Source organism: Lactiplantibacillus songbeiensis (genome assembly GCF_005405125.1).
Taxonomy (GTDB): Bacteria; Bacillota; Bacilli; order Lactobacillales; family Lactobacillaceae; genus Lactiplantibacillus; species Lactiplantibacillus songbeiensis.
Genome location: NZ_BJDL01000006.1, coordinates 57,672 through 157,496, shown reverse-complemented (window position 1 = coordinate 157,496; position 99,825 = coordinate 57,672). Strand labels below are relative to the sequence as shown.

Sequence of the window (99,825 nt, the reverse complement as noted above, 5' to 3'; positions counted from 1 at the left end):
TTCATGGCCTTTTTGACTAGTCTGAATAAAGAACTGGTCTAGTAGAGCAGGTGTTGCACTTCAATTTTAAATCGAGGCTCTATATTCATTTCAATTAATCATTTGACAAGAGCACGAACATATAAATAGCTTGACCATGTTGCGCCCCACCTAAACCGATCCGGGTATGCTTGGCACTCATCAGATATGGGATGGCACCAATGTCGCGATTACGGTCAGTCCGCCGCATCCAAGAGTTAACCGATCCTTGACCCCATTGCGTCCCGTTTTCATAATGAATTATAGGGTTAGACTTTGGTGCCAAATAGTCATCAACAATCCAACCAGCATGGGGTGTGCCTTCCACATTTGCTTTGAAGCTATGCCCATCTTTAAGCATCCGGTCACTATTTCGTTGTGCAATTTGATCTAACTTTTTCGTTTCCGTTAATGGCTTTAATCCCCGAGCAGCCCGGTCATGATTAATATCACTAACTGCTCTCTTCCGATAAGCTGCGACACTATATTTGCCATAGCCCCATTGGTTACGGACGTTGGATGCCGCAACATAACCTTTTACTTTGCCATTCTTAGCCGTTAAATAATTGACCGTGGCCGTTTTACCATTAGCCTTGCGAACGGTTACTTTCTTGCTGGCGTAAAACTTAGTGTATAAGTACTTCGTCAAATGAGTTTTTTTATGCGTTAAGGTCGCCTTTGAATACATCCAACCACCTTGGACATGAACCTTATGTTTAGCCTTATAGGTCGTGGTCTTCACAACTTTAGCAGTTTTAGCCTTGGCGAACGCCGTGGTCGTCCTATTAGCTGTGGTCACTGCAATCCCCATCGTTGTCACACTTAAAACGGTTAACGCTGATACAATTACTTTGCTTACTTTCATCGGTAACGCCTCCAATTTTTATCGCTCAAACTCACTTATAAGGATGAAACATCATTTTATCGCCAGAAGCCTTAAAATTCTTACCGATCTTATGAAAACTCGACTTCTGATTTTTCTCGCCACCTTTGCCGCCAACCCAGTGAGCATTGTACCGAAGGATATACCGATGATGACCGAGAGACCGATAATAAACGTGCGAGCCCGTAACAACCGGCATGCCTGAACTCCAGTACCAGACGGACTTCGGGCCAATCTTGTACTGCGACATTAAATCAGCACCAAAATGCTTCGTTTGATACTTCCCCCGAAGCGCTTTAGGGGTCCCTTTGTGCCACTTAACCTTTTTAGCCGTCTTATGTTTGGCCGCTTGACTAGGTAGCGCAGTCATGTTCAAGTTGCCACCAATTAGGGCCGTCATTCCTAATACCATTAAACTTAATTTAGTCAGTCGTTTCATTAAAGCTAAACTCCTTTTGCCTGTTTACTTATTTGCGGGTGTTAAACGCCGTAAAGACATTCGCCACCGCTGAAATATTAGCCGCCGAATTAGTCGATTTGGCCACTGCCAGATTTTCTTGTTGCATCGACAATTGGTCATTTTGAAAGTCTTGCGTTTCAGCGACATTAAAAGCTTCTTGTAACGTGGTTGCCCGATTCTCACTAATCAAGTGCATCAAACGGTCAATCGTCCAATAACTATAAAACTTTTGTGGAAAGTCTTGCATTCCTTGAACATAGGCTGGCACCGCCATGGCCGCATTAATTTGTTGATTAGCTTGCTCAATCAGGTCACTCGCTTGACGCTTCTGTCCATGTTGCACATACGCTAAATAAATAGTCCCGGCAATGCCACCCCAGAAGACCACTGCACTGAGTATTGGACTGATCGCAACAACCACAATTGGTAAAATAAAAATCCCAACAATCGCCCAAATCAAACGGTGTTTAGCTTGTTTACGTAACTGCTCATAATTAGTCTCTGCGACATACCGGGCATGCCGAGCATCTTGAACATCCGCGGTTAACGCCCGCTTAGTTCCCAAAAATTTCAAAATATCTTCTTTACTCATTACTGTAACGCCATCCTTTTTATGATAATTTTTATCGACTGAAATGTTTGTTACTTACAACAACTACTTGCAGGGCCTAAAATGATAAACAAGCTTACTAATAAATTTTCTAAAGTAGTTAGTCTCGTCAGTCCTTGACAACTTGACATGCCGATTCGTTTCATCAGCAATTCGTGTGACACTGTCGTGGTCCCCGTTGCTAGCTGGCTTGTATGTAACCTGCTGAATGCCTGTTGACGAACGAGTCATCACTACATCCGGCATTGATCTGATTAACCCCAATTAATCCTGCTCCAGCTAACAAAGTGTCGATAGTACCGCCACACTTTGTTTCGTTAGACTACTTATCTAATTTATAGACCAACCCTTTACTGAATCCAGCCATCCCACTGGCAGATTCGATCTTAAAAGTCTGATGATCCTTAGCTAGTTTGGCTGAAAGATCAGTCTTGCCAAGCTTAAAAGTTAACTGGTCACCATCAATCTTGTACGTCCCCGTATTCGTCTTTTCACCATCTGAATATTCCACTACTTTATTATCCCGTGTAAATTTCAATGTATCTTTAGATGTCGCAACTAAGACTGTAACAGTCGTTGAATAACTACCAGTCAATTTCTTAGGTCGTAACAGCAAGACACCAACAATCACCACAACGATGAGTCCCACAATTCCGATAATCCAAGCTGGTTTAAGCTTTGTTCCTTTCAATGGCATCATTTTCCCTCCTTTCAACTTATCCTTAGTCTCGAAAATACTAATTAAATCAATACCCCATACCCCTAATATTATCAAATTACTATAAAAGTATCAATATTGCATGTACTTAGTACAATAATTTTCCGTATATCGTTTTGTTACCCTGTACGGAGGGTGAAATCATATGAATCTAGATTTTTTTGGCGAACGCCTTAAAGCCATGCGCAAGGCCAAGCGTCTTACACAGTTAGACCTCTCGAAACGCTTAGAGGTCAGCAAAGGAACCGTCTCTGCTTACGAGCAAGGCTTGTCCTACCCAGCTTTAGCAACCCTAGTGGAAATCTGCACAATTTTAGACACCTCTGCAGATTATTTACTGGGACTTTCTGATGACCTCTCATTTAAAATGGGAGGCTTAACCGATGCGCAAACGGACAGTGTTTTACAATTTGTTGCCCTAATTGAACGTGCTAATGATATCGTCAACGACCGATAATGGCATCATGACGGTGAATTAGTACTCATGCTTAGACCACTACCAATCGTGTCACCTAAAGGATCTGATGTCAGTGTAAAAACACATCAGGTCTTTTTTGCGGTCACCATCTCACTTAGGCGCTCCCAATTTAACGCTTATTTAACATTTGATTTATACTATCAACCATCAATCAAGCTGGATTATTAATTTCTGATAGGCACATTCATTAAACTTATTCAATCAGTTTTAGACCAACTAAAAAAAGCCTGGAAATAACTTCCAGACTTTCCATCATCCTATTTAGACATCAGTTTCATCGCAGCGTTATAAGCCCGATCATGATCACTAATCTTCTGTGCTAATTGCACTTCCAACTTAGTCAATGTCTTTTTATTAACTTTACCCGTAGCGGGCAACTTGGCTTTCTTTTGATAATGTTTTAGTGCTTGGGTCGTTGAGGCCCCAAAGTACCCATTCGCACTACCTTTGAAGTCACCCATGGCCTTAAGATATTGTTGCAACGTCTTGATATTATCGTTGACCTTACCGGCTTGTAAGTCACTGACTTTACTCAAGACTGTCAAGCTGGCGTAACTTGGTTCATTGGCTTTGATAGTTGGGGTCAAGCCCTTCTTGTTGATCCACGTCCCATTTGGCGTTAACCATTTGGCAACGGTGATCTTCATTTCGGTCTTATCACTAAAGGTTGAGACGGTTTGCACGGTCCCTTTACCATAAGATTGTGACCCAACTAGCTTTACGCCAGCGGATTGATGTAAGGCGGCAGAAAAGATTTCAGCAGCAGACGCACTCCCACCATCAATTAAGACAGTCGTTGGCTTGGTTTCCTTGTAGCCGCCATCATACTTCTTACCAGCGACATACTTCTCAGCTTGGCTGTCGCGTGCTTGCACTTGCATAATGGTCTTGCCATTCTTCAAGAACATCGAGGCCATCTTCAAAGCCGCGGTCATCAAACCACCTGGATTACCACGCATGTCAATGACAAGCTTCTTGGCACCTTTTTTATCCAAGGCTTTTAAAGCGGTCTTAAATTCTTTAGCAGTATTCGTTGAAAAGGTTGAGACGGTAATATAACCAATCTTCTTTTTCCCGCCAACTAACTTGTAATCAACCGTTGTGACTGGAATCTTGGCCCGCTTTAAGCTAACGGTAAAGGTTTTGCCAGCACGTTCAACGGTTAATTTCACCGTTGTGCCGACTTTCCCACGCATTAAGTTAACGGCCTGCGTCAAAGTCTTGCCAGCAATCGACTTACCATTGACTTTTTTGATAATGTCTTTTGGTTTCAAGCCGACTTTTTTCGCTGGGGTTCCCGCAATTGGTGAAATGATCTGGATATAACTCCCAGACTTTTGAACTTGCGCACCAATCCCCGAGAAAGAACTGTCGATTGTATCATTTAAACTTTCGGTTTCGCTCTTATCCATATATTCGGAGAACTTATCACCAAGGGAATTGACCATCCCATTAATCGCACCATTCGCCAGCTTATTTTCATTGACTGGTTGATAATAGTTCTGACTAATTGTGGCGTACACCGATTGAATCTTCTTCATGGCAGTGCTGGTTTGTTGCATATTAGCCAGTTGCTGGTTTACCGAGCGACCGATAACCCAATAAGTACCACCAATCCCGATACCTAATGCCACCACGATTGAAATAATGTACGTCCATAGTCCCACGCGTCGTTTCGGGCGCTTGGCTTTCGACTTTAAATGCGGATTAACCGGCTGTTCTGGCGCGGTTTCCTTTGTTTCTTTGGCCATCCCAAAAATCCTCTTTCCTGACTAAATTAGCCTAAGCTTCACTTGCTAAATAGGCCTGCCAAGCGTCATCAAATATGGTCATTGATGGTAAATAGCCGGCATTTAATTCTAAATATTGTGAGACTTCATGGAAATCTTGACTCTGCTTAGGAAACGACTGATCAAAAAACGCGTTATTGGCAAATTCAGCCACAGATTCAGTGCTGTCAGGATTTCTTTGGGTCATCAAATACTGATAAAACGTTTTGTGCATGGTGCCACCTCACCCTTAATTGCGCTTAGGAATATGCATCTCAAAATTGAATTGATTGCCAGCTAAGTCCAGCTTATCCACGCTATAGCGAACATCATGCTTGCCGACTAATTTATTCAAATATAAATCAATCGTCTTGTTCTTGGCGCTCAATTTGACCCACTTAGGAATCTTGTAATTATTATTAATGTAATTAATGACGAAACTAATCGGAATTGACATCGTCCCAACCGACAGCTTGGTCGCTTTCAACGAGATATTCCCATTACTAATCACACTCGGCTGCATCGTGATCACAAATGACACGCTTTGACCAAGCACCTTGGTCGTCCCCAGCAGGTAAGCCGCATCGGACCGAACCACAAAGCGATACTTCAATTCCTGACCCTTTTGAAAATCAGTCAGGTAGTAAGAAGCTAAGGCATTTAACTGCTGGCGATTCATTTTAATCGGCACGCTGGCAGCATCATTACCACTCGCCGTGTTGACGGTTTGAGTCTCACTCGGCGACCGCAGAATTTGCGTCCCCATGTAAGCCCCCAAGCCGAGAATGAGGGCAATCAAGATGATGGCGACCCATTTCCATAAATTAACTGGACCACTTGGCTGTTTTGGTTGCGTGTCCTTGGTTTTTCGTTGTGCTTCACGCATTTAGACGTCCCCCTTTACTTTTTCAATAACCATGCCGGATGCGCCATCATCGTCTGATACAACTTGCTCGTAAAGACATGGTAGCCCCGCTTATTCGGATGGAAATTATCACTATTAGAGATCAAATTATTGTCCTTTGACTCAGCCGCTACGGCCGCATTAATCTGCGTTGCATTCGTCAGATTCGTTAAGGACGTGCTGTTAGACGCTTTTTTCAACTTGGCAATCTCAGCCGCCGTCTTGTACTGACCGTGCGACATCACGGTATTAATACTCATGAAGTAAGCCTTTTGATAATGACCAAGCGTCGTCTGCGTCTGTTCATTCCACTGCTGGACATAAGCCGTAATCGCCGTCACATTCGGAAAGTTGACGTAGATCGGATTATAGATACTAAAGACAAATAACGAGGCCTTTGGATTCAACTGCCGTAACCGATTAAACAATTTGGTTAACTTTGCAGCATACGTTGTTTGCGCCTTCGCCACCGTACTATTATTCTTAGCCGTGTTATTGGAAGTAATGGACCCTTCCAACGTTTGTAAGAGGTCATTGCCGCCAACGGTGACCGTTAACACATCGGCCGCCGCAATTTTATGTTGTAACGCTGACGACTTATTAATACGGGCCAAGATTTGGTCACTACGATCACCAGATTTACCGGCGTTCGTCGCGGTAACAGTTAGATGCTGCTTGTTAGTTAGAGTCTGCTTAATCTGACCAACATAGCCGCCTTCCTTTTTGTCACCAATACCTTCAGTTAACGAATCGCCGACTGCGACTAACTGCAAGCGCTTTTTATGCGCGGCTTTAGTCGGCTTTTTGGAATTAGCCGTTTGGGTTGTTGACGTCGTTGTCGAACTAGGATGTAAGACATGATTCAATCCCCAAAAAGCACCACCCGCAACCACCGCCACAATGAGCACTACTTTCAGTGCTTCCCAGAGTTTATGCATATGCGTTCAGCACCCTTTCTTTTTAAACTTGTCCTGTCGATTCAATCGCAATAAGAAAAAGGGGCGGTCGCAACCGCGCCCTGCCCCTCAACTTTAAGCTTGTGCTTGCGTATGATATTCAACCGCAAACGCCCCAGGACCACCGTGCGTTGCAATGATTGGCACCGTTGGCTGGACACTTACTTTCAAGCTTGGTAATGCTGCTTGTAAGCGTTGCTTGTAGCCTTCGACCCGTTCGGTTGCACCCACGTGTGAAATGGCCACTTCGACCACATTCGGCGTTTGGATAATATCTTCAATCACCTTATCAAAGAATTTATTAATCGCTTTGACACCGCGACCTTTCATCTTCACATCTAAAGACCCATCGTCAACTTCCAAGGCAATCTTGACGTTCAATAACGTACTGATAGCGCCAGTCAACCGACTGATGCGGCCACCAGCAACCAAGTTATTTAAGGTCATGACACCCATAAATAACTTAGTATGTGCTTGCGTCGCATGTACTTGGTCGATCACGGCTTGCTTATCAGCACCCGCTTGCGCTAGTTTCGCTGCTGCAACGACTTGAAAGGCCATTGCCCGATCAGTTGTCCGGGCATCAATCACAGTCACATCAGTCTTCGTAATCGAAGCTGCCTGTTCTGCCGTATGCACCGTACCAGAAATAGCTTCGAGCATATTAATGCAGACCACACTAGCCCCATCGGCACCGAGCTTATCAAAAGTTTCGATAAACGTTCCCAATGCTGGTTGACTCGTCTTTGGTAATGATTTCGCAGTTCCCATCTTCTCGATGAATTCTTCCCGCGTAATCGTTTCATCTTCAATATAAATTGTGCCATCGATCATGACGGACAACGGAATCACGGTAATATCGTATTTTTGAACCTCGGCGTCCGTTAAATTTGCCGAAGAATCGGTCACAATCTTGATTTTCGTCATACTTTGCCACGCTTTCTTAGTCTTGTAAGAATTAGCCAATTCTCACAATAAAATTAATGCTCTTAGTATAGCAGAAAAACCGCCTAGTTTCACGATTTGCCGTTGATTTTCCGCCGACTAAAATCATCAAACTGATATTCTAAGGTATTTTTCGCATCACGCACGCCATTTTCATGCTGCGTCAGTTGCCACTGATCATAATCGATTGGCGGCATCCAAGTATCCCCGGTAAAATCACCGGTAATCAGCGTCCGATATAAGTAATCTGCTCGTGGTAAGACAGCTTCAAAAACGGTCGCCCCACCAATCACGAAGATCACCTCATCAGGATGTGCCGCCTGTAAGGTCCAGAGTGCCTCCAGACTAGATAATTGTTGGACCCCGGCTGGTAAGTCTAGGGTTTGCCGTGATAAGACCACATTTTGCCGGTGTGGCAGTGGTCTTGGAAAACCGGCAAACGTCTTGCGCCCCATCACAATCGTGTGATTTAAGGTCAGCCGTTTGAACCGTTTTAAATCCGCTGACAAGTGCCACGGCAACTGGCCATTAGCGCCAATTAAGCCATGCTGATCCTGAGCCCAGATTAAAGCAATCATGATCCAACCTCCTAAATCGCGACTGGCGCTTTGATCGCCGGCGCCGGATTATAGCCGGTCAACTTAATATCACTCATTTGCGTATCGAATAGATCCGCTGGTCGATCACTTAAAACTAGTTGTGGCGCGGCTTTGGGCTGGCGCGTCAACTGTTCTTTAATTTGATCGACATGATTCGTATAGATATGCGCATCGCCCAAAGTATGCACGAATTCACCAACTTGTAAGCCAGTTGCCTTCGCCACTAGATGAGTCAATAAGGCATAGCTAGCAATATTAAACGGTACGCCTAAAAAGACATCGCCTGAGCGTTGATACAACTGGCAACTCAGCTTACCATCCGCCACATAAAACTGAAATAACGTGTGGCACGGGGGTAACGCCATACTCGGGACATCTTCTGGATTCCAAGCTGAAACAATCAACCGCCGTGAATCGGGATGCTGCTTAATCATGGCAACTACGTTAGCAATCTGGTCAATCGCTTGGCCGTTACGCGTCTGCCAATGCCGCCATTGCGCCCCATAGACATCCCCCAAATTACCAAACTTAGCCGCAAACTCATCATCAGTTAAGATCCGATCATCAAACGTCTGCATCTGGGTTTGATAGACTGGCTTAAAGTCCGGATCATCCAACCGCCGATGCTCAAAGTTCGTCATATCAGGACCGGTATAGGCGTCACTAGTGACCCAGTTTTTAAAGGCCCATTCATCCCAGATATGATTATGGTGTTGCAAGAGGTATTGAATATTCGTATCGCCATGCAAAAACCACAATAATTCACTCTTGATTAGGCCAAAGGGAACTTTTTTAGTCGTCAATAATGGGAAGCCTTGGCTCAAGTCAAACCGCATCTGGTAGCCAAAAAGACTATACGTCCCGGTCCCAGTCCGATCATCTTTGTAAGTCCCGTGATCTAAAATATCGCGCGCTAATTGTAAATAAGCATCTTCTAACATGCGTGTCATCCTTTCAGGCCTCCGCAAATTGGCTTAAGTAATCCCAACGGTTCATTTTTTCATCAATCGACGTTTCCGTCGCAGTTAGGTCTTTTTGTAGATCGGCTAACTTACCATAATCACTAGCATTGTCAGCCATGGCTTGTTCTACTTCAGTCTTATGAGCATCGAGTTTTTCGATGACACCTTCAATTTTGTCATATTCTAACTGTTCCGCGTAAGTCAGCTTCACTTTTTCTTTAGGATCAGCTGGCTTAGTGGGCTCAGCTTTCGGCGTGGCCTTGGCTTTCGACACAGTTGGTTTCTCCGCAGCTTTTTGATCCTTCAAATAACTCGAGAATCGCCCAGCATACCGTTCAATCTGGCCCTTACCATCAAAGATCAAGAGTTTCGTCCCAACTTTATCTAGGAAGTAGCGATCATGTGAGACCGTAATAACCGTCCCAGCAAAATCAGCCAAATAACTTTCCAAAACAGTTAACGTCCCGATATCTAAATCATTCGTCGGTTCATCTAATAATAAGACGTTCGGCTGTTGCATTAAGAGTTTTAATAAATACAACCGCCGTTTTTCGCCACCTGATAGCTTTCGAATTAAAGTCCCATGCATCGAACGGGGAAAGAGGAATTCTTCTAATAACTCTGTAACCGAAACGTGTTCACCCTGTTTATTGACGACATTTTCACCAACTTCTTGTAAATAATTGATGATTCGCTTATCGCCAGGAATCGGTTCGGTCTGTTGCGTATAGTAAGCCATTTTGACAGTTTCGCCGATGGTCACGGTACCGCTGTCAAGCGGGAGCCGTTCAGCAATCACGTTTAACAGACTTGACTTACCAGCACCATTTAGCCCGGTAATTCCAATTCGATCATGGGCCTGAATGAGCATTGAAAAGTCGTTTAGAATCGGTTGACCATCAAAGCTCAAACTTGCATTTTTTAATTCAATAACTTTCTTGCCCAAGCGTTGCTGCCCCAGTGAAATATCCACATCATGATCAACTTGCAAGGTATTTAAATTATCTTTTAAATCATTAAACCGATTAATCCGGCCTTGCTGTTTCGTACTCCGCGCTGGCGCCCCAGCCCGCATCCAGGCCAATTCTTTTTTATATAACTGTTGCTGCTTATGTTCAGCCGTGACATCGCGGGCAACCCGTTCGGCTTTAGCTTGCACATAATCCTGATAGTTTCCCGTATATTTATACAGTTCCCCAAACGACAGCTCAAACATTTGATTGGCTACTTGGTCTAAGAAATACCGATCATGGGTAACCACAATCAAGGCGCCTTTATAAGCTGCCAAATACGTTTCCAACCATTCGATGGAATCAAAGTCCAAATGGTTGGTCGGTTCATCCAATAATAATAAATCAGGCGATTGAATTAAGACTTGCGCCAACCCAACCCGCTTGCGTTGACCACCAGATAACGTCTTCACCGTTTGCGTCAAGTCGGTTAAATGCAGTTGCGTCAAAATCGTTTTGACATCACTTTCTGCATTCCAGGCATCTTCTTGATTCATCCGCGTTTCCGCTGCCATATAAGCTTTTTCCGTTGCTGGATCTTCTGGTCGATCAGCATAGTCCGCTAATGTTTGTTCATAATGCCGAATAGTTTTAAAAACTTGCTGGCTTCCGGCCAAAACCGCGTCTAACACCGTTAAGTCTTCATTCAAGTCCGGCTGTTGGGTCAAATACCCGATTTCATAATTTTTAGGTTTCACGAGTTGACCGGCTTCAGGCGCGGTCACCCCCGCGAGGACATCCAATAAATTCGTCTTCCCGGAACCATTGACGCCGATTACGCCAATCCGATCATGTTCATTCACGATAAACGAAATATCTTTGAATAACGTTTTCTCACCATAAGTCCGGGTCAGATTTTCTGCTCTTAATGTTTGCATACCTTACTATCCACCCCTTAACTTCAATTACATTCTATCTTAGCTAGAAATGCGTAAAAACACAACTAGCAAACTTTGCTTCAGCTCGCCAATATTAGCTCGGCCAACGTTAAATCGACCATATGCTTGGTTCAAGCTAAACTTGCCGCCTGCCGGTTAGTAACTAAAATGCCAACATGCCATGACACATTTTGAAGCCCAAACTTCGGCTCATAAACCTGGCCACCACGTCCCAGCCGATTCTGGCCCAACCCAAGTGACGATTTAAGCCAACTAGTACTAACCGTATTAACAACATTTACGTTAGTGCCAACAGTAAAAACCACCCACCGGCTTTAATCCGTTGAGTGGTTTCTCTTTAAGTTTCATTTAATTTTAGGCGCCGTAAACATCTAAGACCGTCCGACCAGTTTCAACCACTAAATGGAGTTTACCATCTTTATCGATTGAACTGGTTTGATAGATATTATCAATCCCGTCCACGTCTTTAGGCTTGAATGGCAAGTAAACTTGTTCGCTACCCCGTTCGTCACCAAACAAAATATCGAGCTTTTCAATATCTTGATAATGAGTAACCCGTTCAAACATCCCACTAGTCACAGATGACAAGTAAGTTGTATCTGGATCGACGGCATCCGCATCTGGTTCAAATTCCGCTTTAAACGAGTGACAGGGATGAATCACCGTCATCTTGCCACCCTTGATGCGACCATAACTAGTCGTTACCCGGCCAATCCAAAGGTCTGAAATGTCTTGATGGTTCACAACCCAAGTATCGCCATTCCGAAAATAAAACTTTAATGCTTCTAGTGCTCTTTCCATTTGCGATCACCTCATTGAATTAGTTTCAAGTTAATCGTAACAGATTTATAGAAAATATCAATCGTTTTTTGTATCCGCTATCATGCTCGCAAAATCAAGCAAGTCGGCTGATTCGTTCTTCACTTTTCCCGTCACGACTGCGTGCAACAGTTGCGCCAAAATCTGTCCCATTTGTGGGCCCGGCGTCGTTAGCTGATGCCGTAATAAGTCGCCGCCATTAATCGCCAACTCGTGCTTATCTTGAATCGGCAACGCCGCATAAGCCGCCGTCAATGCGACTTGGGGTTGACCGAAGCCTAGCAAGTTAGCCACTGTATTGGCCGTTTCTAAAGCCGCTGCGCCCGCAGAAAACAATTCACTAGCCGTTAGCTGGCCACGTTGTTTGAGCGCGCTCACGACCAACCAGGCGGCGCTCACGTGGTCGATCAAATCATTACTGGTCTTCCAAGCTTTTAACAAGCGGCGAATCGCGGCCTGATCAGGTAAGTCCATTAACCAAGCAAGCAACGTCCAGGTACTTTCAATCGTGGGTAACTGCCAAGCTGGTAAGTCGATTAATCGTTGTAGCATCGCTTGTTGATCAGCCATTTGCGGCATATACTGATACAACTTTGTATCCAACAGTGCTTGCAAGCCACGTTGGGGTTGTTGCCCCATTAACAGCTTTTCCCATTCAACCCGCGTCCGTTCAACGGCGATTTTGGTTAGTAAAGCGACATTGTCAGTGATAGCTTGTTGGGTCTGCGGCTCAATCGTAAAGTCTAATTGACTAGCAAAGCGCACGGCCCGCATCATCCGCAATGCATCTTCATGGAACCGATCTTCCGCAACGCCAACGGCCCGCAAAACACCAGCCTTTAAATCGGCCAAGCCATCAAATAAATCAATCACTTCACCGTTTGCCCGCATCGCTAAGGCATTAACAGTAAAGTCGCGTCGCTTTAAGTCTTCTTTTAATGACCGAACAAACGTGACCTTATCAGGCCGGCGATAATCTTGATAGCCGGATTCCGTCCGAAACGTTGTTGTTTCATAGCCCGTCCCGTGATCTAAAATCATCACAGTACCATGTTCAATCCCGGTATCAACCGTTCGTTTAAACAACCCTTTGACTTCCGCTGGAAACGCACTCGTCGCGATATCAACATCGTGCAACGGTTTGCCTAAGATCGTATCTCGCACGCCACCACCAACAAAGTACGCCTCGTAACCGGCCGCCTCAATCGTCTCAATGATTGGTTTTGCCTGCTGAAAAGCCGTTGGTAATTGTGTCAAAATCATAGTAAGTTTTCCAACCCAATCATCAATTCATGATATTGGTTAATCTTACCAACAGCCACTTTAACCCCGGTCATAAATGAAATCCGATCAAATGAATCTTGACGAATCGTTAAGCCTTCACCAGGGCCGCCAAACATGACTTCTTCATGTGCAACCAAGCCTGGTAACCGCACCGCATGAATCCGCATGCCTTCATATTCCGCACCACGAGCTCCCGGTAAGGTTTCCGTTGCATCGGGATTACCTTGTTGCTTAGGCTTGCGAACTTCCGCAATCTTCCTAGCAGTGCTGATCGCCGTCCCACTAGGTGAATCGATCTTATCATCATGGTGCATTTCAATGATTTCAGCATCTGGGAAGTATTTCGCTGCTTGTTGAGCGAATTGCATCAACAAAACCGCACTGATCCCAAAGTTAGGCGCAATCAAGCCACCGACTTGCTTAGCTTTCGCTAATTTTTGTAAATCAGCGACTTGTTCATCGGTCATCCCGGTTGTCCCAATCACTGGCGAAATGCCATTGTTGAGGGCGAACTTGGCATTTTCATAGACCGCCGTTGGAATCGTAAAGTCGATCCAAACCGTTGCATCGGTCTTAATCGCGGTTAAGTCATGAAAGGCGGGCACATCTTGACCACTAAACCGGGCATCTTCCCCTAAGTTTTGATCCTTAGAGCGCGCATCATAAACCCCTACCAAATCAAAATCAGCGTTATCGATGACCATTTGAGCGGCCGTACTGCCCATCCGACCTTTGTAGCCGGCTACAATTACTTTTACGTTTGCCAAAATACAATTCCTCCTTAAAGTTAAAACCACTTATCCTTTTCATTTTAGCAGACAACGAGCTAATGGTGCAGGGGTGAAGCGCTAAAAACGGCAAAAAATTGGGCTTAGCTAAATTAGCCAAGCCCAATTTTTTAAATTAACGCCTCAATTTCATGCAAGACCCCATCATGATTGTTATCCAATCGAGTCTGATAAGTCGCCATGGCTTTAACGGGCGCAATCGCATTGCGCATCGCAAAGCTATATTCTGCTTCACGCAACATCTCTAAGTCATTGCCATTATCCCCAAAAGCCGCCGTTTGACTGAAAGGAACTTGCCACCGTTGCTGCAAATAAGCCAAACCTTGAGCCTTATTCACATTAGGGTTAATGACATCTAAACCATTACCCCCACTCACAGTTGCCCGCAAACGACCTTTAAAGCGCTGATTAATGATGGCTGCTTGTTGATTGATGTCCTGGTGGGCCCAACTGAAGGTCGCCTTATAAATATGATCATCGACAGCCGTTAAATCATCCACTACGGCGATGTTGCTTAAGAAGTATCGCATCAAGTCGCTATCATCAATCGGCCGGATATAAGCTGCTTGTTTGCCAGATAACGACATGCTGGCCCCAGCTAAAGCAGGCTCCGTGCCAACAAATGCCAATAATTCAGCTAAAACTTGCGGCGTTAAAACACTTTCATGCAAGACATGTCCGTGATTATCAATCACTAAGCCGCCATTTTCGGCTACATACGTTAATTCGCCTTCAATGCCATTAAAAACATCGATACAGTGTTGGAGCTGATTCCCACTGGCAACCACGAAATGTTGCCCATTGGCATTGATTTGATCAAGTTGGGCCTGGAAACGCGCATGGTCAAAGTCATGATCATCGCGTAAAAAAGTCCCATCTAAGTCCGACGCAATTAAAGCTACTTTCAAATAAATTCCCCCTAAATCACTCATTACATCAGGAGGTCAATTACCCGTAACCCGTGCTGAGCCTTGATTTTTTAGCCATGACTAATTGCACTCACAGCCGCTTAACTTTATTTTACCAAAGTTGTAAGCATTTTCAACATCAATAGCCCTGGTCTTCAAAATCCTCAAGCATCGCCACCATTGCCCCATCATCAGGTTCAATCGCCAGGTAATTTCGTAAGGCTGCAACTGTCTCATCAACCATCCCAGCTTCACGGAAGAAGTAAATCGCGGGCTTCAAGAAGTCTTCATTATGTTCAAAGAACGGGTAAGCAGCCAAGTAATTATCGCGGGCGGCCTTGAAGTGGTCCAAATGTGCATTTGAGACTGCCAAATTCCAGTAAAATTGGGGATCAAATTCATTACTCTGCAAGTATTGATCCAATAAGGCCACGTTATCTTGATAGCGTTCTTGTTGGACTAACAAGTTGGATAATTCTAAGACCGTCGTCAAGTTTTCCGGATCGATACTCAAGCCTTCCCGTAAATACTTTTCGGCTAAATCTTGATCATCTAGCTTCAACGCAATCCGTGCCGTTTGTAAATAAAGCTGTTCATTATATTGATCCACGGCTAAGCCTTCTTGTAAGGTCATTAAGGCTTTATCCAACTGATTCAGCTTTTCTTGGGCTTCAGCTAAGTACGGGTAAATGGAAGCATACTGCGAATCTTGTTCTCGTAATTTATTAAGCACGTCAATCGCCTTACGCGGTTCGTCCAATTGGAGGTACGTAAAGCCCAGTTCGAACTGGCTATCAGGCGTGAGCTTAGCCGGCTTGATCTGTTCCAAATACCCGACCGCTTGCTCGAAATGACCCGATTCAGCATAAGATACCCCGAGCCGTTCCACCAAGTTAACTTTAGAAATCTCTAGTTGCCCTTGCTTGATCAAATCCAAATAAAACCGAATCGCTTTGCTATAGTTACGAATCAAAAAGTAAAATTCCGCTAAAGCAAACTCAACGATTGGTTCGTCCGGATCAATCCGGTACGCTTCAACCAACTTTTGCTCACTAACTTCGAATAATTCTTGCGTTTGATACAAATCAGCCTCGACCAATAAAGCCTGGACATAGGCCGGTGAATCCGGCTTAACTTGGTGCAAGTAGTCCAATGCCAAATCGGTATCGTCTTCATCAATGGCAATATCGGCTAAACTAGTCCGTAAACTATCTTCATCCGGGTACTTCGCTAATAATTTTTTATAAATCCGGGTCGCTTGTTTTAAAAAGCCGAGGCCGTATAATTCCTCAGCTAAACTATAAAGTGTGTCATCATCATCTTTGCGTAACGCCCACGCATAGTGTTTGTTCGCCGTTTCTAGCTGACCATTTGATAAGGCAGCGAGCATTTTTTCTGAATAAGTCATGGCACCCATCCTTTGTTGTGAATTGATTGGGGACTTGGGTTCAAGGCCCCGTTTTGATTGCTCTAGTTGCTGAAACGTGTTCGCACGACCTGCCCACTCCGCTTGCTACGCTAACCCACCCGACCGGAAGTTCACCGGTCAACTGAGTTAGCTAGGCAATGCTCATGGGCAACCCGGTCGTGCTCACACTCTGACAGCTCGACTAACTATCATAACGCAAACCAACACAAAAAAGCCAGCATAACGGTTGTTATGCTGGCTTAAAAGTTTACACTTTAAGGAAATTATTTAACTGCGTCCTTTAAAGCTTTCCCTGGCTTAAATGCAGGTACTTTGCTTGCAGGAATTTGGATTTCTTGACCAGTTTGTGGGTTGCGGCCCTTACGAGCGGCACGTTCACGTACTTCGAAGTTACCAAATCCAATCAGTTGAACTTTTTCGCCCTTTGCAAGGGTTTCTTGGATTGATGCAAAAACTGCATCGACTGCAGCAGTTGCGTCTTTCTTAGTTAAGTTAGTTGCCGCAGCAACGTTGTTAACTAATTCAGCTTTGTTTGCCATGTTTGATTCACCTCCCCTTTACAGAGTGAAGATGTATGTATTTAAGTACGTACATCCAGATGATCATTTTTGAGTGGTCCAAAAATGAGAGAAACGATGACAAGCATCATTTCTTGTTCAAAGATAGCATAGGAATGCTGTAATAGCAAGCTTTTTTGAGGTTTTTGCTCAAAATTTGAAATTTGAGTAATAATCGTTTACAACTTTAAATCCTTATGCTAAAATGCCGATTTCGCGCGGTTTTGCCTACTTACGCCGCCGTTCAATCATATGAATTGGCGTTCCAGTAAAATCAAAGGCATTTCGAATCTGATTTTCAAGGAAACGTTCATATGAGAAATGCATCATATCCGGGTCATTAACGAAAACCACAAAAGTCGGTGGCTGAATCGCCACTTGGGTTGCATAGTAGACCCGCAACCGCTTCCCGTTATCACTTGGTGTTGGATTCATCGCAATGGCATCCATAATGACATCATTTAAGACGGACGATTGAATCCGCCGTGAATGATTCAAGCTGACCTTTTGGATCAAGGCTGGCAATTGTCCCAAGCGTTGGCTCGTTTTAGCTGAAACGAAGATAATTGGGGCATAAGCTAGGTAGACGAACTCATCACGAACGTAAGCTTCGAACTCTTGCATCGTATGATTGTCTTTCTTAACCAAGTCCCACTTATTGACCACGATAATAATCGCTTTGCCGGCTTCATGGGCATAGCCTGCCACTCGCTTATCCTGTTCACGTACGCCTTCGTCCGCATTAATGACAAACAACGCCACATCACTATTATCAATCGCCTTTAACGCCCGCATCACACTGTAACGTTCCGTGTTTTCGTAGACTTTACCCTTTTTACGGATACCAGCCGTATCAACCATCACGAAGCGATTACCTGCTTCATCGGTAAACTTCGTGTCAATCGCGTCACGGGTCGTCCCAGCGACATCTGACACAATGACCCGATCTTCACCTAATAAGGCATTCACGATCGATGACTTCCCAACATTGGGGCGGCCAATCAAGCTAAAGCGAATCGTCCCTGGTTCATCTTCACCCGTTGAATCGGGAAAGTTCTTCACCACGGCATCCAATAAATCACCCAAGCCTAAGCCATGGGCCCCTGAAATCGGGTATGGATCGCCAAAACCTAAGGAATAGAAGTCATAAACTTCACTCCGCATTTCTGGATTATCCACTTTATTAACTGCTAAAACAACCGGCTTATCTGACCGATATAAAATCTGCGCCACGTGTTCATCGGCATCGGTCACGCCTTCTTTAACACTGACAAGATAAATGATCACATCGGCTTCATCAATGGCGATTTCCGCCTGTTCCGTAATTTGTTTAATAAATGGGGCATCATCAATATCGATCCCACCAGTATCAATCATACTGAACTTTTGACCAAGCCATTCACTATTCGCATAAATCCGATCGCGAGTTACCCCAGGGGTATCTTCGACGATGGAAATCCGATCACCGGCAATCCGATTAAAAATCGTGGATTTACCGACGTTTGGCCGCCCAACAATGGCGACAACTGGTTTTGGCATTAAAATTCCTCCCTTGCACTAAAAATCATAAAAAAATATCCTTCAAGACAAGCTTGAAGGGTATTTTTTAACTTAACGACAATTATTTTTCATCATTGTTGTTTTCGGCATTCTTCAATTCGTCACCGATCAAATCACCTAATGTGAAACCAGTTGATTCTTCTGGGGCATTAGCCGTTGAACGTTCGCTTGCGGAACGGTTTGAACGGTTGTTGCGACGGTTATTGTTACCGCCACGATTGTTGTTACCGCGGTTTTCATTTTCGCCTTCAGATGCTTGTGGCTTTTCTTCCAAAGCCTTGATTGATAATGCCAAGCGTTTTTCGTCTGGACGAACATCTAAGACCTTAACCTTGATTTCTTGACCAACACTCAAAACATCGTTAGGTGTTGCAATGTGTTGATGTGAGATTTGAGAAATATGAACTAAACCTTCAACACCAGGGAACACTTCAACGAAGGCCCCAAAGCTAGTCAAACGTTTAACTTTCCCATCAAGAACAGCGCCTTGAGGGGCTTTTTCTTCAATCCCGTCCCAAGGTTCTGGTAAGGTTGCTTTGATTGATAATGAAACCCGTTCGCGATCAACGTCAACAGATAAGATCTTAACCTTAACTTCTTGACCAACCTTCAAGACATCAGCAGGCTTTTCAACACGTTCGAATGAAATTTCGGAAACGTGAACTAACCCATCAATACCACCAAGATCAACAAAGGCACCAAAGTTCGTCAAACGCGCAACTTTACCAGTGACAACTTCGCCAGCTTGTAAGGTTTGTAAGGCTTCGGCACGTTGTGCTTCGCGTTGCTTTTCAACAACGGCACGATGTGACAAGATCAAACGGTTTTCGCTAGGTTCGATTTCAATAATCTTAAGTTCAAGTTCTTGACCCTTGTAAGCGTTCAAGTCTTCAACGTAATGATCATCAATCATAGAGGCTGGGATAAAGCCACGAACACCGGCATCAACCACTAAGCCACCTTTAACTACTTGCGTTACAGGTGCTTTGATCGTATGACCTGCTTCGTATTCTTTTTCAACATCGTCCCAAACTTTGCGAGCTTCTAACCGACGATGTGACAGTAAGTAACTGCCGTTTTCTTTATCGGTACCAATCCGAGAAATAACGACCAAGTCTAAGACGTCGCCAACTTTAGCGACTTCGTTGACATCTTCAACCCGTTGTGTTGAGAGTTCCTTCAAAGGAACGACCCCTTCAACCCCGGTACCTTGGATCCCAACGATAACTTGCTTGTCATCGTCAATAGCTAAGACTTCACCCTTAACTACATCACCGATGTTCACTTCTTCGACACTATTTAAAGCGTCTAAAAGTTCGTTCTTCTCATTTTGACTGTTTTCATTTTCACTCATGCAAATTTCCTCCTGTCAACAATAACTCTAACCTATATCATAGCTGAAAACGCAATGAAAAGCTAGCTAAAAGCATTAACTAATGCAATTTAGATTGTTGAACTTTGTTTTTTTATAATATTGGCAATGGTTTCAACTACTTGATCGATCGACATCGGAGTCGTATCAACCAAGACCGCATCAGTTGCCTGCGTCAGCGGTGATACTTTACGAGTTGAATCTTTATGATCCCGTAATTCAATTTCAGCCTGCAATTGGGCTAAGGGTGTGTCGATACCCTTTTGGATATTTTCCGCATACCGGCGTTTGGCCCGTTCAGCGGCGGAAGCCACCAAGAAAATCTTAACTTCAGCATTGGGTAAGACCGTTGACCCAATATCGCGGCCATCCATCACAATCCCACCAGCCGCCGCAATCCGACGTTGCTGTTCAGTTAAAATCTCACGAACTTTTGGTAAGGCGGCAATCGTTGACACATTATTCGTGACATCTGGTTGCCGAATTGCCATGGTAATCTCCTGATCGTTGGCAAAGACCAACTGATCAGGTTCTCCCGGCTTGAAGCTAATCGTTAATGTTTGCATTAACGTGGCGACCGCGGCTTCATCCGTTAAAGATACCTGGTGCTGCATCGCCCAATAAGTTACGGCTCGATACATGGCACCAGTATCCACATAGATATAGCCAAATTGTTTAGCAACTAATTTGGCAACGGTACTCTTACCAGCTGAAGCTGGGCCATCAATGGCAACTTGTAATGCTTGTTTAGCCATTTAACAATACCCCTCACAATTTAAAAATCGTGTTTTTTAACGGACACGTAACCGTTGACCAGCCGAAATGGTCGAACCGGACGACAACCCATTAAGTTCTAATAACTTATCAACTGAAATACCAGCATTGGTTGCGACCCGATAAACCCCTTGACCAGCTTCAACCGTTACATACTTACTACCAGTGGCTGATGAACTGCTGCTTTTTTGCGAACTACTGCTACTGCTAGCCGTACTCGCGGAACTGCTGCTTTCATCAGTGGTACTAGTACTACTACTGGTTGAGTTAGCCTTGGATTTGGAACTGGCAACTGCTAAGCTACTTTTCTTTTTAGCGGCTGCTTTTTTCTTAGCGGCTGCCACCGACTGGCTTTTTTTGGCAGCGGCCTTTGAAGAGGCTTTGGCGACGGTCGAACTAGACGCTTTTTTACTGGAACTAGCGACCTGCTCCGTCTGTTGCGGATTATTGAGCGAATTTTTGCGCACCAAGAAATAGCCAATGGGCGCTAGGGCGAGCAACAAAATTAAAACCACTAAGACGGTGGTTAACGTTGAATTGCTACTATCTTGCTTACGTTTTTGAGTTCGCGACAAATTGCCCGAATCATCCCGATCGTCTTCAAAAGTTTTGTCCCAAGGTTTTTTATCTTGAGACTGCTTATCATCATTTTTTTGACTCATAGGGTGTTCCTCCTCAAAAAACTTTCATCAAATATTGTAACATAACGCCTAATCAATTTCTTTAAGAATTTTGTAAAAACAGTTGATCCAACACCGTTGACCATGGTGTAACCGTTGCCGTGACCGTCCTAGCCGTTGCTTGTAAACCTAGTGCCGTAACTGGCAGCCCGGTTCCTGCCAATTGACAACAAGTGGCCGTATGTTCTGGTGCCGGTTCATCAAAATAAGCTAACATTGCGGCTCGGCGACAAGTCGTCGTCTGAACATAAGCCATCAGCTGACTGAGCTCGGTTGCTTTAGCCCGCTGTCGCTGATTAAAGCGCGTGACCACCGCGTCGACGGCATATTGGTGCTCCCAGTAAAACTGCAGGACTTGGGCTAAATCATCGACCGGCTTTTGATGATGCTGAAACCGTTGATAATCTAACTGAATCTCATTAGCACTAGCCGCGGTTAAATCGTTTAGATTACGAACCAATTGTTCATCTCCCGGCGCATAGAGTAACACGGCTAAAGATTGCTGATCATCCCGACCGGCCCGACCAATTTCTTGGACATAATCGGCTAACGTGGTCGGTAAATGATAATGGACAACTAACCGAATATCAGCCTTATTGATTCCCATCCCAAAAGCTGACGTGGCACAGATCACATCCAATTGATCGGCCATAAACTGCTGCTGAATCTTAAAACGCGACTCACCTGATAGACCCGCATGGTACGCCGCTACCCGTAAGCCGGTGGTCTCACGCAACCAATCGGCAATCAAGTCCGTCTGTTTTTTAGAACTAAAATAAATAATTGCTGGCGTAGCAGTTGACGTCACGAGTTGTTGCAAACGTGCCCGCTTGTCAGCTTCATCATTGACTGTTTCCACGGCTAGATAAATATTGGGCCGATTAACCGAATAAACGACTTCCTTAGCTTGTGGCACCTGCATTTGCGTCAGAATATCTTGGCGAACGGCTTGAGTCGCCGTCGCGGTTAACATCAAGGTTAATGGCTGACCTAATTGTTGCTTCAGAGCCCCCAAGCCAAGATAGTCCGGGCGAAAGTCGGGACCCCAAGTCGAAATGCAATGCGCTTCATCCACCACGAACAAAGCCAGCTGAACAGCTTGTAACGCTGACAAAACTAAGGATTGCTTCAACATTTCTGGCGAAACAAATAAATAGTTCAGACTAGCTAACTGATTTAAAACCGTTTGACGGGTCTTAAAGTCTACTTGTGAGGTCAAAGCCGCCACGCGTTTTTCGCCTTGATAATTTAGCCGGGCAACCTGATCTTGCATCAGTGAAATTAATGGCGATACAACCACGACTAAGCCTGGTAAGACGTTCCCAACAAATTGATAGATTAATGATTTACCCGTCCCAGTCGGCAATACGGCTAGGACATCTTGACCAGCCAGCAGATCACTGATGACGTCATATTGCCCTGGCCGAAAGTCATCAAAGCCGTATTTTTGTTTTAGAAGTTGATAAATTTCAGTCTGCTGCACGTTGACACCTCATTATCTGATAAAGTCGGAAATAAAAGAAATCTAAGTCGGGTGCAACTGCTTGAACTTGTTCGAAGCGCCATTGTGTAAGGCTCGGCGTTTGCGCATAAGTTTCAGCTAATAACTGACGCGTTTCCGGTTGTAACAACTGTTCAAACGGAAACGATGGGGTCAGGATTGCAGCTTCTAATAGATGTTCACGCACCGTACTCATTTTCAAGCGCCGCCGCGTGGCAATCTGTGCCAAGCTCGCACCCTGCTGAAAGTCTTGATAAGTTTGCCAAGCACTGACACTAACTGGATTAGCTTTAACTAGCGGCTGCAATAAAGCAGCTAACGGTCCCGTTGGCTGTTGGCGTAACCACGCGATCCAACGACAATTTAAATCCTTGCGCATCACTAAAATCTCCACCGGCGTCCGTTGAAACAATTGGGCTAGTTGTTGATCCGTTTGACCCGGAAAGTCAAACCCAGTTAAGCTGTTGGCAAAGACATCGGCTAATGGGCTAGGCAACGTCGTCAAAAAGCCCGTTAATTCCGCCACGACTTGCGACACTAGTTGTGGTGAGTGCCAGCGTCGGAACCACAACTTAACCGTGGCTTGCATCCCTTGATCAGTGGTTACGGGATAATAACGATTCGTTTGATGGCTAAACTCTGACACCACTTGCAATGCCAGTTGATTTAAAACATTAAAACGGCGTACATCCACTTCCTGAAATTGAGCCCAAGCGACCGGCTGATATAACTGCTGTGTTAATTTTTTTTGCTGGTCAACGCCCGCGGGAGTCACTTGTAAATAACCGGGCGCTGGGATCTGTAACCAACCCGCCTGCACCAACTCATTGGCCGCGGCTTCAAACTTACTGAGCGGCACGCCATGCCAACTATCGAGCCAAGCCAGTCGATCCGCCGTCAGCCCGGCAAACAATGTCGAAACGGTCCGGCGTCCCCGACAAACATTGAACAACGCCTTGGCCCGGCGCGGTGCCGTCGTAAATAATAGTAAAACGTAGTCGGCAAACATGCTGGTCACCATCCTTTCAAAAAAATATCGTGCTTTCAGCATAGCATAAAAAAGCGTTAACGCCAGTGACGTTAACGCTCCAAATTGTCGTTTTTTTAAACGCGGCTCATCAATTGATTTTGATTGCCTAACCATTTCGCCAAGCGGTTATAGACTAACCAAAAGACATTACCGACTAACAATCCCTTAATCAGATTGAACGGTACCACGGCAATTAAAACCAAAGTATTCAAAGAAAAACTCAGCTTCATCCCCATGACCTGCATGTAGAACGGCAACACAAAAGTTAAATTAGCTAACGACTCGATCACAACTAACCCAACGGTCGCTAAGCCAATCGCAATTGGCATCCGCCACTTTTGATCACCATGGTAATACCGTAAAACTAAAGCAAACGCAATAATCAAAATGGCAGAACCCATGAAACTAGCTAGCGAGCCAATCAAGTCTGGAATCGCAAAGCCCATAGTGGCGGAATGTAAGACCAATTTAACTAACGTGATGGCAAACGCGCCACCCATTCCGTACAAGAATAGCCCAATTAAAATCGGAATATCCGAAAAATCAATCTTCATCCATGACGCAATCGGAATGATTGGGAATTCTAGTAACATGACAATATATGCACACGCGCCGAGCAAGGCAATGCCCACTAGTCGGCGTAACGTTGTTTGTTGCATAACGCACCCTCCTATGGGTCATCTTCAATGAACCGCATTGTCATAAGCATCAAAAAAGCTCGCACCGAAAACGTTTTCACGATATCAGGGCGAGTTATTTGCAAGTTTATGTCAAATAAGCTCGATCTTCTTTATACCAGACTTTAACTGTCGGCTTTGGAATTACACCAAATCACTATAGACTCATAGGTCGTGGGCTTTAACCACCGGTCGGGAATCACACCCTGCCCTGAAGATGAACCAATATAAAATTTTTTAACAACTACAGTTTAACCAATTTCAACCAATAATGCAAGCGCTATCTTTCACCTTTTAATTTACTGATTTCAATTGGCTTTAATTTACGATACTCCCCAGGCTGCAAACTTTGCAAGTCTAAGATACCGTAACGTTCCCGTTTTAGCTTGGTAACGGGATGTCCCACGGCGGCCAACATATGTTTGACTTGATGGTTATGGCCTTCATGAATCGTTAATTGGACCAACGCATTGTTTTTCTTTTGGTCACTATCTAACAAGTTAGATTTAGCTGGTGCCGTTTTGCGACCATCGATTTCGACGCCTAATCGCAATTGCTTTAAATCAGCATTCGTGGGCACGCCTTCGACCTTAGCCAAGTAAGTCTTCTTCACTTCATACTTCGGATGGGTCAACCGATTGGCCAAAGCACCATCATTCGTCATGATCAAAAGCCCTGACGTGTCATAATCTAGCCGACCGACCGGATAGATGCGTTCTGGCACATCTTTAAAGAAGTCCATCACCGTCTTACGGCCCTTTTCATCATGAACCGTAGTGACGACCCCTCGTGGCTTATAAAATAAATAATACACGGGTTTTTCTGCCAATAGTGGGACCCCGTCAACTTCAACGTGATCGGTTGGGTCAACTTTAACACCCAGAGTCGTCACTGCTTTGCCGTTTACCCGAACGTGTCCAGATGTAATCAAGACTTCTGACTTTCGCCGTGATGCAATCCCGGCTTCAGCCATCACCTTTTGTAATCGTTCTGCCATTATTATTCCTCGCTCTCTTGGTGGTCCATTCCCGCTAGTTTATCCTGAAAGGCTGTTAAAAATAAATCAGTCTCTGGCGCGGGATGTTCCGTATCGGTTAATGCTGCCAAATCAATCGCTGGTAAGTCATCTAACGACTTTAAGCCAAAGTAGTCCAAAAACAGTTCCGTCGTGCCATATAGAATGGGGCGACCAGGTTCGCTTAAACGACCGGTCTCCGTCACTAATTGACGTAATACGAGCTTTTGAATCGTCGACCCACTTTGAACCCCACGGATCTCATCGATCTCAATGCGAGTCAGTGGTTGGCGATAGGCAATGATTGCCAAAACTTCTAACGATGCTTGCGATAAACTTGTTGATAAAGGGGCTTCAAAATATTTCTTTAAAATACCCGCAACGTCTGACTTAGTCGCCAACCGGTACGTATTAGCCGTTGACAAAATCATCAACGCACTGTCCGCATCCTGTGCATATTTTGCGGCTAACTCCGTTAACAGGGTATTAATTGCTGGTTTCGCAAACCCGGTTGCATGTTCAATCTCTGCCACCGTAATTCCTTCATCGCCTGCTACAAAGAGCAAGCCTTCAATCTGTTCACTATTTGTCATCTTGTTCATCCTGTCGTAAATATAACTGAATCGGTCCCATGACGGTTGCTTGCACGAGGGTGACCCGGGCTTGTTTCGTTAATTCTAGCACGGCCATAAAGGTGGTGACCAGCATCTCGTCGCTTGCATCGGCCGTAAATAGCGCCGTAAAATCCGTCTCATGGGGATGTTGCGTTAATTGGGTCGTAATTTGCTGCATTCGGTCTTCAATATTAATTGGATCAGCCGTGACCGTGCGCGTCAATGGGCGGGCTCGGCGACGCTTAGCGACCAATTGACGAAAGGCTGCTTGCAAGTCAGCGACCGTAATGCCTGCCGTTAACGTCGGTGTCGCGACATCTGCGGGTACTAGCATTGCCCCGCGCGTAAAATGCTGATGCCGGGCTTGCTCTTTGACTCGTAGTTCCCCCGCAGCTTCTTGATAGACTTTATAAGCCAACAATTCAGCAACTAACGAATCCCGTGGATCTTCAGCGTCACTGTCGTCTTCTTCAGGATCCGGTATAGTTTGTGGCAACAAATAACGACTCTTAATCGTCATCAAAGTTGCCGCCATCACTAGGTAATCGCCGGCGATATCTAATTGCAACGCTTGCATCGAATGTAAATAGTCTAAATACTGCTGCGTAATATCGGCAATCGGAATATCATAGATATCCATCTTGTTTTGCCGAATCAAATGCAGTAATAAATCTAGCGGCCCTTCAAATTCTGAAATTTTAATTGTGATCGGTTGTTTGTTGTTTGTCACGATTGCGCTCCCATTCACCAATAATTGGGGCCATCTCTAAAGTGCCCATCACGCGTTTATCTGGAAATAATGCGGCCAATTCATCCAGCATCTGGCGTTGATTGGCCGGATTGCGTTCTTCTGGTGACAATGAATCGTGATGGACCAAGACGAAGTCGGAACCGACTTCAATCCCAATCACCCCACTAAAATCACCGTCAGGCCGGCGCCACAAAAACAACTGATGATTGCTAGTTGCTTGATACCACTGCATCTCAGTCTGTAAATGGGCGAGATCCTTAAAGTCCGGAATAAACGACAGTAAACCCATAGCCACTTTCTCATAATCTTTTCGATATTTAACGAGCATCCGCAACCTCCTGTCTAACTAAGCCCGGGGATGATACTTATTATAAACTTCCGCCAAACGTTTCTTCGTAATATGCGTATAAATCTGGGTCGTTGAAATATCGGCGTGACCCAGTAATTCTTGAACCACTCGCAGATCGGCCCCATTTTCTAAGATATGAGTTGCGAACGAATGCCGCAACGTATGCGGTGTCACATTTTTCTCAATCCCAGCTGCTTTAACTAACGCTTTTAAGTTTTTCCAAACACCTTGACGCGTTAATTGTCCACCGTGATTATTCAAGAAGATATACGGGTTGCGCCGTTTGGGAGTCGCTAATTTTGGTCGTGCGGTCTTCAAATAACGCTCGACAAAATCAATCGCCACATCACCAATCGGAATGATCCGTTCCTTATCGCCTTTACCAATCGTTTGAATCAAACCTAAATCTAGATGTAAATCAGCCATTTTCAGATTAATCGTTTCACTAACCCGCAAACCAGTCGCATACATCACTTCAAGTAACGCCCGGTCACGCAAGCCCAACGGTGTATCCAGTCGCGGTACCGCCAATAAACGTTCCACTTCATGGGCCGACAAGACTTGCGGTAAATGTTGCGCCCGCTTGGGGGTATCAATCTTTAGCATCGGATCACTATCGATCTGATGTTGTTGCGCTAAATACTGAAAAAACTTTCGTAAACTCGATACCGTATGAATAATCGTATTACGTGACTTGCCAGCTTCATCTAACACTTGTAAGTAGTTCAAAACCACATAGCGGTCGACCATTTTAAACGTGGTTAACTTTTGCGTCATCAAGTACTGGCAGAATTCAGTTAAATCCTGCTGATAACTTTTGATGCTATTCGTCACTAGTCCCCGCTCAACACGCAAAAAATGCAGGTAATCAGCAAGCTGGTCCTGCATCATTTGATTAATCCTCGGCTTGGTCATCGTCAACCTCAATCAACTTGATTTCGCCTGGTTGTTGGCTAATGATGCGTTGTTTCAATAAGTTACCAACTGCCCGTTTAAATTGCGATTTACTAATCCCAAAGTAATTGCGAATATCTTCCGGATCACTTTTATCCCAGAATGGTAACGTATGGTCAGCTTGATGTTGTAATGACGCCAATAACATCTGCGCATCGTCACCAATTTCTTCGTAACCACGTGGCTTTAATGACAAGTTCAATTCACCATCGCGTAAATGACCAATCACCCGGGCTTTGACGTGCTGGCCTAACCGTGGTTCTTGTTCCCGTTCAGATGGATGAACGAAGCCTAAATGGCCATCATCAGTAATCACGGATGTCCCGGCCATCTTTAACCGAAAGACAGTTGCCATCGTATCCGCATTTTTAACTTGATTTTGATCATATGGGGTAGCGATTTCTGCAAAATAAGTGGCATCGGCTAACGTTGCCCAAAGCCGTTGCTTGTTATCGCGCGCAAGCTTAACCAATAAGCGGTCATCCTTCTTAGGCCACAACCGGCTGATAGTTGGCAATTCATCAAGTGATACGACTAAATCCTTGTTAGGTAAGCCAACGTCAACGAACACGCCTAAATCATGCCGGGTCCGGACAACCGTTCCCCAAACGTAATGATCAAACGAGATTTCAGGAACAAATCGCGTTAATTGTTGATGATGATCTTCATTTTCATAAACAAAGCCTTCATACATCCCACCAATATGTAAGGGCTTCTCAGGTTCTTGCTTATCAACCCACAACGTTTCACCGTTGACCTGTACAAAATACGCGTCATCATTTTCATCCGTTACTTTCGCTGTAACGACAGTTCCCATAATACTTTCCATTAATTAATTGCTCCTTAATTTCATTGCAAACTTAAATGCAAAACTTGAATTAGACAATAAGTAATTCCAGCCGCAATAATCGGTCCAGCGGCAATTCCTTTGAATAGGACCACACCCATAATCGTCCCAAAGACGAGGGCCACGGTAATCTCCGGTGTGGCCGATAGCAACCCAACACCATGAAAGGACAGAATTGAGACTAAAACACCACACGCCACGGCAATCCAGCCAACTGGCGACTTAAACGCATGCCACAAGTCCCGAAAACCGATTTGGCCAGTTGCAATTGGAATCAAAATGGCCACGGTAATCACCGTGACGCCCCAATTGATCCCTTTTTGACCAATGGTAGTTAAGAGTTTACTCGTGTTAGGAATTAATTTGATCACTAACACAATTAGCGTAGCAATTTGGAGTGACTGGTTCTTACCGAGCCAGGCGACCACCAAAATTGCCAATAAAAATAGCCAACTTTCCATACGACACCTCACGTATCCTTAATTGTAACTGAAAACACGGCAGATAGCGAGAGTTGGCCGCTATTTAATCCGTTAAACGCCCCTCAGCTCGGCCATACGACCGATTTATGTATATAAAAAGCCGCCGCAAAGCGACGACTTTTCACAATCAAATTAAATTCGATTTTATAAAGCGTTTGAAGCACCGCGGTAAACGATCCCACGACGTGAGTCAACGGTGATTAATTGACCGTCAGCAATCACAGAAGTAGCATCCTTAACACCAACGATAACTGGAATCCCCATTGAGATACCAACTACGGCAGCGTGTGAAGTTAAACCACCATTTTCAACAACTAAAGCGCTAGACTTTTCAATTGCTGGTAAGTAGTCTTTGTCGGTAGTCTTAGTAACTAAGACGCCGCCTTCAACAGCCTTGTCGATAGCTTCTTGAGCAGAGGTTGCGATAACAGCCTTGCCAATGACAGTTTCGTCACCGACACCTTGACCGTCAGCTAACTTAGAACCAATTAATTGGATCTTCATGATGTTAGTTGTACCGCGTTCGCCAACTGGCACACCGGCAGTGATCAAGATCAAGTCGCCTTCCTTAGCAAAGCCAAGTTCAACGGCCTTTGAAGCAGCTAAATCAAACATATCATCAGTTGTTTCAGGCTTGTCAGCAACGATTGGTTGAACACCCCAGTTGACCATCAAACCACGTTGGGTCCGTTCGTCAAAAGTGATAGCCAAGATATCAGCATCTGGACGGTACTTCGAAATCATCTTAGCAGTGTAGCCAGATTCAGTCGCAGCAACAATCGTCTTGATACCTAAGTTCTTAGCAGCCCGGGCAATCGCAATCCCGATGGTTTCAGTCACACTAGTCTTGTCGAAACGGTTTAATTGTAATGAACCGTTTTCAGCTAAGGTGTTTTCAGCCTTTTCGTCGATCTTAGCCATCATGGCAACAGATTCAACTGGGTAAAGACCGTTAGCACTTTCACCAGAAAGCATCGTTGCGTCAGTACCATCAAAGACAGCGTTGGCAACGTCAGATGCTTCGGCACGAGTAGGACGTGGGTTTTCTTGCATTGAATCAAGCATTTGAGTAGCGGTGATAACAGGCATGCCCATTGCGTTACATTTCTTGATTAATGACTTTTGTACTAAAGGAACATTTTCGGCTGGAATTTCAACACCCATGTCACCACGAGCAACCATCAAGCCATCACAAACCTTAAGAATTTCATCGGCGTTGTCGATACCTTCTTGAGATTCGATCTTAGGGAAGATTTGAACGTGTTCCATGTGCTTTTCTTCAAGTAATTCACGGATGTCTAAGACATCTTGTGGCTTACGAACGAATGAAGCAGCAATGTAGTTGATTTCGTGATCCAAACCGAAGCGAATATCGCTTGAGTCTTTTTCAGTAATCCCAGGTAAGTTGATAGAAACACCAGGAGCGTTAGTACCCTTACGTGAGCCAAGAACACCGGCGTTTTGAACAGTGGTAACCAATTCGCGGTTAGCTTCGTCTTTTTCGTCGATCTTCATGTCTAATAAACCATCATCGAAGAGGACATGACCGCCAACATGAACATCGTCATAAAGGCCATCATAGGTAACGGCAATCTTATCTTTGGTTGATTCTAATGAATCGTCCATTGAGATACGAACCTTGTCGCCGATCTTGTATTCAGACTTACCGTCTTTTTGAACGGTCGTCCGAATTTCAGCACCCTTAGTATCAAGCATGATACCAACAGTCTTACCTGTAATCTTTTCAGCTTCATGAACCTTGTTTAAACGATCCAAATGTTCTGCATGGTCACCATGCGAGAAGTTAAAGCGGAAAATATTTGCGCCGGCTTCGATCAATTTAACAATAGTGTCAGTATCGGTGCTGGCAGGACCAAGTGTTGAAACAATCTTGGTTTTCTTCATAAGAAAAATCTCTCCCTTGAAAGTTTTTTATAAAAAGACAATAACGTCATTTTTATTAAATATAGTTATAAAACGATTTAGTTAAATGAGATTTCATCATTTAACTTCGACAATGATAATTCAGCTTCATGCTTAGAATCAAAAAGATCTAACATGTTATGCGTCACTAATTCATTGTGTTGGATACCAACTGCTAAGCCACCCTTACCACTAAGTAAGAGTTCGATAGCATAAGCACCCATCTTGCTGGCCATGACCCGGTCTTTAGCCGTTGGACGACCACCGCGTTGCATATGACCAATCGTGTTAGCCCGTGCATCAAAGTCACCATATTCAGATAACTTTTCAACAAATTCTTGGGCACTCATCACACCTTCAGCCAAAACAACAATGTTGCAACGATGACCGTTAGCACGATTGTGCTTGATCTTGTTGGCAATGGTTTCCATGTCCCAATCAAGTTCAGGAATCACGATGGCGTCGGCACCAGCCGAAACACCAGCCCACATGGCAACGTCCCCAGCGCCACGACCCATAACTTCCACAACGAAAGTCCGGTCATGACTGCGAGCCGTATCATGAATCCGATCAAGTGCTTCCACGTCAGTGTTAACTGCCGTATCAAACCCGATCGTAAAATCAGTAAATGGGATGTCATTATCAATTGTTCCGGGAAGACCAATTGTGTTGTAGCCGTGTTCAGTTAAGCGTAAAGCCCCATGATAAGAACCATCGCCACCGATAACGACCAAAGCATCGATACCGAACTTCTTCAGTTGTTCGATACCCTTTAACTGACCTTCTTCATGTGCAAATTCTGGATAACGGGCTGAGTACAGCAAAGTGCCGCCTTCATTAACCACGTCGTCTAAATCTGCAGCCACTAATTTATGAATGTCACCAGCAACTAATCCGGCAAAGCCGTAATTGATGCCGTATGCTTCTAACCCTTCGGCCATTGCTTTACGAGCAACCGCACGAACGGCCGCATTCATACCAGGAGCGTCGCCGCCACTGGTTAAAATACCAATGCGTTTCATTTTTTCACCTCAGGCAATAAATTGAGTTCGTAACTCCATAAGTGATTTTAACACTTTTCATAAAACTTGTCTGTTATTTTTTGAAATTAAATCCCCGTGAAAACGCTGTTACATCAAGGGGTTTCGCTTTTCATGACGACGTTATCGCGACCTAACAAGGTTGTAAGCGCTCCAATCAGGTCATCATTATCTCGGACCCAATACTGTGAATTTAGTTCAACTGTCTTACGAGCCGTCGCTGAATAAATCAAAACCGGATTAGGCCCCTTGAAGCGCCGCAAAATCATTAAAATTTGTTTTTGGACCGTTGCCGTTGCTTGTTCCGGCTGTAGTCGTAAAAACAAGCGGCCGGTGGGTGCTGGAAACTGATCTGCTAATTGCCATTGGTCAACGATCACTTGCAACCCGCGCTGTTGTTCGACTTTACCGCTAACTAAGACAATCGTTTCTGGCTTCAAAATTGCCTGCAAGCGATCGTAAGTTTTCGGAAAAATCGTTAAATCGATTTCTCCAGACAGATCACTCCCCGTGGCAAAGGCCATCTGTTGGCCACGTTTTGTACGAATAACGCGAATCTTCGTGATATAGACCAATAGTTTCGCTCGTTGCTCAACACTGAGCGCACTCACTAAACTCGTCTGCTGTTGCTGAGCTAACCATTTGTAAGATTCTACCGGATGCCCCGAAACATACGCACCTAAAACTTCCGATTCTTTAGCCAACCGTTCACCTAAAGGTAACTCGGGCTGTTTCTTAATCTTGGGCGCTAACGACGCAAAAAGGCTCAGACTATTACCGGCCAATTCAGCACTCGACATCAATTCTGGAACACCGGTCAACAATTCCGCTCGATTCAAGCCAAAGTGATCTAAGGCTCCGGCATAGATCAGGGCCGTCATTAGTTCCGGCTTTAACCATTTGGCATCCAACCGCTGCATCAACTGCTGCAAACTCTTAAATGGCCCATTTTCCGTGCGTTCCGCAATCACATCGCTAATGAAATCACGCCGCAATCCTTTGATGGAACTCAAGCCAAACGTAATCGCTTGACCATCCCAGTCAAAGTACGCCCCACTACGATTAATATCCGGGGGCACAATCTTAACTTGATGCTGTTTAGCCTCCGCAAGATACTGCTTTAGCTTTGTCCCATTACCCAGAATGGAGTTCATTAATGACGTGAAAAAAGCCCCCGGATAATGGACTTTCAAATAGGCCAACTCAAACGCCATTTTACTGTAAGCCACCGCATGTGAGCGGTTAAACCCATAATTGGCAAATTGTTCAATATATTGATAGACCTGCGTCGCTACCTCAGCGGAGAAATGCTGCTGTTCTGCACCCACAATAAACTTTTGGCGCATCTCATCGATGACTTGTTTTTTCTTTTTACTCATCGCTCGCCGTAATAAATCGGCTTCGCCTAAGCTAAAGCCCCCCATCACGGCCGCCACTTGCATGACTTGTTCTTGGTAGACCAAGATGCCATAAGTTGGGCCTAAAATGGGCTGTAATTCTGGCGCCGGATAGGTCACTGGCTCGCTGCCCTGTTTACGAGCGATAAAATGATCGATATTTTCCATCGGGCCGGGCCGATATAAGGCATTGACAGCCGCGACTAATTCAAAGTTATCGGGGTGTAGTTTGCGTAAAACATTCCGAATCCCAGCTGATTCAAATTGAAAGACACCCGTGGTATCGCCAGCTTGAAATAGCTTTAAAGTCGCGGGATCATTGAGATCAATCTTCGTAATAGCCAGTGGTTGTCCAGTCTGTCGTTGAACATAGTGTAACGCACTTGCCATTAGCGACAGGTTCCGTAAGCCCAAGAAATCCATTTTCAACAGACCGACCGCTTCTACAGTATCCTTCGTATATTGCGTCATCAGCATCGTTTCACTACCCGCTTGCAAGGGCACGATTTGAATCAACGGGACTTGACTTAAAACTACCCCGGCCGCATGGGTCGAGTAATGTCGTGGTAAGCCTTCAATCCGACGCGCTGTTTCGAACAATAACCGATTCTTACTAGAATCAGCCACTAAATTCTGTAACGGCCGCGACGCTTGGTAAGCCTGATCTAAGGTAATGTGTAACTGATTCGGAATGGCACCGCTCCAGTCACTCATTTCAAAAGTCGATAGCCCAAAGACCCGGCCAACATCGCGTAATGCCTGCTTAGCTGCTAGCGTCCCAAACGTAATAATTTGGGCAACACGGTCATGGCCATACTTATCATGCACATACTGCAAGACTTGTTCTCGACGATTGTCTGGAATATCCAAATCAATATCCGGCATATTGGCGCGTTTCGCATTTAAGAAACGTTCAAATAATAAGTCGTATTGTAGCGGATCAACGTCTGTAATACGAAGAACGTAGGCCACAAGTGAACCGGCAGCCGAACCACGGCCTGGCCCAGTCGTAATCTTCGCTTGATGGGCATAATTCATGACATCCCAGACAATCAGGAAGTAATCGTCAAAACCCATCTGATCAATAACTTGCAGTTCATGATCTAGCCGGTCATGGTAGGGTTGAGGATCACAATCTTTAGTCATCGCAGTTAATCGCTGCTTCAACCCTTGTTCACATAATTGACGTAGATAGCGATTCGCTGGTTGTTGCTCTGGCGTTGGGAAATGCGGTAATTGGGGTTTTTGAAAGACCAACTCAACCTGACAAACCGCCGCAATCTTCGCTGTCGCTGCAACCGCAGCCGATAAATCTAACGCCGTATATGCAGTTTCAATCGTTGGTGGGTCCCGTAAATAGTGCGCCCCAGCAACATCTTGTAGCTGTTCAGGCTGATCAATTTGTTGGCCCCCGGCGATGGCCCGCAAAACGGAAACTGAAAAATAATCCGTCGCTTGAACATAATCGACCGGGTCAAGGGCCACAATCGGTACCTGTTGTTGCGCGGCAAAGGCCACTAATGTCGACCGCAATGCGGGTGATTGATCGAGGGACACACCTAAATAAAAGCTCTCTGGATCACAGGCGGTTTGCACCTGTTGCACCCAAGTAGCTGCCACGGCTGGCTGGTCTTGCATCAGTAGTGCTACAACTTCACTATCTTTAGCCGGTGTCATGACGACCAAATGCGCTAAATGTGGCGTCACTTGTGCTAACGTCAAGGGAGCATCATTAGTCGCGGTTTGTTTCAACGTCGACAATTGCATCAAGTTTTGATAGCCCGCCCAGTCTTTGGCTAAGACGACCAAGCCAAACTCACGCTCAGCTAGTTGGCTACCACTAATTTTTAAATTAATCCCCAAAATCGGATTAAGACCCGCTTGACGACACGCGTTATAAAAGTCGACACTGCCGTACATCACATCGATATCGGTCAAAGCCAAGGCTGGATAACCTTGTTGTTGCGCCGTTTGGACTAAGGCCTGGATCGTGCTGGTACTTTGCAGCAAGCTGAAGGTACTCATCACTTGCAACGGAATATAGGACATCCTACCGCTCCTTTCACTTTATTATTAATTCTATTATAGCAAACGCCGGTTCGATTCGGCATTAAATGACATTGTGCGCAAAGAAAAAGCCACCAACTAACGGTTGTTATCGTTAGTTGGTAGCTTAGTCAGTATGCTGAATACGCTTGGTGCTAGTTGGTTTAACTTGCCACTCTGGTTGGCCCAGAATCGGCTGGAACGTGGTGGCCACGTTTGCGAGCCATAGAACGGTCTCGCAAGCCGGGCTTTATCTAAGTCGGAAAAGCACCGACTAAGATAAACGACACCACTGAGCCAATTCTGGCCCGCCCGGCGTTAATTAACGGCTATTAAAAAATTAACGATTGATTATTTTCAATCCAGTCATCTAGCCGAGTCGTTGGTTGCTAAAATACTCAGCCATGGCATTCCAGCGCTTTAGGAACCAACCGGCAGGCAACAATTTCAACTAAGCCTTCACAGCATCAGCCGATTGATTTTCAAAGACTAAATGATCATCTAGCAGATTAATCTCAACGGTCGATTGTGGCGTCACCCGACCGGCAATAATTTCTTTTGCCAAGGGCGTTTCCACATAATTGGTAATATAACGCCGCAATGGTCGCGCCCCATAGGCTGGTTCGTAGCCTTGCTTAGCAATCCATTGCTTAGCTGAGTCCGAAATTTTTAACGTAATTTCACGATCTTGTAACCGGCTAGATAACCGGGCAATTAATTTCACCACGATTTGTTCAATCGCATCCAATTGTAATGGTGTAAACATGATGATGTCATCGATTCGATTCAAGAATTCCGGTTTGAACCGGCTTTGAACCAACTGCATGACTTGATCATGCGCCTCATCGGATAATTGTCCACGGTCGTCGACGCCAGCCAACAGTTGTTGTGACCCCAAGTTAGACGTCATGATCAAAATGGTATTCTTGAAATCAACTGTCCGACCTTGACCATCCGTTAAACGGCCATCATCCAACACTTGTAATAAGATATTAAACACATCTGGATGTGCCTTTTCGATTTCATCGAATAAGACGATTGAATATGGATTACGCCGGACCGCCTCCGTTAACTGGCCGCCTTCCTCATAACCGATGTAGCCAGGCGCAGCCCCAACTAGCCGTGAAACTGAGGCTTTTTCCATATACTCACTCATGTCAATCCGGACCATATGATCATCCGCATCAAATAAGTTTTCAGCTAACGCTTTAGCGAGCTCCGTCTTGCCGACCCCGGTTGGCCCTAAGAACATAAAGGAACCTAACGGCCGATTAGGATCTTGTAATCCCGCTCGTGACCGTAAAACCGCATCGGCCACCGCATTAACAGCCGTATCTTGACCAACGACCCGTTGATGCAAGTTATCAGCTAAATGTAAAAGTTTTTCGCGTTCGCCAGCGACCAGCTTATTAACTGGAATTCCGGTCATCCGCGATACCACATTAGCCACTTGATCCGCGGTTACCGATTCTTCCACTAACCAGTCAGCATGGTGGTCATTGGCTTCCATCTGTTTAAGTTCATCAGCTAATTTAGGAATCGTGCCATGTTGTAACTTAGCGGCCGTCTCCAAGTCGTATTTACTTTCTGCCGTTTCCAAGTCATGCTTAGCTTGATCTAAAGCAGCCTTTTTGTCACTTAACGCCTGGAGACTCTTCTTTTCACTATCCCAGCGTTCAGCAAGCGTCCGTTGCTTTTCCTTCGCACTGGCTAATTCTTGTTGCAGGTCACCGAGCCGTTTGACAGAGGCTTCATCGGTTTCTTTCTTCAAGGCCGCGGCTTCAACTTCTAAGCGCATTAATTGCCGATTGACCTGATCCAGTTCCGTGGGATTTGAGTTCATTTCTACCCGAATCTCCGCCGACGCTTCATCGATCAGATCCAAGGCTTTATCAGGTAAAAAGTGATCCGTAATGTATCGATCCGATAACTTAGCCGCAGCAACTAACGCATTATCGTGAATCCGGACGCCATGATGGATTTCAAAACGTTCTTTTAACCCCCGTAAAATACTGATCGTATCGTCTACGGAAGGTTCCGCCACGAGCACCCGTTGGAACCGGCGTTCAAGCGCTTTGTCTTTTTCCAGATATTGCCGATATTCATCCAGCGTGGTGGCCCCAATCAGATGGAGTTCGCCCCGCGCTAACATTGGCTTAAGCAAATTGCCGGCATCCATACTGCCTTCAGTCTTACCCGCGCCAACAATATTATGGATTTCATCGATGAACATGATGATCTGGCCATCGCTCTTTTTAATTTCTTTCAAAACCGCTTTTAATCGTTCTTCAAATTCACCACGATATTTGGCACCGGCAATCAAGGCTCCCATATCTAGTGAAAATAACGTTTTATCTTTTAAGTTAGACGGCACATCCCCACGCACGATCCGTTGGGCTAAACCTTCAACAATCGCCGTTTTACCGACCCCTGGTTCACCGATTAAGACCGGATTATTCTTCGTCTTGCGTGATAAGATCCGAATGACATCTAAAATCTCTTCATCACGGCCGATAACGGGATCTTGGTTCCCTTGACGGGCGGCTTTGACCAAGTCAACCCCATACTTTTCCAAGGATTGATATTGATCTTCTTGATTTCGCGAGGTCACCCGTTGACCACCTCGGATCCGATCAACCGCATTTTTAACTTGGCCCGCGGTGAGCCCTTGTTGGGTCAAATAACGAGTTAATTGATCACCCGTTTGGTCCATCAAAGCTAACACAACCGTATCGGTGGCTAAAAAATCATCACCGAGTGACTTGCGTTTGGCTTCCGCGGTCTGCATTAACGTGGCTAAGCTACTGCTAAAACTTTGACCATATTGAACATTGCCGCCACTGACCGTACTGATTTCGTCTAATTCGCGATCAAGTTCCGTTTGCAACTGGTCCAAATCGGCACCAGCTTCACTAAAGATTTGCCGTGCTGGTTCCCCAGGCTGTGTCATAAATTTAAATAGATGCGGCACCCCGATTTCTTGATGATGCCGTGTTTGGGCAATTTGTTGGGCCTCAGTTAAGGCTTGTTGTAAACTTTCAGTTAATTGTTCTGGATTCATAATTTCATAACCCCCTCTAAATTAGGTTAGCAAAAAGGCAGCCATTTCAGCTGCCAATTAAGGTTTGACCTTTATTGACCATTGCATTATATAACGAATGGCCAGCTTTGCCAACTATTTAGTTTGTTGGGCATTATCAGTAATAATTTGGAGTACCACATCGACAGCCTGAGCCATCACTTGTTCAGACACATATTCAAAGCGGCCGTGCATGTTCTCGCCACCTGCGAATAAATTAGGCGTTGGTAAGCCCATGAATGAAATCTTCGAGCCATCAGTCCCACCACGAACCGGATAGATAACTGGTTTGATGCCTAATTTTTCCATCGATTGTTTAGCTAATTCAACCACGGTCATGTCCTTTTCAATAATTTCACGCATGTTATAGTACTGATCCTTCATGTTAACGTGAACCCGTTCCACATCGAATTGGGCGTTCAGATGATCCGCAACGGCTTGGAAGGTCTTTTTCCGGTCTTCGAATTTTGCCCGGTCATGGTCACGAATAATGTAGGTCATCTTGGCATTATCAACCGTGCCATCTAAGGCTAACAAATGATAGAAGCCTTCCCGACCACTCGTATGTTCCGGCACTTCTTGCGCAGGTAAACCATTTTGGAAGTCAACCGCTAACTGCAAGGCGTTGATCATAATATCCTTAGCTTCGGCGGGATGCACATTGACCCCAGTAAAGCTGACTTCAGCTTGAGCCGCATTAAACGTTTCATATTCAAGCTCACCTAATGGCCCACCGTCGACCGTGTATGCATAATCAGCACCAAAAGCGGGCACGTTAAAGTGGTCAGCCCCAGTTCCAATCTCTTCATCCGGACCAAAGCCTAGCCGAATCTTCCCATGCTTAACTTCCGGATGCGCCAACAAATATTCTGCAACACTGATGATTTCAGCGACGCCGGCCTTATCATCCGCGCCAAGTAAGGTATTCCCATCGGTCGTAATCAACGTGTGCCCGGTGTAATTCTTTAAATTAGCAAACACCTTAGGATCTAAATCATAGCCACTCGTGCCTAATTTGATCACCGAATGACCATCATAGTTTTCAACGATTTGGGGTTGAATATTTTCAGCGTTAAAGTCAGCGGTATCGATATGTGAAATAAAGCCTAACGTTTTGACAGGTTGATCCGTGTTAGCGGGCACCGTTGCAAAAACATACGCACTTTGCGCATCTTGTTCAACATCACTCAAGCCTAAATCAGTTAATTTGGTCATTAGCTGCTGCAAAAAGGCCGTCTCGCGTGGTGATGATGGAATCGTGGTCGACGTTTCGTCAGAACGACTGTTAATCTTCACAAAACTTAAAAAGTCAGAAATTAAATGTGGATAAGTTGCCATTGGTAGTTCCTCCTTAAAGTTAAATAAACGTAAACGGATCAGTATTTAATTGCGAGGCCACAATTTCCAATGGCCAATCATGGTCACTAGCCCATTGGGTAAATAACGTCGTCAATTGTGCCTTACAGATACTTTCAATATGATGACCCGGATCAACGACCGACAAGCCCGCCGCCAACATATCGTGGGCCGTATGATAATACACATCGCCAGTCACATAGACTTGTGCGCCTTGTTGCAACGCTTGATGATAAAACTTACCGCCATCGCCACCTAGCACCGCTACTCGCTGAATCAGTTGTTGCGGTTCAGCGCTGACCAGCCGCAACCCACCGACACCAAAGACTTGCTTGCATTGTTCCGCAAACGCTTGGACAGTCATTGGTTGGGCTAAATTCCCGATGCGACCCATGCTGTATTGATGACCGCCAGTTAATAACGGTTTAGCTTGATAGTCCCAGTCAGTAGTTGGTAGTAAGGCTTGAATGCCTTGAATGGCAGCTGACAAGTCGTCCTGCAGTAAATCCACACTAAATTGCTCGCCAGAATTCAAGGCATAGCGATCGACTTTAGCTTGCCAAGTCTTAATGAGATATTCCTGCACCGCTTCAGCTTGGGCCGCTGGAACGGTCACCGTTAATTTTACAGCGGCGGCGTGATAGCCAGGCACTAGGCCACTTACTTGTTGTAGGCCTAACGCTTGTGCCAACCAGTCGTTCATCCCACCTTCAGCACAGTCCAAGTTCGTATGTGCTGCGTAGACTAAAAGATGGTGCGCCGCGATCTTCGCATACATCGCTTTTTGCGGATCTTGGTAGTCTAAATTAGCGGCAGGACGAAACATTACCGGATGGTGGGCAAAAATCATGTCAGCCCCAACTTTGATTGCTTCATCGACCACTTCTGGCCGAACATCTAATGTTACCAGTACTTTATGAATCGGCTGATTAGGATCACCAATTTGTAACCCCGTTGGATCATCGTGCCACTTCAACTTCAATGGTGCAAAACTCTCAAACCGTGTGATTAACTCACTTGCCAACATCCGCTAAGACTCCTTCAATTAAATTTATTTTGGTTTGAATCGCTGCTAAATGTTCAGCTGGCACAACTTTGGCTTGCTGCATTTGGCTAACCGCCATTTGTGCGCGCTGTAGTTCATGTTGCCACTTCTCCCGAAAGACCAGCGACTTTTCTGCTAGTAAGAACGGTCCAAATAGCGTTTCGGTTGCCGTATAACTAACCGGTTCAGCTACGTGATCAGCAACCAGAATTTCATACGTATGACCATCTTCCGCCAAAATCCGTTCGGCAACTAACTTGAATTGGTGGGCTGCTAACCAGTCACGTACGGTCGCTTCACCAACGTTTGGTTGCAAAACTAACCGTTTTACACCGGCTAATTGGGCCGACCCTTGTTCTAAAATGTGCCGAATCAACGGGCCACCCATGCCGGCAATCGTAATGGTATCAATTCGATCAGCGGGTTGAATTGCCGCCAATCCATCAGCTAAACGTGCCTGGACGAGGGCGGTTAAAGCCAACTTTTGAATTTCATGTTGCGCATTTTCGAATGGGCCCTTAACGACCTCGCCAGCGACCGCATAACTAATCCGCTGATTTAACGCCAAGTTAGCTGGCAAGTACGCATGATCTGACCCAATATCGGCAACGCGGGCTCCTTGTGGCACGAACTGCCCGACCGTTGCTAATCGTTGTGATAATTGTTTGGCATCCACCGACATAACCCCTTTTTATTTATGGTCCCAATTTGATTTAAAATTGAACTTAACTTTAGCTAATTTCAATCATTTTAACTGCTTTCATTTTAACATGCTTAGAAAGCGATTAACGCTAGTAAACGACTTATTTTTTATTTTTCACTGACTAATGACGTTGTTTGCGTAGCTGTTGCGGTAAAGGAGGCACTTCCATAACGTTACCAGCCAGTCAACTTGGCTGGATCAATGTAGAACCAAGAAGGGATGTTTTACCATGATCAAATCCGAATTAGCCACAATCTTGACCGAACGCCAGCTCAGCATTACCGAACTAGCCCAGCAAACGGGCATCGATCACCAAATATTAAGCCAACTGGCCAATAATCAGGCCCAACAACTCAACTTGCAACAGCTAAATACGTTAGCACGCACGTTGGAACTGGAACTAGACGACTTGCTCACCCTAATCCCGGACCAAGAATTATTAGTCGTCTTGACTGCACTCAACCGCACCACTAAACAATTTCAAGGCCAACTTAAATTTATTGATCACGATTGTCACCAGACCGCGATACTCCCGCTAACCGGTTGCTATGAGCAAACGGGTCTACTAACCACTTTTCTGATTAATGACACCTTTGACACCACCCAGTCAGCTGATAAGCTTCGGGTCCGCTTAGAAAAACTACAAGCAGCCAATCCTAGTCCGCTGACTGAACAACAAGCCCAAGCTGCTGAAAACTTTCCGGCCGATTTAATCTGGCTACAATCCCATGATGAACCCACTAATGAAACAGACTTAGACCGGTTCTTTCAGATCAATAGCTTATTGGCTGCTGCTCGGTATACTGATCTAAAACTAATCTTGAAACCACTGGCCATGGGATTGATTGCAGCGTTTTATAATCACCCAGCTGAAGTCTTAGGTCCCCCGACCATGGCGCAATTACAATGGGGTGAAACAACCGGTTTTCGACTGTTTAACTGCCACCTTTTAGCCAGCCCCGAAGCCTTGGCTCAAGCCGGGTTAAACCGGCGACAAACCCAAGTTCAACAACAGCGGGCCCAACCCGTGAATTATACTAACTTAGAATTTGTGGATTACTTTTTTGGCGCGGGTAACGGTCTGAACAACTAAAGCTGCCGCGCACACTGATACTTGCAACTCGCTGGGGCACGGCGGGCTTAAAGATAACGATTCACTTAACTTTTGTAAGAAGGCTTAAATCTTTTCAACCTGCTGACCATCACACTGACAACGAGTGGCATAATAGCTTGTACGATTTATAATTGGCTGCTTTGGCCAGTTAATTTTAAGAGAAAGCTTGCGTGTCACCATGTCTAAGTCCCTCACCACCCGCCAATTTTCAATTGGGTTGGCGTTACTTGCCGTCTTACCACCAATTGGTATTGGCTGGCTCATTTATTTAAGTCGCTGGCAATGGCTGACCTTGTTTAAGCAGCCTAAGACCATTTATCACGACCACGTCTTAGCATTTATTTTATGGTTGCTCGGTATTACCAGTCTGACACTTTTACGGTCGCCTGGTCAGTTGGTCGGCCTATCTGGGGTATTACTCATTGTCTTATTAAACTTATGGCTACTATGCCGACAATCCGCTCAGCTCTTAACTTGGCCACAAATCTGCCATTATTTGGTTTACTTTGGCAGTTATTTAACGGTCAGTGGTAATCTGTTCCACTGGTTGAACCACTGGCAACTTTTACCAACCTGGTGTCAATTTTTAACTGGCGACCTACTTTGGGGCTATGCGGCCAATGCGAATCGCTTATTCGGTTCAGCCGATAATCCCAACGATGCTTGCTGCTTATTGTTGATTGCCCTAGCTGTGGCCTTAGCCCAAATTGACGAGCACGTTTACGCAACCACTTGGCTTAATTGGGGCTTAGTCGCTTTACTCATACTCGGTATTTACCAGACCCAATCACGAACTGGCTTAATCCTGATGCTACTACTGATTTTAGGGACCAGCTTTTCCTTGAATTGGCGCCGTTTTTTATGGTTAATCGGCGGTGCCGGTAGTTTCTGCTGGTTCGGACTAGCTTGGGCGCCACGCAGCTATTCCTGGGCGACTGGTTGGACTGCCCGCGTAGCAATTTGGCAGCATAGTCTCCAAGTCTTTGCTACCGCCCCATGGCTTGGCGTCTCATATTTCGGCTTTGCTCCGCGATATTTAAGCTTAACCGGCCATTACGTGCCACATGCCCATAATCTTTTCATTATGATCCTAGCTTCGTTTGGCGGATTAGGCGGCCTAGGCTTAGCTAGTTTAATCATCCTCAATAGTTGGCAGTTGATTCGGCTTACGCACTCCAAGCTACCCAATCAACACTACTTTGCATTACTCCTACCCGTCATTTTAGCGTATGGCAGCAGTGACTTTGTCTTGTCATCCCTGCAAGTCTTGATCATCGTGCTACTCGTCATGGCTCATTGGTGGCAGGTTCAACAGGCTATCCCACTTCAAACTAACACCTAACCACTAAAAAACGGCCGCTAGCGAGCATTTGCTCAACTAGCGACCGTTTTTAGTGACACTTATTCCAAGAAATCTTTTAATTGTTTACTACGAGATGGGTGCCGTAACTTCCGTAACGCTTTGGCTTCGATTTGACGAATCCGTTCCCGCGTAACCCCGAAGACTTTCCCGACTTCTTCCAAAGTCCGCGTCCGACCATCATCCAAACCGAACCGCAACCGTAAGACGTTTTCTTCCCGATCCGTTAACGTATCGAGAACGCCCTCCAATTGTTCCTTCAATAATTCATAAGCCGCTGCATCGGCTGGCGACGTCGCATCTTGGTCTTCAATGAAGTCACCCAAATGTGAATCGTCCTCTTCACCGATTGGCGTTTCCAATGAAACGGGTTCTTGCGCAATCTTCAAGATTTCGCGAACCTTTTCCGTTGGCATATCCATTTCAGCCCCAATTTCTTCGGGAGTTGGTTCCCGGCCTAAATCTTGCAATAATTGGCGTTGAATCCGGATCAACTTGTTAATGGTTTCAACCATATGAACTGGAATCCGAATTGTCCGCGCTTGGTCCGCAATGGCCCGCGTAATCGCTTGACGAATCCACCAAGTGGCATAAGTGGAGAACTTAAACCCCTTGCGATAATCAAACTTTTCAACGGCCTTCATTAACCCCATGTTACCTTCTTGGATTAAATCAAGGAATTGCATGCCCCGACCAACATAACGTTTGGCGATTGACACGACCAAACGCAAGTTGGCTTCTGCCAATTCTTGTTTAGCAGATTCGTCGCCTTGTTCGATCCGTAACGCTAAAGCAACTTCTTCATCCGCTGTCAATAAGTCAACGCGGCCGATTTCTTTCAAGTACATCCGCACAGGATCATTGATTTTAATCCCAGTTGCCGAGCCGGCACTCTTTAATTCTTTCTTAGTAACCGTCTTGACACTCTTAACGGCCCGGGCATCTGGATCGCCATTTTCATCAACGACACTGATCCCAGCATCTTCAATTTTTTGTAATAACTTATCAATACCCTTAGCATCTAGTTTATAAGGTGCCGCCAATTTGTCGGATAGTTCGTCATACTTGATACTACCAGACTTTTTATAACTCTTAATTAACGCTTTAACGGCTTTGTTATATTCCGTTGTCGTTGTTTTTGCTTTTGCCATAAAGTCGTAGCCTCCTATAAGCTGTCAGCTTGTTGTACCTGCTGTTGTTGTCGATATAATTCAATCAATTCCAGTGTTAATCGCTGGACTAAATCATGATTGCCTAATTGTTTAGCGGCCGTTAATTCGGCCTTTTTACCCTTAATTTGTTCCGCAACTGGATGCTGATTCATAATGACATTGACCAGATCAGCCACTTCTTCACGCGAGGTTTCCTGCGCTACATCCATGAATTCCAAGCTAGTGACCACTTGTTTTAGCTGATTATCGGTCATAAAATCGGTAAAGTTCGCTAAATCAAAGTGAGCATGGCTATTAAAATAAGCCTCAGCGTCCGCCAAGATATTTTGATACTGGTCATGGACAAAGTGAAAATCTGCTAAAGCCATGACGCGCAACCAAACATCATGATCGTGTAATAAGCGATACAGTAATAGTCGTTCCGCCCGTTCAACACGACTTAACGGCGCCGCATTGGTCGTGGCACCCATTGTTGCCATCGTCTCCGTTGGGGGTGGTGGGGCCATCATGGTCACCCCGCCATCATCAACTGGTGGTGGGCCAACTGGGGCCGCGGGTCGTTTGGTCGGCTGCCGATGAACCGTCTGGTGACCGACTAGCGACCGTAATTGTTGCCGTAAATCATCCTTATTTAAGCCAAACTCTTGTACCAGTTGATTCAAGTATAAGTCTTGTTCGACATTGGAAGAGAGTTGCGACAGCTGTTGTAAAACGGCTTCTAAATAAGTTAACTGATCCTGCGTATTTTGTAAATTCAAATCATGACGTAAATACTGCATTTCAAAAGCCGTGGGTGTCTGCTGACCATCCTCAAAGACCTGCTGAAACTTTTCTGCGCCAGCTGATCGTAAGTATTCATCAGGGTCCATCCCATCGGGCATTTGAATCACATTTAAATTCAGCCGACTGTTATCACCGAGTAGCTTAAGCGCACGATCCGTTGCTTTTTGACCGGGAGTATCACTATCATAACAAATCGACAGGTGATCAGTTACCCGCTCGAGCATATAAATCTGCTCATTCGTTAAACTCGTCCCCATGGAAGCCACACCGTTTTGAATGCCAGCGCGATAAGCCGCAATCACATCCATGAACCCTTCAAATAAGACAACTGCCTTTTTCTGGCGAATTGCCCCCCGTGCCAAGTCAAAGTTAAATAAGACGGACCGTTTATTGAAGAGTTTGGTTTCCGGACTGTTTAAATACTTAGGCTCATCCGGTGACTTTTTCAAGATACGTCCTGAAAACGCAATCACCCGACCGCTGGCATCTTTAATTGGGAATAACACCCGATCAACAAACCGATCCCGTAATTCACCGGCTTGGTTCTCAATAAATAACCCCGACTGCCGTAAAAGTTGATAATCAATCTGGTGGGCTTTAAAAAAGTCTAATAATAACTGATTCTTAGGAGCATACCCAATGCCAAACGTCGCAATCGTGTCATCGTCTAACCCACGTTCATGCAAATATGCTAACGCGGGTTCCCCTAGTTCTGTATTAACTAAAACATGTTGATACATCTTAGCACTGTCCGCATAAAGAGCTAGCAAATCACTTTGAACTTGATCTTTAGGTGCGGCAGGTTGAGATTGTGCGGTATAACTTGCCGGTAAATCCACATGTCCAAAATCCGCGACTTTCGCAACCGCTTCTGGAAAGCTAAGGTTTTCCAAGTCCATAATGAATGAAAAGACATTACCGCCCCGACCACAACTGAAACAATGAAAAATTTGTTTTTGTTCATTAACTGAAAATGACGGCGTCCGTTCCTCATGAAACGGACATAAGCCAAATAGGTTTTTACCGGCCTTCTTCAGCTGTACATATTGACCAACAAAATCCGCAATATTCACTGCGGATCGAATTTGATCGACCTTTTCTTCTGGGATCAAATTGGCCACTTTGCCACCCCATTTCATAAGTAATCGACTGACAAAATCACAAAAATTCGCGTAGCCTTGAAAAGCCGCATCACGAAAACGAGATGCGACTATTAGCGTGCGAATTTCTACAAAATATATCTTACCACAAGTTTGACAGGTGTGCAATAATAAGTCTTGCTTATTAGACACTTTTGTCAAGTTTGTCACAATTAAAGCTGAAACAATCGTAAACTGGCAGGTAATGACTCGTTCAATAACAGTTATGCGACACGCCCAGCCTCACATGTAACAACTAGCGAGTTCTAGTCTCAATAATAAATTCAATCGTCTCAATCAGTTCCATGATTGGCAGCAAATAAAACCAGAAAATAAAATACCAGAACGCTTCATTAAAGTTAACGATACCAAACCAAGCCACCCCAAACAGTGCCAGACAGCAGCCTAACAATACTAGTGCTAAGAGTCGTCTGAAGCCCCGAGTTCGGACCAAAAATGACCCCACCAAACACCCCAACAATAGTCCACAAATCACGTAACCAGTTAATTGATGATCATCTAACTTAAATCCTGTGTGGACGCCACTGGCATAATAAAGTGCCGCCACATAGATCACCCCATAGACGGCCGCAATCCCTTGAATCCAGCGATATTTTTTCATCCTACCCAAGCTTCTTTACCACTAATCCAGCTTAGTACTAATATAAAAAGAGCATCAAACTAGTCACAACTATGACTAATTTGATGCTCTTAAGTTTACATCAGTGGCACTTATTTAACGACTAATTGGTTCAAGTCACCCATGACATTTGCCATGCGGGCAATCTTAATCAATTGCTTCAAATGATTGTTACGAACTTTTTCGTCTTTACTCATGACCATCGTCTGGTCAAAGTAATCAGCGATCAATGGCCGTAAACTAGCCAACGCCTTAAAACGGTCATTCATATCGAGTGCTGGGGTTAACTTCGTTTCAAGCTCATTCACCGCATCATAAAGTTTTTGTTCCGCATCATTTTCAAACAATGCCGGATCAACGGTCAAATCACGCGTGTCCAGATCAGCCTTAGCCGTGATCCGTAATAGTCGGGTCAACGCTTCAATCGTGTCCCGGAATTCAGGATCATTTTGATGCGCATTTAACACATCTGCTGCCTTGAACATTTCACGAATATCTTGCCGACTCCCCTTAATGACGGTGTCTACGATGTCATAACGTAACTTTTTGTTACTGAACCATTGCTTAACTCGATCAGTTAAGAACGCCGCTACTGGCTTCGTTTGCTTAGCAAAGTCTAAATTGAACGTAGCCCCGTTAGCTTGCAAGACTTGTTGAATATCAGCTTCAAATTGGCCAATTGGGAAGTCCCAGCCTTGATCACGGACAATTCGAACAATCCCAAAGGCTTGACGACGTAAGGCAAACGGATCGTTCGACCCACTTGGGGTTAAGCCAACCGCAAAGAAACTCGTAATCGAATCAATCTTGTCAGCCACCGCTAAAACGGCACCGACTTTAGATTGTGGCAAGGCCCCATCGGCACTCGTCGGCATGTAGTGTTCACGAATGGCTTGGGCAACGACGGGATCTTCACCCTTCAAGATGGCATACTTTTCACCCATCACACCTTGAAGTTCAGGGAATTCGCCGACCATCCCCGTTACCAAATCAAATTTGTAGATTTGAGCCGCACGATGCAGTTGGTTCTTTTCGGTTTCAGTCAAGCCAAACCGATCAGCCAGTAAACCGCCGATGTACATGACCCGTTGCATCTTTTCGTACATCGTCCCAATCTTATCATGGAAGCTAACCTTTTTAAGGCGTTCCACATAAGCTTGAATGGAATGTTGCTGATCTTCATGGAAGAAGAAGGCCGCATCTTCCAACCGAGCTGTCAACACTTTTTGGTTACCAAGAATCACGTTCTTTAAGTTTTCGGTATTCCCGTTACGAACAGAAACAAAGTGTGGCAACAAGTTGTCATCAGCATCGGTTACATAGAAGAACCGTTGATGGTCACGCATTGATGTAATCAAGACTTCATCAGGAATTGGTAAGTATTTGGTATCGAAATCCCCAGCAAAAGCCGTTGGATATTCAACCAAGTTATTAACTTCTTCTAACAAGTCTTCATTAACCACAATCTGCCATTGATGTGCCTTGGCTAAGGCATCGATTTGTGTCCGAATCTTGGCCTTCCGTTTAGCTGCATCAGCAATCACGAATTCTTTCGCTAGATCAGCTTCATAGTCCGTCGCGTTAGCAATTTCAACATCATGACCTAAGAAACGATGGCCACGGGTTGTCCGACCAGCTTTGACATCCAAGATTTCGATTGGGATAATCTCATCATCTAATAATGAGACTAACCAACGAATTGGCCGAATATATTTAAAGCTAAACGTTGACCACTTCATCATCGTTGGAAAGTTCATCTTCGTGATAACGTCCTTAACGCCTGCTAAAACATCTTTAGCCGGTTTACCAGCCGTAAACGTTTGAACAAACACATAAGGGGTCCCTTTGATTTCCTTAAAGACAATATCGTCCGTTGAAGCGCCTTGACCTTTAGAAAATCCAATCGCTGCTTTCGTCCAATTACCATCCGCGTCTTGGGCGATTTTCTTAGCTGGTCCCCGCACTTCCTTTTTAACATCAGCTTGCTTGTCAGCTAAGCCTTCAACTTGCAACGTCAACCGGCGTGGCGTTGAAAAAGTTTTAATCTGGTCGAAAGTTAAGCGTTCGTCTTTGAGAAATTTTGCCATTCGTTCTTTTAATTGCAAAATACTAGGAGTGACGACGTGCGCCGGCATTTCTTCCAAACCGATTTCTAACAAATAAGTTTTAGCCATTATTTCGTTTCCTCCTGCGCATGTTTGAGTAATGGGAAGCCCCGTTTTTCACGTTGTGCCACAAATTCTTTAGCAATGGACTTGGCCATATTACGAATACGGTCCAAATAACCAGCCCGTTCCGTCACGGAAACCATCCCGCGTGCATCCATCAAGTTAAAGGTATGGCTACACTTCAAACAATAATCATAGGCAGGGTGCACCAAACCGTTCTTGATTTGCTTTTTAGCTTCTTTTTCGTATTCATCAAACAACATTAATAATAAGTCTTCGTTGCTGTCTTCAAAGGCATACTTTGAGTTTTCAAATTCAGGTTCCAAGAAGATGTCGCCATACTTAACGCCATCGCCCCATTCCAAATCAAAGACCGAGTTAACATCTTGAATATAAGATGACAAGCGTTCCAAGCCATAAGTGATTTCTGAAGTAACTGGATCAACTTCCAGACCACCAACTTGTTGGAAGTAGGTAAATTGACTAATTTCCATCCCGTCTAGCCAAACTTCCCAACCAACACCGGCACAACCCATTGAAGGATTTTCCCAGTTATCTTCGACAAATCGAATATCATGTTCAAGTGGGTTAATGCCTAATTTTTCCAAACTTTGTAAATATAAGTCTTGGATGTTTTCAGGTGACGGCTTCATAACCACTTGGAACTGATGATGTTGGTACAACCGGTTAGGGTTTTCACCATACCGACCATCAGCTGGGCGCCGTGAAGGTTCGACATACGCCGCGTTCCAAGGTTCAGGACCGATAGCACGTAAGAACGTATATGGACTCATCGTCCCGGCCCCTTTTTCTGTATCATAAGATTGCATTAACATACAACCTTGATCTGACCAAAATTCTTGCAAGGTTAAAATAATCTCTTGCACTGATAACTTTTTGCTCATTTTCTGCCTCCCAAAATTTGTGACTGAATCGGCTTTTGCCCACAAAAAAAGTCCCCTGCCATTCCAAAAGAATGACATAGGGACGATTGATTTCGCGGTTCCACCCTACTTCTGAGTAACCTCAGCAGCTTAATTAATCTTCAAAGCTCCGAGAGCGCCAATCATAAATCGCTTCTGACCATTTCTCACTCACTAGGCCTCACTGGATACCACAACTTATCATTTTCTCTCATCAACACTTAACTATTCAGTTCTTCATCATCATAGCCGACTGTTACTAGTTTGTCAATCATCATCGGTCTGCCGGGGTTTTAATGGTTGATACCAACTCCCCATCTGATCGATAAAGCGTTTAGACTTTAGATGTAACCCCACTGAATTATCATAGATTTCATCTAAAATCCGCCGTAACTGTTGCGCTGTCGTCTTCTTAACAGTCATCGAATGCACTTGACTTAAGTTCAATACTGAGAACTTCCGCAAGTAAAAGATAGCCGCCTGACTTGCATGTAAACGATGTGGATCTAGGTGCCAATGTTGTTGACACAACAGGCCCCCATAACTTTCCGAGTAATCTAACGGTAAGTCCTGTCGACCACACACGGCACACCAGCGCAGTTCCGGGGCGACCCCGAACGCGCCTAGTAATTGAATCTCAATCACGTTAGCAACCAGCGCTGGTGCGACTTGTTGATCAATCAGCTGCAACGCACTGGTAATCTGTTGGTACCAGCGGCCTACCGGTTGATTATCCGGATAAGCCACATCAATCAGATTCATGATATACGTTGCATAGGCATTCAGCTCAATGTCTTGACTAATCTGTTCAAAATACTGTACTGATTTGACACTATTAATGTAAGACAAGCCCTGATCACGTAAGTCGCCAACGTACTCACCCATCGTAAATGGCAATAATTCCGCTGCCATTTTAAACCCACGACGACGGGCGCCACGAATAAAAAACATTTTTTTGCCATATTCAGCGGTCAAAAATTTAATCAGCATGTCCCGTTCACGATAATCGCGCCGATACAATAAAATACCGTTAAAGTTAGTGATCGTTTGTTGGGCCATTTAATCACCTAACGATTCTAATAATCATCTTGCCGATAGCCATAGCTAGCTAACAGATTTTCCCGATCTTTCCAGTTTTCTTGCACTTTGACCCATAATTCCAAGTAAACTTTATCACCAAGTAAACGTTCAATATCCCGGCGAGCCATTGACCCGATCCGTTTTAACATACTGCCGCCCTTACCAATGATAATCCCTTTTTGTGACGACCGTTCAATAATAATCGTCGCTTGAATATGAATCTTTTCTTCATCTTGTCGTTTAATCGAATCAATCACCACAGCAGTTGAATGGGGCACTTCTTGCCGCGTTAAGTCTAAGACCTTTTCACGAATCAATTCAGAAATAATGAAACGTTCTGGATGATCCGTAATTTGATCAGCGGGATAATATTGTGGTCCTGCTGGTAACTTCGACTTCAAAGTTGCGACCAATTCATCAACATTATTGCCTTCCAAAGCTGAGATTGGATAAACGTCAGCCCACGAAATCGCATCTTTATATTGATCCATGATTTCTAACAACCGATCAGGATGAATCTGATCAATCTTATTAATAACCAGATAGATCGGTTTGTTAACGGACTTGAGCCGATCAATAATGAAATTATCCCCTGCACCACGTCGTTCGTCCGCGTTGATCATAAAGAGTACTGCATCAACTTCACCTAACGTTGACAAGGCCGACTTCACCATAAAATCACCTAAGCGACTGTGTGGTTTATGAATCCCAGGTGTATCGATAAAGACCATTTGCGTGTCTTTAGTGGTATAAATTCCTTGAATCCGGTTACGGGTCGTTTGGGCCTTATCGGACATAATGGCCACTTTTTGACCCACAATGCGGTTCAACAACGTGGATTTACCAACGTTGGGCCGACCGATAATTGCTACGAAGCCGGAATGAAACTCTGTATTTGCCATAATTTATTCCCTTTCTACTACCTTGTTAACACAAACTGCCAGATTTTAGGTACGAATAAGATCAACCCAACTAGTACCGCAAATGCCGCTGCAAATACAACGGCGCCAGCAGCTATATCTTTAACCTTTTTGGCTAACGGATGATAATGTGGTCCGGTTACCAGATCACAAATATTCTCCGCAATCGTATTATTGATCTCACAAAGCATCACCATAAAGATGGCCAAGCACAACCATAACCATTCACTCGTTGTCAATTGGAAGTACCAGCCGGCTAGTAACGCCACTGCCCCCAAAACAAGGTGGGTCTGCATATTGCGCTCTTCTTTAACCACCGTTTTCAAACCGGACCAAGCATGTTGCCAAGACTGCCAAAATGAATGGTTCTTTTCGATTTGTGGTTTATTTGATTTATTTTGCGAGTCCATAGTCATCTAAAATCTTCCTTTGTAACCCGAACATTTCTTTTTCATCCGCTGGTTGCAGGTGGTCGTAGCCGTTCAAGTGCAAAAAGCCATGGACGACTAAATAACCTAACTCCCGTTCACGCGAGTGTTGTAAGAATTGGGCTTGTTCGTCAACCTTATCAACTGAAATCATGATATCCCCTAAGTTTAACGGCATTTCTGCGGCCATCTCTGGGTCCATCACAATCACATCATCGGCGTCATCATCATGCATGGCAAAACTAATCACGTCGGTGGGCCGGTCAACGCCCCGGTACTGCTCATTAATTTTTTGAATCTCATCATTGTTCATTAATGTTACTGAAACTTCGGTATCATCACGAAGCTTCAATTCTTGCCCCGCTGCCGCAATCAGATCCCGGATCAATTGTAAATCAGCTGCTGCAGCACCGGCGGCCGTTTGATCATATAATTCTAAGTCCATAACTGCCTCCGTTTAGTGCTTTTCGCCAGCTTCATATGCCGTAATAATCTTCGCAACCACCGGATTACGAACCACATCATCGGCCGTAAAGTTGACAAACGAAATATTACTAATGTGATTTAAGATATGTTCCGCTTGAATCAAGCCACTCGTCGTATTACGCGGTAAATCAATCTGTGAGATATCACCATTGACGATCATCTTGGCATCAAAGCCTAACCGAGTGAGGAACATTTTCATTTGCGCGTTCGTCGTATTTTGCGCTTCATCTAAGATGACAAAGGCATGATCTAACGTCCGTCCACGCATATAAGCTAGTGGCGCAATTTCAATCACACCACGATCCATTAATCGTTGGGTATGTTCAGCGCCATAAATCTCATACAAGGCATCATAGATTGGCCGCAAATAAGGGTCAACCTTTTCCTTCAAATCACCTGGCAAGAAGCCTAAGCTTTCACCAGCTTCAACGGCTGGCCGCGTGACAATAATCTTTTCAACATCACCGCGCTTTAAAGCCGCAATTGCCATGACAACTGCAAGATAGGTCTTCCCAGTCCCAGCTGGTCCAATCCCAAACGTAATGTCACTCTTGGCGACGGCTTGCACATATTGACGTTGACCAAAGTTCTTCACGCGGACCGGCCGACCACGATTATCTTTAATAAGCGTTTCCGCATATAAATCTTGAAAATAGTCTAAAGTACCGCGATTGACCATCTTAATCGCACTGATCACATCGGGGGCACCGATTTGAATATTCTGTTTAATTAAACTCGTTAAATTCTTAAACACAGCTTGGGTTTTATGAACGGCTTCCTCGTCATCCCCACTAATGGTCACTTGATCGCCAAAAACATGGAGGCTAACGTGCAGCCCATCTTCTAACATCGCTAAATACTGATCTTCCGGACCGAGTAAAGCTACCGATTGACTAGGATCAGCGATGAGAAATTTTTGTTCATATTTTGAGTTTTCGGTCAAAAACATGGACTCCTTTATTGACAGATTTATTAGCCATTGAAAGCCAATGGCACCCGCGACGTGACGCACAATGTCAACGCTTAAAAGCGGGTTTGGTGTTAACTAATCATAGCATAAAAGCCTGGCCACGACCAGCTTCACGAACGCTTGGTCGACTAGCTTGACGACACAAAAAAAGCCAGGGAAAAACTTCCCTGACTAACCGTTAATTCAATAATGATTTAACTGTTTGGTTGATAAGCTTGCCATCCGCCTGACCTTTAAGTTTTGGCATTACCGCACCCATTACTTTACCGAAGTCACCTTTACCGGTGGCACCGACTTGTTCAATCGTTGCTGCAACCACTTGTTTGACTTCTTCGTCAGACAACTGCTTGGGCATATATGATTCAACAAGGGTAATTTCAGCTTTAACCCCATCAACTAGATCCTGACGATTCGCGCTTTGGAATTCCTCAAGTGATTCGCGCCGTTGTTTCAATTCACGTGATAACACGCTCACTTCTTCTTCGGCCGTTAAATCATGACCTGCATTAATCTTTTCATTCATTAACGCAGACTTCAGCATCCGCAACACGCTAAGGCTTTGCTTATCGCGAGCTTTCATCGCAGCTTTAAGATCACCATTGAGTGTATCAACTAGACTCATTGGATATCCTCCTTCGATTCAATTAAAATCAACAAGATGTTGATTACTTGAAACGACGACGGTTCTTACGCTTACGAGCAGCTTCTGATTTTAACTTTTTCTTCACACTTGGTTTTTCGTAAAATTACCGTTTGCGGTATTCTTGTAAAGTACCACTTTTTGAAACGGTACGTTTAAAGCGACGAAGAGCATCATCAAGAGATTCGTTTTTACGAACGACTGTTTTTGCCATTTAAAATTCCCTCCCTCCGAGCTTGAAAAGTAACCGTCAAATTATGCATACTTACATAATACAACTGTTCTAGTAAATTATACATAAATAGAAAAACCACGTCAACAAAAGTTTAAAGATTAATGCAAAATATTTCAAAATGGCTGGCTTTACCCACAATAAATCGTTTTCATAAACCCTTGGCTATGCTACACTAGAGTCATTATTGATACGGAAATGAGGGTTTAATCATGCAAGCCATTAAAATTTTTATTTTATCTGATTCAGTTGGCGAAACGGCCCACGCGGTCGCCCAAGCCGGGGCCGCTCAATTTGGCGATTTAGATATCACTTATCAACGGTTTCCTTTCGTCCGAACCGAATCGCTACTGCAAACGGTACTCGCACAAGCTTTAAAAGACCAAGCAATCGTCTACCACACCTTTGTTGATCGTAAGTTAAGTAAGAGCGTGAACGATTTTTGTCAAGCTCATGACTTACCTTATAATGATGTCATGACTCCAACGTTGGATTTATTTTCTGGCATCACCCACCGGCAGCCTGTCAACAAGCCAGGTAAAATGCATGATTTAAATACCAATTACTTTGATCGGATCAACGCCATTGAATTTGCCGTGACTTATGACGATGGTAAGAACCCCGCTGGCTTTTTGGATGCCGACGTCGTCTTATTAGGAGTCTCACGGACTTCGAAGACGCCGTTGTCACTCTACCTAGCCAACCGTAACTTAAAGGTCGCTAACTTACCCTTAGTTCCTAAGGCTCAAATTCCCGACGAAATCTGGCAAGTTGACCCGAAGAAGATCTTTGGCTTAACCAATGATCCGGAACAGCTCAATACGATTCGCCGCGAACGGATGATTCAATATGGACTAAACCCAGATACGGTTTATTCCAATACTGATAAAATCAAAGCTGAACTCGCTTATGCGGATACGATTTTCAAAAAGATTGGCTGCCTCGTTATCAACGTGGCTAACAAGTCAATTGAAGAAACTGCCACCCTCATTACGGAAAGTCTCGGTTACAACGAACCTAATCGTTAACTCAATTAAAAAAGCGACTTAGGATTTTTTCCTAAGCCGCTTTTTTTGGCGCTTAAACTTGTTGTTCAATATCACGAATCAAATTAGGGTTAAATTGACCCGCTCTTAACATGGCAATCTCGTATTTATACGGTGGTAATTGATGTTTCTTATCTGGCCCAACGTAGGGCGTCTCTAAAATTTTACTGATTTCAGTTAACTGTGGATGATGGGCAACGGCATTTAAGGCCTCAAAACCAATCGTTCCCATCCCAATATTCGTATGCCGATCTTTATGGGCCCCTTGGGGATTCTTAGAATCATTCAAGTGAATGACCTTTAACCGATCCAAACCAATCACGTGATCAAACTCATTCAAAACACCATCGAAGTCATCTTTAATGGCATAACCGGCATCACTGGTATGACAAGTATCAAAGGTGACCGACAACTTCTCATTATAAGTCACTCCAGCAATCATCGCCGCAATTTCTTCAAACGTCCGACCGACTTCGGTTCCTTTACCGGCCATCGTCTCAATCGCAATCTGAATCTTTTGATCAGGCCGAATGACCGTATTCAAGCCCTTAATAATCTGAGCAATCGCAGCTTCAGCACCAGCGCCAACATGGGCCCCTGGGTGGAGCGTCAGCTGAGTGGCCCCAACGGCTTCAGCACGTTCAATTTCATGATACAAAAAGTCCGTTGCAAACTCAAAATAACCCGTTTTTTTAGTATTACCCAGATTCACAATATATGGCGCATGGACCACGATTTGTTGTAAATCGTGCGCTGCCATCACCTTTTGGCCAGCTGCAATATTCAACTCATCAATCGGCTTACGGCGGGTGTTTTGGGGTGCCCCTGTATAAATCATAAACGTATTAGCACCATAGCTAACTGCTTCATTTGCAGACCCGAGTAACATATCTGGTGCTTTCATTGATACATGCGATCCTAATCTAAGCATCTTGTGTCGCCTCAATTCCAATTTGTTGGAGTACCTTTTGACTCGCTCGACCATCTTCCCAGCCACAGAACTGCTCATAAAAATCAGGTGCCGCCGCGGTTGGCTGCCATTGTCCCGCCGTATAACGGTCCAACGCTGCATACAATGCCGCTGCATCTGTCACTAACGGCCCTGGCAATTCACTTTCGTAATCAAAGTAAAAGCCACGTAATTGATCACGATAATGTTCCAGATCATAGGCATAAAACAGTTGCGGTCGTTTGAGATTGGCATAATCAAACATGACGGAAGAATAATCTGTAATCATCAAATCACTAATTAAGTATAAATTAGTGATGTCCGTTTCTGCCAAAATTTTGACCCGGTCTTCAAAGCCCGTAATATCAATCTGATCCTTCACTAAATAATGCGGACGTAGCACTAAGATGGTCGTCGCAGAAACATGCTGGAAGAAAGTTCCAAGATCAAACGGTAACTTAAAATTATACCGACCCACATATTGAAAGTCATCATCTCGCCAAGTTGGGGCATACAAGATTACCTGAGCATCTGCCCGCCCGACTAATTGCTGCTTTAATTGGGCCGTTTCCGAAGCAGTTGTATGATACAAACGATCATTGCGAGGATACCCCGTATCCAGCCATTGCTGATTAAATCCGAATGCATGCGCAAAAATATCATGAGAATATTGATTGGGGGCAATCAAGTAGTCCCAACGTTTAGCCTCATCAATAAACTTCTGATGATAAGTTTGCGTGTCAGTACCAGGAATTTCTACCGCGTCAATATCCACACCTAAATGTTTTAATGGCGTTCCGTGCCAAGTTTGCACGTAAGTGGTCCCACTGTTCTTATGCCACCAACGTGGTAATCGGGCGTTAAAAATCCAAAAGTCTGCCCGCGCCATGACCCAGATCCATTTGAAATGAAAACGTTTCAATAATTGTATCTCAGGATAACGCGCTTTTAAAGCCGCATATTGACGTGGTTTCACATTAAAATAGCAACGATCCGCATATTCTGGATGTTGTGCCAGCAAAGCCTGATATAAGGCCATAGGATTATCATTAATATCATTGCCATTAAAACTCTCAAAGACGAAGCTGTATTTTTTAACGGGTAATAAAATGAACCCATCGTTCAACACGATGAGTCCACCTCGAATGAGAATCTTAATCGCAGTCATTAAACGGTGTTTAAGTCTAGCCATTAAAGCTGCTCCTTTTTTAAATCAAATCAACAAATCGTGATCGGAATTTATAATGTAAGTGTGAGCCAACCAATAAGACTAATAGGACAAAGCCCCAGAAGATCAGGGTTAACAATGGTCGACTCCACATGTAGGTATCCGCACTCTGGTGGAACATTGAGTTCCGGAAACCAGAAATAATGTACCAAAATGGATTTAACTCTAAGATCCGGACAAACGGGGCTGGAAAACCAGTCGTTTGAAAGTTAAATAGGACACCGGATAAATAAAACAACATCCGCATCATGGATTGTAGTAAAATCTGCCAATCACGTACTAATACCGAAACCGTGGAATTGAACGTACTCAATGCAAACATTAGGCACATCATCGCAAAGAAATAGTAAATCCATTGTAACCAAGCGATAGCGGGATAGATGCCATTAAAGAAGCCTAACGCGATCGAAAAGACCAGCATGGTCCAAAATGAATTTAAGTTACCCACAATTCGAATTGAAGGTAGCACGGAAACTGGAAACTTCATCTTCGAGACCATCCCGACCCGTTGATAAATCGCTTTGGACCCATCTAAGACGGCACGGTTCATAAAGAACCATGGGGTAATCCCGATGACCATCCACATTAAATAGGAGACCCCATCTAGATTACTACCCTTTTTAAACCCACCGCTAAAGACAATCCAGTAAATCCCAATTTGAATCAACGGATATAAATATTCCCAAGCTAATCCCAAATAATGGTTTTGATAACTGGCTTGATCTTCATAATTTGAGATCCGCCAAATAATTCCCCAATTTTGGAATTGCTCTTTAATAATCGTTACGACCTCTTTCAAGGCTCAGCCACTTCCTATCTCTTAATTCTAATAATGGTTATTTTTGATGAAAATAAGCAACCGTGCGAGTCCCAGCCTGACCATCATTATGGGCATTCCATAAGTGGTTAAATGCGGCTAATTGTGCCGCCGTCGCGGTGGCCGGTTGCGCCAACGCTTGATTCAAAGCAGCGACCGTCGTTACTAACGGTCCTGGTGCCCAGGCACGAAAATCAGCCTGCAACCCAACGCGCTGTTGGTAAGTTTGCCAGTCAAAAACATAGAATACCATTTTTTGACAATTTGGCAAGAGGGCATAGTCAAAAATCACGGATGAATAATCACTGATCAAGGTGTCCGTGACCGTTAATAAATCGTCAGTACTAAAGTCGTCAGCTGTCGTCAACAAGTTCGGATAATGTGCTAATAGTTGCGCCGTCTGCGCTTGTAAGTGCGGATGCAACTTGAGGACTAAGACTTGGTCAGCCGCTAATTGCAATTGACCAAAATCAGCTGGCAAGCTAAAAGTCACGCCCTCACGGTAAGTTGGGGCATACAAGATAATCTGTTTATGCTGCCAATCTGGATGCGCCGCATAAATAGCTGACCGGGTCTGCGCAATCCAAGCTGAATCTTGATACCGATCCGAACGCGGATACCCTAGTACGCGCATCCGCTGTGGATCAGCGCGATAACTCGTCGCAAAGACGTCACCCATCTTCGCCGCGCCGACGACATAATCTGTAAAATGGTCATAGACCCGCTGAAAACGGTGCTGATCAGCCGCTGAACGTTGATGGGTCTGCGGGTCGCCCCAACCAAACGCTTTAATCGCTCCCGCCGCATGCCAAACCTGCACAATCCGTTGCGTTGGCCGACTCGTTAGCCCACCAACAAACGCATAATAGTTGTCGCAATACACCGTTGCTGCTCGTGTGATGACGGGAACACCAGTTACGGCAAACTGAAGCGAATCCTGAAATGGGACCACTTGAATCCCTGCAACTTCTAAGTCCCGAGCACCACTAGTAGCCGCCGGTAAGTAGTAAATCGTCAATTGAGATCCCAAACGGGCCTGCAACTGCTTAATAAACGTCAAGTTATCCGCAAAACTCATTAAATAAATGACTTGCGTGGTGGTGTGCCAATGGGTCAACCAGGACATCAATGACACCAGCCACATGTAAATCGTCTTCTTCAAACGTTAGCCCTTCCATTCCGCAAATTATACTCAGTAATTATAGCATACTTCATTGCCCAGCTTCTGGCTACGCGCAAAAGCTTAAGATTCAGTCAAAAAAGCGGCTAGCTGGTCTTAACCAACTAACCACTCTTAATTTACGGGTCTGGTTCATAAAAATGACCCAGAATTTTAACAGTATCTGAAATACTAACAAAGGCATGCGGATCAGATTCCGCCATCGCGGCCGTTAATTCAGACATTTCATAACGCGTAATGACCGTAAATAAAATCGTCTTGTCATCATGGCGATAAGCCCCTTCAGCATTATGCACGATGGTCACCCCACGACGAATCCGATTTTGAACACTATCAATCACGGTATTCGGCCGACTAGTAATAATCATCACCTGCATCTTTTGTTGCCGAGTATATGTCATATCGATGACCCGACCATTAACCAACAACCCTAACGCTGAATAAAAGGCATAGGGCCAGCCATAAACAAACCCAGCTGCTAAGACAATAATGGCATTAAAGGCCATATTGATGGTCCCAATACTCCGACCCGTTTTGCGCCGCAAGACCAGTCCAATGATGTCTAAGCCACCAGTTGAAATGCCATTTTTTAACGCCGTCCCAGTCCCAAAACCATTAACCGCCCCACCAAAAATCGCACAAATAATGGGATCGTGCGTTAAGGTCTCGGGCGCAACAATCTTAATCATGATACTTGATAAAGCAACCGCCAAGAACGTATAAACGGTAAAACGGTGACCAATTGATCGCCAAGCAATCACAAACATTGGCACATTTAATAAGAATAGCAATAACGCGGTTGAAAGCTGAACGGGCATAAACTTCGCCATCAAGCTATTAATCAATTGGGCTAACCCCGTGATCCCTGACGAATAAATATGGCCGGGCGTCCAGAAGAAGTTCATGGCGACAGACACTAAGATCGCATAAATAAACGCGGTCGAAGCCTTAAACACATCGCGATGACGCTTCGTCAACTGCTGAAAATCGTCCATTTTCGTGCGCTCCTTTACGTTTTTAATCCTTGGCTATTGTACCATTAGAAACTGCGTTCAGCAGGCAAAATCGACTTTCACTTGAAAGTCTCACGCTTCTCATAAATTTCACAGAGATTAATCGACTTTAGGGGTATTGGCCCAGTGATTTTCAATAAAGTCCGCCCGTCCACCAGCTTCTTGCGCCGCAAAGACGACGGGATTATTTTTATAAAAACGTTGATGTTCCGCAGTCGCTGGATAAAACGGCTGGACGTCCTCAATCTTAGTCACAATCGGCTGATCAAACAATGCGGAGGCCTGTAGCTTTGCTTTCGATGCTTCGGCAATTTGTCGTTGCTGCGCATTCTGCACAAAAATCACCGGTCGATAATTATCACCGCGATCTTGGAACTGCCCCATCGCATCAGTTGGGTCCGTCTGGTGCCAATAAATTTCTACTAAATCGGCATAACTGATTTTAGTCGGATCAAAAGTGATTTTAACCGCCTCGGTATGGCCAGTCGTATGGGCTTTCACTTGTTCATAGGTTGGATTTTCAACATGACCGCCAGTAAACCCAGAAACCACGCTAGTAATCCCTGGCTGGCTGTCAAATGGCTTGACCATACACCAAAAGCACCCGCCGGCAAAAATTGCTGTTTCAGTTGTCATTCAGATTCCTCCAATTAAATTTTAATCTAAATCTAACACTAACTAAAAAGAACGTCCAGTCAGCTGAGTGGACGTTCTTTCGGTAACCGACTTATTTATCGTCAGGTTTGTTGATAAACAAAGCCAAATCTTGTAATTGTTGATCAGAAACTTCCGCTGGCGCATTGGTCATTGGTTCAGAAGCCTTCGAGTTCTTAGGAAAGGCAATGACTTCACGAATATTGTCATTACCAGAAAGCAACATGGCAAACCGGTCTAACCCGATGGCTAACCCGCCATGCGGTGGAAAGCCCATGTCTAAGGCATCTAGTAAGAAGCCAAATTGTTCTTGGGCCCGTTCTTTAGTGAAGTCCAACGCCTTGAACATTTTTTCTTGTAATTCACGCGTATGAATCCGGATGGAACCGCCACCTAATTCGTAACCATTTAAGACAATATCGTATGATTGGGCATGCGCCTTGTGGGGATCTTCACCGTCGTTCAAGTAGTGGACATCTTCTTCATTAGGCATCGTGAATGGATGGTGGGCTGGTACCCAGCGGGAAATCCCTTCATCGTATTCGAACAATGGCCAGTCAACGACCCAAAGGTAAGCATACTTGTTTTCATCAATCATGCCTTGTTCCTTAGCGATGGCTTTCCGCAAATAGCCTAAGGTATCCGAAACAACCTTGAAGTTATCCGCAGCGAATAATAACAAGTCACCTGGTTTCGCATCAGCGGCCGTCGTGATGGCGTCAAAGTCATCCTTGAAGAACTTCGCGATTGGCCCACTAAAACTGTCATCGGTCACTTTCATCCAGGCCAAGCCCTTAGCGCCAAAGCGTTCAACATGGCTGGCATAGGCATCGATAGCTTTTCGTGAGTATTTGTCAGCACCACCAGGAACGGCGATTGCTTTAACCACGCCACCATTCTTAATCGCGCCTGAGAAGACTTTAAAGTCGGTATCCGCAAAGATGCTGGACATGTCTTTTAATTCCATACCAAACCGGACATCAGGCTTGTCGGAACCAAAGCGATCCATTGCTTCTTGCCAAGTAATACGGGTAAATGGCGTCTTAACATCGACACCCTTCACGTCATGCATGACTTTTTTGATCAAACCTTCCGTATAACTTTGGATTTCTTCCGCCGTTAAGAATGAGGTTTCCATATCGATCTGCGTGAATTCTGGTTGCCGGTCGCCCCGCAAGTCTTCATCCCGGAAACAACGAGCAATTTGATAATACCGATCAAAACCGGCACCCATCAATAATTGCTTAAATAATTGGGGTGATTGTGGTAAAGCGTAGAAATGGCCTTGATAAACCCGTGAAGGTACCAAGTAGTCCCGGGCCCCTTCAGGCGTTGACTTAGTTAAGAATGGCGTTTCAATGTCGTAAAAACCATTGGCGTCAAAATAACTATGAACCGCTTGGGTAATGCCGTTACGAATCTTTAAACCACGTTGCATTTCTGGCCGCCGTAAGTCTAAGTAACGATACTTCAACCGTAATTCATCCGACACATTAATGTCATCTTGAATGTAGAAAGGTGGTGTTTTAGCCTTGTTTAAAATCTTAGCCTCATGGATTTCAACTTCGACTTTACCTGTCTTCATGTTCGGGTTGATTGCATCGCCATTCCGGCTAACAACTTTCCCTTGGACTTCAATCACGTATTCACCACGTAATTGATCCGCAACATCTAAAGCGGTTTGTGAAAATTCTTGACTGAAGACTAATTGAACAATGCCTTCACGGTCACGTAAATCAATAAAGATCAAGCTCCCTAAATCCCGGCGCTTTTGGACCCATCCTTGTAAGATGACGTCTTGACCCAGGTAGTCTTCATTAACTAACCCAGCATATGTGGTTCGTTTCATTAACTTGTTTCCTCCCTGTTATTTAGCTGCCAATACTTGTTCAACATGGTTAAAGACATCGGCCATGGCGACTTGGGTCTCTTCACCCGTTGCCATTGACTTCAAGTTAACCACTTCGTTTTCCAACTCGCTATCCCCGATAGTCATCGTATAACGGGCATTCAAACGATCCGCACTCTTGAATTGCGCTTTCGGCTTACGATCCAAATAGTCGCGTTCAGCGGTTAACCCCGCATCCCGGACAGCTTGAACCAGCTTTAAGGTCGTCGCATTTGCAGCGTCCCCAATACCAACCACGTAAACATCTAATCGATCATCAGTTGGAAAGGCAATCTTTTCCGCATCCATCAAGACTAATAAGCGTTCGACACCTAAACCAAAGCCAACTCCAGATGTTTCAGGACCGCCTAATTCTTTAACCAAGCCATTGTAGCGACCACCGGCACAGATTGTCGTGTAGCCTTGACCAAGTGATTTCGAATTCGTCATGATTTCAAAAATCGTGTGGTTGTAATAATCTAAGCCCCGCACCATTGTGGCGTCAATTTCAAACGGAATCTCTAAGGCCGTCAGCAAGGCTTTAGCTTCTTCAAAATGGGCTTTAGCTTCGGGCGTTAAGTAATCTAAGATTGACGGTGCATCGGCTACGAATTTTTGATCTTCAGGCGCCTTGCTATCTAGAACCCGTAATGGATTCTTGTGCAAGCGGGCTTTGGAATCATCACTTAATTCTTCAAAATGAGGTTCCAAGTAATCAATCAAGGCTTGGCGATAATCATCACGCGTTTGTTGGTCACCCAACGTATTGATAACTAGCTTTAAGTCGTTTAAGCCAAATTTTTTAAGCAAATTAAAGCCCATTGCAATGACTTCAACGTCTAAAGCAGCACTTTCACTCCCGAAAGCTTCAACACCAAGTTGATGGAATTCCCGTAACCGACCTGATTGGGGCCGTTCATAACGGAACATTGGTCCCATATAATAGACCTTGTAAGGTTTTAACACTTGCGGACCATAGAGTTTATTTTCAACAAACGCCCGGACAACGCCGGCCGTTCCTTCTGGCCGCAAGGTAATGTGACGATCACCCTTATCATGAAAATCGTACATTTCTTTAGTCACAATATCGGAAGTATCCCCCGCAGAACGTGAGAAAACTTCAAAATTTTCAAAAATTGGCGTCCGAATTTCTTTAAAACGATAGGTTTTAAAGACTTGACGCGCCGTTTCTTCGACATATTGCCATTTTTCACTATCACCTGGCAAAATATCGGCGGTGCCTTTAGGCCGTTGGTATCTCATCCTAATCTCCTCCTTCAATTCAAATCGACAAAAAAAGCGCCCTTGATTGTTTATCCAAGGGCGCTTTTTTGCGCGGTACCACCTTTATGAGCACTAACTGATAACGTCTGTGTTAATAACAGGCGGAACTTTTCGTTCACCTCAAAAGCGTCTCCTCATTGCTCGCTATCCGGAATTCTCAGCACTACCGGTCTCTGGCTATAGCGTGGCACAATGCTCTTACTTTCTCTGCGGTCGATTTATTAACTTATGATTAAAGTTACACGACTCCGTTGGAAAAGTCAACTGACACCCGTAAAATGTTGGCATGAAAATACGATTTATGATGTTTGGTGCTGGTTAGATTAAATTGCCACTCTGGTTGGTCCAGAATTGGCTGGAACGTGGTGGCCGCGTTTTCGAGCCATAGTGCGGTCTCGAAAGCCGGGCTTTATCTAAGTCGGAAAACCACCGACCAAGATAAACGACACCACTGAGCCAATTCTGGACCGCCCGACGTTAACTAATGGGTATTAAGAAATTAATGATTGACTATTCGAGTGTCTTTCTCAAACTTAAGCCCCGGTCAGTTCTGAGGCCAATCAACAGGCAACAAGCTTAACCAGTGCTAAGCATCGTTTCATCACCTGTTTAGTTAAAGTTAACCTTTAAAATCACTGCCCGCCCTAAACGCAGTTCATAATTTTTGGTATACTAATGATTACGTGTTTTAAACTCAAAAAAATTTAGTTGGTGAAATCCATGCAAGTCTTCAAACGCTACTGGCGACAACTTGTCATTGCCGCCGTTTTTATCGGGCTAGTGGCCGGCTTCACGACCATCCTAGCCACTCATAATACTGCCATCGTTAATATTGCTAACGTCAATATCCGTAAAGGTCCCGGCATGAGCTATAGTGTGACCGATTCAACGACCAAAGGAACCAAAGTGCATATTATGCGGCGCAAAAACAATTGGTTATACGTCCGCTATGCCGATCATAAATTTGGTTGGATTGCGAGTTGGCTCGTCAATGAAAAGAACAGTCAATTGAATCAAACGACCAAGATTTCAGAAGCCACGATTGTGCTGGATCCAGGCCATGGTGGCTCCGATTCTGGGGCCCTGTCCAGTCATGACAAAATGGAAAAAACTTACACGTTACGGGTGGCCCAAGTCGTGGCTAAGCGGCTACGTGCAGCCGGCGCCCACGTGGTAATGACCCGTGATAGTGATCAGTACGTTGGTTTAAGTGCACGTCCAGCCTTGGCAAACAAGTTACACGCCGATGCCTTTATTAGCTTCCACTTCGATAGTTCGCCTGAAAATAATCAAGGTTCAGGGATTACCACTTACTATTACCATAAATCCACTTCACTTGGCCTAGCGAAAGCTCTTAGCAGTAATGTCTCTGCCTTACCAATCAAAAGTAAGGGCGTTGAATTTGGTGATTTCTTAGTCATCCGTGACAATCAAGTGCCAGCCGTCTTGATGGAACTTGGGTATATCAATGACGATACCGACTTTAAGACGATTAGCTCACAAAGATATCCGAATGAAGTCGCTCACGCGGTCTATGCTGGGCTCTCTAGTTACTTTGCTAATCATTGATAATACCAGTTATTGTTGACTACAACTAAAAGCATTTCAATTGCCAAGAAAGGCACCTGTAATCAGTTAAGATTACAGGTGCCTTTTTGATTAGTTGTTAGTGAAATTGGTATTAACAAATTGCGTCATGCTAACGGTTAAGTAACCCACGTTCGACAAACCAAGTATCTGGTTGCCAAATCCATTGATTATCATTCTTAGCTACTAAATCAAACGCCGCTTTTGGTCCCATCGTCCCGGCCGCATAAGTTGGCAATGGTTGGTCATCTTGGTCCCAAGCTTGCCGAATCGTATCTACAATCCGCCATGATTGGGCAACTTCATCCCAATGAGTAAAGTTAGTCGCATCACCAGTAATGACATCATGCAATAACCGTTCATACGCTTCCGGTGTATTAGCCATCATTTGACTGTCATGCCGATAGGATAATCTAATCGGCGTCGTTGTCGACTGGTTATCTAACGCCTTCCCATTCAGGCTCAATGAGAACCCTTCTGTCGGTTGAATATAAATCGTTAAGACATTTTGCGTTGCAATCTCAGCGTTAGCAGTTAAGTTCTTAAAGACAATATTGATTCGCGTGCCTTTTTCCGTTAACCGTTTCCCAGTCCGGACATAGAACGGGACGCCTTGCCAACGTTCATTATCGATTTGGAACTTACCCGCAACAAACGTTTCCGTCCGTGACTTCGGATCAACAGCTGGCTCCTCACGATAACCCGCAAATTGTTCATTGTTAAGACTGCCAGCGGTATATTGACCACGGACAAAGTTGGCCGCCACTTCATCCGCGTTATAAATCCGAACCGCCTTTAATGCGGCTACTTTACCAGTTCGAATCGCTGCTTCAGACATCTTCGTCGGTAATTCCATGGCCAATAGAGATAACACTTGTAAGATATGGTTTTGGACCATATCCTTCAGAGCCCCCGTCTGGTCATAGTAGCCGCCCCGTTGTTCAACACCCAATGCTTCAGCAAAGGTAATCTGGACGTTATCAATATATTGATTGCTCCATTGCGATTCTAATAAACTGTTAGTAGCCCGCAACGTCAAGATATTTTGAATCATTTCCTTGCCTAAGTAGTGATCAATCCGGAAAATATCTTTTTCCGGGAAGACTTGGGTTAATTCTTGGCTTAACTTATTCGCTGATTCATAGTCAGTCCCAAATGGTTTTTCGAGAACAACCCGGTTAAAACCAGCCGTATCAATAATCTTAGCTGCTTTCAACTGGGTCACGATTTGACCGAAGAACCGCGGTGCCATTGCGAGGTAATACATCCGGTTACCCGCCAATTGATACTGTTGGTCCAACTTATCAGCCAACTTAGCTAAAGTCTGATAATGACTGGCATCACCAACATCGTGTGATTGGTAATAAAAATGCTGTAAAAAGGCACTCTGTTCCGGTTCCGTGGGATTTTGATCAGCAATCGCATCGGCAACGACTTCCCGAAAATGGTCATCACTCCAAGGGCGCCGTGCCGTCCCGATCACTGCAAAGTGGTCATTTAACACTTGTTGCCGAAAAAGGCGGAAGAAGGCAGGATAAAGCTTCCGTTTCGCTAAATCCCCCGTCGCACCAAAAAGCATCATTAAAACTGGTTCCGAATTGTTCATTAAAATCACCCTTCTATTGCATTGTTAATTTGTTTAATTAAAGTTGACCTGGCATCAACTTAGCCTAGTCGCCAAAACCTAACGCCACTCGACTCTAACTATTAGTTTACCAATATCTAGAGACAATGGGGGTATATTTAGTCTCAATTGGGCCAAATAACCGATTTATACGATTGAATCGCCATAAATTTAAACAAAATGTTTAAGCGCAACAAAAAAGCGCGATTCACGCCGAACCGCGCCACCTGTCAGTTCATTAACCAACTAAGCGTTTGACAATCTCAAATAGCTGACGCACATTTTCTGGCCGCGTCATGCCAGTATCGGCATCAATAATTGACGAATAGATATGCGGAATAATCCGTTTGACGCCAGCATCTAAGGCAATTTGGAGAATCGTTTCAAAGTTCTCTAAATCAATCCCACCCGTTGGTTCCAAGTAGAAATCATTGGTTGCACAAGCTTCGGCAACAGCCTTAAATTCGGCCTCATGCGCCAACCCATGCATGGGGAAGAACTTGATTGAACTGCCGCCCATATCTTTCAATAAGGCAATCGCCGTTTCAATCGGCACTTCAGCGGCCGGTGTCTGTGAACTCAATGGCCCAGTCGCAATGTTGACAATACCCACTTTACCAGTTGGGGACACCAAGCCATTAACAATGGTATCCGCTTGGCCGAGTAGCGCCCGGCTAGTTCCAACCCCTGTGAAGACTTGGTTCACGTGTTGCGGTTGGATCACTTTGGAGACCCGACTCACCATCTGACTTTGATTAGGATCACCCGCACCTAAGCCAACGGAAACCGCATTTTCAATTTGTGATTGATATTTTAACATATCTTCAATCGCCAATTGATCAGTGGAATAATTTTTTGTCAACACGCCTAAGATGATATGATGTTCAGCGGCAGCATAACAGTCAACCGCATTTTGAACAGAACCCGCTAAAACATTTAAGGCGACGCGATCTTGGTAATAATTTGGTGTCTTTTGCATGATTGAGCACTCCTTTTTTATTGACAGTTTAGTCTAAGATTTCATGTAACCGTTGCACAATGGCATCCATTTCCGTTTGATCCACCGCCCGAATATCAAATTCAATAATCCCGACATTAGCGCGGTATTCACGAGTATAAATCGCCGGATTACCCGCTTTTAAGGCGGCGGTAACGGCCTTCGCATTTTGTGGTGATTCAGGTTGAATAACGACACTTGCCCGATAAATATCGCGACCCGCGCCATCTTGAACGGCGGTAGCTTCGACATAAGGGACCGCATTGAGGGCGGTTAAAAATGGCTGTAAACGGCGTTGCATACTATCCCCATCTTCGGGACCAGCTTGTAAGTAATCTTCAATCGCCCGTGTCAGCCCCATGATGTTTTCCTTACCGACCTTCATCGCCCGACCTAACCCTAATGATTGCAACCGAATCCAATCGATATATTGTTTTTTTCCATAAACCAGACCAGATGCCGGTCCAACTAACGCTTTACCACCAGAGAAGATAATAATATCGACACCGAGATCTAAATACTTACGCAAGTCTTCTTCCGCCGCAGCATCTAAAATCAATGGTAATTGATGGTCATGGGCCACTTTCACCGCTTCCGCTACCGTCAGCATACTTTTTTGGACGGCATGGTGACTCTTCACATATAAGATGCCGACTGTTTGATCGGTAATCATGATTTCAAGGTGTTCTGGCGAGCACATATTGGCGTACCCAGCTTCAACGACTTGACCACCCCCAACGGCAATCATCACTTCTTCGGGCGTCCCATAATCCACGTTCTGTCCCTTAGGAATAATAATCTCACGCTTGGTATAACGGGCATCATAAGGGTGATAGACATGATGTTTACTACCACGGCCAATCAACGCCGCCACCGATTCAGCAATCCCCGAAGAAGCGGAGTTAACCACAATCGCGTCTTCCGCGCCTAGTAATTCAGCCAGATGCCGACCGGTTTGTTTGACGAGGTCAGCCATTTCAAAGAAATGTTCATCACCAAACTTTTGCGCGTCGATCACTGGGCCTGCCAAGGTTGACACCCCGAGAATCGTCATCTTGCCACTAGCATTGATCACTTTTTTTAAATGGTACTTATTATATAAATCGCTCATTGATTACTGAGCCTCCACTTCATAAGCTGTCCCGCCAACAATCGCTTGGGTCGGTTGAATCAGTTGTTCGGTTACTTGGGTATTGCCATTCGAGTCTGTTAAGGTCTTAGTGCCATCCGTAACTTTAAAGATGGTGAGATCCCCATCTAAGCCAACTTCCAAACGCCCCTTTTGCGTCAAATGAAAGCTGTCAGCCGGCGCCACGGTTACCATGCGAATGACTTCTGGTAACGAGTAATTCAATAGCATCATTTTTTCTAACGTCGTCGCCAGATCATGCACCGGACCACTTTCACGGTTACGATGGTAAATATCCGTACTAATAGACCATGGTCGTAAGCCATAACGCGTTGCAATTCGTCCCGTATTAAAGTTGTAACTGTCGGTCCCATGCCCCACATCAAAACGGACGCCCCGATGATAGGCATCGAAGACGGCTTCTTTGACCATCCCGTCTGGCGTTAAAATACCATTAGGCTTACCGTTATAGGCATGCGTCAATACATCGCCACTAGTCATCAGTGCTAAAATAGCTTCTAATTCAGGCGGATTCGCGCCCACATGGACCATTACAGGTAAATGGCGATCCAACTTAGCTTGAAAGGCCTTCGCCTGAACTAATGGCTGCACACCATTGTCGACCACGACCGAATGACTTTCGCGCGCTTTGATCCCGACAATAAAGTCCGGGTAAGTGGCAACGGCTTCAGCTAGTGGTGCCCACTGAACACGTGCCATATCGCCTAATTCATCTTGTGCGAGAATCCCGGTCTTGGAAATATTGATTAAGGCATAAACATTGGTCCGCTTAGCGCGTGTTCGCTGATAAAAGTCCGCGATATTATCGGCGCCGGTCGACCCAGCATCAATCACCGTTGTGACCCCGGTCTTGACTCCGTCTTCATCGGGATCATCATAATACAGGCTGAGCTTTTCATAACAATGGGTATGATCATCGATCCAACCGGCCGAGACATATTGTCCTGCCACATCAATCGTTTGCTGCGCCGTAATACCAGTCAGTTGGGTACCAACCGCCGTAATCTTACCCGCGGTAATTGCCACTTCCAACGGGCTATCGTCACGTACCGAACGGCCATTTTTAACCACTAAATCAACCATTTTACGAACTCCTTTATAGTTTCACTGGGAAGAAGAACCCAAGAATCATCGCGCCAATAATCGCACCACCGGCAATCGGCTTTTTCCAAGCATAAAAAATAGCCGCACCAGCCGTAGCCCCGAGACCAATTGGAATAGAGGCCGTGACGGCACTCAGAATAATCAATGGTCCTAGAAAGCGGCCAGTATCATTCCCAGCACCCATCATGACATCGGCACCAAACGTAGCTTTGGACTGACCAATCGTAAAGTGGCGAACGATGTAAATAATGCCACCGATAATCACCCCAATGATTAGTCCTGTCAGTAACGCCAACGGAAAACTTTTGACTGGGGCTTCAAAACCAACGCTCAGTAGAATGGCGGGAATCCCGATCCCGACCCCGGTCAAGATTGAACCACCCAAGTCAAGAATTCCGACTAGTGAACCTTCCAATACCCGGGCAAACAAGAAACTAGCCCCAAATGCCGCAGCGGCGCCATACGCACCATCAGTCATGCCGGCTTTCAACATGGCCACAATCGCGACTTCATTAAACGCCCCAACGCCGTAGTTGTAATACATCGATGTTCCGGCAAAGACCCCCGCCGACATAATACCGACAATAATGGGAAACGCCCAATCGGCGAACCAGAAACTTTTGGCTTGTTCCAAATCTTTTAAATCATTTTCCATACACTTATACTCCTCTCTAGCCGCCCATCGAGCTATGCCAGTTGGTCAGCCATTGTGGAACGCTGAGACTAAAGGACTTCAATAGATCAACATCGAAACCGCGGAAAAACGCGCTTAGGATAAATAGCAAAATCACTGCCCCCAGCATAATCCGGGTAATCCGCGTCCAGCCGATTTCTTCGACCCCTTTACCGATTAAGATTCCTAAGACCACACCTGGAACCGCGTTCCCCATAATCAAGGCCGCTAAGCCACCGAAGATCGTCCCTAATAGGCCAGAACGCCGGCCCGCATCGATCGCTGCTAGCCAAAAGATAATCGGCATCACCATATTAATCAGTAAAGTGGCGGCAGGGACCAAAACTTTCACCGCGGTCACTTGTAATGCCGCCGGGATCGAGGATGAGGTGACATTTAAAAAGGCCACGACCACGATCCCAATCAACGCACTCATAATTCCCATTTTCTTAGGATTATGCATTGATTCATTCATATCTTTACTGCGTAATAATAGGGCTGAAACTGCCCAGTTAGGAATCACCCGGTGCGTCACATCTTGGGTAAAGGCCCCAGCCCCGACTGTTGATGCCCAAGCATTAAAGAAGAACCCTAACCCAAATGAGAAGTGAGACGCGGCGTCACCTTCCGCCGCATTCATTTCGCCAAGGGTTCGAAAGGCTCCCAAGGCTTGGACAGTCGGGGCATTAAACATCCGGGCGGCCCCAACACCGGCCGCAAAGCCGACTAACCCACCAATAATCACTGACTCCATTAAAACAATTAAAATATGCACCTTATTTGCCTCCTCTCAACCCAGTCCAGTCCAAGAGCGGGTTGCGTTTAACGGGGGTTGTCGCAAATACGACCGTGTTTAGATCAATCGCATTGACTTGGACGGTCACATCGATGGTGACCGAGAACTGCGTCCGTTGCCGTGGAAAGAACAACCACAAGAACCGTTCAGTCCGGTGAGCCACTTGCAGACTCACTGGCGTCACCTGTAGCGGTTGAATTTGCAAGGTCACCATCGCCGTATCGGCCACTAATTCTTTTTGAATCTTACTCAGGGCACTGGCAAACGCCGCTTGTTTCGTCTCGGCTTGGCCACTGACCCGAACCGTTCGCTGGTTACTTGCGTTCAGCTTCGTCATACGTGCCGCCTCCCGTAACCGTTATTTGTCATACTTCTTTGCAAAGGCTTCCGTTAACTTTTGACCGAGTTCTGGCTTGTCCATAAACCCAAAGCCCAACACCGTCTTCCCATCGGCAATCGCCGTTAGCCCTTCTTGAATTGAGCGCATGCCATGTCGTTCCGGATAGCCATACTTCGTACTAGCCGTTAAAGCGCCGGCACCACCACTCCCGCAAAATGACAAGCCCATATCCGCATTTTCTTGCTGCATCACATCACCTAAACGCATATCGGCGCCCATCCCAGGCACCACAATCGCTTCACCACCAGCTTGTTCAACTCCTGCGGCAACTTTTTGACCCTTACCCATTCGATCTGCAATGACAACTTTAACCATGATAAACTCCTCCTTATTGATGTTTGGCCGTTTCAAAGTGAATTGATGCGACATACTTTTCTGAATCTGCTAAATTTCCAATCTTCGTTACCAAATCGGCCGCAATCTGAATTGCTTCCGGTGAGACCTCCGCAAACATCTGCGGGTCAACGGCGGCTAACGGTTCGCCCGTTACTGAACGGGTCACCATTTCCGCAATGTGGTTGGTTAAGATCACCAGTTGTAATTCAGTAGGTTCAATCTGTGCGGCCCGCATCCGCTTAATCGCAAAGTTTAACGCGGTTAATGTCGCTTCAGGATGCTTCGCTTTAGCTAAAATCGCTTGTACATCTGCTGTAATCCAAGGATCATCCATGTTGTTTCGCTCCTTTATTCGTTAAGTCATTAATTCGGGTATATTGTAAAATGGCACTAACTTCAGCTGAATTGATCGACAATTGATTTGCTTTAAAAATCTGCCGGATCCGTTGGGCATCATTGGGGGCAACTGGCACACCGCCAACTTGTAACACCTGACTGTCATAACTTTGCTGGCAACTGATACGCTGTACCGCCAGCATCACGTGAATCACAAATGCCGCCTGATACGCTGCCGGGACCCGCGAGCCAATTGCAGCTTGTAACTGGCCATAGATGACGGCCCCCTTCAACATCAGTGCTCGTGATTGTTCCACTTGACTAGCCGTCGTGACCGGTTGGGGCGTCACTGGTGTTAGCCGCTGTGGTGACACTTGCAATACTCGGGCGACCGCAGCTTTAATCTGCTGAATATCAGTTGGACTCGGTAAGGGACTGACCTGAATAACTGGTAAGTCCACATCCGTAAGTGGAAAGATACTGACAATTAAATCCGGTTGCCACTGTCGCACCTTTTCCGCCACTTCAGTTGGCGATGCAAAACCAGCAATTTCAATATTAGTCAGTTGGCATTCCAACTCATTTTTGATTAAGCTGGTCACCCCTAGACCGGTTGAACAAACATAGATAATGCGCGCATGCTTAGTCGTCGGTTGCCGCTCAAGCGACACTAAGAAATGTAACGTGACAAAGACGATCAGCGACTCATTAACGACTGCGGGGTTGGCCGATATTTGTGTCCGTAACGTGTGACTCACGGCCTGATACAGCACTGGCTGCCGATTTTGAATATCCGCAATAAATGGATTGTATTCGTTAGTAAACTTGTACTTATTACTCAGTTGCGTTAACAGATGTGAAAATAAATTCACTTGTAACTGACTGTCTTGATCATAAGCTTGCCCCGTCTGTTGACTGACCGCAGCAATGATGTCTTTGGTTAACCGCGCAATGTTTTGATCATCAAACCGAGGATTGGCCCCCCGCAACAAGTAATCATATTCTTGCTGTAATTGGGGGAACTCATAATGCTGCATTAGCTGTACAAAGCATCGATACGGCAAAGCTGCCTGTTCATGTGGACTAGCAACTAACTGCTGATAATGACTCAGCGACCGATGCATACTCAAGCGTAAGATGATGATTGTCAGCCGCATAATCATTGTCAATTGATCCGTCGCATCAAAGTTCGCATTCGCCGTAGTCATTGGCGTTGAAAAGACGGGGATAACTACCGCCAAAATGGCTTGCAGTTCTGGCACGGTCCCTAATGGTAACTGCTGCAATTGTCGTAAAGGGTCATCGGTCAGATTAGCAGCTAGTGATGTCCGAACTAACTGGTTTAGTAGCGCTTCCAAAACTGAGCGTAAATTAAGTTCAGCCCCAATTAATCGGTAACCGTAGTAATTCTTGCGTTCCAGCGTCACTTGAAAATCTGCCAGATAACGTTCAACCTTAGTCAGATCATTAATCACCGTATTCTTGCTGATGCCTAATCGATTCTCCAACTGCTGAGTTGTTAAATAATGATCCGTTACTGCTAATAACAATCCTAGTTGGCTAATTCTTTCCTGCGGTGTACTAGTTTCAGTATTCGGCTGATTCGTCATTAAGGCCGCTCTTAAACTTGCACGTTGGGCCGGCGTCGCTACAAGCCAAATGCCCACCCGTGGTTTAGCCCGGTAATAGTCACCAGTCGTTTGCAACCAAGCTTGCACCACTTTCAAATCACTTTTAACCGTCCGTACACTAACATCTAACGCTGCTGCCAAGCGGTTTGTCGTCGTTGCTTGATCTAATGATAGTAAATGCAACCCTAACTTCACTTGACGATTTGATAGTTGCACGCCAGCCTCACCTCCCGTAATCCGGTTTGTGCAACCCCTTACACTATTTATCATACGGATTTATTGGTTGATAACAATACCAAATCCGCACACGATAATTAGTGCAACCCCTGACCTAATTAGTCAGTCTTTAATTCTGATTATAGCGGTTAAATTTATGGGGACAACTTATTCCACATATAAAGATTTTTATACGGTGGCGCTAACTTGGTTCTAACTGTCCAGTAATCAACCTTAGCTTAGACTTATTGTCTATACCAAAAAGCACGCTAAACAACGATTATCGTTACTCAGCGTGCTACTGTTAAACTTGAGTTTAGCCTATCAATGGGAGCAACTCGGTTAACGTTGTGACATTGACCTCCGGGTGACTCGTCACCGTGACTAACTGATCATAGTCAAATAAGAATCCTGCAATCTGCGCATTATGCCCAGCATCAATGTCCAAATTTCGATCACCAACCATCACCGCTTGTTGCCGATCGACCTGATGCTTGTCTAACAAGTAGTTTAAAGCTGCCGGATTCGGTTTACGTGGAAATGGTTGGGCTGCAGTGACAAAGTCATCAAAGTAAGTCTGGAGTCCTGCTTGTGCCAAGTAGGTCAATGCAGCATCATTGCGGTGCGTCATTAAATAATTGTGGCCACCAACGGCTTTGACCTTTGCCAGAACGTCTGCTGCGCCCTCAAAAGCTTGTGGCTGGATTTGTAATTCAGGTTCCAGTTTTTGATAACCCGCGCGTAACTGATGCCAGTTCCAACCATAACGTTGTGCAACGGTTCGCTCAGCCACACCGACTGACTGTTGTCGCATCATTTGATATGTCTCGGCTGGCGTCACTTCACCGCCCAGATCTGCGACAACTTGCACAAATGTCTGTACCATCGCCGGATAAGTATCCAATAACGTGCCATCAAAGTCCCAGATAAATTCTCGTTTCATCATTTTAAAAAATCTCCTATTGCATTTATTGGGTCGTACAAAAAGCTGAAGTTAAGACATCCCCTAACTTCAGCTCAACAAACTATTTTTGATTTGTATCGTAACAAATTGTCACCGGACCATCGTTAACTAACGATACTTGCATATCGGCGCCAAACTCACCCGTGGCAACGGTCATCCCAGTCGCAGCTAATTGTTGGTTAAACTGGGCATACAGCTGACTCGCTACGGCCGGATCACCAGCATCAATAAAGCTCGGCCGGTTACCATGCCGGGTATCCGCATACAAGGTGAATTGTGAAATCGATAAGATAGCGCCACCGACTTGCTGGACGTTTAGATTCATCTTCCCATCCGTATCACTAAAGATCCGTAAATTTAAGATCTTATGCCCGAGATAAGCTAGCTCCGCCGCACCATCACCCGTTGTAAACCCAACGAGTAACACTAATCCTTGTTGAATCTTGCCGTGCACCTGACCGTCAATACTAACTTGGGCCTGTTGCACCCGTTGAACAACCACTCGCAAGTGAACGCCTCCTAAAACATCTTCCGTTCAACCACGTAAACGTCTTGAACATTCTTCAAACTATCGATAATCCGTTGCAAATGGCCTAAGTTACGAACCCCTAACGAAACGCTAATAATCACCATCTTGTTATGGTCAACTTTCCCATTAACATTCGTTAAGAACTTCGTATTATTGTTGATGACTTTTAAAACATCGTTCAACATACCATTCCGATTGTACCCTTGAATTTCAAGATCAGAGTTGTAGTTCGTCCGGTCGCCTTCAGGGTCTTCCCATTCGACTTCAATCAAGCGTTCACCTTGAGTTTCGGCTTGCTTCACATTCGGACAGCCAATGCGATGAACTGAGACACCGCGCCCTTTAGTGATATAACCAACGATTTCATCACCAGGAATTGGTGAGCAACAATGACTCAAGCGTACCAACAGATTATCGACACCTTGAATAATGACCCCGCCAGATGACGAGACCTTTTTTCGTTGCTCGTCTTTCTTCTCTTGAGCTTCAGTTTGTTCTTTCTTTTTCTTCTTAGTCGCTTGTTCCGTATGCTCAGCTAAAATTTCACGCTCACGTTCACGTTGCCGATCAGCCTCACGCTGCTTGCGCACGTCACTAGTGAGTCGATTAGCAATCCCAACCGGTTGCATATCGCCAAAACCTAGCGCGGCAAAGAGGTCATCTTCGCCCGCGTAGTGCATCTTCTTAGCAACCTTATCCAGCTTTTCTTTCGTCATCACGACTTTGGGATCAAAGTTAAATTCCCGCAATTGATGATCCAGCATTTCACGACCCGTGATGATATTTTCTTCACGGTCAGCGTTACGGAAAAATTGTTTAATCTTATTACGTGCGCGCCGCGTATAGACCAACTTTGGCCAATCACGACTAGGCCCCGTGGAACTCGTCGACGTTAAAATGTCGACAATATCCCCATTTTTAATCTGGTAATCCAACGGGACAATCTTACCATTTACTTTGGCCCCGGTCGTATGATTACCGACCTCGGTATGAATCGAGTAAGCCATATCTAATGGTCCAGCACCCTTAGGTAATTCCATAACATCGCCTTTAGGGGTAAACGCGTAGACCCGATCACTAAAGAGATCGCCTTTGACGCCTTCCATGAAGTCGGCCGCATCTTTACTTTCATCTTGAAGTTCGATAATCTCTTTGACCAAGTTTAGCTTATCGCCAGATTGGGTCTCTTGGACTTGATCATGGACGCCTTCTTTATAAGCCCAGTGCGCCGCAACCCCATATTCAGCGACCCGATGCATTTCAAACGTCCGAATCTGAATCTCAAGTGGCTTCCCTTCAGGACCAACCACCGTGGTATGCAACGATTGGTACATGTTGGCTTTGGGCATCGCAATATAATCCTTAAACCGGCCTGGCATCGGTTTCCATTGGGTATGAATCGCTCCTAAAACGGCATAACAATCTTTAATCGAGTCCACGACTACCCGAATCGCTAATAAATCATAGAGTTGACTGAATTGCTTGTGTTTATCCCGCATTTTTTTGTAGATGGAATAGATATGTTTCGGTCGGCCATAAATATCAGCATCCGGTAAATTCAAATCATGCAACGCTTGATGAATATCTTGGATTGCAATTTCGATATACTTCTCACGGTCTTCACGCCGCGAATTCATTAGATGGACGATGCGATAGTATTGTTGAGGATTTAAATACCGCAACGAAATATCTTCTAGTTCCCATTTAATCGTACTAATCCCTAAACGATCAGCAATAGGCGCATAGATTTCCAAGGTTTCGTTCGCAATCCGACGTTGTTTATCTGGCCGCAAATGCTTTAAGGTCCGCATGTTATGTAAGCGGTCCGCCAACTTCACAATCATGACTCGAATATCTTTTGACATCGCTAAGAGCAGCTTACGATGATTTTCAGCCAGTTGTTCTTTATTGGACTTGTAGCGAATTTTGCCTAATTTCGTAACACCATCGACAATGACGGCAACATCCTTGCCGAATAGCTCTTCGACATCCGCCAACGTGACCCCGGTGTCTTCAACCACGTCATGTAAAAAGCCTGACGCAACAGTTTCCGGATCCATTTTTAACTCAGCTAAAATACCAGCGACCTGAATTGGATGCATAATGTACGGTTCGCCAGATTGACGATACTGATCACGATGCACGTAGGTTGCAAAATCACAAGCCCGTTTGACGAGGGCAACGTGATCATCATTCATATATTTTTGGACCATTTCGAGGACGTCTTGAGCCGTCCAAGTAGGTTGTTTGGGCATGCATATTCACCACGATTTCAAAAATTTTTTTGCAAAAAAGCCAGTTCGTTGTATCCAACTAACCGGCCTTAATCTGTCCTAATTCTGAATACCACTCGTTTAAGCTTGCGCCGCCATCCCGTACGCTAAGTACGATATCCCTAAATCAACGATTGCGAGATAATAAACATAAGTTGGGAAGAATAAGTAGAGTCCCAACAAACAAAATAACGGCATCAGCCAAACCAGCCAACCGGTCCGTGCTGTCCGACGAATCTGCCAGCCCAACACGGCTGCTAAAATAAAGTCAACTAAAAATAATAGCCAAACGATTTGATGAAAGCGGCTGACGCTCAGTAACGTCAATAACCACGGCAAGCCAAGGCCAACCACGATGGCCACTAACCAATATTGACCACTAACCTTACGAAATTTTTCCGTCAAATCCATCCCTCACTTAGGTTTTCATGCTACATGACTATGATTATTTATTGTACACCACCGTCAAAAAAATTACACTAATTCCCGCCAAAAAGAAACAGCACTCAATAAGTATAATGGCGCCGTTTCGGCTCGCATAATACGTGGTCCTAAACCGGCTGCCTGAATGCCAGCCGTTTGTAGGTCAGCGACCTCGGCAGCGGTTAAGCCACCCTCAGGACCAAAGATAGCCAGTAACCGTTGCCCATCTTCTAATTGGCGTAACGTCCGAACAAGTTGACTGCTTTCACCTTGTTTCGCGGATTCTTCCCAAGCCACCACCCCGGCCGTATAGTCGACTTGCGTGATTAGACTAGTTAGGTTTGGCTGATAACTAACTGTTGGCACGATTGTTCGATGGGATTGTTCAGCCGCTGACTGGGCAATCTTAGCCAACCGGGCTAGTTTACGCTCACGTTTATTGGGGGCCCACTTGGCTACCGCATACTGACTGTCAAAAAAGACAAACTCAGCTGCCCCAAGTTCCGTTCCCCGCTGGACAATTTGCTCGGTTTTATCACCTTTAGACACGCCACAGGCAATCACAACTGGCACGGGCAATTCGACTTGTGGTGTCGTGAGACTGAGCACCTTAACCTTGGCCGCTTGTCCCTCGGCACGCACTAATTCACCAATCGCCACGGCTTGGCTAGTGGTCACAAACTCAGCTTGATCACCAGGTTGGGCCCGCATCACTTTTAACCAATGATGGACCGAATCGCCAGTCAACGTAAAGGTTGCTCCCAAAACGGGGGTAGTTTCAGCTGTTAAAAAATAGCGTTGCATCTTCAGCCTCCGTTAATCTTCGTCCGTTGGTAAATAAGCAATAATACTGTGCCAATCACCCATTTGGGTATGCTGGGTAATCTTAAAATCAGCGGCCTTTAACGCTGCCATGACGGTCGCAAATTTATCGTCAATGATCCCCGACGTAATAAAGTAACCACCTGGTTTTAGATTAGCCTTCGCTTGTGGCACTAACGGCACAATAATTTCTGCTAAAATATTCGCAACAATAATATCTGCTTGCGTCTGAATACCGGTTAATAAATCATTCGCGGCCACTTTAACATCGGCAGCCACTGGGTTCAGATCCAAGTTATCTTGTGCCGCTTTAACGGCGACATCATCCAAATCATACGCTTCCACTTGGCCAACCCCCATGGCTTTGGCGGCAATACTCAATACCCCAGAACCGGTACCCACATCAATTAAATGTTCGCCACCATGAATGACAGTTTCCAGATTCTGTAGTGACAACCGCGTCGTTGGATGGGTTCCAGTTCCGAAAGCCATTCCTGGATCTAACCGCATAATCGATTCATGCGGCTGAACGGGTTGATAATCTTCCCAACTGGGCACAATCGTTAAATACCGTGTCACGCGTACCGGATGATAATATTTTTTCCACGCCGTTGCCCAAGCCTCATCGGTGACTGCGGCCATTGTCACCTCATTGGGTGCGGGATCTAAGCCAAAATCGCTCAGCTTTGCCACTCGTTGCTTAATGGTTGGTAAAATTTCTGGCACAAAGACCGTCTCAGGATAATACGCTGAAATCTGCGCGCCAGCGGTAATATGCGGAATCGTTGCTAAATCGATAATTTCACCATACCGATCTGGTTTTAAGTTCTGATAATCCAACGCGTCTTCGATCTTAACGCCACTAGCACCCGCTTCCATTAAGATGTTGGAAACGGCCTCAACGGCTTCATTTGAAGTTTTAACGGTTACTTCTGTCCATTGCATTTTTTACTGTTCCTCCTAATTCTGATGACTGCCAACCACGTTGCTGTAAATCCTGATCACGGCGACGACTGTTAGAGACAAAGGGATTTTTCTTCACGTAATACCGTAGTGGTGCCGTCGTCCAATCCCCTTTATTGACAATGCCAATGCGTGGACTAGTGCCCACTTGTTGCGGTTGCCGACCACCCGTTAAGACCAGGTCAAGGGTCCTAGCCTGCAGCAAGGTCCCGTTCAACGTCTTATCTAACCCCAACGCCTGCATCAACTTTCCTGGCCCATTCGTCAAATTGCTAATGGGGCCTGGCCGTCGCTGTAACATCTGTTGTTGTGTCCATTGATTAGCCGGCTCAATCCCACGAATCAGGACACATTCTGGCGTCCCCGCCGCTTGTGTCACCAGATTCAATAAGAATTGCGTCCGCATTTGATAAATGTAAATAGTACCCGCGGCTCGCCATAAAGCCTGATTACGTGGCGTTTGATGATTCTTAAATGCATGCGCCCCGGCATCACGCGATCCTAGGTAAGCTTCGGTTTCTGTAATCCAAGCAACCAGTGGCCCTGTCGGCGTTTGTAATCGTAATTGTCGGCCTAACAAGTCAGCTGCAATTTCAGTTGTGGATCGCCCGCTTAAAAAAGTTGCCACACTCATTTAACATCACCATCCTAATAAAAAGGACGACTAATCAGCCGCCTTTTTTGCTAAATGTTTATTTAAATACTTGACCAGATCCGTTTCGTGCTTAAAAATTCGAGGATGCTTCTGCTTATGCAGGCGCAAGGCAATCTCATTAATTTTTACGCGCCCAGTCCAAGTATGACTATACTTCACGACCACGCGATTATTCCGATGGTCCTTGCCGAATTTCAACACGTAAACGCTATCGGGAACCATCAGCGGTCGGATATATGTTTTATCGTAGTCATAATGTATCGATCGCAAAAACTGTTTCGTGCGTTTTAACATGTCGGTTATCTCTCCTTCACAACGTGAAATTGATTGATTAAAGAACTTATTTTACTAAGCTCACGGTCACTATATCTGTTCAATATTATAACAGATTTCAAACAGTTATTGTATCAATACGCCACCGGTTAGGCAAGAAACTCGCATTAATTGATGAATATTTGCTTAAAAAAGTGATTATTTACCAATAAGCTTGAAAATCTATGCTAAACTATGGCCAATTAGGGATTAAGTTAATTATACAGGGGGATTTACCATGATTTTAATTGAAAAGATCTATCACCACAGCCACGCCGAAGTTACCAAAGTCGACCAAATCGACCGGTTTCAAACTAATGATGGCTACGTCACCACTCGTCAAGTCTTAGCACGTGAGATTGGTGCGGACGGCGAAAATTGCTTTTACAAGAATTCAGAAGGCAAGCGTAAAAAAGTTGTCGCCAGCAAAGATGATGCCGGTGACTGGCATCTAAAAACCATCGGCGCGACTGATGCGGAGCAAGATGGCCTACTCAGCTTGCCACATATGGATAATGTTTGGGGATAGTTGTCATAGCCAATTAGCTAAAAATAATCAGTTGCTATAACCAATATCAAGCCAGCTAGTGATCTCTACTCATTAGCTGGCTTTTTGTTGATTTCTTTTAAAATATAATAGTTTTAATACTGGAATTATTATAAAATTATTAATAGAAGTTAAGTTACCAATTAATTGGGGGAATACGATTAATTGACCTAACCTAACACTAATTTTAAAAGGAGTTGGTTTTTTTGCAAAAATCTTCACGCCATTTTCTAAAATGGTTACTCACCCTGATGTTACTCATTGGGAGTATCACAGCAACGACTGCCTTCACCCAACCGACCATCGCTCATGCCACTACGGTTTATGTGACCCGTACTGGGAAACATTACTTCTATAAACGGCATGACCGGGGGTTAAATCGGGCTAAAAAGGTATTCGCCGTTTCTTTAAGTACCGCCAAAAAACGCGGACTCACCTTATCAGCCACTGAAGCGGCGCCTAAGAAAACCACGGTAACCCATCATAAGACGGTTAAAAAGCCAGTTGTTAAAAAAGTCGTCAAAAAGACACCTAAGAAAGTCACTACGACTAAACGGGCAACGACTTATCATGTCAAAACGGTCAATCATAATCGACCAAACTTTACTAAAAAAACACTGTCGACTAAACACGGTGCTTGGCAAAAATATGGCCAACTTGACAGCTATAATCGTGCCACCACAGCAAATGCCCTGCTCAACAAACACTTGATGCCGACAAGTGAACGGGCAGCCCTCACCGTTGATCCGACCGGTTGGCACAACAAACGCATCAGTTCGGGCTGGCTCTATAATCGTTGCCACTTAATCGGTTATCAATTAACTGGTCAAAACAACAATTTGCGCAACCTAATCACTGGAACCCGACAACTTAATGATCCCGGCATGACTAAATATGAAAATAAAGTCGCTAGTTATTTGAAAGCTAGTCCGAAACATTACGTCCGGTATCAAGTGAAACCAGTATTTAAGAATCATGAATTATTGGCCCGTGGTGTCAAGATGCAAGGTCAATCAGTTGGATCTAAAACAATTAAATTTAATGTCTATTTACCTAACACACAAAGCGGTATGAAATTAAACTATGCTACTGGTCGAAGCCAAGTCGCTAAGTAACCGCCACTAAAGGAGACACCTATTATGCATACCTTAAAACGCTTGACGGCAACCATTACCATTTTGGTCACATTAGGTGGCGGTCTTGTAAGCTTGCCACCACAACCAGCTCAAGCCCGCACCGCCTACGTCTGGATTGCACCGAACCATGGAAAAAAATATCATTACCTTAAATCCTGTCGTGGTTTAAATCGTGCTAAAAGTAAACGCCATGTGAAACTAATTTGGGCTAAACATCATGGTTATAAACGTTGTAAATTAGGTTAATCCAAAAGGTCGTCAGTCATTAAATTTGCTGACGATCTTTTTAATTATACATCTTATTATATCTTGATCTTGTTACTAGCAATTAATCATTGATAAGCCAATTGAAATAAGCATTATCCAACGATATCATCGTTTTGCCACCAACCTAGTTAAGCGTATGGTAAGATTAATTTAAAGCGATCCTCACTAAACTTTTAACTAACTTTGGAGTGACCTAAATGGAAACTAAATTTTGTACTAATTGTGGACAGAAATTAACCGTAGACGCTAAATTCTGTCCGAACTGTGGCACAGCGCAACCACCAGTATCCTCAACTGACTCATCGACTCATCATGAACGACAAGCCACTACCGATGAGTTTGAGCACACAAACGCGACGACCAATCCTCAACAAGTCTTTCACGATGTCCCTTATAATGAAAGTACACCACCGAACCTCATCAGCTCGACCGGCCGATACTTTAAAGATGCTTTTAACCTTCATAAACGGATGGGCCGTGCTGATTATTGGTGGGCATCACTAGGTATCTCCCTGATTGCCATTGTGATTGGCATTGTTTATGTCAGTGTCTTCGCTGCCAGCCTTGGGACTATGGATGACTTAACCGGTTTCGATGGCCTTCTCCTAATCATATTGGCCATTTACTGGCTATTCATCACGATTGCGGGTTTCACTGCCCAATTCCGCCGTTTTCATGATATCGGTTATAGTGGCGCCTTTTGGTTGATCAACTTTGTGCCGTTTGTTGGAAGCATCGCGGTTTTGATTATGCTTTGCCAGCCTTCCCGTCAATTTAATAATCGGTATATTGATTAAATTCTCCATTTCAGTATAAATCGGTATGCTTATAGTTGATGATATAAAAATAGTGGATTGAAAAAGATATCGACCATTTAACAAATAAGTTTGGGATTCTAAATGCCTTTGAACTTGCCAGTGAATTAAATATTAGTGTTCAATTTAATAATCTTGGCAGTGCTATTTACGGCTACAATAACAACTCGCATAGAATTCCAATGATCGTTATTAATAGTGAGATTGACGAACGGACACAAGAAGGTGTTTGCTTTCATGAAATCTTCCACTTGCGTCATCATAAGGGATTTAATACGCAGTTTTTTGCAGTCAACACAAACAGCTTGCTGTCAGATAGAAACGAAATTGAAGCTAATAAATTTATGTTAGCTATGCTACGCGACGAGTACGGTTGGAGTAAACAAGAAGATATACTAGATTTTTTAGACTTCTTTAAGTTACCACATGAATTAGCCTCATTGATTTAGGAGGAAGCTTTATGAGTGAAAATGAATTCTTTTATCAGCCAGATGTTGTAAAAGAAGTTGGGAAAGTCTTTCAAAAAATTGGTTGCACAGACTTTGATTCTCTACGTATTGCCTTACGTGGTGGTTTCAAGGAATATCTATTCGCAACAGATTCCGAATTGATCATAGCAAAAAAAGGTTATATGACTGGTCATACGTTTGGCTACGGTGTCTTTCGTATGCCCTACTCTAACATCACTAGTGTTACCGTCAACTTTCATATATTAACTGGTTATTTTGAGGTCGCTGCAGGTGGCGTACAAAGCTCTCCTAAGAGTTTCTGGGGACAAAAGGATAACAGTGCCGGTAAGGCACCTAACGTTATCTCACTTGCTTCCAAGCAAGACCGAGATACGTTTGCTCAGGCTGCCAATATCATCAATAAATATCTAGCCGTGGCACATCAACCGCAACAAGCTGGCTCGACTGACGTTGCTGACGAGATACGTAAATTAAAGGGACTAGCTGATGACGGGATTATTAGTAATGAGGAGTTTGAAGCTAAGAAGAAACAGCTATTAGGGTTGTAAAAAAGATATTTTGGAGGACAAAATGAAAAAAGTCATTAAATTCATATCGATTATTTTGGGCATGCTACTACTATTTACAATTTTACAGAAACCGCAACCAGCAGATGCTCTTGCCTCCTACTGGAAAACAAGCCACTGGGTAACACTCAAGAAAAACGTCACTGTCTATAAGCTCAGTAATACTGACTGGGGCAAAAGGATAAGTACGCATACCGCAAAGGCAGGTTCTCATTACAAGCTTAGCCACTGGGATATAAATTATAGCTGGGTACTTCAATCTGGCAAATATAATACCGGTAACAATTATACCTACATGATAAACAAAAAATACAATGATGCTAGCTGGTTTAAAATGGGCATTCACAAAGCAACCAGCCTCAAAAAGTACAAATCATTTCATGGCTATAAAATTGCGAGAAGTAAATACGTCAGAAGTAATACGTTTTACGAAAAGAGCGACCACGTGATTCTTTCGCACTACCGCCCAACTCAGGTATCTAAGATTATCTTTGAACATGGTTTACATATTTACCCGACTCATCATGAATGGGACTACTCTACTAAAGACAATAAATATGTTACTGACTATCACTTTAAAAATGGCAAGTGGCGCAAAGGTACAACTGCTTACTTTGGTAAATAAAAATACACTATTAAACTAAAAACATTCAGGAGGCTATTAACATGGATGGAAAAGTAATCAGAATTTTAAGTGACACTGATCTCATTATTAATCTCGGAAGCAATGACGAAGTTGGGTATGGTAATAGGTTTGAAATCTATGAGCCTGGTGAATCAATTAAAGACCCCACTACTCATGAATCATTGGGAGTTCTTGACTACATCAAAGCAACAGTCGAAGTGACTGAGTTGCATAAGTCATTTTCTATTGTCCAGCACCGTTCTACGAAACGTGAAACCGTATCTCGAGGGGGACTGAGCGCTTTTAGCCAAAGAACTGAAAGTATTGAAACTACCAAAATTCACACTTTGCCAGTCAATAAAGATTCGATTGAACCAAGACACATTAAGAATGAACAAATTCAAGTTGGAGACCCTATTCGTAGTATATAAGATACTTGACTAAAAATAAATAGTATATTAAAATCAAGACATGAGATGGTTGGTAGCTGGAAACGGCAAGCCGACTAGGAAAAGGGCACTTTCTTGATTTTAATCAGGAAGGTGCCCTTTTTCTATGGTGGTGAATTAATATTGAATAATTTCGTTCCGGATAAACCCTTTAAAACATACAAAGAACAACTGAATCTTCTTGAATCACGCGGACTAATAATTGAAGACGAAAACTTAGCTATTCACTTTCTTCAGACTTATTCTTACTACGATTTGGTCAATGGCAATCTGGATGCTCTCATGCTCACACGACATCCAGACAAATTTATCGCTAATACTAACTTCGCAGATTTAGTCCAGATTCGTATCATTGAAGATCGCTTAAAGAATACATTTTTAAAACAAATATTAATGATTGAAAAAACTTTTAAAACAGTTCTGTCTTATTATATTGCTTCTACTTTTGGTGTCGACAGTCGCGATGGCGGATATCTATCTCTTTCGAACTACTCACAAACGGGTGCCAGTCAAAAAGTAGCCCACAAAAATATGAAAAGGCTAAAAGCCATCAGAGATGACAATGTTCCACACCCTCAAGGTGATCCAATTAATCATTATCGTGAAGACCACAATCATATTCCACCTTGGATTCTAGTTGACGAATTAACTTTGGGCGAAACTATCTACTGGTTTAAATCTTTAAATCATAACGGGCAAGAAAATATAGCCAAACAATTATTTTCTTTAGAAAACCTTTATCCCACTTCAACATCACAGACTCTATTCGTTGAATCAATTGATGTCATGCGAGAATTTAGAAATTATTTTGCTCACAACTCTGTTCTCAGTCAAATGTTTAGCCACCGCGAATTGGATTTTGGGCTATTGCAACAGAATCTTAATACAAACATTTTAACCGACAACGAATTTGCTTCCACAAGACGTAATGGCCTATATGCTTGCTACATCTCAGTATTACTATTATCGAATGATTTTGACCAGACAAGTATTTTTATAGCAGAACTTCAACAAAGCTTGGATCTACTTGAACCCAGCAAACGTACATTCTTTATTCAAGAAGTCTTTGGTTTACCTTCAGACTTCATTGACAAAGGTACTGCACTTATTCACGAATTGCACCAAGAGTGGGGAGAATAGCTACTCATCTTATTATGAATGAATTCCTGTTCGCAATAGCGTTTCAATAATACTGTGTTCTAAATTGCCTTCGGAAACAGTCCCGAGTGCTTCGGAGTAACACAGCCAGTTAGCTTTCTGAGGATTGTTGGCCTTTTCAATCATAGTAAATAAGTTTATTTTTTCGTAAGAGTCAAGTGAATCAAGGAACATCGCAATCTTGTCCTTCTTTTGTACTGACCCATCATTTGCCTTCGGTCGTTTAAACAATTCTATTCCCCCTATCGAATTAATGTAATCCTGTTTTGAATGCCTGCGAGATTAAAAAAGACAATTGTTCATCGTCAGAATACACAGCTGTCGCTTCAGAATAGCATTCTCTATTTGTTAGTTTGGGATTATTGGCTTTATTAACAACTGCCAAAAAATTAATAGCTTCAAAGTAGTCTAAAGACTTAACTGACTTTACTATGTCTGTTTTTAAAATGCTAGGTGTCTCTTTAGGTTTGAAAAACATTGCTTATTTCCCCCGATCACGTTTTACTGCGATTATAGAACATGGAATTAACTTTTACCATAATCAAGCTGGCTTTCAAAACAGTCAAATGGCCCAACTAGGGCTTTTATTTAGCACCTCAAAAGAACATACGTTTGATTTATATTCAATATCCATTTATAACAATCTGAAAGGAAGTTTTATCTATGAGAGGTTATGTAAGAAAACGTGGTAATCGCTGGTATTATACCTACGAAGGACCATCCATTGACGGCAAACGCCAACGGTTTGAACTTGCTGGCGGTAACACGCGTGCAGAAGCAGAACAAGCCCTAAGAAAAGCAATTGACGAATTTGAACGTGGCGGTGTTGCCATTAATCTAACTGAAATGAGTGTTTCAGACTACTTTGACTATTGGCATGAAAATTTCGTTGTAAAAACACTAAAATATAACACTCAGACCAACTACCGAACTGTTATAAATAATTATATTAAACCAGGTATTGGCATGTACCGCATGAGGTCAATTGGACCCGCTGCTATTCAAAAATTCGTCAACGACTTACCCACTGACAAATTATCTAAACATACGATTGAAATCATCGTCTCGGTGCTTCGTAAAGGGTTCAAGATGGCTGTCTTCCCCTACCAACTGATTAGGGAGAACCCGGCCAACTATATCGTTAAACCAACCAATAATGATGATGATGAAATTTCACAACAAGCTGCACGTGAAAGACTAAAAATCATCACAATGGATCAGTTCAAACAAATTCTGACACTGGTGCCTGAATCTAATCCGCTCTACCTACCACTAATTATCAGTTTTAATACTGGTTTACGCCGAGGTGAGGTATCTGGCTTGACCTGGGACAACATTGACTTTGACAATAAGTCCTTAACCGTCAACAAACAAATGATTATGAAGAAGCGTGCATTTGATATTACTTCCCCTAAGACTAAGGCTAGCTATCGTACTATTGCAATTGGTAGCACACTCTTAACCGTTCTAAAAAGGTTCCACACATATCAAAAAGAAAATAAAGTGCGTTACGGTCAATATTACTTTGACAGTGATTTTATTTGTACTAAGGCAAACGGAAAGCCAGTCACACCATCAGTCATCAAATACTATGCCAGCAAATTATCGAAAGAACTGGATTTTCCATTTAACTTTCACTCACTACGGCACACACACGCTACTATGCTATTAGAGAACGGTGCCAAATACAAAGAGATTCAGCAACGTCTGGGGCACTCACGTATTTCAACCACGCTAGATACCTACTCTCACGTTACTCAAAAGATGAAACGTGATACCGTTGACATCTTCGAGAACATGCTAAAAGGAAGCTAGAAAAAGATGATAGACATTTATTTAAAATATGTATATTTTGCCAACAATTCAATCTCAATGTTGGCAAAATGTTGGCAAATCACTAAAACAAAAGAGCTCCGCTCACGCGGAACCCCTTTACGACGGCTTTTCTTCTTCGTCAGTTTTCAAAACAGCCATGAATGCTTCTTGTGGGATTTCGACCCGTCCAACCGCCTTCATCCGTTTCTTACCAACCTTTTGCTTCTCTAACAGCTTCATCCGCCGAGTGCGGTCACCACCATAGAGATGGGCCGTGACATCCTTACGATAAGCTTTGATATTGGTCCGCGCGATAACTTTAGCACCAATCGTCGCTTGAACTGGAATTTCGAAGTTTTGGCGTGGAATGATCGTCTTCAACTTCGAGGCAATCTCACGACCACGCGCAGCGGCAAAGTCACGATGCGCAATGAAACTCAAGGCATCGACTTTATCCCCGTTCAACAAAATATCGATCTTCACTAAGTCACTGGCCCGATAACCATCAATCTCGTAATCTAACGAGGCATAGCCACGGGTATTCGACTTCAGCTTATCAAAGAAATCAAAGATAATTTCCGATAACGGAATATGATAAATCACATTGACCCGGTTACTATCTAAATAATCCATCGTATCGAATTGACCCCGTTTACGTTGTGCCAACTCCATCACGGCACCGACATAATCATTTGGCACCATAATTTGAGCCTTAACATAGGGTTCATGAATTTCTTTAATTGATGATGCTTCAGGCATTTCAGCCGGGTTTTCAACATCTTTTTCGGTCCCATCGGTCATCAACACGTGATAAGTAACCGATGGCGCCGTCGTAATCAATTCAAGATTAAATTCACGTTCGAGGCGTTCTTGGATGACATCCATATGCAACAAGCCTAAGAACCCACAACGGAACCCAAAGCCTAGCGCTTGTGAAGATTCCGCTTCAAATTCCAAAGCGGCATCGTTTAACTTCAGCTTCTCTAAAGCTTCGCGCAGATCCGTAAACTTCGCATTATCAGTCGGATAGATCCCCGCATAGACCATCGGATTCATTTCCCGATAACCGGCCAAAGCTTTTTCAGCGGGACGTGCCGCATTAGTCACAGTATCACCGACACGGGTATCTTGAATATCCTTGATGCTGGCCGTAATATAGCCCACATCGCCGGCCATTAAATAATCACGAGCAATTGGCTTGGGCGAGTTGACGCCGACTTCGGTCACATCATATTCACTGCCACTGTTCATCAAGCGAATCCGATCACCTGGCCGGACAATCCCTTCGTGAATCCGGACACTTAAGACCACCCCACGATAATCATCATAGATGGAATCAAAGACCAACGCTTTTAGCGGTGCTTCAATATCCCCAGTTGGTGCCGGCACTTTATGAACGATTTGTTCGAGCAGTTCTTCAATCCCAATCCCAGCTTTCGCTGAAGCTAAGACCGCATCATCCGCTTCAATCCCAATATCATCTTCAATTTCTTGCCGAACTTTTTCGGGTTCAGCCGATGGTAGATCGATCTTATTGATGACCGGCACAATTTCCAAGTCATCATCAATGGCTAAATAGACGTTAGCCAGCGTTTGGGCTTCGACCCCTTGGGCAGCATCTACAACCAAGACAGCCCCTTCACAGGCCGCGAGACTCCGTGAGACTTCATAGGTGAAGTCCACGTGTCCGGGGGTATCAATCAAATGGAAGATATACGTTTCGCCATCTTTAGCTTGATAATGCAACTCAACCGCATTGAGCTTAATGGTAATCCCACGTTCACGCTCCAAATCCATTGAATCCAACACTTGGTCTTGCATTTCACGTTTTGAAATCGTGTCCGTCAATTCAAGAATCCGATCGGCCAACGTTGACTTACCATGGTCAATGTGGGCGACGATTGAAAAATTCCGGATATGTTTTTGTCGATCTTGCATTGTCGCTTTATCCATTTATTTTCCTACTTTCTTACTAATTCCCAGTCCAGATAATTATACCAACTAAAGCCGACAATCTCAATTTTTCCACCAATCATCATCAAAAAGAGCATCGCCAACTAATTAACTTAGTGACCATGCTCTCAGTGAGATGCTTATTTAAATTCATTAATATCATTTGGATCTAACTGTTGCCACTTCTTCGTATAAAATTGCGTATTAATCTTATACGTTGGGGTGGTTTGCTTTTTACTTAAGAACGGATCAACCTTTTGATCAACCGCTAACCAACCGCGCCAACCAAGATGAATCGTATCAGTCATAAAGTAATCTTCATCACCATTTTGGCTCAGATCACAGATATTCGTGAATCCTTGGCTTTCGAGTTGATAACGAATCTTGGTATCAAACTGCTTAATCATATCCATTGAAAGGCCGGTATAGTTAGCCCAACGTTGGTTGATTGGCGGAATGATAAACATCACATTCGTATTGTTTTTAGCAAATTGATTTAAGACTAATTGGAAATCTGCAAATTCTGGTGACTTGGTGTAATCCAAATGGGTTTGAGAATTCTTTAACCGTTTATAATTACGCCGGAGTTGTGTCCGCCAGAACTTGTTACTGATTTCCAGATCATTCGACGTGGTCTGTTCCTTACCAATCTTACCGCCGAGTTTATCTAAAGCATTGTAGTTATACGTCGTTGGTAAGAATGTTTCTTGGTGTTTCACCGTCTTCAAGTTCTTACCAGCAATTCCAAACTTAGAGAAGAACTCGTCTTCACTACCAAGCACCCGCGCTTTGTAATTAATATAAGCACGTTGGGCACTCGTTGGCTTAAAGCCCGCGGCAACCCGCGCTAACGCCCCAGCTAAGACCTTATCAGAAGATCCAGATGGCATTTGCAAAAGCCGTTTAGCGGCGTAGCGGTCCATCTGAGTATTCTTTTCTGTCTGTAACCAGTCGGTCGTCTGTAACGGTGAGTAATAGTAACCAAAGGCATCGGTCCGCGTCCCTTTTGGTACAAACCATTGGGGAGAAATCACGAAGACTGCTTTCTTATTCGTTAACTGCTTTTTAACCGATTGCATCGCGAAATATTGAGTCAACGATTGCGTTCCCCGCGCGCCCAATAAAAATGGTCGATAATTGCGGTGATACTTCGCTGCCAAAACGGATGGATGCATCGGATCAAATCGGGACCATTCCGAAGAACCGAAGAATGGGACATAGTTGTCACTAAGCGCTTGTCGCTTAACCAACCGACCCTTTAAAACGTTCGGCGATAATGACACCGCCGCCGTTTCTTCCGTCGTCTTCGAAACGTGATTTAATCCAAACGAGAATGGTGAAAGCAGCACGGCCAATAATAAGATTGCAGCCACGAGAATCGGGCCAAAAATCTTAAAAAGGCGCTTGGAAACTTTCATTGCATGCTCTCAACCTTTGCAACAATTTTAGCCGGTGTATCCCATTCTGACCGTTCGAATTCGGAAACCGGTACTTCAATCCCAAGTTGATTTTGTAATTCAAGTAATAATTGAACTGACCCCATTGAGTCTAAGATACCTTCGTCAAACAAGTTAGTATCCATGTTGCTAGAAACATCTTCACCTGTTAAATCTTGCAAAATTGATAAAACTGTACTTTGTGTTTCATTCATTGTAATTACGCCCCTTATTAATCATTATTTTTTTATGGTCTAGCAGCGAAGAACATGGTGTCTAAGAATCCTGAGAATAATAAGAAACTTAAGCAGACCACGTTAAACGTTAGAAAGATCGCAAAACCTTCAGTAAATTTGTTGTGTGGAATTTGCGCTTGATGCTTCTTCTTGTAACGCAACCAAGCATCGTTAACCACCATCGCTAACCCATGGAATAACCCATAAGCAATGTAGTACCACGTCTCGCCATGCCAGAACCCCATGATTAACATGTTAATCACATAACAGACGTTCGCGGTCGTAATCCGGCTCTTGAAGACTTTATGCTTCATCATGAAGAAGACTAATCGCATGTAGATAAAGTCACGGAACCAGAACGATAGTGTCATATGCCAACGATTCCAGAAATCTTTGATATTCTTAGCCTTAAACGGTTGATTAAAGTTCATTGGGGTTTCAATCCCCATCAGGTAACTAACCCCAACGGCAAATAAACTATAACCAGCAAAGTCAAAAAACAGATCCATACTGTACGTATACATGACGCCTAACAGTGCCCACGAGAGTCCATGTGCTTGCAATGCGGCATGTTCCACCGTTGGCAACATCACGGTTCCAAAGATATACGCCAAAATGAATTTGTAGAAAAAGCCAAGAAAGATGTAACGAACACCCTTTTCAACTAATTCCAAATACTTAGTCCGAGTCGGCACACTGTCATAATCTTTAATGAACCGCCGATAACGATCAATTGGCCCCGAAGAAATGGTCGGGAAGAACAGTAAGAACTGTCCAAACAAGATCGGATGGAATTCTTTAATCGTCCCATCACGCGTTTCCATAATCGTTTGTACGACTTTAAAGGTCAAGTAGGAAATCCCTAAGAACCCGATAATCGAACTAGCGCCATGATGCACGGCCGGTGTGATCTTAACCACAGCTAATGGAATAATGGCTAAAATCACACTAACCACGAAAATCCAGCCCTTATTCGGCGTATCGGGACGCTGCCGATAACGCGAATATAACCAAACCAAGGTGATTTGATAAATCAAATAAATGATTAGGGCGATCCCGGTGTGCCACTTAATACCGCCGAACGTTAGCATCAAGAACACAAATGAGATCACTGATTCATAAATATGTGATCGGCGTCCATACAGTAAACCGATCATTAATGGCAACAGCGCGACAAACAATAAAATAAAGTATGTCGGGTTACCATATGGGTCAAAAGACATCATTCGGGATTGACCTCTTTAATGATTGACTTGACATCAATTTTGCCGTTCGGCGTTAATGGCAAGCTTGTTTGATAGACAAAGCGTTGCGGAATCATGTATTCCATCATCATTCCTTGCAAGTCTTTCTTAATCGCAGTCGTCAACGCAAAGTCGCTTTCAAAGTCATTCGGCTTTGGCACCACGTAGGCAATCATTTGACTAACCTTATGCTGCTTATCATACTTTGGGACGGCAACTGCTTGTTTAATGTGTTGTTGTTGGCCTAAGAAATGGTCAACTTCTTCTAACTCAATCCGATAACCATGCATCTTGATCTGGAAATCAACGCGGCCACGGTAACGGAATAACCCGTCCGCATCCATCGTCCCAATATCACCAGAATGATAAGCCCGTTGACCGTCCAACATAAAGAACGCTTTTTCAGTCTTTTCTGGATTATGCAAGTACCCCTTGGAGACACTTGGACCACTGATAATCAGTTCGCCTTCAGTCCCATTCGGTACGGGTTCACCATTTTCGTCAACTACCGTCATGATGGTATCCGCTTTGGCATAGCCAATTGGTAAACGATCGAATTTAGCTAACGCCGCATCGGTCAATTCCACTTGGGTCACCGCGACACAAGTCTCGGTTGGCCCATACGTGTTAAAGATCCGGGCAGCTGGGAACCGCTTCTTCAACGTGGCTGCCGTCTTATGCGTTAATTCTTCCCCACAGAACAAGAAGTGCGATAAGCTTGGCAAATGTTCAGCGTCAAATTTAGGTTCCAACAAGCAGATATCCATAAAGGATGGTGTTGAGACCCAGACGTTGATTGGCAACGTTGGTAAGGCCGCAAATAATTGCTTGAAGTCATCGGTCACCGTCTTTGGCAAGGCATAGAGGGTCCCACCTAACGCTAAGGTTGGGTAAACATCCATGACTGATAAATCAAAGGAGTATGGTGGTTGTGATAAGGCATTCGGTTGATCTGGCAACCCAAAGTCATCACTCAACATCCAGTTCACATAACTGAGTAAGTTATCGTGGCTGATTTCAACCCCTTTAGGCTTCCCAGTGGTCCCAGAAGTAAAGATAATGTAGTAATCATCATCACCACTAACCGCGTGGGTTGGTTGATAATCAACCGGCGTTGCAAAGATTTGGCCTAATTGATCCGGCGTAATCACTGGTGTTGTCCCAACACCAGTTGGTAGATCAACGACCGCAATTGCGGCAGCTGGTTTAGCGATCTCATTAATCATCGTTAACCGTTCATTTGGTGAGTGTGTATCGATCGGGATATAAGCCCGACCGGATTTGACAATGCCTAAGAACGTCGCAATCATTTCAAAAGTTTGACCCCCAAACACGATAATTGGTGCCTGTGGTTGTAAATCTAGTGAATCCAAGTGGGCTGCGAGCGCATCCGAATAGGCTTTTAATTCCGCATACGTATGCGTGGTCCCTTGGACATCGTAAACGATTCGCTCTGGTTGTGTTCGAGCATAATCGTCAATCGTTTGAATGATATTTTTAATCATATTGATTTCCCCCAAAAATAAACTAAGGCTAATTCAGCCGCCCCATTAAAATTCATTGTAGATAAACTTAGCCTGGTTAATCCCACTGTAACCATATAGATAAACCAGGGCAAGCATGACCGCAAAGTAGAAAATTGTTAACGCTGTAAATTGGACTACTGGGCGTTTAAACCAGACTTTCAATTTTGCGAACATCGCTTCACCTCCTCAAAATAACCCGCCAAAATGGCTTAAAGATTACCATTAATCAATTCGTTAAAAAGCTTTTCGGTCGCGGTCTGAATCGTCACGGCCGGGCGATAATAGTTGGTTAACAAGACGACCCCATTTTGACCATCGTTAGTCAGCATGACTGCTGATTCATAACCGTAGCCAATCCCATGGGACCGCATTCCGTTACCAAAGTTATACACGCCGCCCCCATACGTGCTGCTTGTCGCGGCCGTATGTAGAATTGACACATTTTGTGGTGTGATCAATTTGCCTTTTAGAATCGCGCTTTCGGCTTTATAAAGATCCCCAGTACTCATATAAATCTGACCGGTACCTAACTCATTGGCCATTTGGGCTTTTGTTTCATGAAAACGGATCGCATAAGTCGCGGTCGTTTGCGAACCGCTGTACTTATATGACTTTGTCCCATTAGGACCTTGACCGGCTTTTACAAAACCAGTGTGGGTCAAATTGAGCTTGTTAATAATATGTTGCGTAAAGTACTGTTGGTAAGATTGCCCAGTCTTTTGTCGGATAATCCCCGCCAACAAGACGTAATTAACCGGCTGGTAATTCCACTGACCAATCTTGGCCGGATCACTGTTCAAGTTCTGAACCGCATAATCAATGACCCGCGCTTCGGATAGTTTTTCCGGTGAGCCACCTTTAAAGGTCAACCCCGAATCCATATCCAGCATCCGACGTAAGGTGATTTGTTTGGCACCACCGATACCCGGATAATATTTCGCTAACGTGTCATTCAGATTCAACTTACCTGCCTGCACTAACTGCATCACACAGGCAGCAGTTAACGACTTTTGAATTGACAGGATTTGATACGTTGACGCTGGACCATTTGGCTTTCCAGTCGCTTCATCCGCATAACCGAACCCTTTTTGATAAATCACTTGATTATGCTTAACGACTAACGCCGTACCCACAAAATCAGTCATTTTCAAAATATCGGTAATTTGGCGATTAGCCGTTTTGGCAGTCGTAAAATGATCTTGATTAACCCGCTTCTTGACTTTTTTCTTTTTGGTCGCAATCTTTTTCTTTTTAGTTTGCTTTGCGGCTTTACGTTGGACGCGGACGGCGTGGTCAGCGGTATGCACATAATAACCAAGGCCACCCACAATTACCAATCCAACTAATAAATAAATGAATAGTTTAAATCGTTTCACAAGCCATTAACTCCCCCATTAGTTAACTTATTACGAACCTATTCCAATTGACCATCGTCATTCAACATGCAATGACAACTTTGATTCATCAACCAGTCTACCAAGCAATA

Annotated in this window: 100 protein-coding genes, 1 pseudogene and 1 riboswitch; of the genes and pseudogenes, 15 read left to right on the top strand and 86 right to left on the bottom strand. The window is 44.4% G+C overall.

Going from position 1 to position 99,825, the window contains the following annotated elements; genetic code table 11:
* Positions 1 to 94: 94 nt before the first annotated feature.
* The 4 genes from FFM77_RS02125 to FFM77_RS02110 form a co-directional block, all read right to left on the bottom strand.
* Entirely contained in the window at positions 95 to 883 is a 789-nt protein-coding gene (locus FFM77_RS02125) for a CAP domain-containing protein (protein WP_137634099.1), read from the bottom strand.
* A 31-nt stretch (positions 884 to 914) separates the two neighbouring features.
* Positions 915 to 1,340: a hypothetical protein gene (locus tag FFM77_RS02120; RefSeq protein WP_137634098.1), complete on the bottom strand. Its 426-nt coding sequence runs from the start codon at positions 1,338 to 1,340 to the stop codon at positions 915 to 917.
* Between the two features lie 28 nt (positions 1,341 to 1,368).
* On the bottom strand, positions 1,369 to 1,953 hold the full coding sequence (locus FFM77_RS02115; RefSeq protein ID WP_137634097.1) for a hypothetical protein: 585 nt from the start codon (positions 1,951 to 1,953) through the stop codon (positions 1,369 to 1,371).
* A 340-nt stretch (positions 1,954 to 2,293) separates the two neighbouring features.
* Positions 2,294 to 2,668 (bottom strand): hypothetical protein, encoded by a 375-nt coding sequence (locus FFM77_RS02110; protein WP_137634096.1) that lies wholly within the window; start codon positions 2,666 to 2,668, stop codon positions 2,294 to 2,296.
* Positions 2,669 to 2,834: 166 nt separating this feature from the next.
* Here FFM77_RS02110 and FFM77_RS02105 point away from each other — a divergent pair, with 166 nt between their 5' ends.
* Complete coding sequence (locus FFM77_RS02105; protein ID WP_137634095.1) at positions 2,835 to 3,146, top strand: helix-turn-helix domain-containing protein; 312 nt, start codon at positions 2,835 to 2,837, stop codon at positions 3,144 to 3,146.
* 278 nt (positions 3,147 to 3,424) lie between these two features.
* Here the strand turns inward: FFM77_RS02105 and FFM77_RS02100 are convergent, their stop codons facing one another.
* The 35 genes from FFM77_RS02100 to FFM77_RS01925 all read right to left on the bottom strand — a co-directional run bounded on the left by FFM77_RS02100 (position 3,425) and on the right by FFM77_RS01925 (position 42,164).
* Complete coding sequence (locus tag FFM77_RS02100) at positions 3,425 to 4,918, bottom strand: S41 family peptidase (protein WP_137634094.1); 1,494 nt, start codon at positions 4,916 to 4,918, stop codon at positions 3,425 to 3,427.
* A 31-nt stretch (positions 4,919 to 4,949) separates the two neighbouring features.
* The gene (locus FFM77_RS02095) at positions 4,950 to 5,171 is read right to left on the bottom strand and encodes a YozE family protein (RefSeq protein WP_137634093.1); all 222 of its coding nucleotides are present in this window, start codon (positions 5,169 to 5,171) and stop codon (positions 4,950 to 4,952) included.
* Positions 5,172 to 5,186: 15 nt separating this feature from the next.
* Positions 5,187 to 5,822: a YpmS family protein gene (locus FFM77_RS02090; protein ID WP_137634092.1), complete on the bottom strand. Its 636-nt coding sequence runs from the start codon at positions 5,820 to 5,822 to the stop codon at positions 5,187 to 5,189.
* A 14-nt stretch (positions 5,823 to 5,836) separates the two neighbouring features.
* On the bottom strand, positions 5,837 to 6,778 hold the full coding sequence (locus tag FFM77_RS02085) for an SGNH/GDSL hydrolase family protein (protein ID WP_137634091.1): 942 nt from the start codon (positions 6,776 to 6,778) through the stop codon (positions 5,837 to 5,839).
* A 93-nt stretch (positions 6,779 to 6,871) separates the two neighbouring features.
* Positions 6,872 to 7,723 carry a DegV family protein gene (locus tag FFM77_RS02080; RefSeq protein ID WP_137634090.1) on the bottom strand — a complete coding sequence of 284 codons (852 nt, stop codon included), beginning with the start codon at positions 7,721 to 7,723 and terminating at the stop codon, positions 6,872 to 6,874.
* Between the two features lie 89 nt (positions 7,724 to 7,812).
* Positions 7,813 to 8,319 carry a dihydrofolate reductase gene (locus tag FFM77_RS02075; protein ID WP_137634089.1) on the bottom strand — a complete coding sequence of 169 codons (507 nt, stop codon included), beginning with the start codon at positions 8,317 to 8,319 and terminating at the stop codon, positions 7,813 to 7,815.
* Between the two features lie 11 nt (positions 8,320 to 8,330).
* On the bottom strand, positions 8,331 to 9,281 hold the full coding sequence (locus tag FFM77_RS02070) for a thymidylate synthase (protein WP_137634108.1): 951 nt from the start codon (positions 9,279 to 9,281) through the stop codon (positions 8,331 to 8,333).
* 13 nt (positions 9,282 to 9,294) lie between these two features.
* On the bottom strand, positions 9,295 to 11,190 hold the full coding sequence (locus FFM77_RS02065) for an ABC-F family ATP-binding cassette domain-containing protein (RefSeq protein ID WP_137634088.1): 1,896 nt from the start codon (positions 11,188 to 11,190) through the stop codon (positions 9,295 to 9,297).
* Positions 11,191 to 11,565: 375 nt separating this feature from the next.
* Positions 11,566 to 12,012, bottom strand: a complete 447-nt coding sequence (locus FFM77_RS02060; RefSeq protein WP_137634087.1) for a hypothetical protein — start codon at positions 12,010 to 12,012, stop codon at positions 11,566 to 11,568.
* 57 nt (positions 12,013 to 12,069) lie between these two features.
* Positions 12,070 to 13,293 carry a CCA tRNA nucleotidyltransferase gene (locus tag FFM77_RS02055; RefSeq protein WP_137634086.1) on the bottom strand — a complete coding sequence of 408 codons (1,224 nt, stop codon included), beginning with the start codon at positions 13,291 to 13,293 and terminating at the stop codon, positions 12,070 to 12,072.
* Entirely contained in the window at positions 13,290 to 14,039 is a 750-nt protein-coding gene (dapB, locus tag FFM77_RS02050) for a 4-hydroxy-tetrahydrodipicolinate reductase (RefSeq protein ID WP_137634107.1), read from the bottom strand. Before dapB ends, FFM77_RS02055 begins: the two co-directional genes overlap by 4 nt.
* Positions 14,040 to 14,212: 173 nt before the next feature.
* Entirely contained in the window at positions 14,213 to 15,010 is a 798-nt protein-coding gene (locus FFM77_RS02045) for a Cof-type HAD-IIB family hydrolase (RefSeq protein ID WP_137634085.1), read from the bottom strand.
* Between the two features lie 139 nt (positions 15,011 to 15,149).
* Positions 15,150 to 16,418, bottom strand: coding sequence for a tetratricopeptide repeat protein (locus tag FFM77_RS02040; RefSeq protein ID WP_137634084.1), 1,269 nt, complete (start codon positions 16,416 to 16,418; stop codon positions 15,150 to 15,152).
* 284 nt (positions 16,419 to 16,702) lie between these two features.
* On the bottom strand, positions 16,703 to 16,978 hold the full coding sequence (locus FFM77_RS02035; RefSeq protein WP_130843361.1) for an HU family DNA-binding protein: 276 nt from the start codon (positions 16,976 to 16,978) through the stop codon (positions 16,703 to 16,705).
* 246 nt (positions 16,979 to 17,224) lie between these two features.
* Positions 17,225 to 18,535, bottom strand: a complete 1,311-nt coding sequence (der, locus tag FFM77_RS02025; RefSeq protein ID WP_137634082.1) for a ribosome biogenesis GTPase Der — start codon at positions 18,533 to 18,535, stop codon at positions 17,225 to 17,227.
* 82 nt (positions 18,536 to 18,617) lie between these two features.
* Positions 18,618 to 19,910 (bottom strand): 30S ribosomal protein S1, encoded by a 1,293-nt coding sequence (gene rpsA, locus FFM77_RS02020; RefSeq protein ID WP_137634081.1) that lies wholly within the window; start codon positions 19,908 to 19,910, stop codon positions 18,618 to 18,620.
* Between the two features lie 89 nt (positions 19,911 to 19,999).
* Positions 20,000 to 20,683: a (d)CMP kinase gene (gene cmk, locus FFM77_RS02015; protein WP_137634080.1), complete on the bottom strand. Its 684-nt coding sequence runs from the start codon at positions 20,681 to 20,683 to the stop codon at positions 20,000 to 20,002.
* 36 nt (positions 20,684 to 20,719) lie between these two features.
* Complete coding sequence (locus tag FFM77_RS02010; RefSeq protein ID WP_137634079.1) at positions 20,720 to 21,364, bottom strand: LysM peptidoglycan-binding domain-containing protein; 645 nt, start codon at positions 21,362 to 21,364, stop codon at positions 20,720 to 20,722.
* 61 nt (positions 21,365 to 21,425) lie between these two features.
* Complete coding sequence (locus tag FFM77_RS02005; protein ID WP_137634078.1) at positions 21,426 to 22,865, bottom strand: RecQ family ATP-dependent DNA helicase; 1,440 nt, start codon at positions 22,863 to 22,865, stop codon at positions 21,426 to 21,428.
* Entirely contained in the window at positions 22,852 to 23,892 is a 1,041-nt protein-coding gene (locus FFM77_RS02000) for a YpbB family protein (RefSeq protein WP_137634077.1), read from the bottom strand. The genes FFM77_RS02005 and FFM77_RS02000 overlap by 14 nt, the downstream gene beginning before the upstream one ends.
* Before the next feature lie 95 nt (positions 23,893 to 23,987).
* A complete protein-coding gene (locus FFM77_RS01995; RefSeq protein WP_137634076.1) occupies positions 23,988 to 24,572 on the bottom strand; it encodes an ECF transporter S component in 585 nt (194 codons plus the stop codon).
* Between the two features lie 120 nt (positions 24,573 to 24,692).
* Positions 24,693 to 24,813: riboswitch (FMN riboswitch) on the bottom strand.
* A gap of 57 nt (positions 24,814 to 24,870) precedes the next feature.
* A complete protein-coding gene (locus tag FFM77_RS01990; protein ID WP_137634075.1) occupies positions 24,871 to 25,587 on the bottom strand; it encodes a pseudouridine synthase in 717 nt (238 codons plus the stop codon).
* 2 nt (positions 25,588 to 25,589) lie between these two features.
* Positions 25,590 to 26,198 carry an SMC-Scp complex subunit ScpB gene (gene scpB, locus FFM77_RS01985; protein ID WP_137634074.1) on the bottom strand — a complete coding sequence of 203 codons (609 nt, stop codon included), beginning with the start codon at positions 26,196 to 26,198 and terminating at the stop codon, positions 25,590 to 25,592.
* The gene (locus tag FFM77_RS01980; RefSeq protein ID WP_379893646.1) at positions 26,188 to 26,949 is read right to left on the bottom strand and encodes a segregation and condensation protein A; all 762 of its coding nucleotides are present in this window, start codon (positions 26,947 to 26,949) and stop codon (positions 26,188 to 26,190) included. The genes scpB and FFM77_RS01980 overlap by 11 nt, the downstream gene beginning before the upstream one ends.
* Positions 26,918 to 27,298, bottom strand: coding sequence for an N-acetyltransferase (locus FFM77_RS01975; RefSeq protein ID WP_137634073.1), 381 nt, complete (start codon positions 27,296 to 27,298; stop codon positions 26,918 to 26,920). Before FFM77_RS01975 ends, FFM77_RS01980 begins: the two co-directional genes overlap by 32 nt.
* An 18-nt stretch (positions 27,299 to 27,316) precedes the next feature.
* Complete coding sequence (xerD, locus tag FFM77_RS01970; RefSeq protein WP_137634105.1) at positions 27,317 to 28,207, bottom strand: site-specific tyrosine recombinase XerD; 891 nt, start codon at positions 28,205 to 28,207, stop codon at positions 27,317 to 27,319.
* A gap of 7 nt (positions 28,208 to 28,214) precedes the next feature.
* Entirely contained in the window at positions 28,215 to 29,102 is an 888-nt protein-coding gene (locus tag FFM77_RS01965; protein ID WP_137634072.1) for a CvfB family protein, read from the bottom strand.
* A gap of 20 nt (positions 29,103 to 29,122) precedes the next feature.
* On the bottom strand, positions 29,123 to 29,581 hold the full coding sequence (locus FFM77_RS01960) for a DUF441 domain-containing protein (RefSeq protein WP_137634071.1): 459 nt from the start codon (positions 29,579 to 29,581) through the stop codon (positions 29,123 to 29,125).
* A 165-nt stretch (positions 29,582 to 29,746) separates the two neighbouring features.
* The gene (pyk, locus tag FFM77_RS01955; RefSeq protein ID WP_137634070.1) at positions 29,747 to 31,507 is read right to left on the bottom strand and encodes a pyruvate kinase; all 1,761 of its coding nucleotides are present in this window, start codon (positions 31,505 to 31,507) and stop codon (positions 29,747 to 29,749) included.
* Positions 31,508 to 31,584: 77 nt separating this feature from the next.
* A complete protein-coding gene (gene pfkA / locus FFM77_RS01950; RefSeq protein WP_137634069.1) occupies positions 31,585 to 32,547 on the bottom strand; it encodes a 6-phosphofructokinase in 963 nt (320 codons plus the stop codon).
* 113 nt (positions 32,548 to 32,660) lie between these two features.
* Positions 32,661 to 36,011, bottom strand: a complete 3,351-nt coding sequence (gene dnaE / locus FFM77_RS01945) for a DNA polymerase III subunit alpha (protein WP_137634068.1) — start codon at positions 36,009 to 36,011, stop codon at positions 32,661 to 32,663.
* A 448-nt stretch (positions 36,012 to 36,459) separates the two neighbouring features.
* Entirely contained in the window at positions 36,460 to 39,069 is a 2,610-nt protein-coding gene (gene clpB / locus FFM77_RS01940; RefSeq protein WP_137634067.1) for an ATP-dependent chaperone ClpB, read from the bottom strand.
* A gap of 114 nt (positions 39,070 to 39,183) precedes the next feature.
* A complete protein-coding gene (pepT, locus tag FFM77_RS01935; RefSeq protein WP_137634066.1) occupies positions 39,184 to 40,425 on the bottom strand; it encodes a peptidase T in 1,242 nt (413 codons plus the stop codon).
* Between the two features lie 19 nt (positions 40,426 to 40,444).
* Positions 40,445 to 41,470, bottom strand: coding sequence for a Nif3-like dinuclear metal center hexameric protein (locus FFM77_RS01930; RefSeq protein ID WP_137634065.1), 1,026 nt, complete (start codon positions 41,468 to 41,470; stop codon positions 40,445 to 40,447).
* On the bottom strand, positions 41,457 to 42,164 hold the full coding sequence (locus FFM77_RS01925) for a tRNA (adenine(22)-N(1))-methyltransferase (RefSeq protein WP_137634064.1): 708 nt from the start codon (positions 42,162 to 42,164) through the stop codon (positions 41,457 to 41,459). Before FFM77_RS01925 ends, FFM77_RS01930 begins: the two co-directional genes overlap by 14 nt.
* Before the next feature lie 256 nt (positions 42,165 to 42,420).
* On the opposite strand from FFM77_RS01925, the gene FFM77_RS01920 reads away from it, so the two are divergent.
* Positions 42,421 to 43,284: a helix-turn-helix domain-containing protein gene (locus FFM77_RS01920; RefSeq protein WP_137634063.1), complete on the top strand. Its 864-nt coding sequence runs from the start codon at positions 42,421 to 42,423 to the stop codon at positions 43,282 to 43,284.
* 199 nt (positions 43,285 to 43,483) lie between these two features.
* Entirely contained in the window at positions 43,484 to 44,647 is a 1,164-nt protein-coding gene (locus tag FFM77_RS01915) for an O-antigen ligase family protein (RefSeq protein WP_137634062.1), read from the top strand.
* Positions 44,648 to 44,706: 59 nt separating this feature from the next.
* On the opposite strand, the gene rpoD is transcribed toward FFM77_RS01915, so the two are convergent.
* The 12 genes and pseudogenes from rpoD to rpsU all read right to left on the bottom strand — a co-directional run bounded on the left by rpoD (position 44,707) and on the right by rpsU (position 56,228).
* Entirely contained in the window at positions 44,707 to 45,816 is a 1,110-nt protein-coding gene (gene rpoD, locus FFM77_RS01910; protein ID WP_137634061.1) for an RNA polymerase sigma factor RpoD, read from the bottom strand.
* A 14-nt stretch (positions 45,817 to 45,830) separates the two neighbouring features.
* Positions 45,831 to 47,741, bottom strand: a complete 1,911-nt coding sequence (gene dnaG / locus FFM77_RS01905) for a DNA primase (protein ID WP_137634060.1) — start codon at positions 47,739 to 47,741, stop codon at positions 45,831 to 45,833.
* Positions 47,742 to 48,015: 274 nt separating this feature from the next.
* Complete coding sequence (locus FFM77_RS01900; RefSeq protein WP_137634059.1) at positions 48,016 to 48,381, bottom strand: hypothetical protein; 366 nt, start codon at positions 48,379 to 48,381, stop codon at positions 48,016 to 48,018.
* Between the two features lie 110 nt (positions 48,382 to 48,491).
* Entirely contained in the window at positions 48,492 to 50,573 is a 2,082-nt protein-coding gene (gene glyS / locus FFM77_RS01895) for a glycine--tRNA ligase subunit beta (protein ID WP_137634058.1), read from the bottom strand.
* A complete protein-coding gene (glyQ, locus tag FFM77_RS01890; RefSeq protein WP_137634057.1) occupies positions 50,573 to 51,472 on the bottom strand; it encodes a glycine--tRNA ligase subunit alpha in 900 nt (299 codons plus the stop codon). The genes glyS and glyQ overlap by 1 nt, the downstream gene beginning before the upstream one ends.
* A gap of 285 nt (positions 51,473 to 51,757) precedes the next feature.
* Positions 51,758 to 52,549: a DNA repair protein RecO gene (recO, locus tag FFM77_RS01885; RefSeq protein WP_137634056.1), complete on the bottom strand. Its 792-nt coding sequence runs from the start codon at positions 52,547 to 52,549 to the stop codon at positions 51,758 to 51,760.
* 17 nt (positions 52,550 to 52,566) lie between these two features.
* Positions 52,567 to 53,472: a GTPase Era gene (gene era / locus FFM77_RS01880; protein ID WP_137634055.1), complete on the bottom strand. Its 906-nt coding sequence runs from the start codon at positions 53,470 to 53,472 to the stop codon at positions 52,567 to 52,569.
* 17 nt (positions 53,473 to 53,489) lie between these two features.
* A complete protein-coding gene (locus FFM77_RS01875; RefSeq protein WP_137634104.1) occupies positions 53,490 to 53,900 on the bottom strand; it encodes a diacylglycerol kinase family protein in 411 nt (136 codons plus the stop codon).
* Positions 53,884 to 54,363, bottom strand: a complete 480-nt coding sequence (gene ybeY / locus FFM77_RS01870) for an rRNA maturation RNase YbeY (protein WP_137634054.1) — start codon at positions 54,361 to 54,363, stop codon at positions 53,884 to 53,886. The genes FFM77_RS01875 and ybeY overlap by 17 nt, the downstream gene beginning before the upstream one ends.
* Before the next feature lie 12 nt (positions 54,364 to 54,375).
* The gene (locus tag FFM77_RS01865; protein WP_137634053.1) at positions 54,376 to 55,353 is read right to left on the bottom strand and encodes a PhoH family protein; all 978 of its coding nucleotides are present in this window, start codon (positions 55,351 to 55,353) and stop codon (positions 54,376 to 54,378) included.
* A gap of 199 nt (positions 55,354 to 55,552) precedes the next feature.
* Positions 55,553 to 55,996: a GatB/YqeY domain-containing protein gene (locus FFM77_RS01860; RefSeq protein WP_137634052.1), complete on the bottom strand. Its 444-nt coding sequence runs from the start codon at positions 55,994 to 55,996 to the stop codon at positions 55,553 to 55,555.
* 43 nt (positions 55,997 to 56,039) lie between these two features.
* A pseudogene (gene rpsU, locus FFM77_RS01855) lies at positions 56,040 to 56,228 on the bottom strand (30S ribosomal protein S21).
* 230 nt (positions 56,229 to 56,458) lie between these two features.
* Here rpsU and FFM77_RS01850 point away from each other — a divergent pair.
* A complete protein-coding gene (locus FFM77_RS01850; protein ID WP_137634051.1) occupies positions 56,459 to 57,274 on the top strand; it encodes a pyruvate, water dikinase regulatory protein in 816 nt (271 codons plus the stop codon).
* A gap of 52 nt (positions 57,275 to 57,326) precedes the next feature.
* Here FFM77_RS01850 and FFM77_RS01845 read toward each other — a convergent pair whose 3' ends face one another.
* The 8 genes from FFM77_RS01845 to hisS form a co-directional block, all read right to left on the bottom strand.
* Positions 57,327 to 58,223: a deoxyribonuclease IV gene (locus FFM77_RS01845; RefSeq protein ID WP_137634050.1), complete on the bottom strand. Its 897-nt coding sequence runs from the start codon at positions 58,221 to 58,223 to the stop codon at positions 57,327 to 57,329.
* Positions 58,216 to 59,433, bottom strand: a complete 1,218-nt coding sequence (locus FFM77_RS01840) for a CDP-glycerol glycerophosphotransferase family protein (protein ID WP_137634049.1) — start codon at positions 59,431 to 59,433, stop codon at positions 58,216 to 58,218. The genes FFM77_RS01845 and FFM77_RS01840 overlap by 8 nt, the downstream gene beginning before the upstream one ends.
* Before the next feature lie 16 nt (positions 59,434 to 59,449).
* Positions 59,450 to 60,268 carry an ABC transporter permease gene (locus tag FFM77_RS01835; RefSeq protein WP_137634048.1) on the bottom strand — a complete coding sequence of 273 codons (819 nt, stop codon included), beginning with the start codon at positions 60,266 to 60,268 and terminating at the stop codon, positions 59,450 to 59,452.
* A gap of 37 nt (positions 60,269 to 60,305) precedes the next feature.
* A complete protein-coding gene (locus tag FFM77_RS01830; RefSeq protein ID WP_223876752.1) occupies positions 60,306 to 61,448 on the bottom strand; it encodes a CDP-glycerol glycerophosphotransferase family protein in 1,143 nt (380 codons plus the stop codon).
* A gap of 137 nt (positions 61,449 to 61,585) precedes the next feature.
* Positions 61,586 to 62,461, bottom strand: coding sequence for a YitT family protein (locus tag FFM77_RS01825; protein ID WP_137634047.1), 876 nt, complete (start codon positions 62,459 to 62,461; stop codon positions 61,586 to 61,588).
* Between the two features lie 117 nt (positions 62,462 to 62,578).
* Positions 62,579 to 63,115: a peptide-methionine (S)-S-oxide reductase MsrA gene (gene msrA, locus FFM77_RS01820; RefSeq protein ID WP_137634046.1), complete on the bottom strand. Its 537-nt coding sequence runs from the start codon at positions 63,113 to 63,115 to the stop codon at positions 62,579 to 62,581.
* Between the two features lie 91 nt (positions 63,116 to 63,206).
* Positions 63,207 to 64,982 (bottom strand): aspartate--tRNA ligase, encoded by a 1,776-nt coding sequence (aspS, locus tag FFM77_RS01815; protein ID WP_137634045.1) that lies wholly within the window; start codon positions 64,980 to 64,982, stop codon positions 63,207 to 63,209.
* 18 nt (positions 64,983 to 65,000) lie between these two features.
* Positions 65,001 to 66,284, bottom strand: a complete 1,284-nt coding sequence (hisS, locus tag FFM77_RS01810; RefSeq protein ID WP_137634044.1) for a histidine--tRNA ligase — start codon at positions 66,282 to 66,284, stop codon at positions 65,001 to 65,003.
* 741 nt (positions 66,285 to 67,025) lie between these two features.
* Here hisS and FFM77_RS01805 point away from each other — a divergent pair.
* The gene (locus FFM77_RS01805; RefSeq protein WP_137634043.1) at positions 67,026 to 67,874 is read left to right on the top strand and encodes an N-acetylmuramoyl-L-alanine amidase family protein; all 849 of its coding nucleotides are present in this window, start codon (positions 67,026 to 67,028) and stop codon (positions 67,872 to 67,874) included.
* A 130-nt stretch (positions 67,875 to 68,004) separates the two neighbouring features.
* Here FFM77_RS01805 and zwf read toward each other — a convergent pair whose 3' ends face one another.
* The 18 genes from zwf to FFM77_RS01715 all read right to left on the bottom strand — a co-directional run bounded on the left by zwf (position 68,005) and on the right by FFM77_RS01715 (position 84,078).
* Complete coding sequence (zwf, locus tag FFM77_RS01800; protein ID WP_137634042.1) at positions 68,005 to 69,498, bottom strand: glucose-6-phosphate dehydrogenase; 1,494 nt, start codon at positions 69,496 to 69,498, stop codon at positions 68,005 to 68,007.
* 256 nt (positions 69,499 to 69,754) lie between these two features.
* A complete protein-coding gene (gene dagF / locus FFM77_RS01795) occupies positions 69,755 to 70,495 on the bottom strand; it encodes a 2-dehydro-3-deoxy-phosphogluconate aldolase (RefSeq protein WP_137634041.1) in 741 nt (246 codons plus the stop codon).
* Positions 70,496 to 70,523: 28 nt separating this feature from the next.
* The gene (locus FFM77_RS01790; protein WP_137634040.1) at positions 70,524 to 71,624 is read right to left on the bottom strand and encodes a DgaE family pyridoxal phosphate-dependent ammonia lyase; all 1,101 of its coding nucleotides are present in this window, start codon (positions 71,622 to 71,624) and stop codon (positions 70,524 to 70,526) included.
* Between the two features lie 3 nt (positions 71,625 to 71,627).
* The gene (locus tag FFM77_RS01785) at positions 71,628 to 72,746 is read right to left on the bottom strand and encodes an amidohydrolase/deacetylase family metallohydrolase (protein ID WP_137634039.1); all 1,119 of its coding nucleotides are present in this window, start codon (positions 72,744 to 72,746) and stop codon (positions 71,628 to 71,630) included.
* Positions 72,747 to 72,759: 13 nt separating this feature from the next.
* Positions 72,760 to 73,422 carry a DUF4310 family protein gene (locus FFM77_RS01780; protein ID WP_137634038.1) on the bottom strand — a complete coding sequence of 221 codons (663 nt, stop codon included), beginning with the start codon at positions 73,420 to 73,422 and terminating at the stop codon, positions 72,760 to 72,762.
* Between the two features lie 16 nt (positions 73,423 to 73,438).
* The gene (locus FFM77_RS01775; RefSeq protein WP_137634037.1) at positions 73,439 to 74,215 is read right to left on the bottom strand and encodes a DUF4311 domain-containing protein; all 777 of its coding nucleotides are present in this window, start codon (positions 74,213 to 74,215) and stop codon (positions 73,439 to 73,441) included.
* A gap of 1 nt (position 74,216) precedes the next feature.
* Positions 74,217 to 74,573: a DUF4312 family protein gene (locus FFM77_RS01770; protein ID WP_137634036.1), complete on the bottom strand. Its 357-nt coding sequence runs from the start codon at positions 74,571 to 74,573 to the stop codon at positions 74,217 to 74,219.
* 21 nt (positions 74,574 to 74,594) lie between these two features.
* Entirely contained in the window at positions 74,595 to 74,951 is a 357-nt protein-coding gene (locus tag FFM77_RS01765; protein WP_137634035.1) for an SFCGS family glycine-rich protein, read from the bottom strand.
* A 13-nt stretch (positions 74,952 to 74,964) separates the two neighbouring features.
* Positions 74,965 to 75,306 carry a transcriptional regulator gene (locus FFM77_RS01760; RefSeq protein WP_137634034.1) on the bottom strand — a complete coding sequence of 114 codons (342 nt, stop codon included), beginning with the start codon at positions 75,304 to 75,306 and terminating at the stop codon, positions 74,965 to 74,967.
* The gene (locus tag FFM77_RS01755; RefSeq protein WP_171001537.1) at positions 75,299 to 77,155 is read right to left on the bottom strand and encodes a BglG family transcription antiterminator; all 1,857 of its coding nucleotides are present in this window, start codon (positions 77,153 to 77,155) and stop codon (positions 75,299 to 75,301) included. The genes FFM77_RS01760 and FFM77_RS01755 overlap by 8 nt, the downstream gene beginning before the upstream one ends.
* Before the next feature lie 316 nt (positions 77,156 to 77,471).
* Positions 77,472 to 78,101, bottom strand: coding sequence for an HAD family hydrolase (locus FFM77_RS01750; RefSeq protein ID WP_223876751.1), 630 nt, complete (start codon positions 78,099 to 78,101; stop codon positions 77,472 to 77,474).
* A gap of 79 nt (positions 78,102 to 78,180) precedes the next feature.
* Complete coding sequence (dtd, locus tag FFM77_RS01745; protein ID WP_137634032.1) at positions 78,181 to 78,627, bottom strand: D-aminoacyl-tRNA deacylase; 447 nt, start codon at positions 78,625 to 78,627, stop codon at positions 78,181 to 78,183.
* An 11-nt stretch (positions 78,628 to 78,638) separates the two neighbouring features.
* Positions 78,639 to 80,903: a RelA/SpoT family protein gene (locus tag FFM77_RS01740; RefSeq protein ID WP_137634031.1), complete on the bottom strand. Its 2,265-nt coding sequence runs from the start codon at positions 80,901 to 80,903 to the stop codon at positions 78,639 to 78,641.
* Between the two features lie 99 nt (positions 80,904 to 81,002).
* Positions 81,003 to 81,326 carry a hypothetical protein gene (locus tag FFM77_RS01735; RefSeq protein ID WP_137634030.1) on the bottom strand — a complete coding sequence of 108 codons (324 nt, stop codon included), beginning with the start codon at positions 81,324 to 81,326 and terminating at the stop codon, positions 81,003 to 81,005.
* 69 nt (positions 81,327 to 81,395) lie between these two features.
* Positions 81,396 to 82,148, bottom strand: a complete 753-nt coding sequence (locus FFM77_RS01730; protein WP_137634029.1) for a 16S rRNA (uracil(1498)-N(3))-methyltransferase — start codon at positions 82,146 to 82,148, stop codon at positions 81,396 to 81,398.
* Positions 82,149 to 82,160: 12 nt separating this feature from the next.
* A complete protein-coding gene (gene prmA, locus FFM77_RS01725; RefSeq protein ID WP_137634028.1) occupies positions 82,161 to 83,111 on the bottom strand; it encodes a 50S ribosomal protein L11 methyltransferase in 951 nt (316 codons plus the stop codon).
* Positions 83,086 to 83,763, bottom strand: a complete 678-nt coding sequence (locus tag FFM77_RS01720; protein ID WP_137634027.1) for a DNA-3-methyladenine glycosylase — start codon at positions 83,761 to 83,763, stop codon at positions 83,086 to 83,088. Before FFM77_RS01720 ends, prmA begins: the two co-directional genes overlap by 26 nt.
* A 30-nt stretch (positions 83,764 to 83,793) precedes the next feature.
* Positions 83,794 to 84,078: a hypothetical protein gene (locus tag FFM77_RS01715; protein ID WP_137634026.1), complete on the bottom strand. Its 285-nt coding sequence runs from the start codon at positions 84,076 to 84,078 to the stop codon at positions 83,794 to 83,796.
* 256 nt (positions 84,079 to 84,334) lie between these two features.
* Between FFM77_RS01715 and FFM77_RS01710 the strand changes: the two genes are divergently transcribed.
* The 9 genes from FFM77_RS01710 to FFM77_RS01670 all read left to right on the top strand — a co-directional run bounded on the left by FFM77_RS01710 (position 84,335) and on the right by FFM77_RS01670 (position 90,111).
* Complete coding sequence (locus tag FFM77_RS01710; protein WP_137634025.1) at positions 84,335 to 84,625, top strand: hypothetical protein; 291 nt, start codon at positions 84,335 to 84,337, stop codon at positions 84,623 to 84,625.
* A 269-nt stretch (positions 84,626 to 84,894) separates the two neighbouring features.
* A complete protein-coding gene (locus FFM77_RS01705) occupies positions 84,895 to 85,758 on the top strand; it encodes a DNA/RNA non-specific endonuclease (RefSeq protein WP_137634101.1) in 864 nt (287 codons plus the stop codon).
* Between the two features lie 24 nt (positions 85,759 to 85,782).
* A complete protein-coding gene (locus tag FFM77_RS01700) occupies positions 85,783 to 86,025 on the top strand; it encodes a hypothetical protein (RefSeq protein WP_137634024.1) in 243 nt (80 codons plus the stop codon).
* A gap of 218 nt (positions 86,026 to 86,243) precedes the next feature.
* Positions 86,244 to 86,843 (top strand): DUF805 domain-containing protein, encoded by a 600-nt coding sequence (locus FFM77_RS01695; protein ID WP_137634023.1) that lies wholly within the window; start codon positions 86,244 to 86,246, stop codon positions 86,841 to 86,843.
* A 56-nt stretch (positions 86,844 to 86,899) separates the two neighbouring features.
* Positions 86,900 to 87,310, top strand: a complete 411-nt coding sequence (locus FFM77_RS01690) for an ImmA/IrrE family metallo-endopeptidase (RefSeq protein WP_137634100.1) — start codon at positions 86,900 to 86,902, stop codon at positions 87,308 to 87,310.
* A gap of 11 nt (positions 87,311 to 87,321) precedes the next feature.
* A complete protein-coding gene (locus FFM77_RS14125) occupies positions 87,322 to 87,879 on the top strand; it encodes an SHOCT domain-containing protein (RefSeq protein ID WP_223876750.1) in 558 nt (185 codons plus the stop codon).
* A 22-nt stretch (positions 87,880 to 87,901) separates the two neighbouring features.
* A complete protein-coding gene (locus FFM77_RS01680) occupies positions 87,902 to 88,522 on the top strand; it encodes a hypothetical protein (protein WP_137634022.1) in 621 nt (206 codons plus the stop codon).
* A gap of 41 nt (positions 88,523 to 88,563) precedes the next feature.
* Positions 88,564 to 88,953: a hypothetical protein gene (locus FFM77_RS01675; protein ID WP_137634021.1), complete on the top strand. Its 390-nt coding sequence runs from the start codon at positions 88,564 to 88,566 to the stop codon at positions 88,951 to 88,953.
* Positions 88,954 to 89,094: 141 nt separating this feature from the next.
* The gene (locus FFM77_RS01670; protein WP_171001536.1) at positions 89,095 to 90,111 is read left to right on the top strand and encodes an Abi family protein; all 1,017 of its coding nucleotides are present in this window, start codon (positions 89,095 to 89,097) and stop codon (positions 90,109 to 90,111) included.
* Between the two features lie 12 nt (positions 90,112 to 90,123).
* Here the strand turns inward: FFM77_RS01670 and FFM77_RS01665 are convergent, their stop codons facing one another.
* On the bottom strand, positions 90,124 to 90,360 hold the full coding sequence (locus FFM77_RS01665) for a hypothetical protein (protein WP_137634019.1): 237 nt from the start codon (positions 90,358 to 90,360) through the stop codon (positions 90,124 to 90,126).
* Between the two features lie 19 nt (positions 90,361 to 90,379).
* On the bottom strand, positions 90,380 to 90,607 hold the full coding sequence (locus FFM77_RS01660; protein ID WP_137634018.1) for a hypothetical protein: 228 nt from the start codon (positions 90,605 to 90,607) through the stop codon (positions 90,380 to 90,382).
* A gap of 185 nt (positions 90,608 to 90,792) precedes the next feature.
* On the opposite strand from FFM77_RS01660, the gene FFM77_RS01655 reads away from it, so the two are divergent.
* Positions 90,793 to 91,944, top strand: a complete 1,152-nt coding sequence (locus FFM77_RS01655) for a tyrosine-type recombinase/integrase (RefSeq protein WP_137634017.1) — start codon at positions 90,793 to 90,795, stop codon at positions 91,942 to 91,944.
* Between the two features lie 117 nt (positions 91,945 to 92,061).
* Here FFM77_RS01655 and lepA read toward each other — a convergent pair whose 3' ends face one another.
* The 7 genes from lepA to FFM77_RS01620 form a co-directional block, all read right to left on the bottom strand.
* Positions 92,062 to 93,897: a translation elongation factor 4 gene (gene lepA, locus FFM77_RS01650; protein ID WP_137634016.1), complete on the bottom strand. Its 1,836-nt coding sequence runs from the start codon at positions 93,895 to 93,897 to the stop codon at positions 92,062 to 92,064.
* A 140-nt stretch (positions 93,898 to 94,037) separates the two neighbouring features.
* Positions 94,038 to 95,315, bottom strand: coding sequence for a D-alanyl-lipoteichoic acid biosynthesis protein DltD (gene dltD / locus FFM77_RS01645; protein ID WP_137634015.1), 1,278 nt, complete (start codon positions 95,313 to 95,315; stop codon positions 94,038 to 94,040).
* Positions 95,312 to 95,548: a D-alanine--poly(phosphoribitol) ligase subunit DltC gene (dltC, locus tag FFM77_RS01640; protein ID WP_379852641.1), complete on the bottom strand. Its 237-nt coding sequence runs from the start codon at positions 95,546 to 95,548 to the stop codon at positions 95,312 to 95,314. The genes dltD and dltC overlap by 4 nt, the downstream gene beginning before the upstream one ends.
* 32 nt (positions 95,549 to 95,580) lie before the next feature.
* Positions 95,581 to 96,795 (bottom strand): D-alanyl-lipoteichoic acid biosynthesis protein DltB, encoded by a 1,215-nt coding sequence (gene dltB, locus FFM77_RS01635; RefSeq protein WP_137634013.1) that lies wholly within the window; start codon positions 96,793 to 96,795, stop codon positions 95,581 to 95,583.
* Positions 96,792 to 98,318: a D-alanine--poly(phosphoribitol) ligase subunit DltA gene (gene dltA, locus FFM77_RS01630; RefSeq protein ID WP_137634012.1), complete on the bottom strand. Its 1,527-nt coding sequence runs from the start codon at positions 98,316 to 98,318 to the stop codon at positions 96,792 to 96,794. The genes dltB and dltA overlap by 4 nt, the downstream gene beginning before the upstream one ends.
* Before the next feature lie 45 nt (positions 98,319 to 98,363).
* Entirely contained in the window at positions 98,364 to 98,513 is a 150-nt protein-coding gene (locus tag FFM77_RS01625; protein WP_137634011.1) for a teichoic acid D-Ala incorporation-associated protein DltX, read from the bottom strand.
* 35 nt (positions 98,514 to 98,548) lie between these two features.
* Positions 98,549 to 99,715 carry a serine hydrolase domain-containing protein gene (locus tag FFM77_RS01620; protein WP_137634010.1) on the bottom strand — a complete coding sequence of 389 codons (1,167 nt, stop codon included), beginning with the start codon at positions 99,713 to 99,715 and terminating at the stop codon, positions 98,549 to 98,551.
* Positions 99,716 to 99,825 lie beyond the last annotated feature (110 nt).

Coding starts and splice junctions, on each gene's coding strand:
- FFM77_RS02125 (WP_137634099.1), bottom strand. CDS start 883: ATGAAAGTAAGCAAAGTAATTGTATCAGCGTTAACCGTTTTAAGTGTG.
- FFM77_RS02120 (WP_137634098.1), bottom strand. CDS start 1,340: ATGAAACGACTGACTAAATTAAGTTTAATGGTATTAGGAATGACGGCC.
- FFM77_RS02115 (WP_137634097.1), bottom strand. CDS start 1,953: ATGAGTAAAGAAGATATTTTGAAATTTTTGGGAACTAAGCGGGCGTTA.
- FFM77_RS02110 (WP_137634096.1), bottom strand. CDS start 2,668: ATGCCATTGAAAGGAACAAAGCTTAAACCAGCTTGGATTATCGGAATT.
- FFM77_RS02105 (WP_137634095.1), top strand. CDS start 2,835: ATGAATCTAGATTTTTTTGGCGAACGCCTTAAAGCCATGCGCAAGGCC.
- FFM77_RS02100 (WP_137634094.1), bottom strand. CDS start 4,918: ATGGCCAAAGAAACAAAGGAAACCGCGCCAGAACAGCCGGTTAATCCG.
- FFM77_RS02095 (WP_137634093.1), bottom strand. CDS start 5,171: ATGCACAAAACGTTTTATCAGTATTTGATGACCCAAAGAAATCCTGAC.
- FFM77_RS02090 (WP_137634092.1), bottom strand. CDS start 5,822: ATGCGTGAAGCACAACGAAAAACCAAGGACACGCAACCAAAACAGCCA.
- FFM77_RS02085 (WP_137634091.1), bottom strand. CDS start 6,778: ATGCATAAACTCTGGGAAGCACTGAAAGTAGTGCTCATTGTGGCGGTG.
- FFM77_RS02080 (WP_137634090.1), bottom strand. CDS start 7,723: ATGACGAAAATCAAGATTGTGACCGATTCTTCGGCAAATTTAACGGAC.
- FFM77_RS02075 (WP_137634089.1), bottom strand. CDS start 8,319: ATGATTGCTTTAATCTGGGCTCAGGATCAGCATGGCTTAATTGGCGCT.
- FFM77_RS02070 (WP_137634108.1), bottom strand. CDS start 9,281: ATGTTAGAAGATGCTTATTTACAATTAGCGCGCGATATTTTAGATCAC.
- FFM77_RS02065 (WP_137634088.1), bottom strand. CDS start 11,190: ATGCAAACATTAAGAGCAGAAAATCTGACCCGGACTTATGGTGAGAAA.
- FFM77_RS02060 (WP_137634087.1), bottom strand. CDS start 12,012: ATGGAAAGAGCACTAGAAGCATTAAAGTTTTATTTTCGGAATGGCGAT.
- FFM77_RS02055 (WP_137634086.1), bottom strand. CDS start 13,293: ATGATTTTGACACAATTACCAACGGCTTTTCAGCAGGCAAAACCAATC.
- dapB (WP_137634107.1), bottom strand. CDS start 14,039: ATGGGCAGTACGGCCGCTCAAATGGTCATCGATAACGCTGATTTTGAT.
- FFM77_RS02040 (WP_137634084.1), bottom strand. CDS start 16,418: ATGACTTATTCAGAAAAAATGCTCGCTGCCTTATCAAATGGTCAGCTA.
- FFM77_RS02035 (WP_130843361.1), bottom strand. CDS start 16,978: ATGGCAAACAAAGCTGAATTAGTTAACAACGTTGCTGCGGCAACTAAC.
- der (WP_137634082.1), bottom strand. CDS start 18,535: ATGCCAAAACCAGTTGTCGCCATTGTTGGGCGGCCAAACGTCGGTAAA.
- rpsA (WP_137634081.1), bottom strand. CDS start 19,910: ATGAGTGAAAATGAAAACAGTCAAAATGAGAAGAACGAACTTTTAGAC.
- cmk (WP_137634080.1), bottom strand. CDS start 20,683: ATGGCTAAACAAGCATTACAAGTTGCCATTGATGGCCCAGCTTCAGCT.
- FFM77_RS02010 (WP_137634079.1), bottom strand. CDS start 21,364: ATGAGTCAAAAAAATGATGATAAGCAGTCTCAAGATAAAAAACCTTGG.
- FFM77_RS02000 (WP_137634077.1), bottom strand. CDS start 23,892: ATGTTTGCCGACTACGTTTTACTATTATTTACGACGGCACCGCGCCGG.
- FFM77_RS01995 (WP_137634076.1), bottom strand. CDS start 24,572: ATGCAACAAACAACGTTACGCCGACTAGTGGGCATTGCCTTGCTCGGC.
- FFM77_RS01990 (WP_137634075.1), bottom strand. CDS start 25,587: ATGGCAGAACGATTACAAAAGGTGATGGCTGAAGCCGGGATTGCATCA.
- scpB (WP_137634074.1), bottom strand. CDS start 26,198: ATGACAAATAGTGAACAGATTGAAGGCTTGCTCTTTGTAGCAGGCGAT.
- FFM77_RS01975 (WP_137634073.1), bottom strand. CDS start 27,298: ATGCTCGTTAAATATCGAAAAGATTATGAGAAAGTGGCTATGGGTTTA.
- xerD (WP_137634105.1), bottom strand. CDS start 28,207: ATGCAGGACCAGCTTGCTGATTACCTGCATTTTTTGCGTGTTGAGCGG.
- FFM77_RS01965 (WP_137634072.1), bottom strand. CDS start 29,102: ATGGAAAGTATTATGGGAACTGTCGTTACAGCGAAAGTAACGGATGAA.
- FFM77_RS01960 (WP_137634071.1), bottom strand. CDS start 29,581: ATGGAAAGTTGGCTATTTTTATTGGCAATTTTGGTGGTCGCCTGGCTC.
- pyk (WP_137634070.1), bottom strand. CDS start 31,507: ATGAAGAAAACCAAGATTGTTTCAACACTTGGTCCTGCCAGCACCGAT.
- pfkA (WP_137634069.1), bottom strand. CDS start 32,547: ATGAAACGCATTGGTATTTTAACCAGTGGCGGCGACGCTCCTGGTATG.
- dnaE (WP_137634068.1), bottom strand. CDS start 36,011: ATGTCCTATATTCCGTTGCAAGTGATGAGTACCTTCAGCTTGCTGCAA.
- clpB (WP_137634067.1), bottom strand. CDS start 39,069: ATGAATCCAGAACAATTAACTGAAAGTTTACAACAAGCCTTAACTGAG.
- pepT (WP_137634066.1), bottom strand. CDS start 40,425: ATGGCAACTTATCCACATTTAATTTCTGACTTTTTAAGTTTTGTGAAG.
- FFM77_RS01930 (WP_137634065.1), bottom strand. CDS start 41,470: ATGTTGGCAAGTGAGTTAATCACACGGTTTGAGAGTTTTGCACCATTG.
- FFM77_RS01920 (WP_137634063.1), top strand. CDS start 42,421: ATGATCAAATCCGAATTAGCCACAATCTTGACCGAACGCCAGCTCAGC.
- FFM77_RS01915 (WP_137634062.1), top strand. CDS start 43,484: ATGTCTAAGTCCCTCACCACCCGCCAATTTTCAATTGGGTTGGCGTTA.
- rpoD (WP_137634061.1), bottom strand. CDS start 45,816: ATGGCAAAAGCAAAAACAACGACAACGGAATATAACAAAGCCGTTAAA.
- FFM77_RS01900 (WP_137634059.1), bottom strand. CDS start 48,381: ATGAAAAAATATCGCTGGATTCAAGGGATTGCGGCCGTCTATGGGGTG.
- glyS (WP_137634058.1), bottom strand. CDS start 50,573: ATGGCTAAAACTTATTTGTTAGAAATCGGTTTGGAAGAAATGCCGGCG.
- glyQ (WP_137634057.1), bottom strand. CDS start 51,472: ATGAGCAAAAAGTTATCAGTGCAAGAGATTATTTTAACCTTGCAAGAA.
- recO (WP_137634056.1), bottom strand. CDS start 52,549: ATGGCCCAACAAACGATCACTAACTTTAACGGTATTTTATTGTATCGG.
- era (WP_137634055.1), bottom strand. CDS start 53,472: ATGGCAAATACAGAGTTTCATTCCGGCTTCGTAGCAATTATCGGTCGG.
- FFM77_RS01875 (WP_137634104.1), bottom strand. CDS start 53,900: ATGGACTCGCAAAATAAATCAAATAAACCACAAATCGAAAAGAACCAT.
- ybeY (WP_137634054.1), bottom strand. CDS start 54,363: ATGGACTTAGAATTATATGATCAAACGGCCGCCGGTGCTGCAGCAGCT.
- FFM77_RS01865 (WP_137634053.1), bottom strand. CDS start 55,353: ATGTTTTTGACCGAAAACTCAAAATATGAACAAAAATTTCTCATCGCT.
- FFM77_RS01860 (WP_137634052.1), bottom strand. CDS start 55,996: ATGAGTCTAGTTGATACACTCAATGGTGATCTTAAAGCTGCGATGAAA.
- FFM77_RS01850 (WP_137634051.1), top strand. CDS start 56,459: ATGCAAGCCATTAAAATTTTTATTTTATCTGATTCAGTTGGCGAAACG.
- FFM77_RS01845 (WP_137634050.1), bottom strand. CDS start 58,223: ATGCTTAGATTAGGATCGCATGTATCAATGAAAGCACCAGATATGTTA.
- FFM77_RS01840 (WP_137634049.1), bottom strand. CDS start 59,433: ATGGCTAGACTTAAACACCGTTTAATGACTGCGATTAAGATTCTCATT.
- FFM77_RS01825 (WP_137634047.1), bottom strand. CDS start 62,461: ATGGACGATTTTCAGCAGTTGACGAAGCGTCATCGCGATGTGTTTAAG.
- msrA (WP_137634046.1), bottom strand. CDS start 63,115: ATGACAACTGAAACAGCAATTTTTGCCGGCGGGTGCTTTTGGTGTATG.
- aspS (WP_137634045.1), bottom strand. CDS start 64,982: ATGAAACGAACCACATATGCTGGGTTAGTTAATGAAGACTACCTGGGT.
- hisS (WP_137634044.1), bottom strand. CDS start 66,284: ATGAGATACCAACGGCCTAAAGGCACCGCCGATATTTTGCCAGGTGAT.
- FFM77_RS01805 (WP_137634043.1), top strand. CDS start 67,026: ATGCAAGTCTTCAAACGCTACTGGCGACAACTTGTCATTGCCGCCGTT.
- zwf (WP_137634042.1), bottom strand. CDS start 69,498: ATGAACAATTCGGAACCAGTTTTAATGATGCTTTTTGGTGCGACGGGG.
- dagF (WP_137634041.1), bottom strand. CDS start 70,495: ATGCAAAAGACACCAAATTATTACCAAGATCGCGTCGCCTTAAATGTT.
- FFM77_RS01790 (WP_137634040.1), bottom strand. CDS start 71,624: ATGAGCGATTTATATAATAAGTACCATTTAAAAAAAGTGATCAATGCT.
- FFM77_RS01785 (WP_137634039.1), bottom strand. CDS start 72,746: ATGGTTGATTTAGTGGTTAAAAATGGCCGTTCGGTACGTGACGATAGC.
- FFM77_RS01780 (WP_137634038.1), bottom strand. CDS start 73,422: ATGGAAAATGATTTAAAAGATTTGGAACAAGCCAAAAGTTTCTGGTTC.
- FFM77_RS01770 (WP_137634036.1), bottom strand. CDS start 74,573: ATGACGAAGCTGAACGCAAGTAACCAGCGAACGGTTCGGGTCAGTGGC.
- FFM77_RS01765 (WP_137634035.1), bottom strand. CDS start 74,951: ATGGTTAAAGTTGTCATTGCAGATCGAATGGGTAAGGGTCAAAAAGTT.
- FFM77_RS01760 (WP_137634034.1), bottom strand. CDS start 75,306: ATGGATGATCCTTGGATTACAGCAGATGTACAAGCGATTTTAGCTAAA.
- FFM77_RS01750 (WP_223876751.1), bottom strand. CDS start 78,101: ATGATGAAACGAGAATTTATCTGGGACTTTGATGGCACGTTATTGGAT.
- FFM77_RS01740 (WP_137634031.1), bottom strand. CDS start 80,903: ATGCCCAAACAACCTACTTGGACGGCTCAAGACGTCCTCGAAATGGTC.
- FFM77_RS01730 (WP_137634029.1), bottom strand. CDS start 82,148: ATGCAACGCTATTTTTTAACAGCTGAAACTACCCCCGTTTTGGGAGCA.
- prmA (WP_137634028.1), bottom strand. CDS start 83,111: ATGCAATGGACAGAAGTAACCGTTAAAACTTCAAATGAAGCCGTTGAG.
- FFM77_RS01720 (WP_137634027.1), bottom strand. CDS start 83,763: ATGAGTGTGGCAACTTTTTTAAGCGGGCGATCCACAACTGAAATTGCA.
- FFM77_RS01715 (WP_137634026.1), bottom strand. CDS start 84,078: ATGTTAAAACGCACGAAACAGTTTTTGCGATCGATACATTATGACTAC.
- FFM77_RS01710 (WP_137634025.1), top strand. CDS start 84,335: ATGATTTTAATTGAAAAGATCTATCACCACAGCCACGCCGAAGTTACC.
- FFM77_RS01705 (WP_137634101.1), top strand. CDS start 84,895: ATGTTACTCATTGGGAGTATCACAGCAACGACTGCCTTCACCCAACCG.
- FFM77_RS01700 (WP_137634024.1), top strand. CDS start 85,783: ATGCATACCTTAAAACGCTTGACGGCAACCATTACCATTTTGGTCACA.
- FFM77_RS01695 (WP_137634023.1), top strand. CDS start 86,244: ATGGAAACTAAATTTTGTACTAATTGTGGACAGAAATTAACCGTAGAC.
- FFM77_RS14125 (WP_223876750.1), top strand. CDS start 87,322: ATGAGTGAAAATGAATTCTTTTATCAGCCAGATGTTGTAAAAGAAGTT.
- FFM77_RS01680 (WP_137634022.1), top strand. CDS start 87,902: ATGAAAAAAGTCATTAAATTCATATCGATTATTTTGGGCATGCTACTA.
- FFM77_RS01675 (WP_137634021.1), top strand. CDS start 88,564: ATGGATGGAAAAGTAATCAGAATTTTAAGTGACACTGATCTCATTATT.
- FFM77_RS01660 (WP_137634018.1), bottom strand. CDS start 90,607: ATGTTTTTCAAACCTAAAGAGACACCTAGCATTTTAAAAACAGACATA.
- FFM77_RS01655 (WP_137634017.1), top strand. CDS start 90,793: ATGAGAGGTTATGTAAGAAAACGTGGTAATCGCTGGTATTATACCTAC.
- lepA (WP_137634016.1), bottom strand. CDS start 93,897: ATGGATAAAGCGACAATGCAAGATCGACAAAAACATATCCGGAATTTT.
- dltD (WP_137634015.1), bottom strand. CDS start 95,315: ATGAAAGTTTCCAAGCGCCTTTTTAAGATTTTTGGCCCGATTCTCGTG.
- dltC (WP_379852641.1), bottom strand. CDS start 95,548: ATGAATGAAACACAAAGTACAGTTTTATCAATTTTGCAAGATTTAACA.
- dltB (WP_137634013.1), bottom strand. CDS start 96,795: ATGATGTCTTTTGACCCATATGGTAACCCGACATACTTTATTTTATTG.
- dltA (WP_137634012.1), bottom strand. CDS start 98,318: ATGATTAAAAATATCATTCAAACGATTGACGATTATGCTCGAACACAA.
- FFM77_RS01625 (WP_137634011.1), bottom strand. CDS start 98,513: ATGTTCGCAAAATTGAAAGTCTGGTTTAAACGCCCAGTAGTCCAATTT.